This window comes from Sphingomonas sp. PP-CC-3A-396 (assembly GCF_004343105.1).
Lineage (GTDB): Bacteria > Pseudomonadota > Alphaproteobacteria > Sphingomonadales > Sphingomonadaceae > Sphingomonas.
In genome coordinates this window covers 1-115,343 of record NZ_SLYF01000009.1, presented here as the reverse complement: position 1 = coordinate 115,343, position 115,343 = coordinate 1, and the positions used below count along the sequence as shown (strand labels likewise).

General features: G+C 66.2%; 96 protein-coding genes and 2 pseudogenes (1 of these 98 running past the window's edge). 42 read left to right on the top strand and 56 right to left on the bottom strand.

Going from position 1 to position 115,343, the window contains the following annotated elements; translation table 11 throughout:
- The 13 genes from rplE to C8J40_RS17190 all read left to right on the top strand — a co-directional run.
- Positions 1-247: the 3' end of a 50S ribosomal protein L5 gene (gene rplE / locus C8J40_RS17250; RefSeq protein ID WP_082441396.1), read on the top strand. The gene continues 317 nt to the left of window position 1, outside the view; the window shows 247 of its 564 coding nt (coding positions 318-564); its start codon lies off the left edge, out of view; it ends in the stop codon at positions 245-247.
- A gap of 158 nt (positions 248-405) precedes the next feature.
- Entirely contained in the window at positions 406-711 is a 306-nt protein-coding gene (gene rpsN, locus C8J40_RS17245; RefSeq protein WP_056015537.1) for a 30S ribosomal protein S14, read from the top strand.
- 10 nt (positions 712-721) lie between these two features.
- Positions 722-1,117: a 30S ribosomal protein S8 gene (gene rpsH, locus C8J40_RS17240; protein ID WP_031393751.1), complete on the top strand. Its 396-nt coding sequence runs from the start codon at positions 722-724 to the stop codon at positions 1,115-1,117.
- Positions 1,117-1,650 (top strand): 50S ribosomal protein L6, encoded by a 534-nt coding sequence (gene rplF / locus C8J40_RS17235; protein ID WP_056047628.1) that lies wholly within the window; start codon positions 1,117-1,119, stop codon positions 1,648-1,650. The genes rpsH and rplF overlap by 1 nt, the downstream gene beginning before the upstream one ends.
- Positions 1,650-2,006 (top strand): 50S ribosomal protein L18, encoded by a 357-nt coding sequence (gene rplR, locus C8J40_RS17230; protein WP_031393749.1) that lies wholly within the window; start codon positions 1,650-1,652, stop codon positions 2,004-2,006. Before rplF ends, rplR begins: the two co-directional genes overlap by 1 nt.
- Positions 2,007-2,009: 3 nt before the next feature.
- Positions 2,010-2,801: a 30S ribosomal protein S5 gene (gene rpsE, locus C8J40_RS17225; RefSeq protein WP_132898059.1), complete on the top strand. Its 792-nt coding sequence runs from the start codon at positions 2,010-2,012 to the stop codon at positions 2,799-2,801.
- A gap of 6 nt (positions 2,802-2,807) precedes the next feature.
- Positions 2,808-2,984, top strand: coding sequence for a 50S ribosomal protein L30 (gene rpmD, locus C8J40_RS17220; RefSeq protein ID WP_055872633.1), 177 nt, complete (start codon positions 2,808-2,810; stop codon positions 2,982-2,984).
- A gap of 108 nt (positions 2,985-3,092) precedes the next feature.
- Positions 3,093-3,635, top strand: a complete 543-nt coding sequence (gene rplO, locus C8J40_RS17215; protein WP_056047631.1) for a 50S ribosomal protein L15 — start codon at positions 3,093-3,095, stop codon at positions 3,633-3,635.
- A 394-nt stretch (positions 3,636-4,029) separates the two neighbouring features.
- On the top strand, positions 4,030-5,394 hold the full coding sequence (secY, locus tag C8J40_RS17210; protein ID WP_132898058.1) for a preprotein translocase subunit SecY: 1,365 nt from the start codon (positions 4,030-4,032) through the stop codon (positions 5,392-5,394).
- A 52-nt stretch (positions 5,395-5,446) separates the two neighbouring features.
- Positions 5,447-6,097, top strand: a complete 651-nt coding sequence (locus C8J40_RS17205) for an adenylate kinase (RefSeq protein ID WP_107952628.1) — start codon at positions 5,447-5,449, stop codon at positions 6,095-6,097.
- Between the two features lie 545 nt (positions 6,098-6,642).
- On the top strand, positions 6,643-7,335 hold the full coding sequence (locus C8J40_RS17200) for a response regulator transcription factor (RefSeq protein WP_132741525.1): 693 nt from the start codon (positions 6,643-6,645) through the stop codon (positions 7,333-7,335).
- A gap of 9 nt (positions 7,336-7,344) precedes the next feature.
- Entirely contained in the window at positions 7,345-8,691 is a 1,347-nt protein-coding gene (locus tag C8J40_RS17195) for a HAMP domain-containing sensor histidine kinase (RefSeq protein ID WP_165911497.1), read from the top strand.
- Positions 8,692-8,863: 172 nt separating this feature from the next.
- A complete protein-coding gene (locus C8J40_RS17190; RefSeq protein WP_132898057.1) occupies positions 8,864-10,123 on the top strand; it encodes an MFS transporter in 1,260 nt (419 codons plus the stop codon).
- Positions 10,124-10,185: 62 nt separating this feature from the next.
- On the opposite strand, the gene rsmD is transcribed toward C8J40_RS17190, so the two are convergent.
- Both rsmD and C8J40_RS20810 read right to left on the bottom strand, forming a co-directional pair.
- On the bottom strand, positions 10,186-10,728 hold the full coding sequence (gene rsmD, locus C8J40_RS17185; protein ID WP_132898056.1) for a 16S rRNA (guanine(966)-N(2))-methyltransferase RsmD: 543 nt from the start codon (positions 10,726-10,728) through the stop codon (positions 10,186-10,188).
- Between the two features lie 806 nt (positions 10,729-11,534).
- A pseudogene (locus tag C8J40_RS20810) lies at positions 11,535-12,236 on the bottom strand (pseudouridine synthase); the annotation flags it as partial.
- Positions 12,237-12,440: 204 nt separating this feature from the next.
- Here C8J40_RS20810 and C8J40_RS17175 point away from each other — a divergent pair.
- Positions 12,441-12,872, top strand: a complete 432-nt coding sequence (locus C8J40_RS17175; RefSeq protein WP_132898190.1) for a response regulator — start codon at positions 12,441-12,443, stop codon at positions 12,870-12,872.
- An 88-nt stretch (positions 12,873-12,960) separates the two neighbouring features.
- The gene (locus tag C8J40_RS17170) at positions 12,961-14,292 is read left to right on the top strand and encodes an MFS transporter (protein ID WP_132898054.1); all 1,332 of its coding nucleotides are present in this window, start codon (positions 12,961-12,963) and stop codon (positions 14,290-14,292) included.
- A gap of 2 nt (positions 14,293-14,294) precedes the next feature.
- Here C8J40_RS17170 and C8J40_RS17165 read toward each other — a convergent pair whose 3' ends face one another.
- From C8J40_RS17165 to C8J40_RS17110, 12 genes are all read right to left on the bottom strand, one after another.
- Entirely contained in the window at positions 14,295-14,771 is a 477-nt protein-coding gene (locus tag C8J40_RS17165; protein ID WP_243693470.1) for a DUF6628 family protein, read from the bottom strand.
- A 68-nt stretch (positions 14,772-14,839) separates the two neighbouring features.
- A complete protein-coding gene (locus C8J40_RS17160) occupies positions 14,840-16,159 on the bottom strand; it encodes a folylpolyglutamate synthase/dihydrofolate synthase family protein (RefSeq protein WP_132898053.1) in 1,320 nt (439 codons plus the stop codon).
- Between the two features lie 116 nt (positions 16,160-16,275).
- Positions 16,276-17,127 (bottom strand): acetyl-CoA carboxylase, carboxyltransferase subunit beta, encoded by an 852-nt coding sequence (gene accD, locus C8J40_RS17155; protein WP_056486848.1) that lies wholly within the window; start codon positions 17,125-17,127, stop codon positions 16,276-16,278.
- Complete coding sequence (gene trpA / locus C8J40_RS17150) at positions 17,124-17,936, bottom strand: tryptophan synthase subunit alpha (RefSeq protein ID WP_132898052.1); 813 nt, start codon at positions 17,934-17,936, stop codon at positions 17,124-17,126. Before trpA ends, accD begins: the two co-directional genes overlap by 4 nt.
- A 175-nt stretch (positions 17,937-18,111) precedes the next feature.
- Positions 18,112-19,353, bottom strand: a complete 1,242-nt coding sequence (gene trpB, locus C8J40_RS17145; RefSeq protein WP_132898051.1) for a tryptophan synthase subunit beta — start codon at positions 19,351-19,353, stop codon at positions 18,112-18,114.
- Between the two features lie 112 nt (positions 19,354-19,465).
- Positions 19,466-20,098, bottom strand: coding sequence for a phosphoribosylanthranilate isomerase (locus tag C8J40_RS17140; RefSeq protein WP_132898050.1), 633 nt, complete (start codon positions 20,096-20,098; stop codon positions 19,466-19,468).
- Positions 20,099-20,135: 37 nt separating this feature from the next.
- On the bottom strand, positions 20,136-20,810 hold the full coding sequence (gene pyrF, locus C8J40_RS17135) for an orotidine-5'-phosphate decarboxylase (protein WP_132898049.1): 675 nt from the start codon (positions 20,808-20,810) through the stop codon (positions 20,136-20,138).
- Positions 20,810-21,154 (bottom strand): DUF1049 domain-containing protein, encoded by a 345-nt coding sequence (locus tag C8J40_RS17130; protein ID WP_132898048.1) that lies wholly within the window; start codon positions 21,152-21,154, stop codon positions 20,810-20,812. Before C8J40_RS17130 ends, pyrF begins: the two co-directional genes overlap by 1 nt.
- A gap of 80 nt (positions 21,155-21,234) precedes the next feature.
- Positions 21,235-23,523, bottom strand: coding sequence for a patatin-like protein (locus C8J40_RS17125; protein WP_132898047.1), 2,289 nt, complete (start codon positions 23,521-23,523; stop codon positions 21,235-21,237).
- A gap of 19 nt (positions 23,524-23,542) precedes the next feature.
- Positions 23,543-24,250 carry an endonuclease/exonuclease/phosphatase family protein gene (locus tag C8J40_RS17120; protein ID WP_132898046.1) on the bottom strand — a complete coding sequence of 236 codons (708 nt, stop codon included), beginning with the start codon at positions 24,248-24,250 and terminating at the stop codon, positions 23,543-23,545.
- A gap of 145 nt (positions 24,251-24,395) precedes the next feature.
- Positions 24,396-24,839: a hypothetical protein gene (locus C8J40_RS17115; protein WP_132741553.1), complete on the bottom strand. Its 444-nt coding sequence runs from the start codon at positions 24,837-24,839 to the stop codon at positions 24,396-24,398.
- 101 nt (positions 24,840-24,940) lie between these two features.
- Positions 24,941-25,171 carry a hypothetical protein gene (locus tag C8J40_RS17110; protein ID WP_132741555.1) on the bottom strand — a complete coding sequence of 77 codons (231 nt, stop codon included), beginning with the start codon at positions 25,169-25,171 and terminating at the stop codon, positions 24,941-24,943.
- A gap of 273 nt (positions 25,172-25,444) precedes the next feature.
- On the opposite strand from C8J40_RS17110, the gene C8J40_RS17105 reads away from it, so the two are divergent.
- Positions 25,445-26,197 carry a 2OG-Fe(II) oxygenase gene (locus C8J40_RS17105; protein WP_132898045.1) on the top strand — a complete coding sequence of 251 codons (753 nt, stop codon included), beginning with the start codon at positions 25,445-25,447 and terminating at the stop codon, positions 26,195-26,197.
- Between the two features lie 61 nt (positions 26,198-26,258).
- Here C8J40_RS17105 and C8J40_RS17100 read toward each other — a convergent pair whose 3' ends face one another.
- From C8J40_RS17100 to C8J40_RS17050, 11 genes are all read right to left on the bottom strand, one after another.
- Complete coding sequence (locus tag C8J40_RS17100; protein ID WP_207901260.1) at positions 26,259-26,849, bottom strand: L,D-transpeptidase; 591 nt, start codon at positions 26,847-26,849, stop codon at positions 26,259-26,261.
- An 85-nt stretch (positions 26,850-26,934) separates the two neighbouring features.
- Positions 26,935-29,676, bottom strand: a complete 2,742-nt coding sequence (locus C8J40_RS17095) for a filamentous hemagglutinin N-terminal domain-containing protein (protein ID WP_132898044.1) — start codon at positions 29,674-29,676, stop codon at positions 26,935-26,937.
- A gap of 55 nt (positions 29,677-29,731) precedes the next feature.
- Positions 29,732-31,414 (bottom strand): ShlB/FhaC/HecB family hemolysin secretion/activation protein, encoded by a 1,683-nt coding sequence (locus C8J40_RS17090; RefSeq protein ID WP_132898043.1) that lies wholly within the window; start codon positions 31,412-31,414, stop codon positions 29,732-29,734.
- 537 nt (positions 31,415-31,951) lie between these two features.
- Positions 31,952-32,593: a Crp/Fnr family transcriptional regulator gene (locus C8J40_RS17085; RefSeq protein WP_132898042.1), complete on the bottom strand. Its 642-nt coding sequence runs from the start codon at positions 32,591-32,593 to the stop codon at positions 31,952-31,954.
- 506 nt (positions 32,594-33,099) lie between these two features.
- Complete coding sequence (locus tag C8J40_RS17080; protein ID WP_132898041.1) at positions 33,100-35,601, bottom strand: TIM-barrel domain-containing protein; 2,502 nt, start codon at positions 35,599-35,601, stop codon at positions 33,100-33,102.
- The gene (locus tag C8J40_RS17075; RefSeq protein ID WP_243693469.1) at positions 35,598-37,130 is read right to left on the bottom strand and encodes a tryptophan halogenase family protein; all 1,533 of its coding nucleotides are present in this window, start codon (positions 37,128-37,130) and stop codon (positions 35,598-35,600) included. Before C8J40_RS17075 ends, C8J40_RS17080 begins: the two co-directional genes overlap by 4 nt.
- A complete protein-coding gene (locus C8J40_RS17070) occupies positions 37,127-38,728 on the bottom strand; it encodes an alpha-amylase family glycosyl hydrolase (RefSeq protein WP_243693468.1) in 1,602 nt (533 codons plus the stop codon). The genes C8J40_RS17075 and C8J40_RS17070 overlap by 4 nt, the downstream gene beginning before the upstream one ends.
- Positions 38,729-38,763: 35 nt before the next feature.
- Positions 38,764-40,278 (bottom strand): tryptophan halogenase family protein, encoded by a 1,515-nt coding sequence (locus C8J40_RS17065; protein ID WP_132898039.1) that lies wholly within the window; start codon positions 40,276-40,278, stop codon positions 38,764-38,766.
- Between the two features lie 144 nt (positions 40,279-40,422).
- Entirely contained in the window at positions 40,423-43,404 is a 2,982-nt protein-coding gene (locus C8J40_RS17060) for a TonB-dependent receptor (protein ID WP_243693467.1), read from the bottom strand.
- A 183-nt stretch (positions 43,405-43,587) separates the two neighbouring features.
- Positions 43,588-44,268, bottom strand: a complete 681-nt coding sequence (locus C8J40_RS17055) for a DUF6445 family protein (protein ID WP_132898038.1) — start codon at positions 44,266-44,268, stop codon at positions 43,588-43,590.
- Between the two features lie 96 nt (positions 44,269-44,364).
- Positions 44,365-45,201, bottom strand: coding sequence for a type 1 glutamine amidotransferase (locus C8J40_RS17050; protein ID WP_132898037.1), 837 nt, complete (start codon positions 45,199-45,201; stop codon positions 44,365-44,367).
- A 226-nt stretch (positions 45,202-45,427) separates the two neighbouring features.
- Between C8J40_RS17050 and C8J40_RS17045 the strand changes: the two genes are divergently transcribed.
- The 7 genes from C8J40_RS17045 (at position 45,428) to C8J40_RS17015 (ending at position 52,137) form a co-directional block, all read left to right on the top strand.
- The gene (locus C8J40_RS17045) at positions 45,428-46,582 is read left to right on the top strand and encodes a DUF2252 family protein (RefSeq protein WP_243693477.1); all 1,155 of its coding nucleotides are present in this window, start codon (positions 45,428-45,430) and stop codon (positions 46,580-46,582) included.
- A 33-nt stretch (positions 46,583-46,615) separates the two neighbouring features.
- Positions 46,616-47,200 (top strand): hypothetical protein, encoded by a 585-nt coding sequence (locus tag C8J40_RS17040; protein WP_132898036.1) that lies wholly within the window; start codon positions 46,616-46,618, stop codon positions 47,198-47,200.
- Between the two features lie 84 nt (positions 47,201-47,284).
- Positions 47,285-49,873, top strand: a complete 2,589-nt coding sequence (locus C8J40_RS17035; RefSeq protein ID WP_243693466.1) for a PAS domain-containing protein — start codon at positions 47,285-47,287, stop codon at positions 49,871-49,873.
- A gap of 251 nt (positions 49,874-50,124) precedes the next feature.
- Positions 50,125-50,490, top strand: a complete 366-nt coding sequence (locus C8J40_RS17030) for a hypothetical protein (protein WP_132898035.1) — start codon at positions 50,125-50,127, stop codon at positions 50,488-50,490.
- 159 nt (positions 50,491-50,649) lie between these two features.
- Positions 50,650-50,934: a CsbD family protein gene (locus C8J40_RS17025; RefSeq protein ID WP_132898034.1), complete on the top strand. Its 285-nt coding sequence runs from the start codon at positions 50,650-50,652 to the stop codon at positions 50,932-50,934.
- A gap of 154 nt (positions 50,935-51,088) precedes the next feature.
- Positions 51,089-51,880 carry an aquaporin Z gene (gene aqpZ / locus C8J40_RS17020; RefSeq protein WP_165886607.1) on the top strand — a complete coding sequence of 264 codons (792 nt, stop codon included), beginning with the start codon at positions 51,089-51,091 and terminating at the stop codon, positions 51,878-51,880.
- Complete coding sequence (locus tag C8J40_RS17015; RefSeq protein WP_132898033.1) at positions 51,877-52,137, top strand: hypothetical protein; 261 nt, start codon at positions 51,877-51,879, stop codon at positions 52,135-52,137. The genes aqpZ and C8J40_RS17015 overlap by 4 nt, the downstream gene beginning before the upstream one ends.
- 155 nt (positions 52,138-52,292) lie before the next feature.
- On the opposite strand, the gene C8J40_RS17010 is transcribed toward C8J40_RS17015, so the two are convergent.
- The 9 genes from C8J40_RS17010 to C8J40_RS16970 all read right to left on the bottom strand — a co-directional run bounded on the left by C8J40_RS17010 (position 52,293) and on the right by C8J40_RS16970 (position 66,260).
- On the bottom strand, positions 52,293-52,790 hold the full coding sequence (locus tag C8J40_RS17010) for an Hsp20 family protein (RefSeq protein ID WP_132898183.1): 498 nt from the start codon (positions 52,788-52,790) through the stop codon (positions 52,293-52,295).
- Positions 52,791-52,951: 161 nt separating this feature from the next.
- Complete coding sequence (gene treF / locus C8J40_RS17005) at positions 52,952-54,541, bottom strand: alpha,alpha-trehalase TreF (protein ID WP_132898032.1); 1,590 nt, start codon at positions 54,539-54,541, stop codon at positions 52,952-52,954.
- 90 nt (positions 54,542-54,631) lie between these two features.
- Positions 54,632-57,328: a TonB-dependent receptor gene (locus tag C8J40_RS17000; protein ID WP_243693465.1), complete on the bottom strand. Its 2,697-nt coding sequence runs from the start codon at positions 57,326-57,328 to the stop codon at positions 54,632-54,634.
- Positions 57,329-57,421: 93 nt separating this feature from the next.
- Positions 57,422-58,420 (bottom strand): FecR domain-containing protein, encoded by a 999-nt coding sequence (locus C8J40_RS16995; RefSeq protein WP_132898031.1) that lies wholly within the window; start codon positions 58,418-58,420, stop codon positions 57,422-57,424.
- On the bottom strand, positions 58,417-58,953 hold the full coding sequence (locus C8J40_RS16990; protein WP_132898030.1) for a sigma-70 family RNA polymerase sigma factor: 537 nt from the start codon (positions 58,951-58,953) through the stop codon (positions 58,417-58,419). The genes C8J40_RS16995 and C8J40_RS16990 overlap by 4 nt, the downstream gene beginning before the upstream one ends.
- Before the next feature lie 69 nt (positions 58,954-59,022).
- Positions 59,023-60,348, bottom strand: coding sequence for an MFS transporter (locus C8J40_RS16985; protein ID WP_165911495.1), 1,326 nt, complete (start codon positions 60,346-60,348; stop codon positions 59,023-59,025).
- Positions 60,326-62,383 (bottom strand): glycoside hydrolase domain-containing protein, encoded by a 2,058-nt coding sequence (locus tag C8J40_RS16980; RefSeq protein ID WP_243693464.1) that lies wholly within the window; start codon positions 62,381-62,383, stop codon positions 60,326-60,328. Before C8J40_RS16980 ends, C8J40_RS16985 begins: the two co-directional genes overlap by 23 nt.
- 182 nt (positions 62,384-62,565) lie before the next feature.
- Complete coding sequence (locus tag C8J40_RS16975; RefSeq protein ID WP_243693463.1) at positions 62,566-63,720, bottom strand: YdcF family protein; 1,155 nt, start codon at positions 63,718-63,720, stop codon at positions 62,566-62,568.
- Complete coding sequence (locus C8J40_RS16970) at positions 63,717-66,260, bottom strand: TonB-dependent receptor (protein WP_132898028.1); 2,544 nt, start codon at positions 66,258-66,260, stop codon at positions 63,717-63,719. Before C8J40_RS16970 ends, C8J40_RS16975 begins: the two co-directional genes overlap by 4 nt.
- A gap of 113 nt (positions 66,261-66,373) precedes the next feature.
- Here C8J40_RS16970 and C8J40_RS16965 point away from each other — a divergent pair, with 113 nt between their 5' ends.
- Entirely contained in the window at positions 66,374-67,492 is a 1,119-nt protein-coding gene (locus C8J40_RS16965) for an ROK family protein (RefSeq protein ID WP_132898027.1), read from the top strand.
- Here C8J40_RS16965 and C8J40_RS16960 read toward each other — a convergent pair.
- From C8J40_RS16960 to C8J40_RS16950, 3 genes are all read right to left on the bottom strand, one after another.
- Positions 67,467-67,754 (bottom strand): hypothetical protein, encoded by a 288-nt coding sequence (locus C8J40_RS16960; protein ID WP_132898026.1) that lies wholly within the window; start codon positions 67,752-67,754, stop codon positions 67,467-67,469. The genes C8J40_RS16965 and C8J40_RS16960 overlap by 26 nt on opposite strands.
- A 10-nt stretch (positions 67,755-67,764) precedes the next feature.
- A complete protein-coding gene (locus tag C8J40_RS16955; protein WP_132898025.1) occupies positions 67,765-68,541 on the bottom strand; it encodes an SDR family oxidoreductase in 777 nt (258 codons plus the stop codon).
- An 88-nt stretch (positions 68,542-68,629) separates the two neighbouring features.
- Positions 68,630-70,189, bottom strand: a complete 1,560-nt coding sequence (locus tag C8J40_RS16950; protein ID WP_243693462.1) for a cellulase family glycosylhydrolase — start codon at positions 70,187-70,189, stop codon at positions 68,630-68,632.
- Positions 70,190-70,260: 71 nt separating this feature from the next.
- Here C8J40_RS16950 and C8J40_RS16945 point away from each other — a divergent pair, with 71 nt between their 5' ends.
- A complete protein-coding gene (locus C8J40_RS16945) occupies positions 70,261-71,355 on the top strand; it encodes an SMP-30/gluconolactonase/LRE family protein (protein WP_243693461.1) in 1,095 nt (364 codons plus the stop codon).
- A 201-nt stretch (positions 71,356-71,556) separates the two neighbouring features.
- On the opposite strand, the gene C8J40_RS16940 is transcribed toward C8J40_RS16945, so the two are convergent.
- The 4 genes from C8J40_RS16940 to C8J40_RS16925 all read right to left on the bottom strand — a co-directional run bounded on the left by C8J40_RS16940 (position 71,557) and on the right by C8J40_RS16925 (position 79,419).
- The gene (locus C8J40_RS16940) at positions 71,557-72,030 is read right to left on the bottom strand and encodes a cupin domain-containing protein (RefSeq protein WP_132898024.1); all 474 of its coding nucleotides are present in this window, start codon (positions 72,028-72,030) and stop codon (positions 71,557-71,559) included.
- Complete coding sequence (locus C8J40_RS16935) at positions 72,027-73,133, bottom strand: Gfo/Idh/MocA family oxidoreductase (RefSeq protein ID WP_132898023.1); 1,107 nt, start codon at positions 73,131-73,133, stop codon at positions 72,027-72,029. Before C8J40_RS16935 ends, C8J40_RS16940 begins: the two co-directional genes overlap by 4 nt.
- A 45-nt stretch (positions 73,134-73,178) precedes the next feature.
- Entirely contained in the window at positions 73,179-76,208 is a 3,030-nt protein-coding gene (locus tag C8J40_RS16930; protein ID WP_132898022.1) for a TonB-dependent receptor, read from the bottom strand.
- Positions 76,209-76,374: 166 nt separating this feature from the next.
- On the bottom strand, positions 76,375-79,419 hold the full coding sequence (locus C8J40_RS16925; RefSeq protein ID WP_132898177.1) for a glycosyl hydrolase family 28-related protein: 3,045 nt from the start codon (positions 79,417-79,419) through the stop codon (positions 76,375-76,377).
- Positions 79,420-79,688: 269 nt separating this feature from the next.
- On the opposite strand from C8J40_RS16925, the gene C8J40_RS16920 reads away from it, so the two are divergent.
- A complete protein-coding gene (locus tag C8J40_RS16920; RefSeq protein WP_132898021.1) occupies positions 79,689-80,216 on the top strand; it encodes a gluconokinase in 528 nt (175 codons plus the stop codon).
- A gap of 32 nt (positions 80,217-80,248) precedes the next feature.
- Here the strand turns inward: C8J40_RS16920 and C8J40_RS16915 are convergent, their stop codons facing one another.
- Positions 80,249-80,926, bottom strand: coding sequence for an FCD domain-containing protein (locus C8J40_RS16915; RefSeq protein WP_132741607.1), 678 nt, complete (start codon positions 80,924-80,926; stop codon positions 80,249-80,251).
- Positions 80,927-80,969: 43 nt separating this feature from the next.
- A complete protein-coding gene (locus tag C8J40_RS16910; RefSeq protein ID WP_132898020.1) occupies positions 80,970-82,328 on the bottom strand; it encodes a gluconate:H+ symporter in 1,359 nt (452 codons plus the stop codon).
- A 293-nt stretch (positions 82,329-82,621) separates the two neighbouring features.
- Here C8J40_RS16910 and C8J40_RS16905 point away from each other — a divergent pair, with 293 nt between their 5' ends.
- Complete coding sequence (locus tag C8J40_RS16905) at positions 82,622-82,891, top strand: LuxR C-terminal-related transcriptional regulator (RefSeq protein ID WP_243643467.1); 270 nt, start codon at positions 82,622-82,624, stop codon at positions 82,889-82,891.
- Positions 82,892-83,040: 149 nt separating this feature from the next.
- Positions 83,041-86,049 (top strand): glycosyl hydrolase family 28-related protein, encoded by a 3,009-nt coding sequence (locus C8J40_RS16900; protein WP_207901259.1) that lies wholly within the window; start codon positions 83,041-83,043, stop codon positions 86,047-86,049.
- Here C8J40_RS16900 and C8J40_RS16895 read toward each other — a convergent pair whose 3' ends face one another.
- The 4 genes from C8J40_RS16895 to C8J40_RS16880 form a co-directional block, all read right to left on the bottom strand.
- Positions 86,050-87,300: an SGNH/GDSL hydrolase family protein gene (locus C8J40_RS16895; protein ID WP_132898019.1), complete on the bottom strand. Its 1,251-nt coding sequence runs from the start codon at positions 87,298-87,300 to the stop codon at positions 86,050-86,052.
- Positions 87,297-88,508 carry an endo-1,4-beta-xylanase gene (locus C8J40_RS16890; protein WP_243693460.1) on the bottom strand — a complete coding sequence of 404 codons (1,212 nt, stop codon included), beginning with the start codon at positions 88,506-88,508 and terminating at the stop codon, positions 87,297-87,299. The genes C8J40_RS16895 and C8J40_RS16890 overlap by 4 nt, the downstream gene beginning before the upstream one ends.
- A gap of 117 nt (positions 88,509-88,625) precedes the next feature.
- Complete coding sequence (locus C8J40_RS16885) at positions 88,626-89,663, bottom strand: sugar kinase (RefSeq protein WP_132898018.1); 1,038 nt, start codon at positions 89,661-89,663, stop codon at positions 88,626-88,628.
- A 46-nt stretch (positions 89,664-89,709) separates the two neighbouring features.
- The gene (locus C8J40_RS16880; protein ID WP_132898017.1) at positions 89,710-91,833 is read right to left on the bottom strand and encodes an alpha-glucuronidase family glycosyl hydrolase; all 2,124 of its coding nucleotides are present in this window, start codon (positions 91,831-91,833) and stop codon (positions 89,710-89,712) included.
- Between the two features lie 151 nt (positions 91,834-91,984).
- Between C8J40_RS16880 and C8J40_RS16875 the strand changes: the two genes are divergently transcribed.
- The 5 genes from C8J40_RS16875 to C8J40_RS16855 are packed head-to-tail and all read left to right on the top strand — an operon-like array spanning position 91,985 to position 99,761.
- The gene (locus C8J40_RS16875) at positions 91,985-94,357 is read left to right on the top strand and encodes a glycoside hydrolase family 3 N-terminal domain-containing protein (RefSeq protein ID WP_132898174.1); all 2,373 of its coding nucleotides are present in this window, start codon (positions 91,985-91,987) and stop codon (positions 94,355-94,357) included.
- Between the two features lie 10 nt (positions 94,358-94,367).
- On the top strand, positions 94,368-95,579 hold the full coding sequence (gene manD / locus C8J40_RS16870; RefSeq protein ID WP_132898016.1) for a D-mannonate dehydratase ManD: 1,212 nt from the start codon (positions 94,368-94,370) through the stop codon (positions 95,577-95,579).
- A complete protein-coding gene (locus tag C8J40_RS16865; RefSeq protein WP_279432602.1) occupies positions 95,573-96,862 on the top strand; it encodes an MFS transporter in 1,290 nt (429 codons plus the stop codon). Before manD ends, C8J40_RS16865 begins: the two co-directional genes overlap by 7 nt.
- Positions 96,859-98,271: a glucuronate isomerase gene (gene uxaC / locus C8J40_RS16860; RefSeq protein ID WP_132898015.1), complete on the top strand. Its 1,413-nt coding sequence runs from the start codon at positions 96,859-96,861 to the stop codon at positions 98,269-98,271. The genes C8J40_RS16865 and uxaC overlap by 4 nt, the downstream gene beginning before the upstream one ends.
- A complete protein-coding gene (locus C8J40_RS16855; RefSeq protein ID WP_132898014.1) occupies positions 98,268-99,761 on the top strand; it encodes a mannitol dehydrogenase family protein in 1,494 nt (497 codons plus the stop codon). The genes uxaC and C8J40_RS16855 overlap by 4 nt, the downstream gene beginning before the upstream one ends.
- A gap of 29 nt (positions 99,762-99,790) precedes the next feature.
- On the opposite strand, the gene C8J40_RS16850 is transcribed toward C8J40_RS16855, so the two are convergent.
- Entirely contained in the window at positions 99,791-100,156 is a 366-nt protein-coding gene (locus C8J40_RS16850) for a DUF4440 domain-containing protein (protein WP_132898013.1), read from the bottom strand.
- A 238-nt stretch (positions 100,157-100,394) separates the two neighbouring features.
- Between C8J40_RS16850 and C8J40_RS16845 the strand changes: the two genes are divergently transcribed.
- Positions 100,395-101,321 (top strand): L-lactate dehydrogenase, encoded by a 927-nt coding sequence (locus C8J40_RS16845; RefSeq protein ID WP_132898012.1) that lies wholly within the window; start codon positions 100,395-100,397, stop codon positions 101,319-101,321.
- A 65-nt stretch (positions 101,322-101,386) separates the two neighbouring features.
- Here the strand turns inward: C8J40_RS16845 and rpsU are convergent, their stop codons facing one another.
- A complete protein-coding gene (gene rpsU, locus C8J40_RS16840; RefSeq protein ID WP_031393196.1) occupies positions 101,387-101,587 on the bottom strand; it encodes a 30S ribosomal protein S21 in 201 nt (66 codons plus the stop codon).
- Between the two features lie 317 nt (positions 101,588-101,904).
- On the opposite strand from rpsU, the gene C8J40_RS16835 reads away from it, so the two are divergent.
- The 4 genes from C8J40_RS16835 (at position 101,905) to C8J40_RS16820 (ending at position 106,526) form a co-directional block, all read left to right on the top strand.
- Entirely contained in the window at positions 101,905-102,588 is a 684-nt protein-coding gene (locus C8J40_RS16835; RefSeq protein WP_243693458.1) for an NAD(P)H-dependent oxidoreductase, read from the top strand.
- Between the two features lie 258 nt (positions 102,589-102,846).
- A complete protein-coding gene (locus tag C8J40_RS16830; RefSeq protein WP_243693457.1) occupies positions 102,847-105,099 on the top strand; it encodes a phosphoketolase family protein in 2,253 nt (750 codons plus the stop codon).
- A complete protein-coding gene (locus tag C8J40_RS16825) occupies positions 105,087-106,112 on the top strand; it encodes an acetate kinase (RefSeq protein ID WP_132898011.1) in 1,026 nt (341 codons plus the stop codon). The genes C8J40_RS16830 and C8J40_RS16825 overlap by 13 nt, the downstream gene beginning before the upstream one ends.
- Positions 106,113-106,241: 129 nt before the next feature.
- Positions 106,242-106,526: a hypothetical protein gene (locus C8J40_RS16820; protein ID WP_132898010.1), complete on the top strand. Its 285-nt coding sequence runs from the start codon at positions 106,242-106,244 to the stop codon at positions 106,524-106,526.
- Positions 106,527-106,598: 72 nt separating this feature from the next.
- On the opposite strand, the gene C8J40_RS16815 is transcribed toward C8J40_RS16820, so the two are convergent.
- The 5 genes from C8J40_RS16815 to C8J40_RS16800 all read right to left on the bottom strand — a co-directional run bounded on the left by C8J40_RS16815 (position 106,599) and on the right by C8J40_RS16800 (position 110,386).
- The gene (locus C8J40_RS16815; RefSeq protein ID WP_132898009.1) at positions 106,599-107,039 is read right to left on the bottom strand and encodes a hypothetical protein; all 441 of its coding nucleotides are present in this window, start codon (positions 107,037-107,039) and stop codon (positions 106,599-106,601) included.
- Between the two features lie 69 nt (positions 107,040-107,108).
- The gene (locus C8J40_RS16810; protein WP_132898008.1) at positions 107,109-107,741 is read right to left on the bottom strand and encodes a response regulator; all 633 of its coding nucleotides are present in this window, start codon (positions 107,739-107,741) and stop codon (positions 107,109-107,111) included.
- Positions 107,734-109,305: a PAS domain S-box protein gene (locus C8J40_RS16805; RefSeq protein ID WP_165911494.1), complete on the bottom strand. Its 1,572-nt coding sequence runs from the start codon at positions 109,303-109,305 to the stop codon at positions 107,734-107,736. The genes C8J40_RS16810 and C8J40_RS16805 overlap by 8 nt, the downstream gene beginning before the upstream one ends.
- Positions 109,306-109,429: 124 nt before the next feature.
- Positions 109,430-109,564: a hypothetical protein gene (locus C8J40_RS20935; protein WP_279388908.1), complete on the bottom strand. Its 135-nt coding sequence runs from the start codon at positions 109,562-109,564 to the stop codon at positions 109,430-109,432.
- A gap of 3 nt (positions 109,565-109,567) precedes the next feature.
- A complete protein-coding gene (locus tag C8J40_RS16800; protein WP_132898007.1) occupies positions 109,568-110,386 on the bottom strand; it encodes a universal stress protein in 819 nt (272 codons plus the stop codon).
- A 173-nt stretch (positions 110,387-110,559) separates the two neighbouring features.
- Between C8J40_RS16800 and C8J40_RS16795 the strand changes: the two genes are divergently transcribed.
- A complete protein-coding gene (locus tag C8J40_RS16795; protein ID WP_132741633.1) occupies positions 110,560-111,210 on the top strand; it encodes a BON domain-containing protein in 651 nt (216 codons plus the stop codon).
- Positions 111,211-111,916, top strand: a pseudogene (locus C8J40_RS16790) (VIT family protein).
- A 30-nt stretch (positions 111,917-111,946) separates the two neighbouring features.
- On the opposite strand, the gene C8J40_RS16785 reads toward C8J40_RS16790, so the two are convergent.
- Together C8J40_RS16785 and C8J40_RS16780 are read right to left on the bottom strand one after the other, a co-directional pair.
- The gene (locus C8J40_RS16785) at positions 111,947-113,299 is read right to left on the bottom strand and encodes an amidohydrolase family protein (protein ID WP_132898006.1); all 1,353 of its coding nucleotides are present in this window, start codon (positions 113,297-113,299) and stop codon (positions 111,947-111,949) included.
- A 176-nt stretch (positions 113,300-113,475) separates the two neighbouring features.
- Entirely contained in the window at positions 113,476-114,234 is a 759-nt protein-coding gene (locus C8J40_RS16780) for a FadR/GntR family transcriptional regulator (RefSeq protein WP_132898170.1), read from the bottom strand.
- Between the two features lie 134 nt (positions 114,235-114,368).
- Between C8J40_RS16780 and C8J40_RS20430 the strand changes: the two genes are divergently transcribed.
- Positions 114,369-114,527, top strand: coding sequence for a hypothetical protein (locus C8J40_RS20430; RefSeq protein ID WP_165911493.1), 159 nt, complete (start codon positions 114,369-114,371; stop codon positions 114,525-114,527).
- Positions 114,528-114,582: 55 nt separating this feature from the next.
- The coding region (gene araD1, locus C8J40_RS16775) for an AraD1 family protein (protein ID WP_132898005.1) at positions 114,583-115,343 on the top strand (761 nt) is incomplete at its 3' end.

Here is a 115,343-nt window from a genome sequence, read left to right as displayed (position 1 = left end):
CCGCGTCCGCGATTTCCGCGGGCTCAACCCGAAGAGCTTCGATGGCCGTGGCAACTATGCCTGCGGTATCAAGGAGCAGATCGTGTTCCCAGAAATCAGCTATGACCGGGTCGACAAGGTCCGCGGCATGGATGTGATCGTGACGACGACCGCAAAGACCGACGACGAGGCTCGCGAGCTTCTCCGTCTGTTCGGTTTCCCGTTCCCGATCGAAGACGACGCTGCCGACGAGAAGAAGGCAGCTTAAGTAACTCCCTCTCCCCTCGGGGAGAGGGTTGGGGTGAGGGGGAGTGAGTCTCCCTCGCCCCGCCCGAAAACTGGAGGCGCGGTCCTGCTGGGCTGCCCCTCACCCCGACCCTCTCCCCGGAGGGGCGAGGGGGCAGAAGAAAGAAAGAACTTAAGTCGATGGCGAAACTGAGTTCAGTCAACAAGAACGAGCGCCGCAAGCGCATGGTCAAGCAGTATGCCCCGAAGTACGCGGCACTGAAGGCAATCGCAGCGGACAAGACGCTCGACGATGGTGAGCGTCTGATCGCTCGCCTCAAGATGGCGGCACTGCCGCGTAACGCGAACCCGACCCGCATCCGTAACCGGTGTGAGCTGACCGGTCGCCCGCGCGCCTATTACCGCAAGTTCCGGCTCTGCCGTATTCAGCTGCGCGATCTGGCCAACAAGGGCCTCATCCCCGGCGTCACGAAGTCGAGCTGGTAAGGACTAAATCATGGCAGTGACCGATCCCCTGGGTGATTTGCTCACCCGTATCCGTAATGGCCAGCGCGCGAAGAAGGACTCCGTCCTCACGCCGGCGTCGAAGCTGCGCGTCCGCGTGCTCGACGTTCTGCAGCGCGAAGGCTATATCCGTGGCTATAGCGAAGAGCAGATGGGCCCCGCGGCCGGCCTTCGCATCGAGCTGAAGTATTTCGAGGGCCAGCCTGCGATCAAGCATGTCGCGCGCGTCTCGAAGCCCGGCCGTCGCGTCTATTCCGGCTCGCAGGAACTCCCGCGCGTCCGTAACGGCCTCGGCATCACCATCGTCTCGACGCCCCGCGGCGTGCTTTCGGATTCCGAAGCACGCGAGCAGAACGTTGGCGGCGAAGTCCTCGCGGAGGTGTTCTGATGAGCCGCATTGGTAAGAAGCCGGTCACCGTACCGGCGGGCATCACGCCGACCATCGAGAACAAGCAGCTGACGATGAAGGGCCCCAAGGGTACCCTCAAGATGCCGCTTCGCGACGAGATCAGCTACACGATCGAAGATGGCGGCATTTCGGTGCAGCCGGCCAACGACACTAAGCGCGCTCGCGCGTTCTGGGGCATGCAGCGGACCATGGTGCAGAACCTGGTCACCGGCGTGTCGGAAGGCTTCACCAAGAAGCTGCTGATCACCGGCGTCGGCTATCGTGCCGCAGCGCAGGGTCGCAATCTCAAGCTGCAGCTCGGCTACAGCCATGACGTCAACATCGACGTGCCGGAGGGGATCGAAGTCAAGACCCCCGACAACACGACGATCGAGATCTCGGGTTCGGACAAGCAGATGGTCGGTCAGCTGGCCGCGGAAATTCGTCAGTGGCGCAAGCCCGAGCCTTACAAGGGCAAGGGTATTAAGTACGACGGCGAGTTCATCTTCCGCAAGGAAGGGAAGAAGAAGTAATGACCAAGGGACTTTCTCTTTTCGCCAAGCGGCGTCGCCGCAACCGTACCGCGCTCCGCGCACGTGCAGGCACCCGTCCGCGGTTGTCGGTGCATCGCTCGGGCAAGCACATCTATGCCCAGGTGATCGACGATGCCGCTGGCACGACGGTCGCATCGGCCTCGACGCTGGAGAAGGACGTGCGCGGCACGTCCGGCGCCAACATCGACGCGGCGACTTCGGTCGGCAAGCGCGTCGCCGAGGCTGCCAAGGCAGCGGGCGTGACCCAGGTCGTGTTCGATCGCGGCGGCTTCCTCTACCACGGTCGCGTGAAGGCTCTTGCCGATGCCGCGCGCGAAGCCGGATTGGAGTTCTAAGACATGGCTGACGAAAACAACACGCCGGCAGTAATCGCTCCCGAGACGACCGCACAGGACGTCACGGCTCAGAATGTCCCGCAGAGCACTGGCTACCAGGGCAACAACGGTGGCGGTCGCGGTCGCGGCGGTCCCGGTGGCGGCGGCGGTGGTCGTGGTGGTCCCGGCGGCAACCGCAGTGGTGGCCCAGGCGGCAACCGCGGTGGTCGCGACGGCGGTCGCGGTCGCGACAATCGTGGCGGTCGTCCCGGTGCGGACGATGGCGGCGAAGAGCTAATCGAGAAGCTGGTGCACATCAACCGCGTCTCGAAGACGGTCAAGGGCGGTAAGCGCTTCGGCTTCGCAGCGCTCGTAGTCGTCGGCGACGGCAAGGGTCGTGCAGGCTTCGGTCATGGCAAGGCACGCGAAGTGCCGGAAGCCATCTCGAAGGCGACGGCTGCTGCCAAGAAGAAGATGGTTCGCGTTCCGTTGAAGGACGGTCGCACGCTGCATCATGACGGTAACGGTCACTTCGGTGCCGGCAAGGTCACGTTGCGGTCGGCGCCTCAGGGTACGGGCATCATCGCCGGTGGCCCGATGCGCGCAGTCTTCGAATCGCTGGGCGTTGCGGACGTTGTGACCAAGTCGGTCGGCACGTCGAACCCCTACAACATGATCCGCGCCACGTTCGAGGCCCTTGGCGAGCAGACCTCGCCCAAGGCCGTCGCACAGCGTCGCGGCAAGAAGATCGCCGACCTGCTCGGCCATGGTGGTTCGAAGACCGCCGAGGCCGATGCAGCTGCGATCACGGAGTAAGCGATCATGGCAACCATCAAGATCACGCAGACCGGTTCGCCGATCCGCCGCGAGAAGGATCAGCGCGCAACGCTGATCGGTCTCGGTCTCAACAAGATGCACAAGACCCGCGAGCTGGAAGACAGCCCAGAGGTCCGCGGCATGATCCGCAAGGTGCAGCACATGGTGTCGGTCGAAGGCTGAGCCTTCACGCTACCTAGTGACAAATACCGGGAAGGGGGCTAACGGCCCCCTTTCTTATTACAGATTCTATCCAACCAGCGCGTAACAAGCGAAAGCGAGTGCATTACCATGAAGCTCAACGAACTCCGCGATAACGAAGGTGCCCGTAAGTCCAAGATGCGCGTCGGACGCGGCATCGGCTCGGGCAAGGGCAAGACCGCAGGCCGCGGTCAGAAGGGCCAGAAGAGCCGCGAGGGCGTGTCCATCGCCGGCTTCGAAGGCGGCCAGATGCCACTGCACATGCGTCTGCCTAAGCGCGGCTTCAACAACATCTTCCGCAAGGACTTCGCAGAGGTCAACCTCGGCGCGATCCAGCTCGCGGTCGACGCCGGCAAGATCGAGGCTAACGCCACGCTCGACCACGACGCGCTGAAGGCCGCTGGCCTGGCACGCGGCGGCAAGGACGGCGTCCGCCTCCTCGCCAAGGGCGAGCTGACCACGGTCCTCTCGTTCACCGTCGACGGTGCGTCGAAGGGCGCGATCGAAGCGGTCGAGAAGATCGGCGGCAAGGTCGAGGTGATTCACTTCGTCCCCGCAGCCGAGAAGGCCGCCGCCAAGAAGGGCGTGAAGTACAAGGAGCGTGCGGCGCACAAGGCGTCGTTCAAGGCCTGACCTTGATGGGGGAGGGGGTGCCGAGTGCGCCTCCTCCCTTTTCGTTTGTGGCGTCTGAGACGCTGCGCCGCGGCAACCCTCACCATCTCTCCCCATCCCGTTCGTGCCGAGTAGAGGTCGAGCGCAGTCGAGAACTCGTATCGAGGTACAAGACCCAAGAGGGCCACTCCTTCGATACGCCGTCTCGACAAGCTCGACGTCTACTCGGGACGAACGGAATGGGTAAATTGGTCCGGGTGCGACCGATGTGGGAGGGTAAATCAATGGACGGGGTGGTTCCGCCACCTATCCATATCCGCCTTAGCCATTAGACAAGCGCGCCCGTGCGCCTATATGAGCGGCGGGGGCGGTCACAACGCATCCCGCCTTCTTTGTTTCCAGGACGATCACACGCATGGCATCCGCAGCCGACCAGATGGCGCAAAGCATCAGCCTTTCGAAATTCGCGAAGGCGACCGACCTCAAGAAGCGGTTGTGGTTCACGATCGGTGCGCTGATCGTTTTCCGCCTGCTCAGCTATGTCCCGCTGCCGGGTGTCGACCCGACCGCGCTCGGCCTGCTCTCGCAGCAGACGCAGGGCGGCGTGCTCGATTTCTTCAACACCTTCTCGGGTGGCTCGCTCAGCCGTATGTCGCTGATCGCGCTCGGCGTGATGCCCTACATCACCGCCTCGATCGTGGTGCAGCTCGCGACTTCGCTGTCGCCGACGCTCGCCGCCATCAAGAAGGACGGCGAATCGGGCCGCAAGCGCCTCAACCAGTACACGCGCTACGGCACCGTCGGCCTGACCGCGGTGCAGGGCTATTTCATCGCCGTCGGCCTTGAGACGCTCGGCGCGGCACAGGGCATCCAGGCGGTCATCGAGCCCGGCATGATGTTCCGCGTCGCCGCGGTCATCTCGCTGATCGGCGGTACGATGTTCCTGATGTGGCTCGGCGAGCAGATCACCAGCCGCGGTATCGGCAACGGTGTCTCGTTGATCATCATGGCCGGCATCGTCGCGCATCTCCCCGTCACGCTCGTCAACCTGCTCGAAGGCGGCCGCTCGGGCTCGCTCGATCCGATCAAGCTGATCGGCATCGTCGTCGCGGTGGTCGTGCTGATCCTCTTCATCTGCTTCATGGAGCGCGCGCAGCGCCGCATCCTGATCCAGTATCCCAAGCGCCAGACGCAGCGCGGCATGCAGGCCGATCGCAGCCATCTGCCGCTGAAGATCAACACCGCCGGCGTCATTCCGCCGATCTTCGCGTCGTCGCTGCTGCTGATGCCGCTGACGATCTCGCAGTTCGCCGGACAGCGCGTCGCGGGTGAATCGAAGTGGGGTGACTTCATCATCACGCTCAACCAGTATCTGCAGCACGGCTCGCCCGTGTACATGCTGCTGTACGGCGCCGGCATCATCTTCTTCTCGTTCTTCTACACCGCGGTCGTCTTCAACCCCGAGGAAACCGCCGACAATCTGAAGCGCAATGGCGGGTTCATCCCCGGCATCCGTCCGGGCAAGAACACCGAGAATTACTTCGATTACGTGCTGACGCGCATCACCGTAATAGGTGCGGCGTATCTGACGATCATCTGCCTGTTGCCCGAATATCTGGTGACCGCGTTGCAGATCCCGTTCTACCTCGGTGGCACCAGCCTGCTGATCGTCGTCAACGTGACGATGGACACGGTGACGCAGATCCAGTCGCACCTGCTGGCGCACCAGTATGGCGATCTGATCAAGAAGGCGAAGCTCAAGGGCAATCGACTTCGTTAAGCCGCGGGTCTAACGCGGTAAAAATCCTGCACGAACGAGGGGAGTGCGTTTCGTGAATATCATCCTTCTTGGACCGCCCGGCGCGGGCAAGGGCACCCAAGCCGCCACGCTCGTCAACGAGCGCGGCATGGTGCAGCTTTCGACCGGGGACATGCTGCGCGCAGCGGTCGCCGCCGGAACACCGGTCGGCCTCCAGGCGAAGTCGGTCATGGAATCCGGCGGTCTCGTCTCGGACGAGATCGTGTCGGGCATCATCGGCGAGCGTCTCGACCAGCCGGACACGGCGAACGGCGTCATCTTCGATGGCTATCCGCGCACGGCCGCGCAGGCGGAAGCGCTCGACGGTTTGCTCGCCGATCGTGGACGCACGCTCGATTACGTGATCGAACTCGGCGTCGACGAAGCCGCGCTGATCGACCGGGTCGTCGGCCGCTACACCTGCGCTAAGTGCGGCACGGGGTACCACGATCGCTACAAGAAGCCTGTCGTAGCCGGCGTCTGCGACGTCTGCGGCTCGACCGAGTTCAAGCGCCGTCCTGACGACAACGCCGAGACGGTCCACAACCGCATGGCCGAATACCGCGCGAAGACTGCCCCGATCCTGCCGATCTACGACGCCAGGGGGCTGGTTCACCGGGTCGACGGAATGGCTGACATCGCGCATGTCGGCGCGGCGATCGCTGCGATCCTCGACAAGAAGTAAGCGCGAATAAGATTGTTCCCCCGCGAAGGCGGGGGCCCAGACTGGGCCCCCGCCTTCGCGGGGGAACAAGGCACCGGGAGCGGCGATCTTGCGCCTCCCGGTTTTCTCCCCCCTCCGTCATCCCGGCGAACGCCGGGACCCACGGATACGGCGGACCATGCGTTAGCGTGCAACCACCACCAATCCCGCAACCATGGGTCCCGGCGTTCGCCGGGATGACGGGGAGGGGTATGGACGCACTTTGGTTCACCTTGATGGCGCGCTCCATCATCGACAAACCCGTTCACGTTGCGTGCGCCTTTGCGTGCACCACCCACCACCCACCAACATGACGTAATTGTCACCCGTCGGTCATCGCCCTGACCCCCGCTCGATCCTAGAACCGACCCGTGGCCAGCAACGGTCGCACGCGTTTCCAGAGATCGGTGCCCGTCACTCCCGGGGGTACCGTGGGGGCCGGTGGGAAGACTTCTTTCCGCCGGCCTTTCCGTTTATGAGGGCAGGAGATAGTGACCGATTTCGGTGGCAGGGAAGGTGATAGCGCGTTGAGCCGCAAGATTTTGATCGTCGAGGACGATGCGTCGACATCCGCGTATCTTGCCAAGGGTTTAGCCGAAGCCGGGCATGCAATCGAAGCCTGTGCCGATGGCCGCGACGGCCTGTTCCTCGCCAGCGAGGGCATCTTCGACCTTATCATCGCCGACCGCATGTTGCCCGGCCTCGACGGCCTGTCGATGGTCAGCGCGATCCGTGCTGCCGGTATCGCAACGCCTGTTTTGATCCTCTCCGCACTCGCGGCAGTCGACGACCGCGTCGATGGTCTCAAGGCCGGTGCCGACGATTACCTCTGCAAGCCCTTCTCGTTCGCCGAGCTCTCCGCCCGGATCGAGGCCATGCTCCGTCGCTCCGATCGCGCCGCGACCGAGCCGCAGAAGACGAAGCTTTCCGTTGGCGACCTCGAGATCGACCTGCTCGCTCGCGCCGTGTCGCGTGCGGGTCGCTCGATCCCGCTCGGTGCGCGCGAATTCAATCTGCTCGAATTTCTCGCGCGCCACGCCGGCCAGGTCGTGACGCGGACGATGATGCTCGAGAAGATCTGGAACTACCATTTCGACCCGGGTTCGAACGTGGTCGACGTTCATATCGGTCGCCTTCGTCGCAAGCTCGAGGACGGCTTTCCGACACCGATCCTGCACACGGTGCGCGGCGCAGGCTACCGGCTCGCCGTTGAAAACTGATCCGGGGGAGTGATTCGCCTTTCGGTAACAGCCCGGATCGCGTTGCTCTCGATCGCGCTGGCGCTGGTGTCCAATCTGGCCCTCGTTGGCTTCGTCTGGAAGACCACCAGCGCCGACGCGATCGATGCGATCCGTCGCGAGACGACCGAGCAATCCGAAGCGTTGCGCGCAGTCTGGCGTAGCGGTGGGCTCCCCGCGGTCCGCCAGGCGATCGACGGTGCGGTTGTTCCCGGCGACGTTTCGCTCGTCCTAGCGGTGATCGACCCGGAGGGACGGGCGCTGGTGGGGATCGCGCCGGAACGGCTCGCGGTACCCCTTAAAACTACGCATTTCCGGATCGCGCGGCTCGGCGCCGACGAACTCTGGTCGGCGCGTGAGTCGGGCTACGCGCTTCACCCGCTGGGCGATTATTGGCTACTCACAGGGCGCAATCTCGACCTGATCGCCGCAGAGGAGCGCGCGATCGAACGCGCGCTCGCGGTTGCCGTGTTCCTTTCGCTCGCGCTCGGCGTGGTCGGTGGACTCGTTCTCACGCGCTATGTCGGCCGCCGGCTCGATGGCATCGCCAAGGCGATCGAAGCGGCGGGCGAGGGCGATCTCTCGCGTCGCGTCGACATGGTCGCCGGCGGTGGCGACGCGTTCGATCGTCTGGCCGCACGGTTGAACGTCATGCTCGGCAAGCTCGAAGGCGTGATGGCCGAACTGCGAATCGTCACCGACAGCCTCGCGCACGACCTCCGTTCGCCCTTAGCGCGCCTGCGCACCAAGACCGAGCAGGCGGTGCTGATCGCCGATCCGGATGCGCGCGAGGCGGCGCTGGGCGGGCTGCTGGTCGAGACCGATCTCGTCATGCGGATGCTGACGATGGTGATCGAGATCAGCCGCTCGGGCTCAGTCTCGCGCGATCGCTTCATCGAAGTGTCGCCCGCGAACCTGCTCGAAGAGATCGGCGAACTCTACGCGCCCGTTGCGGAGGATGCCGGCCTCGTCTTCACGATCGCAATCGACGACCGCCCGCCGCCGATGAAGCTGCACCGCGAGTTGATCAGTCAGGCGATCACCAACCTGATCGACAACGCGCTCCGCCACGGTGCCGGGGGCGGCGAGGTCACGCTGCGCATCGTCCACCGCACCGACGGCGTGGCGATCCAGGTCGAGGACCGCGGCCCCGGCATCGCCGCCGCCGACCGTGCACAGGCGCTGAAACGGTTTGGCCGTCTCGACAGCGCGCGCTCGACCCCCGGAGCAGGCCTCGGCATGGCGCTGATCGAAGCGGTAGCGCGGCTCCACGACGGCCATTTCGAACTTGCGGACAACGCCCCCGGACTGATCGCAAGGATCGTCCTGCCAGTCTGATCCTCCCCCGACAGGGGGAGGTGGCTGGCGCTAGCCAGACGGAGGGGGAGGAATGGGGAACCTACGTTCCGTGTCCTCCCCCTCCGTCGCTTCGCGCCACCTCCCCCTGGCAGGGGAGGATCGTAAGCCGCAATCGGTTGACCGGAACCGCCCCGGAGGCGATGCCGTCAGGATGACGACGCTAGCCTCCAACCGCCGCATCCTTGCCGCCAGCCTGGTCGGCACTGCGGTCGAGTTCTACGACTTCTACATCTACGCCACCGCCGCCGCGCTCGTGTTCGGCCCGCTGTTTTTCTCGGGCCAATCCGACTCCGCGCAGTTGCTACTGAGCTATGCGACGTTCGGGCTCGCCTTCGTCGCTCGCCCGGTCGGCGCGATCGTGTTCGGGCATTTCGGTGACCGTGTTGGCCGGAAATCCACGCTTGTCGCATCGCTGCTGCTGATGGGCGGATCGACCGTCGGTATCGCCTTCCTGCCGACCTACGCGCAGGTCGGCTGGATCGCACCAGCGCTGCTCTGTTTGATGCGGCTGGGGCAGGGGTTAGGCCTCGGCGGCGAATGGGGCGGGGCGGCATTGCTCGCGGTCGAGAATGCGCCGCCGCACCGCAAGAATACCTGGGGCATGTTCCCGCCGCTCGGGGCGCCTGTCGGCTTTCTCGCCGCCAATGGGCTGTTCCTCATCATCGGGCTGGTACTCGACGAGGCGCAGTTCATTGCCTGGGGCTGGCGGATCCCGTTCCTGTTGAGCGCGATCCTCGTCGGGCTCGGTCTCTGGGTGCGCCTCAAGCTGACCGAGACGCCCGCCTTCCTCGAAGCGGAGGCGACCGAGGCGTTGCCCAAGGTGCCGATCGCAACGCTGCTGACGAAGCATTTGCGCGCGACGCTGGCCGGCACGTTCGGCGTCATTGCGTGCTTCGCGCTGTTCTACCTCGCGACCGCATTCGCGCTTGGCTACGGGACCAAGACGCTCGGCTATTCTCGCGAGGCGTTTCTGGCGGTCGAACTGGTCGCGATCTGGTTCCTGGCAGGCGGCGTGATCGTGGCCAGCGTGCTGGCGGACCGGCATTCCGCGGCACGGATGCTCGCGATCGGGTTTGCCGGATGCATCGGCGTCGGCGCACTGATGGGGCCGATGCTCGGCTCGGGATCGCTGTTCACAGTGTGGCTGTGGCTGTCGGGCGCGCTGTTCGTGATGGGGTTCGCCTACGGACCGCTCGGTGGATGGCTGCCGAGCCTGTTCCCGGCGGGTGTGCGCTATACCGGGGTGTCGATGACGTTCAACTTGGGCGGCGTGCTCGGCGGTGCGCTCGCGCCGATCGTGGCGGAGGCGCTGGCACCGCGCGGGCTGTGGCTGGTTGGCGGGTATCTGATGGCGGCGGGCGTGTTGAGTTTAGGCGGGCTGCTTATCCTGGGTCGCACAACCGACCACTAACTTGTTCTCCCGCGAAAGCGGGAGCCCAGACTGGGCTCCAGCCTTCGCGGGAGAACACGCTTTTACCCTGAAACTGGCCGCAACAGGGTCAGTCGCGCCTTGCCGTGCACGCGCGTCGCATCGACCTCGAAGCCGGCCAGTTCGACGACTTCGGCCTTGGCCGTCTCGAGGCTGATCCACGTCGCCGGCCCGACCCAACCCAGCCGCGACAGCTTGTCGAGCGCGACGAGTCCGGCACCGGTATTATACGGAGGGTCCATCAGGATCACGTCGAGCGGTGCCGGCGCAGGTCCGAGCGCCATCACCGAGGTGGCGCGAACATCGCCGCGGATCTCAAGCTTGGCGAGGTTGGCCTTCAGCGCGTCGACTGCCAGCTTGTCCGATTCGACGAACATGCACGTCGCCGCCCCGCGCGACAGCGCCTCGATCCCGAGCGCGCCCGAGCCTGCGAACAGATCGGCGACCGCCAACCCCTCGAAGCTGCCAACGCGGCTGGTCAGCATCGAGAACAACGTCTCGCGCATCCGGTCTGCGGTCGGGCGGGTGGTGTCACCCTTGGGTGCGGCGATCTGGCGCCCGCGATACTGCCCTGCGATGATACGCATCAGCGTTTCCCTCCACGTGGTGCACGGGGCGGATGACCGCGCCCTCCCGACGGCCCCTTGCCGGGCGCCGTGGGGCGAGTCCCCCGCTCGGGCCGTGCCGGCGCATCGCGCACCGGCCGTGGCTCGGCACCCGGACGTCCGGAAGCACTGCGCGCGGCACGTTTGTCTAGCGAACTGCGGCCGCGCGAATCATCGGCCTGCGGACGGAAACCACGCTGCGGCTCCTGACGCTGCGGCGTATCGGCGCGACGTGGCGTCACGGTGCCCCCGGCGCCGACCCGAGACGGGGCTGCACGATCGCGCGGCGGCTTGGCAGCACGGAAATGCTTGATCTTCGGGCTGGTGCTGAGCTCCTCGCCGCGATCCGCCCGCTCCTGACGAACATAAGGCTTCGACATGTCGCCACTGGTCGGCCGGGCGTGATGCGTGCCCGTCGGCCGAGAGGCATTCCGCGTATCCGGCCGCGCCCAGGGATCGTTGACGTCCCCGCGCTGCATTGCGGCAGTTGGGCGAATCCGTTCGGGCCGTGCAGGTCGTAAGGGACGATCGGTCGGCACGGTGCCGCTGGAGAAGCCCGAACTCGCCGGCGCCGTGTAGGGGCTGCGGACCGGGGCACGTGCACCGCCGGGAGCTGGCCGCGCACCCGGTGTCGGCCTTGCACCCGTCGCAGGTCGCCCCGTCGGCGCAGGACGGGCGGCATTGCTGCCCCGCTGGCTCGAACGTGCGCCGATCCCGGCGCCCGCACCGGCACTCGCGCTGATCCCGATATTGGCGCGCGCGCCCGGACCCTCGGGCCGACCCTTCGCCAGCTCCTTCTGGAACGCGACGACGTCGTGCTGCAGCACTTCGCCGATCTGCCCCGGCGGCAGGTCGCCGAGCACAAACGGACCATAGCGCGTCCGGATCAGCCGCGAGACCTGCAACCCGAGATGCTCCAGAACGCGGCGGACTTCGCGGTTCTTGCCCTCGGTCAGGATCATCTCGATCCACACGTTCGCGCCGGTTCGACGCTCGATATTCGCGTTGATCGAGCCATAGCGCACGCCCTCGATCTCGATCCCCTCGATCAGTTCCTCGAGCTGTGGCTGCGTGATGTTGCCATACGCGCGCGCGCGATAGGCGCGCTCGACGCCGGTCGCGGGCAGTTCGAGCTGGCGTTTGAGGCCACCATCGGTGGTCATCAGCAACAGCCCCTCGGTGTTGAGATCGAGGCGACCGACCGGCACCAGCCGCGGTAGATCCTGTGGCAGGCGATCGTAGATCGTCGTGCGGCCGGCGGGATCGCGCTCGGTGACGAGCAGTCCGGTCGGCTTGTGATACAGGAACAGCCGCGCTGCGCTGGGCGCCTCGACCGGATCGCCGTCGACCGTCACGCCTGCCAAGTTGCGCAGGATCGTCGCGGGTGTGTCGAGGGTAGAGCCGTTGAGCGCGACGCGCCCCTCGGCGATCATCCGCTCGATATCGCGGCGCGAGGCGATCCCGGCGCGGGCGAGCAGCTTGGCGATGCGGTCGCCCTTGATCGGTGTGGCAGGAGTTGCAGGCGCGTCGGGCGACGGGCTGGCAGTCGGGTTATCGTCTTTTGAAGTCGTCATGGCGCGGCTGATACTATGGATCGGCCGCCAGCGCGAAAATATTTGCGACCGTTCGTGCTGCGGTGCGTTAACACCCGCAAGCGTAACGACCTTTCGCGCGCGACCGGGGGCCTTTCGGCAATGTTGTTCGGCAAGAAAAAGCGGCAGATCGTCCGGCTCCTCGTCGTCGAGGACGAACCGCTGGTAGCGTTCGACACCGAGTATTTCCTCGCCGAAGCGAAGTTCACGATCGTGGCGACGATCGACCGGGTCGCGGATGCGTTGCCGATCCTGGCTAGCGACACAGTGATCGACTTGGTGCTGGTCGACGTGAATTTGGCGGACGGTTCGGGCATCGACGTCGCGCGCGCGGCGCACGCACGCGGCGTGCCGGTGATGTTCGTTACAGGGAGTTGCCCGATCGAGGCGACGACGCTCGCCGCCGGCTGCATGGCCAAGCCCTACGCACCGCGCGACCTGATCGCTGCGATCGAGGCGATCGAGGCGACGCGCGCTGGCAGCAAGCCCAAGCGCGTTCCGTACGGCTTCACGCTGTTCGAAGCGAAAGCCTGACGTTTCCCCCGCGCTCCATCGCCTGACGGGTAGCGCGGTTGCGATTTCCCGTTAGGGTCTCCCGCAAGCGAGTGGGAGCGTAAGTGCGATGGACGGAACCGAAGGCAAAAGCTGGAGTGACGGGTTTCGACCGTATGTCGAGAAGGCCCCGCTGGCCGCGCTCGCACTCGGCATATCGTCGGGCTTCCCCTATGCGATGATCGGCGCGACGCTGACCACCCGGCTGGCAGCGAGCGGCATCGACAAGAAGACGGTGACCGCGTTCAGTCTTGCGTTTCTCGTCTATAATCTGAAATTCTTGTGGGCGTGGGTCGTTGATGGCGTCCGCCTCCCGGTGATCGGGCGGCTCGGCCAGCGTGTTTCCTGGCTGATCATCACGGCCGCGCTAGTCGTCGCGGCTGTCGTCAACCTCGCGCTGATCGACCCAGCGGCCAGCATCGCCTCCACCGCAACCGCGGCGATCCTGGTCGGCGCGGCGGGCGCGACGTTCGACGTCGTGATCGACGCGTTCCGGATCGAGACGCTCGAACCGCGCCAATTGGGCGTCGGATCGGGGATGAGCCAATATGGCTGGCGGATCGGCTCAGCAGGCTCGGGCGCGCTGGCGCTGGTGGTCGCCGAACGCGCCGGCTGGAACGCCGCCTATCTGGCATGTGTGGTGTTCGCACTACCCGCGGTGTTGGCGGGCTTGGCGCTGGGCGAGCCCGAACGCCGCCGCCCGCCGATCGAACGGCGTGGTCTAGCCGAGGGGTTTCGCGCGATCTGGGGGCCGTTCGTCCAGTTTTTCTCGCGCGAGGGGGCGTTCATCGTCCTCGCCTTCATCCTGATCTTCAAGGTCGGCGACACGCTCGCCAATTTGACGTTGCGGCTGCTGTTCGACGACCTCGGCTTCACCGGCGACGAGATCGCGTTCTACGATGTCGGGATCGGCTTCATCGCGTATCTCGTCGGCATCTTCATCGGCGGCATTCTGTACGCGCGGATGGGGATGAAGCGATCGGTGCTTTTGTCGCTCGTGCTGATGGGCGTCTCGAACCTGTCGTTCGCTGCGTTAGCGGCGGCCGGGCACTCAAACTCCGGCATGGCGGCGGCGATCGGCTTCGAGAACGCGTCGAGCGGGTTTGGCGGCGTGGTCGTGATCGCCTATTTTTCCGCGCTGTGCGATCTACGCTTCACCGCGGCACAGTTTGCGCTGATCTCGGCAGCGGCAAGCATCGTCGGACGAATCGTCACCGGCACGACCGCCGGCGCGCTGATCGAGGCGTTCGGCTATGTCGATTTCTACCTGCTGACGACGGTGCTCGCGGTACCAGGGATCGTGCTGTTCTGGTGGATGAGCCGGTCGGGGATGATCGACCGCTCGATCGGCAGCGCCGGCGTCGAGGGAGAGGGCGACGCGCGAGCTGGCGAGGCCGTTTAGCCTTACATCGTGACCGGTCGCCCCTCGTCGGCGAACGCGGCGGCGACGGCTGCGGCGCTGGCGAGGACGCCGTCGACACGGCGGACGCCGAGTAGATCGGTCGTCAGATAGCGGGCTGTCTCAGGGGCGGTCTCGACCCGCGCGAGGATCGACAGCATCGCCGACTCGGCTGGGGTCATCCGCGCGCAGCAGCATGGCGCGATCGCGATCGTTCCCGCCGACGTGCCCGCCAGGTCGGCCATCAGCGCGCGCAATAGTACCAGCGGACGACGAAAACTCTGCCCGAAAGCGGTGAACATCGTGTGCGCGGCGCGGGCGTCGGCGAGGCCATGCGCACCCATCCGCCGCAGTGCGAACAAGGCGATTCGCGCATTTTCACAAGGCGGCAGTGGATGCGGCAGCAACGCCGTCGCGTTGGCGAGCAAATTGGTCGTGGCCGGCGTCGAACTGGGCGTCGAACTGGGGCGGGTATCGGTCATTCACGCGACTCCGTGGTGGTGTCCACAAACTCGCGCGTCCGTTATTGATAGTCAATAGCAATAAGAGCTCAGTCCGGCGGCTGGTCGTTCGTCGCGAGCACTTCACCGGCGAGATAGAGAGAACCGGCGATCAGGACGAGGTTTGCCTCTTCGCTCCGCGCCGCGATCAGCTCGAGTGCAGCGGCCGGGGTGGACGACGTTTCAGCCGTTTTCCCGAAGCTTCGTGCAAGCGTTGCGAGTGTGTCGGGAGCGTGATGCGCGTGCCCCGGCACCGGGATGGCGACGACATGCCCGACAGACGGCGACAGAATGCCGATCACCGCCTCTGCATCCTTGTTGGCGAGCATCCCGAGTATCAGCGTGACCGGACGCCCCTTCGCCAGCGTTCGCAGCGCTCGCGCGACCGGTTTCGCGGCATTGGGGTTGTGCGCGCCATCGAGCCATAGTTCGTTGCCCGTCGGGAGTCGTGCGAGCAGGGGGCCATCGGACAGGCGCTGCATCCTGGCTGGCCAATGCGCCCAGTCGGCGGCGGCGCGCATCGCGGCTTCGGAAACATGCAGCGCGCCCTGATGACGGAGCATCGCGATCGCGAGCGCGAGGTTGCGGGACTGGTGCGCGCCGACGAGGCGGGGGCGGTTGGTGACGACCGAAAAGCCGGTATCCTCGTAGCGGACGGTCGAGCGTGCGGTCTCGCTCGTCCAGGCCGTGCCGCGCGCGTGGACGGGGGCACCCGCGGCGGCGGCTACCGCGGCGATCTTTGCGCGGAGGGCCTTGGGATAGTCCATCGTGACGAGCGGCACGCCGGACTTGGCGATGCCCGCTTTCTCGCCGGCGATCTCCAGCAGCGTGTCGCCGAGGAACGACTGGTGATCGATCCCGAGTGCGGCGATGCCGGTGACGACCGGGTTCGGGATGACATTGGTCGCATCGAGTCTGCCGCCGAGACCGACTTCGACGATGGTCGCTGCCGCTGGTATGCGGGCGAAGGCGAGGAAGGCGGCGGCGGTGGTGACTTCGAAGAAGCTGGCTTGCAGGTCGGCGGCTTGGTCGAGGACTTCCGATAGCAAGGCCGCGAGAAGATCGTCCTCGATCAATTTGCCCGCGAGGCGGATGCGTTCGTTGAAGCGGACGAGATGCGGCGAGGAATAGACGTGCACGCTGTGGCCGGCGACTTCGATCGCAGCGCGGAGGAAGGCGCAGGTCGAGCCTTTGCCGTTGGTGCCGGCGACGTGGAACACCGGGGGGAGCGACAGATGTGGGTCGCCTAGGCGGCTCAGGAGCGCGGTGATGCGCTCGAGGCCCAGGATATCGGCGCCCGGCGACAGCGCGGTCAGCCGGTCGAGTTGCGCTTGCACTGCGGGGCACGAGGAAACGGCGTGGTCGGGCATTCTTGGCTCCCTCTCCCCTCCGGGGAGAGGGCTGGGGTGAGGGGCAGTTCCGGGCGGCGTACTGCTTGGCTGCCCCTCACCCCGACCCTCTCCCCGGAGGGGAGAGGGAGTAGCGATTACGCTGCTTCGCGCGCGCTCAGATACCCGATGACCGTGCCGAGCTGTTCGCGCAGGTCCTTGCGGTGGACGACCATGTCGATCATCCCGTGCTCGAGATAATATTCCGATGTCTGGAAATCCTCGGGCAGCTTCTCGCGGATCGTGCTCTCGATCACGCGGCGGCCGGTGAAGGCGAGCGTCGCCTTGGGCTCGGCGATCTGCACGTCGCCGAGCATCGCATAGGCTGCCATCACGCCGCCCGAGGTCGGGTCGGTCAGCACGACGATGTACGGCAGGCCGGCATCGTGGAGCATCTGGATCGCGACGGTGCTGCGCGGCATCTGCATCAGGCTGAGGATGCCCTCCTGCATGCGCGCGCCGCCGCTCGCGGTGAAGATCACGTAGGGGACGCGGTCCTCGATCGCCGCCTCGACGCCGCGGACGAAGGCCTCGCCGACGGCCAGGCCCATCGAGCCACCCATGAAGCCGAAATCCTGCACGCCGACGACGACGCGGTGGCCGTCGATCGCACCGCGTGCGTTGATCAGCGCATCCTGCTCGCTATTGTCGGTCCGCGCCGCCTTGAGGCGATCGGTATAGCGCTTCTGGTCGCGAAACTTGAGTGGATCCTCGGGGACCTTAGGCGCCGGCAGTTCCGAACAGCTGCCCTCGTCGAACAACTGCGCAAAGCGGATCTTCGGCCCGATACGGTCGTGGTGATCGCATTTCGGGCAGACGTAGAGATTGTCCTCGAGCTCCTTGGTGAAGACCATCTGCCCGCAGCCCTTGCACTTGTGCCAGAGATTCTCGGGCGTCTCGCGCTTCGCGACGAAGGGCAGGACGTTGCGGACGCTGTTGAGCCAGCTCATGCGGGGACCTTCCGTGCGGACGCGACGGCGTCGGCGAGAGACTTGATATAGGCGCGAACCGGCTCGGCCGCAGCGGCGCCGTATTGTGCGACCAGTTCGACAATCGCCGAGCCGACGACGACGCCGTCCGCGACACGCGCGACGTTGGCGGCCTGCTCGGGGGTGCGGATGCCGAAGCCAACCGCGATCGGGATGTCGGTCTGGGCTTTGAGACGGGCGACGGCATCCTCGATCGAGGATTGCTGGGCCTGCTGGAGCCCGGTGATGCCGGCGACCGAGACGTAATAGAGGAAGCCGCTCGCGCCATCGAGAACGGTCGGCAGGCGGGCGGCGTCGGTGGTGGGGGTGGCGAGGCGGATCAGGTCGATCCCCGCGGCGCGAAGTTGTGGGCCGAGTGCGTCGTCCTCCTCGGGCGGCACGTCGACGCAGATCACGCCGTCGACGCCAGCGTTGGCGGCGGCCTGCGCGAACCAGTCCGCGCCACGCCGGAGCATCGGGTTGCCGTAGCCCATCAGCACCAGCGGCACGTCCGGATGGCGTGCGCGGAAGGCGGTGGCGGTGGCGAGGATGTCCGCGGTGCGGGTGCCTTGCGCGAGGCTGCGGATGTTCGCGGCCTGGATCGCGGGGCCGTCGGCCATCGGATCGGTGAACGGCATGCCGAGTTCGATCGCATCCGCGCCGCCGGCGACGAGCGCGTCGAGGATCGGGCCGGTGGCCTCGGTGGTGGGATCACCCGCGGTGACGAATGCGACGAGCGCGGCTCGGCCTTCCGATGCCGTTCGGGCGAAGGTGGTGGCGAGGCGGCTCACTTGCCCCCCTCCCAAGCAATAGTCGTCGCTCGACGTATATCCCGAGCCACGCCAACACCCGTCACCCCAGCGAAAACTGGGGTATTCCGGTTGACGACCACGGCACCCGCCCCATTGATACCCCAGCTTTCGCTGGGGTGACGGGTGAGGGAGGGGGACTGCCCGTCAATCGAGCTCATATCGCCACTCCGAGTGCTTCCGCGACGGTGAAGATGTCCTTGTCGCCGCGGCCGCACAGGTTGGCCAGGATGATCTGGTCCTGCCGCATCTCGCGCGCCTTCTTGGTCACGGTCGCGATCGCGTGCGATGGCTCCAGCGCGGGAATGATGCCCTCGGTGCGGCACAACAGCTGGAACGCGTCGAGCGCCTCGGTGTCGGTGGCGCTGTCATACTGAACGCGGCCGATATCGCGCAGCCAGGCATGCTCCGGCCCGATGCCGGGATAATCGAGACCCGCCGAGATCGAGTGCGCCTCGGTGATCTGGCCGTCCTCGTCCTGCAACAGATACGTCTTGTTGCCGTGGAGCACGCCGGGGAAACCGCCCGCAAGGCTCGCCGCGTGCTGCTTGTCGAGGCCATGACCCGCTGCTTCGACGCCGAGCATCTGCACATCGGCATCGTCGAGGAACGGATGGAACAGTCCGATAGCGTTCGAGCCGCCACCGATCGCCGCGACCAGCATGTCTGGCAGACGACCGACGCGCGCGAGCATCTGCGCGCGCGCCTCGGTGCCGATCACGCTCTGGAAATCGCGGACCATCTCGGGATACGGATGCGGACCGGCGGCGGTGCCGATGATGTAGAAGGTGTCGTGGACGTTCGCGACCCAGTCGCGCATGCCCTCGTTCATCGCGTCCTTCAGCGTGTGTGCGCCGCTCGTCACGGGGCGGACTTCGGCGCCGAGCAGCTTCATGCGGAATACGTTGGGCGCTTGGCGCTCGACGTCCTTGGCGCCCATGTAGATCACGCAGGGCAGGCCGAAGCGCGCGCAGACCGTGGCGGTGGCGACGCCGTGCTGGCCCGCACCGGTCTCGGCGATGATCCGCGTCTTGCCCATGCGCATGGCGAGCAGGATCTGGCCGATGCAGTTGTTGATCTTGTGCGCGCCGGTGTGATTGAGCTCGTCGCGCTTGAACCACACTTGGGCTCCCATGCCTTCCGGAGCGGACTCGCGGAGCGCCTCGGTCAGGCGCTCGGCGTAATAGAGCGGGCTTGGGCGACCGACATAATGTTCGAGCAAATCGTCGAACTGCGCCTTGAAGGCGGGGTCGGCCTTGGCGGCGCGGTACGCCTCGTCGAGTTCGAGGACGAGCGGCATCAGCGTCTCGGCGACATAGCGGCCGCCGAAATCACCGAAATGGCCGCGCTCGTCGGGCTGGGCGCGGTAGGAGTTGGGGGCGAGGGTTGGAGCGTTCATGCAGAGCGCTTTAGCACCTCGGTACGGTGCGCCAAGCCCTTCTATCCGCGAGACGTGTATCCCCGCGAGGGCGGGGATCCAGTCTGGGCACCCGCCTTCGCGGGTGAACAATTTAGGTGTGCGCAGCCGCGAGGAACGACGCGATCCTGGTTTCGTCCTTGATACCGGGCTCGCTTTCGACCCCCGACGACACGTCGACGAGTTCGGCGCCGGTGCGGCGGATTGCCTCCGCGACATTTGCCGGATCGAGTCCTCCCGATAGCGCCCAGGGCAGCGGATGTCTGAACCCGTCGAGCAGGTCCCAGTCGAACCGCAAGCCCATCCCGCCCGGCAATGCGGCCGAGTCCGGGGTCTTGGCGTCATAGAGTATCCGGTCGGCGACTCCGGTAAAGCCATGCGCCGCATCCAGATCGCCTCGCGTGCGCACCGCAACGGCGACCCACGTCTCGATTCTGAACTTCGCGCGGATCGCGGCGGCCCGCGCGGGCGTCACCTTGTGGAGTTGCAGCACGTCGAGCGCGGCCGATGCGACCGCCTGTTCGAGCATCTCGTCCTCGGGATCGACGAACACGCCGACCTTCGCGACGTGATCGGGTACGCGCGCCGCGAGTTCGGCGGCTTTCGCGAACGTCACGTGGCGTGGCGACGCGGGGAAGAACACGAACCCGACATGGCTCGCGCCGTGCTTGATCGCAGCGTCGAGCGTCGCGGGGTTGGAAAGGCCGCAGATCTTGGCGGTGGTCATGCTGGTTCCTAAAACCCTTCTCCCGATGGGAGAGGGATCAGAGCGTCGCGCCGATCGCGCGGGCGGCGGTGTCGGGGTCTTCTGCTTGCGTGATCGGACGGCCCACCACAAGGATGGAAGCCCCAGCATCAAGCGCCTGGCGCGGCGTGACGACGCGCTTCTGGTCGCCGATCTGGCCGTCGGGCAGGCGGACACCGGGGACCACGAAGAACCCCTTGGGCCAGATTGCCTTCGCCGCAGCAACCTCCGCGCCTGAGCAGACGATGCCGTCGACACCGGATTCACTCGCAAGTTCGGTCAGGCGCGTGACCTGGTCGTGCGCGCTGCCGGTAATGCCGGTGGCGGCGAGATCGGCAGCGTCGAGGCTGGTGAGCATCGTCACCGCGATCACCTTCGTGCCGATCGGCGCGGCTGCCTTGGCGTCCTCGAGCATCGCCCGGCCGCCGCTCGCATGCACCGTCAGGATCGCGGGTTCGAGCGGGCCGAGCGCCTGCACCGCCTTGGCGACGGTGTTCGGAATATCGTGCAGCTTGAGATCGAGGAAGATCGGCAGGCCGAATTCCGCCATCGCATGCACGCCGGACTGGCCGTGCGCGGAGAAGAATTCGAGCCCGAGCTTGATCCCGCCGACATGATGGCGGACGCGCGCCGCGAGTGCCTTCGCGCGCGCCAGATCGGGCGTGTCGAGCGCGACGTAGATGCGGTTGCTCATTACGCGACGCCCGGCGGGACTGCGGTCGGCGCGCCGAGCGGCGCGATCGTTACCGGCGTTTCGGCGGGCACGAACGCCACCGGCTCGGGCCGCGGCGTGCGCAGTTCGAGCAGTTCGCGCTCGCAGGTCGACAGGCGCTGACGCAGGCGCCACCGGATCGCGTGATTGTAGATCATGGTCGGCACGAACCCGATCAGGAAGGTGACGAACAGCAGCAGCGGCAGGTTCACGTCCGCGATCAGCCCGCCCCAGAGCTGAATCTGGACGGCGTTCCAGTTGCTTATGGTGAACACCGCGGCGACGAACGCCAGCAGGCACCAGAACAGGATTTTCAGGAACTGCATGCGGCCACCTCTATGTCTTCGCCCGCAGCCGAAGCGGCGAGTGGCCCAGAGCTACCGCCAGATCGCGCGTTTGGCCAGCTTTAGCCGATTTCCGTCCGCAACTGCGCGATCAGCGGCAGGATCGCGGTCAGCCGCGGTTCCTCCTCGTCGAGGATCGCAAGGAACGCCGCCCGCTTGATCGCCGCGACCCGGCCCGGCTTCATCCGCACCGTCTGCGGCAAGGTCGAGACCGTGATGTCGATCATCCGCTCCGACCCGTGCAGCCGCCCCCAGAGATAGTCGTTCTCGCGGTAGGCACGGCTGAAGAATGCACCGAACGTGCCGAACTGGATCCCCTTCAACGTCGCCTCGGCGCCGCCCGAGCGGATGGCGGTCGCATCGTCGGGCGCGATCCGGTCGACCTTGATCGGATCGAATTCGTCGAGCCCCTCGCCCTGCAACAGCGGCAGCGTCGCGGTGTCGAAATACGGAAAGCCCAGATAGGCGAGCAGCAACGTCCGCCGTGCGGGCTTGGCGAGCGCGGCGAACGCCTCCGCCAGCCGCTGGTCGGTCTCCGCATCGAGCCGCTCCAGATCGAACGTCCGCCCGAGCGTCTCCAGGACACCGGTCGCATCGCCTTTCATCGCGCGCACGGCGTCGTGCATCCCGGCATGCATCTCGCCGCGCAACCGATCGAGATACGGCGACAGCGATTCGTAGATCGCGTCGCGCATCGGCGCGAGTTCGGGCTCGTCGGCGGCGGTCTCGACCTCCGACAGGCGCCGCGCCATCAGCCGGAGCCGGCGGATACGAAAGCCGATGTCGAAGGTCCGCAGGAATGCGATCGAGGCGGGACTTGCGCCGTTCGCAAAGCCCGCGCCAAGCTGGTCCGCGCCCGTCGCCGCGACCTGCGCGACGATCGCGGCACGAATTTGCGTCAGCCGCCGCGGGCTGTGATGCCGTCCGGCCTCGTACAGCAGCCCCGCCAGCGCCTCGATCACCGCGCTGCGTTTCAGATGCCCATAGGCGACGAAGCCATAGCCCGAACTCGCCGCCGCCGCCTTCTGCGCGCGCCGCCGCCATGCGATCAGCCTCGGCGCGGTCGGTCGGTCGAGGAACAGCGTGTGGCCGAACAGCGATTCGACGTCCGCCTCGACCTCGGGCCGGATTGCGGTGACGATCCCGCGCATCCGGTCGATCCGTGCCGAGCGCTCGGCGATCGCCTCCAGATTGTCGCGGATCGGTTGCTGGCGCGGAATATCGCTGATCGCGCCGATGATCGTCTGGAAGAAGCCGGGCGTACCTTCACCGCGATTGAGCCGCAGTTTGATGCCGGGGGAGGGGTCGATATAGATAAAGCGTCGGTCGATCTGGCGCCGCGCAGGGCGTTGCTTAAGCGCATCGAGCGCCGGGCGGAACGGTGCATTGGCGAGCACCGATCCGTCGATCAGCACCGCACTCTCGGCTGCGTTGGCTGCGGTATGCCGTGGCAGCACGCGCGCGAGGAAGTTGCTGCGTTCCGGCCATGCGATCTTTCGCTGCTTCAGCACGCCGTCGAGTTCGGCGACCGTGAACGGCGGAAAAGCCCCTGGAAAGCTTGATGTCGCGCGCGCCGCAAATGCCAGTTCCGCGCGCGGCGCAAGTGTCTCGGTCGCACCGCCATGATCGGTGAAGTCGACCACCAGCCGGTGCTCGGTCTCGACCACCTCTGCGGGCGAATTGAGCTGCAACCGCTCGGGATGCCCCGAGAAATCGGTGACCGTCACGAACAGGTCGAGCGGCTGGCCGGGTGGCAACAGCCGAGGTCCGCGCTCGCTCGCGCCCATCGCGTCGAATGCATCGAGCAGCAGGTTGGTGAAGGTCTTCCCCCCGAACGGCGGTTCGAACCAGCGCGACCGGATGAAATGCGACAGCTTGGTCCGCACCTCCTCGCGGGTCGGCTCGTCGAGCGCTTCGACCTTGTCCGTGCTCCGTCCCGCCGCCATCCACGCGAGCGGCATCGCCCATGCTTTCGAGAAGCGCGACTTCGGCGCCGCCTCGGTATCGATCAGCGCCTCGACATCGGCCGACGTCATCCACAGGTCGGTCAGCGGATCGAGGCTCTGTCCGGTCGCGATCGCCTGCGCGAGGAAGATGCCGTTGATCCCGCCCGCACTCGCGCCGGCGATAATGTCGGCGAGCACGCGCACCCGGATCGATGCGTGATCCTCGATCTCCTGGAGCAGCGCGTGATACACACCCTGGCTACCACCCTTCGGCGCCTCGCCGTCATGGAATGCCCGGCTAGCGCAAACCAGACGCCAGATCTCCTTGGTGATGCCATGCATGTAGACCGCCAGGCTGATCCCGCCATAGCAGACGAGCGCCAGTCGCAGTTCCTTCTCGCGCATTCTACATCCTCGGTATCGATTATGGAGCCGTTGCCCTGGGTTCGAGCATAGCCCAGATCGGCAGGTGATCCGATGCCTTCCGCGCCGCCGGGCTGGCATGCACGCCGCATTCCACGACTTTGAGTTCGCGCGAGACCATGATCCGGTCGAGCCGCGCGATCGCGCGCCGCGAATGGAAACTCGCGCCGGTCTCGGCAAACGCATAGTCGCGCCCAAAGTCGCGCAGGCATCCGGCGCCCGCGCTCCACTCGTTGAGATCGCCCATCATCACCGTCGGATGCCGATGCGCGCAGGTATCGACATGGTTCATGATCGCCGCTGCCTGCTTGCGCCGCCAAAGCCCCGACAGATCGAGATGCATGCCGAGCACGCGGATCGTTCCGCCGGCGAGTTGCACGTCGGCCATTACCGCGCCGCGCGGCTCAAGGGCCGGCAGATGCAGCGGTTCGCTGGCAATGACGCGCGCCGATTTCCGCACAAGGATGACGTTGCCATGCCATCCCATGCTGAGCGCGCGAAGGCCAAAATCGACCGGCTTCCAGTCGCTGTGCTCCTCGAGCAGGTGATGCGGCAACACGCAGGCCTTCGCGCCGAAGCGGCGATCCGCCTCCTGCAGCGCGATCACGTCGGCGTCGATCTCGCGCAACACTTCGACCACGCGTTCGGGATTGCGCCGACGGTCGAGCCCGATGCCCTTATGGATATTGTAGCTGGCGACCTTGATCATGCGTGGGGTCTATAACGTCGCTTTGGCAATCCGGGTTGCGCAATGGCCATCGATTGGACTGCAAATCCCGTCGACCGTGCTGGACGCGGGTCGGACTCTATCGGGCCGCGCGGCGATACGCACCGGGCGCCTGATGCGGCAATCGTCAGCGAGCATAGCATTTCTGCATGCCGATCAGTCGGCCGCGACCATCCATGTGGGTCGCGTCGCCGGGAAAGTCGCGCATCGTCGCGCCCAGTTTGGCTAGTTCGTCCGGCGACAGCCAGCCCTGGATCCGGCCCTGCTGCACTGCCCAGCAATCGGCGGCGGCTTCGCCCGGACCAAAGATCTGGTGAGCACATTCGTGCGTGTACCAGAAGAGTTGCTGTGCACGCGGAAGGTTGAGAACGCGCGGATGCAGGATGATCCGTCCCTTATAGGCGGCGGCAATGTCGTCGATCGGCTGGATCATCGTGTCGACCGGGCCACAGGTGGCGCGATAGCCCGCGAGCAACAACGCACCGGGCAGGATGAGACGCTGCGCGGGGGCGGGTTGCGGGACAAGCGCCAGCAACGACGCCGCAGCGCCTGCGAGAATGTTTTTGAACATGGGTATCCTGGCCCCGCGAAGCGCGAGGACGATAAAGAGTGGTGCGCGAAGCGCGTTCGCGTTTCAGTCAGGGGAGAGCCGGATGTCGCCGGCCTGCGCGGCTACCCGAAATACAGGTAGATGATGCCGCCCCAGATCATCGCCGACGGCAATGCTGCGTAGCAAAGCCCTCTCATGACCGCGGTTTCCGGCAAGACTGTTCGCCGTCGTTTCGGGCGGACAGGCAAGACTTCTAAGGAAAACACCGGGATAGTCGGAACCTGATCGGCCAAAGCATTGCCGAGCGGAGGTTTGCGTCCGAATGGGAACAGACTTTTCGTGAACGGCTTCATGCCCTGTCTCCGCCGATGTCGGTCAAATCGCGTCATCCGTGTCGTCGCCGGCAGCGACGCATGGGATGTTCCCGAACTCTTTGGCTTGGTGCGACTTAGCGCATCCATCGTGGCGGGGTGGTAGCGATAAATCGCCGAACCGAGCCAAACCTGTGTTGGTCGTACTTGATAAACGTATGTTAGCTGCTAAAGATGCATCAATTAAAATATAAACCTAGATTAAGAATATTGATATCGGCCCAGTAAAGGGTGGATGATTAAAGCGATCGAAACATGTCTGAATTTTTAGATACTGGCGCTTGGCCAACAGATGACTCCCATAACACTTCGCTGATTTCCGCACCATTGTCAGCACTTGATCTACGCGATGGGCACATGGAAGCATTGGCCCGCTCCGATTCTGCGGCGCGTGTTCGGGAACGGATCGCGCATTATCCCGGTGCTGTCCGGATCCCGGCCAATGGCGTCGAACTCTACGTCGTCCGAAATTTCATCACGGTCGAGGAATGCCAGGCGCTGATTCGGCTCATCGATGCCGAGCGTGTACCGTCGCCCGTCGTCTCCGATGATCCGGTGCCGTCGTATCGGACCAGCGAAACCTGTTATCTTTATCCTGGACCCGATGCGGTGACGGTGGTCGAGAATAGACTCGACGATGTCACCGGGATCGAGCCAATATTTGGCGAAGCCTTACAGGGTCAGCGCTATGCGGTCGGACAAGAGTTCAAACCGCATCATGACTTCTTCGATACTGGCCAGCATTACTGGCGGAACCAGGTGCCGATCGGCGGACAGCGGACATGGTCGGCAATGACGTTTCTCAACGAGCCGGCACTGGGCGGGCGGACGAACTTTCCGACCGCTGGCGTGGTGATCGCACCGAAGGCCGGCAATCTGGTGATCTGGAACAACATGGATGCGCTGGGCAGGCCGAATCCCGGATCGCTGCATCAGGGTATGCCGGTCGAGCAGGGCGTCAAATACGTGCTGACCAAATGGTATCGCGAGCGGCCCTGGTGCCAGTAACGTAGCGACCCGCTAGCGGGATCGTCGTGATCCTCTCCGACGTGTGGAGGATCACGATGCGCTAGCCCCCCGCCGCGACCGGCACGGCGAAGACGCTGCGGAGTGGCTTGGTCTCGGGCAGGATGTAGACGATGCCGACGGTGCCGGTGAACAAGGGCTTGACCACGTCGTCGTAGAATTTGGCGGGTACGTTGACGCAGCCATACGAGATCCGGTTGTCGCTGGGTGTCGGCGATGCGAGTCGACCGGCACGGTTGTCGATCCGGCGGCCGACGATCACGCGGTGCATCGACAGCGCGGCGTCATAGTCGATCCACAGGATATCCTGCTCGAAATCGCGACCGAGCGAGGCCTTGAACCGGCCCGCAGGGGTGGTGCGTTCGGCCGGCGTGATCGTCGCGAGCTTGCGCTGGCCGATGCCGGGTACGCTCGCATCGCCGCGTGCCATGCCGAGCAAGGCCGGCGCCGTGCCGCGCAATCCACCGGCGGCGTCGAACGCGAACACGACGGCGTTCACCTTGTCGATGACGATGAACGGCAAGTTCTGGTTGTCATGCGATGCGGCAACCCAGTTCGCGGTGTCCCGCGCATCGTTCGACACCGCCTCGGTCCCGAACCGCCCGATACTTTCGGCCGATACTGGTTGCGCCACACCCTGGGATGTCGCCGCAAGCCCCATGAGTCCCGCCATAAGCGTTACGCACCAGCCGCTCTGGAGAGCATCCCGACCGATCATCTTAATGACGCGCCTGCTTGCGCGGATAGTCGGGGACGGCCGGCGTATTCGGCGGGGTCGGTTGCACGAAGGGACGACCGGGCGTCGGCTGCACGGCCTGCGGAGTCACGGGAGTCTCGACGACGGGCAGCACGGTTTGCGGCGTGCCGGGGGTCTCGACGATGACCGTTCCCGGACGGATGGGCGGCGGGAAACTCACGCCACCCTCGACGACCTCGATCGGCGGCGGCGACGGCACGCGGACCATCACGGGCGGAACGTCCAGGATCGGGCGAGTCGCGGTCGGCAGGTTTGGCACCGGTGTCGGGGTGACCACGACTGGCGGGGTTGGCGTTGGGGTTGGGGCGGGAGCCGGTGCTGGTGACGGCGCTGGAGCAGGCGCTGGAGCTGGAGCTGGCGCCGGCGCGGGTGCCGGAGCTGGAGCGGGCGCTGGTGCCGGGGCGGGCGCTGGAGCTGGAGCGGGCGCCGGCGCCGGTGCTGGAGCGGGCGCCGGTGCTGGAGCGGGCGCCGGTGCAGGAGCGGGCGCTGGTGCCGGAGCAGGCGCCGGTGCTGGAGCGGGCGCAGGTGCTGGAGCGGGCGCCGGTGCTGGAGCAGGCGCCGGTGCTGGAGCGGGCGCTGGTGCCGGAGCAGGCGCCGGTGCCGGAGCAGGCGCCGGTGCTGGAGCGGGCGCTGGTGCCGGAGCAGGCGCCGGTGCTGGAGCGGGCGCTGGTGCCGGAGCAGGCGCTGGTGCTGGAGCAGGCGCCGGTGCTGCAGCCGTAATCGTCCCGGTCGTCCGGAATCCGGCAACGCAGCACGAGCTCGCCAGCGCATACTGGTCCGCGTTCGCGCCGGTCAGTGTGTAGCCGCTAAAGCTCACCCCGATCCCGGTCCCCGCATCGGTGCTGTCGAACGTGGCGGTCGCATCGGGCCCGGCGACGAGCGATACGCCGGTCGGCGTCCCCGACGTGCCGTTGGTGTTGAACCCGCTCAGCACCGCCGCATTGGTGCCGTCGGCGACCTTCTGCGCGGTCGGGAACAACAGCATGCGCTGGGTGATCGCCGCGCCCTCGGTCAGCACGAACTCGGTCGAGAAGTCGGTCGGCGTAGTATACGAGACCGGGTTGTAGTTGATCGACACCGGCGCCGCGGTGACGGTGGTCGGCGGCGACAGCGCGGAGAACACGATCGTGCCGCCGTTGACGCCCGGCCCAGTGCCGTCCGATCCTGCGATCAGCGTGAGGCCGACTGGCAGACCGAGGCTCTGCGCGGGGATCGTCGTGCCGCGAGTCAGCGTCACCGCCGCGTCGATCATCACGTCGTGGCCGGCGCACAAGGCGATGTTGCCGTCGGTCGTGGTGATCGCGTGGAATACCTGCACGTTGCGCCCGGCGTTCAGCAGGATGCTGCCGTTGGTCGTGGTCAGGTCCGCGTTGACGTTCACGTCGCGGCCGCAGCACGCGACGATGTTGCCGTTGGTCGCGGTGATCGGCGCGTTGATGTTGACGTCGCGAAACGCGTTCATCGTCAGCGTCGTCGGCACACCCGAGGCGGTCCAGGCAACCGCATCGTTGACGAAGATGTCGCCATTGCCGGTGGTCGTGTCGCCCGCTGCGGGGATCGTGCTGATCGTGATGCTGGTCGTCACCAGCTGCGCCGACAGCGTCGCGCCCGAGATGTTGCCGCCTGCGCCGATCACGTAATCCTGCGGATCGATCAGCCATGTGCCGGTCAGGCCGCCCGGTGCGTAGGTCGAGACCTTGGCGCTGTCCGCCACGTTGACGGTCGCCGCCGACGTCTCGATGAAGCCGCCATTGCCGCCGACCGGTGCGCTCGCGTCGAGCGTGCCGGCGAGGCTGACGGTGCCGCTCTTCATGTCGCCGAGCAGGAGAATGGTGCCGCCGCGGTTCTGCAGCGTGCGTGCCTCGACGACACCGATGTTGTTGACCGCGGTGTGGAGCAGGTCGCCCGCACCCTGCGCGGTCATCACGACCTTGCCGCCGTCCGCGCGGATCAGGCCACCGTTGCGGACCATCGCGCCGACCGCACCCTTGTCGACCGCGACGTTGAGCAGCCCGTCGCCTGCGACGTCGAGCGTGATCGCCTCGCCGCCCGCGAGCACGACGGTGCCGAAGTTCGCCTTGATCGTCCCGCCGTTACCGACGTTCGCGCCGAGCAGCGCGACATAGCCGTTCTTCGCGGTGATCGTGCCGTCGTTCTGGACGCTCGCGCCGCTTGTCCCCGCGAAACTGTTCTTGCCCGCGAGGAAATCGGAGTCGGAGATGTTCAGCGTCGACGCCACCAGCCCGCCGACGTTAACATTGGCGGTCTGGCCGAACAGGATGCCATTCGCGTTGACCAGGAACACCTTCCCGTTCGCCGACAGATTGCCGAGGATCACCGAAGGATCGGTGCCGAGCACGCGGTTCAGCGCGACCGAACTGCTGGTCGGCTGGTCGAAGACGACGCTCTTGCCCTTGCCGATCGAGAAGGACTGCCAGTTGATCGCCGTCCGGTCGCTGGTCTGCGTCACGGTCACCGACTTGCTGCCGGTCGCGATGCTCGCCTGACCCGCGACGACTTCGCCCCCGGTCGGCAGCGTCTGCGCCTCGACCGGGCGCGCCGCCAGCGTGCCCGCAAGGCTGAACCCGATCAGCCAGGCGAACCGCGCGAGCCCGGTCGTGCCGAACAGGCCGCCACGTCGTGTGCGCGTGACCGATGGGGCGGGGCGGCTGGTGTTTCTGAGCGAAGAGGGAATGGGGGTCATGGGCGGTATCCTTGGTGGCGGCGGATGGCCGCAAAATTCGGGGGTGCGTGCGCGGTCAGAAGGTCTTCGAAACCTGGAACCAGGCGCGGCCCGACTTGTCGGGGGCCGACGTCGCATCCGCGTCGCCGAGTTTGCGCGCATAGGTCGCCTTGGCGGCGATACCGTACGGTCCTGCCCAGCTCAGCCCGGCGCCATAGGCGCTGCGCTTGGCGTGGTTCGATCCGGTGAAATACGGGTGCTTGACGTAATCGACCTCGCCGACGTCGACGAACCCGAACAACTGGAGCGCGCCCGGTATGACCTGCGGCAGTGCCAGCCGCGCCTCGGCTGTCGCGACATAGCCCTGGTCGCCATACGCCTCGCCCTCGGGATAGGCGCGGACGGCGTAGGCGCCGCCCAGTTCCATACGCTCGGAGATGTCGAGGTTGCTGAACGCGATCTGCCCGCGGGCGGAGGCGAACAGCGACAGCGGCCCGGCGATCGTCTGCAACCGCGCGAAGCTGAACTGCAGCTTCCCATAGCTACCGTCGGTGCGCGCGGTCAGCGCATCGACCGAGCGCTCGTACGCACCGCGAATGTCGAGATTGCCGACCGAATAGCTGAGCGAATACGCGCTCCAGCCGCCCCCGAGCAAGGTGTCGTGCTCGTCGCCGCTGAGCCCAGCGGTAATCACCTGCGCGCGGCGATAGCTGGTGGTGTCGACGATCCCGATCTTGTCCTCGAACCATTTCGCATCGCCGCCGATGGTCACGTACAGATTGTTGTCGCGCGAGCGGATCAGCGGATAGCTCGCATAGACGCTGGCCACGTCGGCGTTACCGCTGCCGTCGAGGCTGTCGAATTCCTTGCCGAGCGAATATTCGAGATGCGCGAACGCGACGCCCAGCGTGACCTGCCCGATCGGCGCCTGGTAGGACGCGCGGCCATAAGCGAGCCCGGAAAACGAGGTCAGCGCACGCAGGCTCAGCACGTCGCCGGAACCGGTCGGGTTGTTCCAGTTGACCGAACCGCCGACGCGGTAGGCGCCGGTGTAGCGGTTGCCGGCATTGTCGGCCTCGACGCTGCCGGTGATGCTTTGGCCGGGGGTGATGTCGACCAGCAGGTCCGACGTGCCGACCGCGGTGCCGGGGCTCAGCGTCGACTTCACGCGCACGCCGGGAAGGTCCGACAACATCAGCAGGCGCCGTTCGAGCGGGGCGACCGCGACCGGATCGCCGACGTCGAGCCCGGCGAGGATACCGTTCGCGACGCCATCAGAAAGCCGCGACTCGTTCTTGACGCCGACCGCGCCGAAGCGCCCTTCGATCACCGCGATCGTGACCGCGCCGCTCTGCACGTCCTGCTCGGGGAGATAGGCGTTCGCGACGAAATAGCCGCGGCTGGTGTAATAGGCGGTGATCCGCGCGGCGAGGGTCTTCAGGTCCGACAGGTCGAGCTCGCTGTTGGGGACGAACTCGGTTGCGGCGATCAGGTCGGCCTCGGGGAACAGCGTCGCACCGGTCACGCGGAGCGACCGGACGAGCGTCTTCGGGCCACCGGTTGCGGCGACCACGACGGGCGTCTTGCGCTCGAACCCGAAATCGGGCGCGGGAGTCTCGTTCAGCGGAGTCGGCGGGATCTGCTGGAGCTGTCCACCGGCGCCGACGGGAACCTGCGCCTGCGCGGATTGTGCGGAAACCAGCAAGGCAGCCGGGCTCACAGCCGCAAGCGCGGCCGCCCATAGGGTCGACTTGTACATGAACACCTCGATCGTCACCGCGGATGGAAGGCACGGATCTCCCATCCGCAGCAGCGGGAGCCGTTCGAAGGGGGTAGAGCGCCCGAAGCGAGGACGAAGCCTTAGCGGATGGCAGCGGATCGATCTGCGTCGAACCTCGCTGCCATCAAAAACCAAATGGTCAGGGCATTGTATCTTAAGCGGTCGACCGGTCGCGAGGATCGCACGGTATGATCGCTAAGTCTGCTTAACCTATGTAAGTCCGCCAAATAAAAATCAAGCTATTATCTTGAGATGTTAGTGTAAAACGTACAATTTGGGCCGCTTTAGACGGTTTGCCGATCGGTCTGGCTGCGCAAGACTGTAATTATGACCGTCTATTAAGATTTAGATAACACTATTTCGCGTCCAAGCCGCGACGTGACTCAGGATCGAACGCGGGTTTCACTGCGCCGAATCTATCGATTCGGTCAGATCACTGTAGTTCGATCGTCGAGAACGGCTGGAGCTGGAGCCTATGTTAGCGGAGCGGCGACTGCCGCGCCGACATCAGGCGGACTAGACCGTTCGGTAGCCGGGAGCGGGCACCTGTCGGCCTGGATGCAGATAATCCGACGAGAAGCAGGCGACGTCGCGCAGCCCTTCCCAGTTCGAGAACACGACGTTGCGCCAGCTGCGCTCGATCAGGCCGGCGGCGTGAAGCGTCTTCAGCATTCGGTTGACGTGAACCGCGGTCAGTCCCGTCGCCTGGCCGATCTGTTCTTGCGACATCGGCAGCTCATAGCCGGCGGCGGTATCGCTCCGCCAGGCGTCGCAACGGACCGCAAACTCGCACAGAAAATGCGCGACGCGGCGCAAACCGTCTCTGGCGCCGATGTTGACGATCCATTCGCGGGCGATCGCATGATTTATCGCGTGATGAATACCAAGCGCGTGGGCAACCGCCGGCCGGCTCGCGGAGAGTTGCTGCACCGCCGACAAAGGTATCATGGCGACGTCTACCGTCGTGAGCGCGCGCACGTTGTGATCGGTCGTCTGCAAGTATAAATGCTCGAGGCCGATAACATCATTGGGTATTGCAAGCGAAACGATCTGGCAGTTTCCCTCGCCATCGTCCTTTTGGCCGTAACAATAGCCATCCAATAGTACCGAAACGGTATCACACCGGTCACCCTGGCGTACGAGATATCCCGACGCCATGAATGTCTTTCGCGTAAATGGCAGATTTAGCACGTGATTCCGGTCGTCTTCGGCGAGCGAGACCCCGAGCGAAAGCCCGTCGAGAAACTTGGAGAGCGTCGTATCGATGTCGCGGTGTCTCTAAAAACCAGAGTATCTGTCTGACATCCGGTTCGACGGCGTCACACTTGGTATTAATGGTCTTTAGCAGATGTGTGCGAGATCAAGGCGAACAATTATCAGTATCGAAAAGATTTTTTGTAAACTTATATTTGACCGTCAGTGCCAGGAATACTTGGCTCTTCCGTAAGGGTAAATGCGTTCCGAAGGCGCTACCAAGATTTCTAGTGCCGGCAAGGGGGCTAGAGCCGCGTCGCTATGGGGGGTGGCGGTACACCGAACGCGCCGAGGCTCTGCTGCGCTTCCACGAACGGCAGCCGTGACCATCCCTCGCACGTCGGTGCGCGCGGGATGGTCGTGGGATGTCCGCTAAGCAACACTCCGCTACGCGCGGGGCGGCTCCGCGATCAGTTGGTGCGCGCTGGGCGCCCGTCGATCGCGATCGTGGTGGCACCGGATTGCGCGGGAACGGTCACGGTCGCGGTCAGCGCTTGGGTGTCACCAATCAGGTTCAGGCGTTTGCCCTTCGCCATGGCGGTGCCGCTCCCGGTCCAGTTGTGGACGGTGACGGCGATCGATGTCCACCACGGTTTGAATCCGCCTTCGGGCTTGGCGAAGTCGATCGACAGGCCGGTGGGCGTGATCGTGCAGCGCACCGTCTGGCGAAAGTAGCCGCGGCGGGTGTACGCGAGCGTGCGGCCGTCGTCCTCGTAGAGCGTCCCCATGCAATCCGCGCCGGGATAGACGTCGAGCCGGAGCGGACCGTTCGGGGTTTCGCTGGTGCTCTGGACCAGCGGCTGGCGGGGCAGGATCGTGCCGGCGCGGACGAACACGGGCAGGTGATCGAGCCGCGGCGTTTCGGTCACGCGGTCGCCGAGCGTGCGCGCGGTCGGTACCGCTTGGGTCGCCGACTGGATCGGGCCGGCGGCGGCGGGCTCGGGCGTGCCGACGCGCTGGCCGGTCCAGTAATCATACCAGCCGCCTGCGGGAAGGCAGACGTCGTAGGTCTGCGGCGACTCGGGCTTGGGCGGTGGTGCGATCAGCAGCGACTTGCCGAGCGTGAACGCCATCGACTGGTCGCACGACGCGGTCGCGGCGGCGGGGTAATCGTAGAATACCGGGCGCATGATCGGATCGCCGAACCGCGCGTTCTGGTCCGCCAGAGCGTAGAAATACGGCATCAACCGGTAGCGCTCCTCGATGAAGCGGCGGCGGATCGCGAGGTGGTCGGGGCCATCGACCCAGGGCTCGACGCGGGGGGTGCCGGTCGCCGAATGGTTGCGGAACACCGGCGTGAACGCGCCGATCTCGGTCCACCGCGTGAGCAGATCGGGGCTTGGGCCACCGGCAAATCCGCTGACGTCGGCGGCGCTGTAGCCGAAGCCCGACAGGCCGAGGTTGATGATCTGCTGCACCGACAGCTTGAGGTGATCCCAGGTCGCGCTGTTGTCGCCGGTCCAGGTGACCGCATAACGCTGACCGCCGGCATAGCTCGCGCGCGTCATCACGAACGGGCGTTCGTCGGGACGCAGCTTGAGCAGGCCATCGAACGTGGCGCGCGTATTCTGCATGCCGTAGACGTTGTGCGCCTCGCGGTGATCGGTGATCCGCGCGGCGAAATCTTCGCTGTCGATGCGGTGGCGCGTGTCGAGCGGCATCGTCTTGGTCGGCGTCTCGAAGATCGCCGGCTCGTTCATGTCGTTCCAGAACCCTGCGATCCCGGCGTCGAGGAACCCCTTGTACTGCTGTCCCCACCACGTCCGCGCCGCGGTCTTGGTGAAGTCGGGGAACACCGACGGGCCGGGCCAGACCGGCGCGACATAGGGGCTGCCGTCGGCATTCTTGATGAACGCGTCGGCCTTCATGCCGCTCTGGTACGGCGCATAGCGCTGCTCGACCGCGGCGATGTGGAGATCGGTGATCGCGACCAGCTTGATCCCGTCCGCCTTCATCTCGGTGGCGAGCTTGGGCAGGTCCGGGAAGGTCTTGACGTCGGTGGTGAAGGGGCGGTTGCGATCCTGATAGCCGATGTCGAGCCAGATCACGTCGGTCGGCACGCGGTCGCTGCGCAGGCGCGCGGCGATCTGGCGGACCTCGTCGGCGCTGCCATAGCTATAGCGCGACTGCTGGTAACCGAGCGCCCATTTCGGCGCGAGCGGAGCGTGGCCAGTCAGGTCGGCATAGCGTCGCGTGACCTCCGCCATCGATGGACCGGCGATGAAATAATAGTCGATCGGCCCGTCGGGGCCCCCGAACGAGAGCGTCTCGGCATCGCGGTGACCGAAGTCGAACCACGTGCGATACGTGTTGTCGAGCAGGATGCCGTAGCTGCCGCCCGCACCGCCGGTGCCGATGAAGAAGGGTATCGATTTGTAGATTGGATCGTCGGCGCTGCTGAACCCGAACGCGTCGGTGTTCCAGTCGACGAAGCCGTGGCCGCGCCGATCAAGGCCCTGCGTCTTGTCGCCCAAGCCGTAGAAATGCTGGGCGATCGGCAGCGTCTTCGTGATCGTGAACGCCTTGCCGTCGGTCGCGACCGGAGCGGCGTCGGCGGAGATGATCTTGCCGTCGAGCGTCTCGAAGGTGATCGCGCCGCCGGCACCGATCCGTACGCGAACGCTGGTGGTGGCGAAGCCGTCGGGGGCTGCGTTCACCTTGGCGGTCTGCTTGCGGGTCGCCGCCGTCACCGCCCAGCTCGCATCCTCCGCGAACGCGCCGTTCTTGGCGACGCGCACGCGGACGAGGCCATCGGTCATCGCGGTGATCCGCATGGTCGTCGCGCCCGCACGAACCTCGACGCCGTCATTGCGCGGGGTGAGCGTGGGGGCGGCGAGCGTGGTCGTCTGCGCCTGGACGGGCACACTGCACACGCCAGCGGTGGCGGCGAGCAGGAGGGCTAGGCGTTTCATACGGTATCCTTGTGGTCCGCCAGGTGGCGGAGGCGAGAGGCGTGCGACCCGAAATTCGATGCGCAACGGGTCAGGAAATCGTCGATCTTGGGCAGGTCGATGAGATCGATATCGGCGCCGGGCGGAATGAGCCGCGCAGCGTTGGGGAAGGTGCCGTAGCCGGCGAACAGGCAATGCCAGCTGATCGCCGAATAATAGCGGCCGAGCCCGGCGCGATCGATCGCCGCGACCATGTCGGCGCCGGTGAACCAGGTCGACATCAGCATCTTCAGGTCGTCGGACAGGGATTCGATGCCGCGCGCTTCCGCCCAATAGCCGGTCGGGTCGTCGTGGCGCTGGTTCAGCCGATAATGCGCGACGATGTAATCGCGGACGCCGTCGTAGCGCGCGGCGATCCGCGTATTGAACGCGGCCCGGACCGCGTCGGTCGCGCCATCCTGGTCGACCATGTCGAGGAACGCTTGGACGGTGGCAATGACGAGGTGCAACGCGGTCGCCTCGAGCGGTTCGAGGAAGCCTTGTGCCAGCCCGACCGCGAGCGCGTTGTGCGACCAGCTGTCGCGGACGCGGCCGACGCGCATCTCGAGGTGGCGCGCTTCGCCGGCGTCGGCGCCGATGTGTGCGCGCAGTTCGGCCTCGGCCTGTGCTTCGGTCAGGTGGCGGCTGGAGTAGACGTAGCCGTTGCCGTTTCGGCTGGTCAGCGGGATGTGCCACGTCCAGCCGGCCGACAACGCGGTCGCGCGCGTCTGGCTGGGGATCGACGCGTCGGGGGCATGCGCGGTCGGCATGACTACTGCGCGGTCGTTGAACAGTGCGTCGGCGTAGCTGACGAAGGGGATGTCCAACGCGCTGAAGATCGTGCTGCGAAACCCGCTGGCATCGACGAAGATATTGCCGGCGATGCGTTCGCCGTCGGTATCGATCAGCGCGGTGATGTCGCCGGTCGAGGCACGCTCAACGCTGGCGATACGGCGCTGGACGTGGACGACGCCCAGCGTTTCGGTCGCGTGTGCGGCGAGGAAGGCGCCGACCTTGTACGCGTCGAAGTGATAGCCGTAGCTGACCTCGAACGGGAAGTTTGCGGCGGGCTGCGGCGCGCAGTGGGCGGCGGCCAGACGGGCGGGGAGCAGGAACTGGTCGGGGTGCGCGGCGACATCGCGACCGGTCCGTCGAGCTCGCGTGTTGTAGAAGAATTGCGGCGCGGTGTGGCCGTCGAGCGCGGTGGGGAAGGGGTGGAAATACTGCTCGTACCCGGCGCGGTCGGACCAGCCCTCGAAGCCGATCCCAAGCTTGTAGGTCGCGTCACACGCCGGCATCCACTCGGCTTCGGCGATGCCGAGCGTGTCGAAGAAATGCTTTAACTGCGGCGTCGATCCTTCGCCGACGCCGACGATGCCGATCTCCGGGCTTTCGACCAAGGTCACGCGGACGCCGCGGTCGCGCCAGCGATGCGCGATCAGGCACGCGGTCATCCACCCGGCGGTGCCCCCGCCGAGGATGACGATGTGCTGGCCGCGCCCGTCGATCACCGCTGCAGGACCAGCCCGGATAGCGGCGGCAGCGTCGTCGTGTCGGCGCCATCGGTCGCGAACAGCATGGCGCCGTCGGTGGCGATGCCGGTCGGCCAGCCACGCGCTTCGTCGCCGAGATTGAATACGCAGAGCAGCGTCTCGTCGTCGGCTGTCCGCTCGAATGCGATCACCGCATCGTCGCTGTGCACGATCCGCAGGCTCCCAAGCCGCAACGCCGGATGCGCTTTCCGCGCCGCGATCAGCGACCGCGTCCAGTGCAGCAGCGACGTCGCATCCGCTTCCTGCGCATCGACCGCGATCGCGCGGTGATCCTCGCCGAACGGCAGCCACGGCTGGGTGCTGCCGAACCCGAGATCCGGCGCCGCGCCGATCCACGGCATTGGGGTGCGGGCGCCGTCGCGGGACAGCGTCAGCGGCCAATTCGCGATCGCCTCCGGGTCGAGCAGGTCGGCGAAGGCGATGTCGACCTGCGTGAGACCCAGCTCCTCGCCCTGGTACAGGAAGATGTTACCGCGCAGTGCGATGAGCAGCAGGATCTTCATCCGTGCGAACGCGTCGCGCTGGTCGGGCGTCGTCCAGCGCGAGATCGCGCGCGGTGCGTCGTGGTTTTCGAACGCCCAGCTCGGCCAGCCCAGCCCCGGCGTATCGGGCCAGTTGCCGACCGCATCGACGATCAGCTCGGGCGTCAGCCGGTCCGCGTACAGGAAGTCGAAGCCGTAGGCGCTGTTCAGCCGACCGTTGCCGCCGGTGAACAGCTTCATTTCGCGGTCGCTGTCGTCGCCGCCGACTTCGGCGACCGTGAACCCCGCGCCATATTCGTCGAGCAGCGCGCGGATCCGCTCGATGAAGCCGACGATGTCCGGATGGCTCTGATTGTGCAGCTTCATCTGGAAGTCGAACGACCGGGTGCGCGCGCGATTGGTCGCGGGCGCCGGCGGATTGTCGGTCAGCGCCGGGTCGTGCATCGCGAAGTTGATCGCATCAAGGCGGAAGCCGTCGACGCCGCGATCCAGCCAGAACCGCGCCGTCGCGATCAGCTCGTCCTGCACCGCGGGATTATGCCCGTTGAGCTGCGGCTGATCCTTCAGGAAATTGTGCATGTAATATTGGCCGCGCCTGGCGTCCCAGGTCCAGGCCGGGCCGCCGAACACCGACTGCCAGTTCGACGGCGGCGTGCCGTCGGGCTTGGCATCCGCCCAGACATACCAGTCCGCCTTGTCGCCGCTGCGCGAGGCGCGGCTCTGGCGGAACCAGTCATGCTCCTCCGAGGTGTGCGAATAGACCTGATCGATGATGATCTTGAGGCCCAGCGCATGCGCGCGCGCGATCAGTGCATCGAAATCGGCGAGCGTGCCGAAGATCGGATCGACGTCGCGGTAATCCGACACGTCATAGCCGAAGTCCGCCATCGGCGAGGTGAAGAACGGCGACAACCATACCGCGTCGACACCGAGCGCGGCGACATAGTCGAGATGCGCGGTGATGCCGGCAAGGTCGCCGATCCCGTCGCCGTTCGAGTCGGCGAAACTGCGCGGATAGATCTGGTAGATCGTGGCGCCCTTCCACCAGGGCGTCGGGGTCTCGGAAGCGGTCATCGGTCTCGATCGTAAAAGGGTGTCGGCGTCGGGGGTCATGCGGCCAGGCCCGCCGCGGCGGCGCAGTGCTGGGCGACGAACGCGGCATGATCCTGCATCTGGCCCGCCTCGCGTGCGTTCAGCTTGTCGATCGTGTCCATGAACTCGGCCAGATCGGCGGTCGATATCGCATCCGCCAGGGGATGATGGCCGTGCGGCGCGATGCCTTGCCCGGCGAGCACCTGGAGCCAACCGACTTCGGTGAACAGCTCCTCATGCTCGCGGACGATGTGCCCGCTGCCGCGCCACAATTCGATCTTCGCGGCGAGCGTGTCGGGCACCGCCATGTCGCGGCACTGGCGCCAGAACGGCGGGTCGTCGCGCGTCGTCGCCTTGTAGTGGAGGATGATGAAGTCGCGGATGCGTTCGTATTCGAAGTCGCTCTGGCGGTTGAACTCGCTGCGATCGGCGTCTGCGATGACGCGCCCCGGCAACAGCTTCAACAGCCGCGCGATCGCCGACTGGATCAGGTGGATGCTGGTCGATTCGAGCGGTTCCATGAACCCGGCAGCGAGCCCGAGCGCGACGACGTTGCGGTTCCACATCTGCTTGCGGCGACCGGTGCGGAACGTGATCGTCCGCGGATCGGCCATGGCCGGCGTGTCGAGTCCGCTAAGCAACGTCGCGGTCGCCTCGTCCTCGCTCATATGCGCGCTGGAGAAGACGACGCCGTTACCGGTGCGATGCTGCAACGGGATCCGCCACTGCCAGCCCGCCGCATGCGCGGTCGAGCGCGTGTACGGCGTGAACGCCTTGCTCCGCGCCGATGGCACCGCGATCGCGCGGTCGCATGGCAGCCAGTGCGTCCAGTCCTCATACCCCGTGCCGAGCGCCTCTTCGATCAACAGCCCGCGAAACCCGGTACAATCGATATAGAGGTCGGCGGCGACGGTCGTGCCGTTCTCCAGTACGAGGCCCGAGACATCCCCACTCTCGCCGTCGCGCGTCACGCGGACGATCTTGCCTTCGATCCGGTTGACGCCGCGCGTCTCGGAATAGCGCCGCAGATAGCGCGCGTAGAGCCCGGCATCGAAATGATAGGCGTAGGGCATCGATGGCAGGACGCGCGACGTGCGGGCAGGACCGCGCTGCATCCGCTCGGCGAGCGCGGCGTGCGTGTTGAGCGAATAGGCGCCAAGATCGCCGGCGAGTCCGAGCGACCGTGCGCGCAGCCAATATTGGTGGAACGGCAGCAGGCCGACGTCGCGCCCGACATCGCCGAACGCGTGCATGTAACGATGGCCCGGCTTGAACCAGTCGACGAACTCGATGCCGAGCTTGAACGTACCGCCGGTCGCGCGGAGGAACGCATCCTCGTCGAGCCCGAGCGCATCGTTGAACAGGTGGATCTGCGGAATCGTCGCCTCGCCGACGCCGACCGTACCGATGTCGTCGGACTCGATCAGGTCGATCTCGTAGCCCGTCTCCAGGAACCGCGCGAAGGTCGCCGCCGCCATCCAACCGGCGGTACCGCCGCCGGCAATGGCTATGCGCAAGGGTTGGTCGGCCATCGTTTGCGTCCCGTTTTCAAACCGTCATGCGCCCCGACTTCCGGAGCATCGCGGGGCGGCTTCCACCGCCCCGCGGCCCGGGTCAGAACTTGTCCGGGTCAGAACTTGTCCGGGTCAGAACTTGCCCGGTCAGAACTTGCCCGGTCAGAACTTGTAGGTGATGCCCACGTAATAATCGCGGCCATAGCGCTGGTAATCGATCACCTGGCGCGCATCGCCGTTCTGGTAGGTCACGAACGGACGGTCGGTCAGGTTCTTAGCCTGTGCCAGGATCGCGAAGTTCGCGAGCGGACCGCTCTGGAACTCATACCCGATCTGCGCATCCAGGATGCCTTCCGATCGCGCGGTGCGATAGGTCGGCGTCGACGAGATGCCCGCGACTTCGGCCAGGAAGGACGAGCGGTAGCGATAGTTCACACGCGCCTGGAAGCCGGCCTTCTCGAAATAGACCGTGCCGCTACCGGTCAGCTTCGACAGGCCGGGCAGGGTGATCGCCTCGATCGGGTTGTTCGCGTACTTGATCTCGGACTCGGTGTAGTTGGCCGACACGAACATCCCGAACCCGTCGAGCGCCGATGTCAGGGCCTTGAACGGTAGCGAGAACGTCCCCTCGACGCCCAGCACGGTACCGCGACCGGTATTGGCGGGCGCGCTGACCACCCCGGTCTGCAAGCCGTTCGCGATCACGATCGCCTGCTGCGCCGGGCTCAGCGCGCCGAGCAGCGAACTGAAATCATACGCGTAGCTGTTGTTCGGATCGACGAAGTCGGTGAGGTGCTTGAAGTAGCCCGACAACGCGACATAGCCGCCGCCCGCGAAGTATTTCTCGAACGACAGATCGATGTTGGTCGACTGATAGGGCTTCAGATTGACGTTGCCGCCGGTCGAGGTGAACACCGGGTTGAGGCCCGGGTTGGTGTTGTTCGCCTGGATGTTGGCGACGTTGATGCCGACCGCCTGCGTGACGCGCTCCTGGTCGAGGCGCGGGCGGACCATCGTCTGCGAAGCACCGACCTTGACGAAGCCCAGCGGGATCAGCTCGACCGACATCGTCGCCGATGGCAGGACGTTGGTATACGTCACCTTCTGCGAGGCGGGGGCGATCGTCACCACGCCGTCGACGACGCTGGCGATCTGGCCGTCCGAACGCTGGTCGCTATGCACGACCTGCGCGCCGATCGATCCCTTCAACGGCTTGCCGCCGAGATCGCCGTCGAGCGTGATCTTGGCATAGCCGGTGTAGATGTTCTCGGTCACCGTGTTGTCGCGGACCAGCGAGTCCGGCCGGTTGTCGTACGAACTGGTGTAGACGTTGTTGTAGAGATACAGCGGATCGAGCGCGAGCGCGGCCGGTACGCCGAGATAGTCGAGCGGCACGGTGCCGATGACTGCTTCCGCCGGTACCGCCGCCGAGGTGGGCGTGCCGCTGGTGACGGTGCAGTTGGTGCCGGCGCCCTTCGGGCACAGGAAATACGACTTGTATGCGCTGGTCTTCTCGCGGCGGCTATAGTTGCCGCCCGCTTCCCAGCTCTTGACGATGCTGTCGTCGAACTCGCCGTTCAGGCTTGCGCGGAGCGACTTCAGGTCGTCCTTGAAGTTGGGATTGCCCAGGAAGCCGGCCTGCACCACGGCCTGCGTGCCGTTATAGCCCCAGCCCTGCGGATCGGTCAGCTTGAAGATATTGGTGTCGGTGTAATCGAGCGTCGGTACGATCTTGTACGTGCCGTTCGAATTCTGCGACACCTTGACCGTGTCGTCCGGACCGGTCGCCTGATAGCCGGCGCCGGTATAGGTCTCGAGTGTGAAGTCGGTGCGTGTCGCGCGGCTCCAGCTGGCATCGACGTTGAGGTGAACCTTGTCGGTCAGCTTGAGGTCGTTGTTCCAGCCGAACGAGAAATTCTCGGCCTTGCGCTGGTTATAGTCGTTGCGCTGGATCGCGTGCACCTTGCTGAAGGTGATCTCGTCGGCGAACCCGTCCGAGACACCCGTGATATTGGTATTCGCGGTGCCGACATTGCTCGCGAGCGGGAACTCGATACCGCGCAGGCGCTGCGTTTCCTCGAAATGCGAATACAGCGCATCGAAGGTCGAGTGGAAGCTGTCGGACGGCTGCCACTCGATCGTCGCGACGCCGCCATAGCGCTTGAGTTCGTTCGACTGGACATAGGGCTTTGCGCCCTGGATGACGTACGGGTCGGTCGCGGTGCCGGTGCCGTTATAGCCCCACGCATTGTAGCGCTCGTCCTGCGACGGGGTCTGCGTCGCCGACACGCCGATCGCGATGCCGAGCGTGTCGTTGGCGAACTTGTCGACATAGGTCGCCGATGCGCGATAGCCGTAGCGCGTGCCGTCGGGATTGAGCTTGTCGATGCCGTTCATCTGCGCACGGGCGCTGACCGCGATGATGCGGTGTGCCTGGTCGAGCGGGCGCAGCATGCGCAGGTCGACCGTGCCGGCGATGCCCGCGGCGACCAGCGAGGCGTCGGCCGACTTGTAGACGTTGACGGTCTTGAAGAATTCCGACGGATATTGGTCGAACTCGACGCCGCGGTTGTCGCCGGTCGTCACCTGTTCGCGACCATTCAGCAAGGTGGTCGAGAAATCGGGGCCGAGACCGCGGATCGACAGGCGCTGGTCGCGCCCTTCGAGACGCTGCGCGGTCACGCCGGGCAGGCGCGCGAGCGAATCCGCGATCGACACGTCGGGCAGCTTGCCGACGTCTTCGGCGGAAACCGAGTCGACGATCAGGACCGACTGGCGCTTGATCTTGGCGGAGGATTCGAGGCCGGCGCGGATACCGGTGACGACGATATCGCCACCGCCCGTCGCATCGTCCTGCGGCGCTGCGCTCTGCGTCACGGCATCCTGCGACGACGGCGGGACGGCGTCTGCCGGCTGCGGCGTCGGATCGGCGGCGGTGGTGACCGCGTCGACCTGCGCGGCGGCGGTCGGGTTGGCATTTGCGGTACCGGGAGTCACGGTCGACGGGGCGGACTGTGCGAATGCGGCATGGCCCGGCAGGATCAGTGCGGCGGCGAGCGCGGTAGCGCTGACCCGCAGCGCAAGGCGCGTGTGCGCCGTCGAGCCGAACGTCGCGCGGGCGCGGTAAGATTTGAAATTGCTCATGAAATCCCCTTCGGCGAGACGGGTCCCGCGCATCCTCAACTCTGTTTGTCAGTGTCCTCGACGTCGTGCGTGCGCGTCGATTGTCCTGGGGATGCTGTATCCCCGTCGGGGGCGTATCGAAAGAAACCAGCATACGTATTCACGGCAGCCTCGGTGCCGCAGGCAGCGCAAGCGACGCCGCGATCAGTCGTCGAACAGGAACAGGTTCAGGGTCAGCCGCCCCGCCAGCGGATCCGCACTCAGTACGACCTCAGGCGGCAGATACGCGCAGTGCAGCGTGTTTCCCGCATAGACGAGCGCGCGGTTGAAGACGGCCGGCTGTACCGCAATCCGTTCGTACATCGGCGTATCGCCGGCGATATACGCCGCATCGGGCAGGCCATGCGTTCGCACGTCGGCGTCGAGCGTCGCCCGGAACCGATCGAGCCGCGTGCCGTCGACGCTTTCATACCCCGTGGCGCGCTGGCGGTAGAACGCCGTCCCGCCTTGGTCGCCGTGACCGAGGAACAGCAGCACCGCGATCCGGCGTCGTTCGACCCCATCGAAATGCGGCAGGCGCTGGATCGGCGCGAGATCGGCGGGCGCGGTGGTGACGAGCGAATAATAGGCTTCCGAAATTGCCGGCGCGGGATCGAGGCCGAAATGTTCCGCGAGCAGCGGCGCGATCCTGCGGCGCATCGTGTCCGCCAGGCGAGGCGGCACCGTGGCGCGGACGCCAGGATAATGTGGTCCGATGCTACCCATGCGCAGGCTCGCCGCATCTTCGCGCAACGCTTCCGGATCGGGCCAGAAATCGTCGATGACGATCAGCGGGTGGCGCTCGACGCCGTGGTGATGGATGGTGATCTCGGGTGTACCAGTCATCGGCCTATCCATGCCGCCGTCGCCGCTGGAGGCAAGCCCGCAAAGGTCTCGTCACGTCAGCCGGTGCGATTCCTACCGGCCCGAACCCATGCGCGCTCAGCGTTCGGCGAGATGCTCGAGGAAATTGACGAGCTCGGTGCGACGGCTCGCTTCCTCGGCGAAGGCGCGATCGATCCCCAGTGCCCACCATAGCGCGCGGCGATCGGGGTCGTCGTGGAGCGCATCGAGCAGCGCCGCCTGCCGCTCGACCTCCGCTTCGTTTTCGGCAAGGCCAAGGTCGACGATGTCCGCCGACTGCCGACGCAGCGCCACGGCGATCTCGCCCGGTGCCAGTTCGGGATGATATTGCACGCCCCAGAAGGTCCCGCCGTCATAGCGGATCTCCGCGGCCTGGACGGTCGTCACCGCGTTGCTGGCGAGCAGGATCGCATCGGCGGGAAGCGTCTCGACTTCGTCGCCATGGATCGCCGGCGCGTCCCAACTGGCGGGTCGGCCGGCGAGCAAGGGATGGTCCTGCCCGGCTGCCGTCGGCGTGATGCGGCGCGCGATCCCCGCTTCGAGCCGTTCGGGCATCTTGCGAACCTTGCCCCCGGCCGCGGCAACCGCGATCTGCAACCCGGCGCAAGATCCGAACGACGGTGTGTGCGACGCGAAAACGGTGCGCATGAACGCGATCTGGCGGCGGACTTCGGGGGTGTCGTCATAGACGTGCATCGGCGATCCGGTGACGAATACCGCGTCGAACGCGCGCAGTTCGCCCGCGTCGAAAATCCGTGCATCGTCATCGGCGGGCGCGACGATGGTAATCGCGGCACCGGGCCGGATCTGGCGCAACGTTGCGGCATAGGTCTCACCCGAGCTCTTGCCCGCATGCCGCCGACGCGCCTCGCGCTCGTCGGCAGTTTCGCTCTCGGCCACCAGAAAATTCAGCAACGACAATCCTCTATCAAGCGTCTCTGCGGTGCCGAACGCGCGGCAACGCGTTTGGATGGCGGGTGGATGGCGGGAAACGTATAAATACAGGTCAGTATCGGTGTCGGTTTTGCGCACAAGACGTTCTGTCTTCGTCGCCGCTGAAATGGATTTTACCGCAATGCCGAAGCCAATGCCCGCCGCCGCCGATCGTCGGGCCGTTCTCGAAGGAAACCGGACCCGCAAGATGGCGCGTTCGGCGCATGCCTATGTGCGCGGCAACACCGCCCAATTCTACGAATGGCTAGCCGCGTCGCCGGTCGCCCGACGCGTTCCCACCGGCCCGGCGATCTGGATCTGCGGCGATTGCCATCTCGGTAATCTGGGCCCGATCGCGTCGGCGGACGGGCAGGTCGAGGTTCAGGTCCGCGATCTGGATCAGGCGGTGATCGGCAATCCGGCCCACGACCTCATCCGGCTCGGCCTGTCGCTGGCGACGGCGGCGCGCGGCTCGGACCTGCCAGGCGTGACGACCGCTCGGATGATCGAGGCGATGGTCGAGGGCTATGCCGCCGCGATCGACGATCCGAAGACGGACGATACCGGTCCCGAACCCGACGCCGTTCGCAGCGTTCGCAAACGCGCGCTCGGACGACGTTGGCGTCACCTTGCGAAGGAACGGCTCGAAGCGATCGAGCCACAGATCCCGCTCGGTCGTAAATTCTGGGCGTTGGCGGATGACGAGCGCGCGGCGTTGACCGCGGTGTTCGACGATCCCGCCGTCGCCCGGATGATCCTGTCGCTCGATCGCAAGGATAAGGGGGCGGCGCGCGCGATCCGGCTGGTCGACGCCGCGTATTGGATGAAGGGGTGCAGTTCGCTGGGCCTGCTGCGCTTTGCCGCGATCCTCGAACTAAAGTCCGCCAAGGGTCGGTCGAGCTATGCGATCGTCGACCTGAAGGAAGCGGTCGCGCCGATCGCGCCTCGGGCGGCGCAGTCGTTGACGTCCGCCAATCCCATGCCAGCGGATAATGCGGAACGGGTCGCCGCCGCCGCCCGTGCGCTGTCACCGTATCTTGGTGCCCGAATGATCCCGGTACGGATGCTAGGCCGATCGTTCTTCATTCGCGAACTCGCGCCCCAGGACCTGAAGATCGAAGTCGATCAGTTCAGCCACGGCGAGGCGATCAAGGCTGGCCGTTATCTCGCCTTCGTGGTCGGCAAGGCCCATGCCCGGCAAATGGACGACGCGACCCGGCAGCGCTGGCTGGCGATGCTGGAGGCCGATCGGCGCGGTGCGATCGACGCCCCGACCTGGTTGTGGGACAGCGTGGTCTCGCTCGCCGGTGCGCACGAAGCGGGATATCTGGAGCATTGCCGTCGCTACGCGCTCGCAGCGTAGCGATGACGCGGTGTCGAGTGCTAACACCGCAGCATGGCCCGCGCACAAAAGCTGAAAGTCTATCGTACCGTGGCGGGGTTCCACGACGCGTATGTCGCCGCCGCCAGTCAGAAGGCGGCCCTGGCCGCATGGGGTAGCGACAAGGATCTGTTCGCGCGCGGTATCGCCGAGCAGGTCACGGATGACGCGCTGACGGCGGAACCGCTTGCGGCGCCGGGCACGGTCATCAAGCGCGCGCGGGGGACGGGCGCGGAAAATCTGGCAGTCGAGGTGGAGACACCGCAGGCACGTCGCACCGGACCGCAGGAACCGACGCCGTCGAAGTCGGGTCCGGAGCCCAAATCTTCACCCAAACCCAAGCCTTCACCCAAGCCCAAGCCACTACCCAAACCCAAACGCGATGTACTGGACGCCGCGGATGACGCGCTTGCGTCGCTCGAAACCGAGCATCGTCTGGCCATCAGGTCGATCGAACAGGAAGAGGCAGACCTTGCCCGTCGTCGTCGCGCGCTCGAGCGCATGCAGGACGCCGCGATGAAGGATGCCGTCGCCGCGCGCGATGCAGCGCGCGAACACTATGACGCCGCGCGTGCCGCCTGGCTGCGAAGCCGTACCTGACCTGTCGTATCGTCACCGTTCCGACGTTGCGGCTACCCCGGGGCTGGCCTAGATGTCAGGGACTTAGCGACAATCGAGGCGGCCTTGACCGATACGACCGACAGCGCCGTCCAGGGCGTGCCGAAAATGACTGCCGATGCCGAGCGCATCGCTGCCGAGGTGTTGGGGCAGGATGTCGGAACCGATCCGTTCGTCGCGGCGGTGCGCGCGACTCGGATGCCGATGATCATCACCAATCCGCGTCTTCCCGACAATCCCGTGGTGTTCGCCAACAACGCCTTTTGCCGGTTGAGCGGGTATACGCGCGAGGAGATTCTCGGGCGCAACTGCCGGTTCCTGCAGGGGCCGGCAACCGATCCCGCGACGGTCGCCAAAATCCGCGATGCAGTGCGGCGTGTCGAGTCGATCGAGATCGATATTCGCAATCAGCGCAAGGACGGAGAGCTTTTCTGGAACCGGCTGCTGATGGCGCCGGTCTACGACACCGAGGGCGTGCTGGCGTATTTCTTCGCCAGCCAGGTCGATGTGACGATCGAGCGCGAGAGGCTGCACGGTCTGGAAGTCAGCAACGCGTCGCTCATGGCGGAACTGACCGATCGACTGCGGCTGCAAAAGGAGCAGGAGCGCGAGCTGGCGTTCACGCTGAAGGCGGCACGGTTCGGCACCTGGACGCTCGACATCGTCAGCCGCCAGCTGATCGCGTCGGAAACCTGCAAGGAGATCTTCGGGCGTCCGGTCGATCAGCCCTTCACCTATGATGAGCGGCTACAGGCGATCCATCCCGACGATCGCGAAAAAAGCGCGGCGGAGGTTCGTCGCTGCATCGCCGAGGGCAATGATTACGACGTGATCTACCGTATCTACCGGCAGGACGGTGAGGTGCGCTGGATCGCGTCACGCGGTCAGCCCTTCTACGATGCCAAGGGCGAGGCGTTGCGGATCGCCGGGGTGTCGACCGATATCACCGAGCATAAGCGCAACGAGATCATGCGCGCCGGGCTCGTCGAACTGGGTGACGTCTTTCGCGACACCGACCAGCCTGAGGACATCGCATTCGCCGCGGCGCGGATCATCGGCAAAACGCTGGAGGCAAGTCGCGCCGGATTTGGCGAGATCGACTTGGCGGCGGAGACGGTGACGATCGTTCGTGACTGGAGTGCTCCCACGGTCGCGCCGCTGACGGGGACGTTCGCGCTACGCGCCTATGGTTCGTACATCGACGATCTGAAACGCGGCGAAGAGGTCTGCGTGGCGGACGCGCGAACCGATCCGAGGACCGGCACGACCACAACCGCGCTCGAGGCACTCGATGCTCGGGCGATCATCAACATGCCGGTCATGGAGAATGGCCGTCTCGTGGCGATGCTGTACATCGCGTCCGCCGGTGCTCGGCGCTGGCGACCGGACGAGGTTGAGTTCATTCGCGAGGTCGCCGAACGGACGCGGATCGCCACTCAGCGCCGACTCTCCGAACACGCGCTGAGCACGCTGGCCGCGTCGCTCGAACAGCAGGTCGCGGCGCGGACGAGCGAATTGCAGACCGCGGAAGACGCGTTGCGTCAGTCGCAGAAGATGGAAGCGGTCGGCCAGTTGACCGGCGGCGTTGCGCATGATTTCAACAATCTTCTCACGGTGATCCGCTCCGCCACCGATCTGTTGAAACGCCCCGATCTCAGCGCCGAGCGACGCGAGCGGTATATCGATGCGATCTCCGATACCGCGGACCGTGCGGCAAAGCTGACCGGACAGTTGCTCGCTTTCGCACGTCGGCAGGCGTTGCAGCCCGAAGTGATCGACGTCGGACAGAGTCTGCGCGTCATCTCCGACATGCTCGGCACGCTGATCGGGTCGCGGATCGTCATCGCCATCGATCTTCCCGACACGGCGTGCTTCACGAACGTCGATCCCAGCCAGCTCGATACCGCGTTGGTGAATATGGCGGTCAACGCGCGCGACGCGATGGAGGGGGCCGGGCGGATCGATATCACGGTACGATCGGCGGGGCTCATTCCGGCGGTCCGCTCGCACCCGGCGGTCGAGGGGCGTTTTATCGCCATCGCGATGGCCGACAGCGGTTCGGGAATCGAACCCGACAAGCTTGAGCGTATCTTCGAGCCGTTCTTCACGACCAAGGGGGTTGGGCAGGGGACCGGACTGGGCCTTAGCCAGGTCTTCGGATTCGCCAAGCAATCGGGTGGCGACATCACGGTCGAGAGCGAGGTCGGCCGGGGCACGGTCTTCACGCTGTATCTTCCCCAGGTCGATCAGGGCGCGCCGGCCGAGGTCGACGATGTGGGCGAGGGTCTTGCCGATGGCCATGGCACGTGTGTGCTCGTGGTCGAGGACAACAGCGAAGTCGGGACCTTCACGACGCAGTCACTCGCCGAACTCGGGTACGTGACGGTCTGGGCGGCGGACGCTCAGGAGGCGCTTGCCGAACTCGCGGTCGACGCGACACGGTTCGATATCGTCTTTTCGGACGTGGTGATGCCTGGAATGAACGGCATCGAATTGGGCAAGGTGATCCGCGACCGCTACCCGACGCTGCCAGTGGTGCTGACCTCGGGCTACAGCAACGTGCTGGCGCAGGACGGTACGCATGGGTTCGAGCTGCTGCACAAACCCTATTCGGTAGAGCAGCTATCGCGAATCCTGAGCAAGGTGGTGGGCTGACCGACTGTCGCGCACCGCTGGCAATAAGAGGATAGGCAAGGCGATTGGCGTGATCGGCATCCCGCGGACCCATGCCGACGACGCGGCCGCTTGAGCGTTTGGATGGGGCGCCGATAGTATAAACGTCACAAGCGCATAGTGCATGGTTACCTGGGATACATCCGGCCGCACGCTGGTTATGCGTCTGGGAAATATGGGTTTTGCGTCCGGTCGGAGCAAAGCCGCATGGTGCCCGAAGACAGGGGCTTATCATGGTTCAGCATCGTAGTTTCATCCGCGTCGCAGGCGTTCTCACCGTTGGCATCGGCGCGCTATCGTTGGCGGCGTGCGTCAATCCGTCGGCCAAGATCGCGACCTCGCTGGAGGGCTATGGTTTCCAGCCGGCTCAGTCGCAGTGCGTCGGTGACCGGCTCGAGGCGAACCTGTCGCTTGGCCAGCTCCAGCAACTCGGTCGCGCCGCCAAGGCATCGCGCGAAGGCGACACAACACCGGGCCGCCTGACCGCGAGCGATTTCATCCGCGTGTCCAGCGAGGTCAAGGACCCCAAGGTGCCGCTGGAAGTCGGCAAGGCTGCCGCGGCCTGCGGCATTCTGAGCGACCCGGCATCGCCGCTCTGATGCGATGATCGGATGCGATGAATCGTTCGGTATCCGGATCGTTCGCGGATCGTAACGACGCCACCGACGTTACCGACACGCCTCGTCCCCGATCGAAGCCTCTCTGATCGAAGTTTTCAAACCCTTCATCAACCCCATCATCAACCAAGGAGAATTCATATGAACACCGACACCCTCGCAGGCGCAGCAGCCGATTTCGGCGGCAAGGCCAAGGAAGCGCTCGGCACCGCGACCGGCGACACGTCGCTGAAGAGCGAAGGCGTTGCGGATCAGCTCGGCGGCACGGTCCAGAAGACCGTCGGCCAGGCCAAGGACGTCGTCGAAGAGAACATCCGTCCGCTGGTCGACTATGTCCGCCAGTTCTCGAAGGAGCGTCCGTTCACCGCAGCAGCGGTTGCCGGCGTCCTCGGCATCGCGCTGATCAACACGCTCCGCGGCAAGTAACCGCGTAGCCGGTGGGCGTGCCTGGCACGCCCACCGGTATTTTCGACCATCAGAGATGCGCAATAACGCGTCCTGTACGAGGTGTCAGGGGATGACCGAAGCCATCTATCGTCCGACCGTCGGCAAGACCGACGGTCCGCCTAGGCCACGCCCGATCGCCACCGCGCGCCGACTTGCCGCGGAAGCCATCGGCACGTTCTGGCTGGTACTGGGCGGATGCGGGGCTGCTGTCCTCGCCGCAGGTAGCGGCGTTCCCGGCACGATCGGGATGGCCGGTGTCGCTCTTGCCTTCGGTCTTACCGTCTTCACCATGGCATTTGCCGTCGGTTTCATTTCCGGCGGACATTTCAACCCAGCGGTCAGCGTGGGGCTGACCGTTGCCGGCCGCTTTCCAGCGCGCGACCTTCCCGGTTATATCGCAGCGCAGGTCATCGGCGGCATCCTCGGCAGCGCCGCGCTCGCTGCGCTGGCCTCCGGCACCGGCGGGTTCGATCTCGTCGCGAGCGGGTTCGCCGCCAACGGCTATGGCGCCCATTCGCCAGGCGGCTACAGCGCCGCGACCGCGTTCCTCAGTGAAGCGATCCTCACGGCCGGCTTCCTGACCGTCATCCTCGGCGCTACCGACGAGCGCTCGCCGGCGGCCTTCGCGCCGCTGTCGATCGGCCTCGCGCTGACGCTTATCCACCTGATTTCGATCCCGATCGACAACACGTCGGTCAATCCCGCGCGCAGCACCGGCCCCGCTCTGTTCGTTGGCGGCTGGGCGCTGTCGCAGCTCTGGCTGTTCTGGCTCGCACCGCTGACCGGCGCCGCGGTCGCTGGACTGCTTGGCCGCTGGCTGTTCGCGCATACCGACGAGGATCAGTCGCCCGGCCCGATCGGCGATACCCCGGTCGAAATGTTGGTCGGCGACGATCGCACCCCCGCGGAGGGAGGCCGCGTATGATGGATCACAGCGATTACGACACGGCGTTCGACGAAGCTCATTACGAGCCACGGTCCGAGGAGGAATGGGAAGGCTTGTGGAACACCGACGACCGCAACCGCGACACGCTCCGCAAGATCGAACTGGGGTTAGCCGTGGTTGCCGCGGCGGTGGCGCTGGTCGTGATGCGCGGTGGCTGGCTACGGATGTCGTCGCGGGCTCGCCATGTCGTGCCATCCGCAGCCGATATCCACGTCAGGCTCCCACCGCCACGCTGATGCCCGTGCTTGGGGGGCGCGTACCAAAGGACGTGACGGGTCGTAGGCAGTTGAGAGGCCCGCCTGCACCGACGTAGACCTGGCAAGCCGTATCGCAGGCAATAGAACGCGGTTGCCGGCATCATTGCCGGCAACCGCGTTGAAGGTCGTGAAACTCAGGCGGCGCTGCGTTCCGCCTGGTGCTCTTCGATGCGTACCGCGGTGTCGCCGGCGTTGCGATCGTTGGCCGCAGCGCCGGCAATCTCGATCCGCCGTGGCTTCATGGCCTCCGGAACCTCACGCTTAAGCGCAATACGCAACAACCCATTGTCAAAGCTCGCGCCCTGTACCTGGACGAAATCGGCCAGTTGAAAGCGTCGCTCGAACGCGCGCGTGGCGATGCCGCGATGGACGAAGCAGCCCTCGTCGCGGTCATCGGGCTTGCGTCCGCTGACGGTCAGCTGGTTGTTCTGCGCGACGATCTCGATGTCGTCGGGGCTGAACCCAGCCACGGCGAGCGTGATCCGATAGCTGTCCTCGCTCTCACGTTCGATGTCGAAAGGCGGATAGCCGTCGACCGTTTCGGTGCGCGCAGTCGCCTCCAGCAGGTCGAACAGCCGGTCAAAACCGACAGTGGACCGGCGATAGGGCGTGAAATCGAAGTTCGTCCTCATATCCAAATCCTCCACATGAGCAATCTGAGCATAAGGAGCACCGGGAGAGCCGGTGCCCTCAGTCACCGGACCGATCGCGTCCGGCGATGGCGAAGATAATTCACCCGATCGCCGCATCAAGACTGCGCTGCGATTTTTTTGGAGCCGAATTTCGGACGTAGTTATCCCGCTGGGCGCGCGAGATCGGGATAGCGATCGAGGATCGCGCTGGCGACGCCGTTGGTCCAGCCGAAACCGTCCTGCACCGGATACTCGCCGCCGCCGCCGGGGGTGCGCTGCTCGATATTGTACTTTTCGAGCATCTTGCCGGTTTCAGCATAGGCTGCGCCGACCGTGCCGATCCAGCGCCGCGCGATGTCCTTGGCGATGGCCGGTTCGCCATTCGCATCGAGCCCGGCGATCGCGACCCATTGCAGCGGCGCCCAGCCATTGGGTTCGTCCCATTGCTGGCCGGTCTTCAGGGTCGTGGTGCGCAGTCCGCCCTCGGCGACCAGCGACCGGCGCACGGTCGCCGCGACCGCCTTCGCCTGTGCGGGCGACGCCAAGCCGACGAACAGCGGCTCGAGCATCGCGGCATTGATGCTGGCGGTGGGCTTGCGGGTCGACAGGTCCCAGTCGGCATAGCGCGCGGTCGTCGCTTGCCAGAGATAGCGGTCGATTGCCGTCTTGCGCTTGGTCGCCATCGTCGTGAACGCGGTGGCGCACGGCGTGTCGCCCGCGGTTTGGCAGCGTGCGGCGATCCGACGCTCCATCACCCATAAAAGACTGTTGAGATCGACGGGTACGATGTCGGTGGTGTGGATCGTCGTCAGCGATTGCGGGTCGCGCAACCAGCGCGAGCTGAAATCCCATCCGCTTTCCGCACCGGCACGAAGATTGCGCTGGGTGTCGGCGGCAGGGCGGGGTGCAGCCTTCGCCGCGGTCGCGACGTCCTCGGCATAGGATTCGTCGCGCGGCGTATCGCGGTCGTCGTAATAGCGGTTGAGCACGCTGCCGTCGGGCATCCGCACCACGCGCAGGCAGGCAGGTTTACCGGCGACACAGGTCTCGCCCTTCATCCAGAACGCGTGTTCCGCGCGCAGGGCCGCCAGCCGACGCTTCGCCACCGCCGGGTCGGTGTTGGTCGAGAGATCGAGCATCATCGCGTAATAGGGCGGCTGCGAGCGGCTGAGGTAATAGGTGCGCGTGCCGTTCGGGATATGGCCGTATCGCTCGATCAGGCTGGTGAAATCGTCGAGCATCGTCTCGACGAGTGGCTGCTGGCCATCGACCTTCAGCCCGAGCATCGTGAAATAGCTGTCCCAGTAATAGATTTCGCGGAAGCGCCCGCCGGGCACGACATAGGGCGCAGGGAGCGGCAGCGCGGAACTGCCAGCGACCGGTGCAACGGGCTGGCGCACGAGTTGCGGCCACAGCGTGCGGACATGCGACCGAAGACCGCCGGAACCGCGATCATTCTCGCCGGGGACGATGAAATTGGCGAGGATGAAGGCTTTTAGCGCGGGGCCCTCGGGCTTGGCCCGTGCATAGTCCGCCATGATCGCATCAGCAGCGCGCTTGGGTATCGCATCGACGAAGGTCTTGCCGTCCGCGAACACATGGCCTTGCTGTACGGCTTGGAACAGCGGCCCGTACAGGTCCGCCGGCGATCGGATCGCGGTGGAGGGAAGGCGCGCGGGGGCCGGACCAGACTGGGCGGGCGCCACCGCGGCGACCGAGGCGAACACGGCAAAACGGCTGATAGTCTTCATCACGTGCGATCATCCCGGTAGAGCGATCGATCCCGCCGACATGGCGGGATCGATCGCTGAAGCGCTTATCAGAATTTGCCGTAGTGCCGATCAGAACTTGAACGCGGCGCCAAACCGGATCGACCGACCGACGATCGGCCGGGCGAGGATCGTGCCGCTGCCCTGCGATCCGAGCGTCCGCGGATTGCCCTCGGTCAGCCCGATCTCGTCGGTCAAATTGTCGCCGATCACCTGGAACTGGATCTGCGGGGTCAGATCGAGCGTGGCGCCTGCATCGAGCTTGTAATAGCTCGGCAGGACCTGCGCGTTCTGAACGTCGGAGAACCGGTCGCCGACATAGCCGATCGTCGCATACACGCCGGCCTTTGCGTCGCCTCCGAGCTCCAGATCATAGGCAGGGGTGACGCGCCACTGCCATTTCGGCTGCCGCTGGACTCGGTTGCCGGTCAGGTCGGTCAGGCCGCCATCGGTGAAGAAATCACGGTATTTCGCATCGAGATAGGTGGCCGAGCCGCTGAGCGTGAAGCCGCCGAACGGCCGCAACTGCCCCTCGAACTCGACGCCGGTCGCCTTGGCACCGCCAACCGACGCGATCGGTGCGCCGCTGGTGATGACCGTCGTCGCGAGCCCGTCGAAAGTGTTGTGGAACACCGTCGCATACAGGTTGGCGATCCCGGTCGAGACCTTCACGCCGCCTTCATAGCTGTCGACCTGCGGTGCGACGTCGATCCCGTCGCGCAGATTGTCGAAGAACGGGAAGCTATTGCCGCGGCTGTAGCGGACGAACGCGCCGATCTCGCGCGTCAGATCGTAATTGACGCCGCCGGTCCACGACCAGGCATCGCCGCGGTAGCGGATCGTGCGGAAGGTGCCGTTCAACTGCGCATCGCCATTGTCGTACAGCGTCAGCGGATTGCCGTCAGCGCCCGCCGCCGGGACGGTGCCGGCGAGGTTCTCAAGCGTGCCGTCGACCGAGTGGTGCTGATAGCGGACACCGCCATCGACGCGCAGTTTCTCGGTGATCTGCAACTCGTCGACCGCATAGCCGGCGACGTCCTCACCGGTGTAGCGCGCGTTGACCTTGAACGTCGAACCGCCCGAGAAGCCGTCGCGCGTGACGATCCGGCCGTCCGCCAGCGTCAGGTTGAGCCGGCGCGCATTGGGTTCGGCGGTGAGCAGCATGCTGTTGCCGAGATTCCACCGGTCGCGCGACTTGTAGCGTGTGTAATAGATGCCGCCGGTCAGCGTGTTGCCGCCCGACTTCCACGCCAGCGCGAAATCGTTGACGAACGCCTGGATATGCTTCTCGACGCTCCACAGCCCGGCCTCGACGACTGCGGTGTTGGGCGATGCCGCGGCACCGCCGGTGACGTAGGTGAGCGATCCGATCGTGCCGCCCTTGCCGGCAGCATAGGCGGCGGCGGTGATCGGCGGGGTGCCGCCGGGGACCAGCCCGATCGTGTTGGCATCGCCCTCCATCCAGCTACCGCGATCGCGGATGGTGATGCCGCTGCCGAGGTCGTAGTCGAAATTGCCGCCGAGATTATAGGTCTTCGCGCTGCGGCCGTCCGCCAGATCGACGCGGCTGCCGTCGTTGCGCACGCCGATCCGCGTGTCACGTCCGACCAGCGTGCCGGTGCCGGCATCGAAGCCGGGATATTCGCGGATCTTGTTGCCGTCCTGGACGACCGGGATCGGCAGCAGCCACTGTCCACGATCGTCGAGATAGCGGCCGAACAGCAGGATCGAGCCCTTGTCGAAATCATGGCGGATATTGCCGGTGATCTGACCGCCGCGCTCCGCCTCGAACTGCGCATCGCGGATGCCGCGCGAAGTCGAGTAATAGCCACCGACCATGTAGGTCGTGCTGTCGTCGATCGGGCCCGAGACATAGCTGTCGACGCGGAACTCGCCGAAATCGGTGCCGCTGAGCTTGAGCAATCCGGCCGGCGTCTGCTTGCCCTCGCGCTGGACGAGGTTGACCGTGAGCCCGGGCTGGCCGTTCGAGAACAGTGCGCCGGTGCCGCCGCGGACCGCCTCGACGCGCTGGATCGTCTCGTCGATCCGGATCAGCTGCGTGTTCTCGAGAAACGACAGCGTCGGCGGCGGGAAGAAGGGCACGCCCTGCGTCTGGAAGGTGACGTATTCCGCATCGCCGCCCGACGGATAGCCGCGGACGAAGATGTTCGCGCCGGTCTTGCCGCCCGAGCTTTCGGTGCTGACACCCGGTACTGCGCGCAGCACCTCTGCGGTGCTGGCGGTGCCGAGACGCTGTGCCATCGTGCTGTCGATCGTGGTGACCGCGAACGCCGCGCTTTGCCGCCGCGTGCCACCGCCCGCGGTGCCGATCACGACGATATCCGCGGCGGGTTCCTCGGGCGCGGCCTGTACGGGCGATGGGTCGGGGGCGGGCTGGGTAGGCTCGGTCTGCGCCGCTGTGGGGATCGCGCCCGCCTGCTCCTGCGCGGCAACGATCAGGTACGCGCCGCTCGGCGTCAGGCGGTGGTCGAGGCCGGAGCCCTTCAGGATCGTCGTCAGCGCATCACCGACCGCCATCCGGCCGTTCACCGCGCGCGCGGTCTTGCCGCGAACGAGGGTGGGCGCGAACAGGATCTGCTTGCCGCTCTGGCGTGAAAAAGCGAGCAGCGCGGTGCTCATGTCCTGCCGGGCGATGCGAACGCCGACCGCGGCCTGCGCGGTCGCGCCGATCGGGATGCCGCCTGCGCCGAACACCAATGCGGTCATCATCATGCCGCGCATCAGCACGGTCCTGCCTGTGGATGTCATGCAATCCTCCCTGTACGTGCGATCCCTCTGCCGGGGTCGATCTGAAGGTAAAGACGCAACGCTCCGAAAATACCGAACCTGTTCGATCCGTTTTCAGCGGTATTTTTTCGTCGCGATCGTGATGCGGCCATCGGCGCGGCGATCGACCGTCACCGGAAAGCCCAATTCCAGCGCATCGAGGAACGGCTGGACGTCGCCGGTCCGGAACGATCCGCTGATCCGGACCGCACCGGCGCCGGCGTCGGCGATCGCGATCTGCGGCGTGCCATAGCGATTCATCTCGGCGACCGCGTGGCGCAGGCTCGTATCCTCGAACACGAGCCGCCCCTCGCTCCAGCTCGACAGCGCCAGCGCCATGCCGGGCACATGGCGCACCGATATGCCGGTGGCGGAGGCGGTCAGAACGTCGTCGGGTACCATCTTGACCGGCCTGGCCTGGCCTTGGCTGGTCGCGACGCTCACCAATCCCTCGACCAGCGCGACCTGTACGGTGCCTGGATCGAGCCTCACGTCGAACGCGGTGCCATGCGCGGTGACCGCGTGCGATCCCGCGACAACGACGAACGGTCGGGGCTGGTGCTTGGCCACCTCGAACAGCGCCTGGCCGCGTTCGAGCACGAGCCGCCGTTCGGAATCGCTATACGCGACGCGGACCCGGCTGTCGGTGTCGAGCGTCAGCCGCGATCCGTCGGTCAGCGTCACCATCAGGCGCTGGCCCGTTGCGGTGCGATAGATCGGGGCACTTGCGATCCGGCTCGCCGGCGCACCATCGTCGGCCAGCCGCAGCCACGCCAGCGGCGCGACCACCGCGGCACAGGCCGCCGCCGCCAGCAACCAGGGCGCGGTCCGGCGCGGGGCCCTGGGTGCACGGGCCAGCGCGACACGCGCCACCGTGGCATGGCGCAGCGCGAGCATGTCGGGATGATCCGCCAGCGCCGTGCTCGCCTCGCGCGCGTCGACGACCGTCTCGTATGCGACCTTGTGACCCGGCTGCGCGTGCCAATGGTCGAACTGCGCGCGCGTCGAATCATCCGATGCCGCATCCAGACGCTCGACCCACTCGGCAGCCTCGATCATCACGCGACCGTTCACGCGCGCCAGTCCTTCAAACGGTCCGCGACCTGCGCGAGCGCGCGCGCCTGATGCTTTTCCGCGGCGCGAGTCGAGATGGCCATGGCATGCGCGACATCGGCCATCTTCAATCCCTCCAGCATCCGCAGCACGAACACGTCGCGCGTGCGCTCGGGCAATTCGGCCAGCGCGCGGCGCAGCGCATCGGCGACCTGCCTGCTTTCCAAGACGCGGTCGGGGGAAAAATCCGAACCTTCGAGTGAAAAATCGTCGATCGGATCCGACAGTCCCGCGCCGCGCACCTGATCGCGTCGCGCCTGATCCTTAAGGACGTTGGCCGCCGTCACGAAGATGAAGCTGTCGCGCTGGCGGATGTCGTTGGGGTCGGTCAACCGGCTGAGGCGGAGGAACACCTCTTGCACGAGGTCGGGAACGTCGTGCGGAGCCGACACGCGTCGATTGAAGTAGCGGCTGAGCGGACGGCTATATTTCTCCACTAATGCCCGCAGGATCGTCGTCCTGTCGCCCGGTTCGGACGATCGTTCCCTCTCCATCCCCATGTCATCGGTCTAAAGGGTCCGTATCGGCCGTCAACATCGACCGAAGGGACGTCTTGCCTGTGCCTATCGATCCGACGCCCGGCTCCAGCGACTCAGACCCAGGACCAATGCAAAGCACAGCCCTGTGCCCGACAGCGGCACCGACCACGCCATCGTCATCAGCCGCGCGCCCTGCGCTTCAGTGAGCGGCGTGGCAATGGTCCAGCCAATCCGCGACAGGCCATGTCCGAGTAGCGCACCGCTGAGCCCACCGCCCGATTTCAGCGTGAGCAACAGCAACGCGACGGGAAGCCCTTCGAAGCGCATGCCGGTCTGGCGGTCCCCGTGATCGATCGCATCGGCGAGCGACGCCCAGATCATCATCTGCAACCCCGCATTGCCGACGCCGAACAGCGCGACACCGGCGATCGTCGATGCCGACCCTGTCGCGAACAGCGCCAAGCCGGCGGCGGTCGTGGCCAGCGCGATAGCAAGCACGTGGCGTTGCCCGATGCGCCGGGCGATGCTCATCCAGCCGGGCAGCGCGACGAGTTGCGAGAGCGCGAGGGTTGTCAGCGCCGTGCCGGTCCAGCTCGCATCATGGACTATGCCTTTGCCGATATAGGCGAAGGATTGGGCGAAAAAGGGCAGCGTCAGCGCCTGCGCGAAGCCAAGCGCGAGCAACAGCAGCAACGGCCGGTTGCCGAGAACCCAGGCGAGCGGGGCACGGGGGGCGGATATGTCCGGCACGACCGGCGATCGCGGTGCGGCAGCGGCCGAAACCCACAAGGTCGCGACATAGGTCAGCGCCGCACACCCGGTGACGACAAGGAGGGCATGGCCACCACCGGCGCGCGCCGGGTCGACGAATGTCCGCGCAAAATGCGCGACCGTGAGCGCCCCGAGGCAACTGAACATGTAGCGCAGTCCCGACACCGTGGTCGCCGCACTTGGCGATCGCGCCATCCGCATCATCAGCGCGTTGTGCGCAACGTCGCAGACCGAATAGGCGGTGCGGAACAGCAGCACGATCGCGAGCGCCCAGACGAAGATTGCCCTCCCGCGCCAGCCCGGATCGACGAAGAACACCGCGAAAAATACGCCTACGACGGGCGCGCCGACGAACAGCAGCCGGCGATACAGGCCGAGCCGGTCTGCGGAACGATCGACCAGCCGACCAAGCAGCGGATCGCACAGGCCGTCCCAAACCAGGCCGACCATCACCACCAGGCCGGCAGCGGCGGGCGATACGCCCCAGCGTTCGGTCAGAACGAACAGCAGGAAGAAGTCCATCGTCGAGGCGAGGACGTTCTTGCCGAAGTTTCCGCTCGCATAGCCGGCCAGCCGTGCCCGGTGGACCGGGCGATCGACGACGTCCGTGGCAACTCTAGCGGCGGCGGCTTGCTCCATCGTTCGGGGTCTTAGCGCCGGTGTCTTGCAGTTGCGGGACATTTCGGACGGTCGTGATGACCAGCGTGCCGCCGCGGAGCAGGTCCGCGTGCCGGACGCGAAAGTTCGGGAGGGTTCGTCCGTTCAGGTTGGCCTTCGCGATCCGGCCATCCACCGGGCCGGCGCGCTGGATCGTCAGCGTGCGGCCGTTGCCGAGATCGATCGCGCTTCGCGCGAACGCCGGAGTCGTCACGACGTACCACGGCTCGCCCGGCACCAGCGGATACAGGCCGAGCGTCGCGAACACGTACCACGCGGTCATCCCGCCGGCATCGTCGTCCATCCCGTCGGCAAAGCCCTGCGGCGACAGCGCGAAGCTGGGGCCGACGAACGGGACCGGCAGCTTGCCGCTGTTGGTATAGGGGTGCGCGATCGGCTTGGTCAGGATCGTCTGGACGAGGTCGGCGGTCGCCTGCGGCTGGCCCAGCGCGGCGAACATCCATGGCACCTGAATGTCGGGCTCGTTGGTCATGTTGAACAGGCCCGCATCGAAGAAGTGATGCAGTTCGCCGAGCAGGCGATCGCAACCGACCGTCGCGGTCATCCACGGCAGGTCGAAGATCGGCGCCCAGCGATATTGCCACAAGGTGCCCTGATACAGCCCGCGCGCTTTGACCACGTCACCATCCGCGCCCGGCGTCTGGAACACCGATCGCCACATCGGGCGGTAGCTTTGCGCCTTGGCGGTGAAGGTCCGTTCGAGGTCTGTGCGACCGAGATCGCGCGCGAGTTCGGCGGTTGCCCAATCGTCATACGCGGCTTCGATCTGTTCGTCCGGCGTGCCGCGCTTGAGCGTGTTGCTGTCCGCCGCCATTCCCGCCAGCGCGGCGGCTGCGTCGAACGCGATGCCTTTGCGATGCATGTCGAGCAGCGCGATCCCGGCATGTTCGGTGCGGACCGTCAGGAAGGGTTCGTGGGGGGTGGACCATTGCGCTTTACCATTCGCATAGAGCGCGACCAGCGACTGCGCGATATCGGCGCTGCGCTCGGGCTGGAGCAATGCGAGCAATGGCATCTGGGTACGGTAATTGTCCCATAGCGACCAGTTGGCGTAGCGCGTCCGGCCCTTTGGCGAGGTCTGCACAGTGCCGCTATTGTCGCGGTGGCGGCCGTCGGGATCGTCGATCGCGACCGGGGTTTCCATGACCCGGTAGAGCGAGGTGTAGAACAGCGCGCGCTGGTCTCTAGAGCCGCTGAGCACGACACGGCCGAGGATGCGGTTCCAGTCGGCGCGCGTTTCGCCTGCGACGGCGGCGAGGGATTTGTTGCCGACTTCCGCGTCGCGAACCGATGCCGCGCCGCGTCCGTCGACAGTGGATAGCCCGGTACGGATCTCGATCGCGTCGCCCGCTTTGCCGGCGATGTGGAGCGTCGCCAGATCTTTCGCGCCGGCGGTCAGCGTCTGGTGGATCGACCGTCCGTTAACGAGAATCCGGCTGGCGGTGTGGAGATGATAGGCGCCCTGGTCGCAGACCGTGCCTGCGACGAGGTCGGCGCGGAGGTCGTCGCTGGCGAGGCTGCCCCAGCTAGCGGACAGGCGTTTCGAATAGCTGTGGCGCGGGTCGATCCGCAGGTCGACCGCGCCGGCGCGAGGTAAGGTGAAGCGCAACACGCCCGCACCCCGCGTCGCCACCATCTCGGCGAGGATCCCGCCATCGTAGCGGACACGGTAGATGCCGGGCCAAGCTGTTTCGCTGCGCTTGTCGATCAGTGCCGGGCCGGTCTGGCCAGCATAGCGCAGCGAGATCATCAGGTCGCCGCCTGCGCCGCCGCAGCCGACTCCGACGCCGCGGGTGTGCGAGAAGCCGAGCAATGTGGTCGCGGCATGGTCGTAGCCGGCGTGGTTGGCGGGGCTTGTGTCGGGGCCGAGCTGCATTATGCCGAACGGGGCGACGGCGGCGGGGGAGAGTTGGCCGAAGTCGGCGAGCGTGCCGACGAAGGGGTCGACTAGGTCTGCGGGGGTTTCTTGTGCGGTCAGGGCGGCGGGGGTCGCCAAGATGGCTGCGAACAGAAAACCAGCCTTACAGCGGCGCCTCCCCGGCGAAGGCCGGGGCCCAGGAGGAAAGGTCGATGTAACCGAGCGCGGCCCTCCGTTGGCGACGTTTCCCAACTGGGCCCCGGCCTTCGCCGGGGGGGCGGCAGGGGTACTTACAGGGATCGGGCGTCTGAAATATTCGCTCATGGATCGAGAGGATCGCGCGGATCTTGGCGTAGGGATAGCCGTGACGGCTGAAATTCCAGGTCGTACGCTGACAGTCGCCGCCCGACCGCACCCGGTAGATAGCCCAGTTCCGTGCGGTTGCGGTCGGTGAAGGTCTGGCTTTCGATGTATTTGCTCTGCTCGGCGTCGGTCACGATCAGCGTCGGCCGATCGAGCGGAATGCCGAGCGCCACCATCCGCCGCGTCGCGTTGCGCAGGTTGGTGGTCGTGTGCCGCGCGTACGGCTCGAGGATGACGCGGTCGGCGGGGATACCATAGCGCTCGATCAGTGCGCGGCGGATCTCGACGGCTTCGACGAACCGCGTGCCGCGCGGATGCACCGCGCTGCCCGAGACGAGGATGAACGGTGCGAGACCCTGGCGATAGCGTTGCGCGGCGAGCAGCGCGTGGAGCTTGCTGCGCGGGCTGAGTTTAGTGCTCGTATCTTCAGGACCGACGCCGGGGACGATCAGCAGCGAGTAGCGGAACGCCTTCCAATCGGTCCGCGCGGCAAGTGTGCGTGCGCCTGCATTCTCGCGCTGGTCGAGCGGTTCGAACCGCGTCGCCGCCGTCGCATCGTTGGCATCGAGCAACGCCACAGCCAACCGCACGCTGGCCACGATGGTCGCGGGCGGCGCATCGGACGCGGCGCGCGCGGTATCGATCGCGACCTTCACGCTGTCGGCGAAGAACGGCGTGTCGGTGGCGAAGATCGGGCCGTCGATCTTGGGATAGCGGCCCTGCAAGCCGAGGCCGTAGACCCGCAGCACCACGTTCAGCGCTTCGAGCTCCTGGTCGAGACCGACTGCAACTGGCAGATCCGCATTCGTCTTGATCGACCGCAGAGCGCCGGTCTTGGCCACCCTTTCCGCCATCATCGCCCGGTCCTGATCGGTCCAGATCGTCGCCTCGATCACGCACGCGGGTACGTCACCGCAGGCAGCAATCCGTCGCGCCCGCGTATCGAGCGTCGCTGTCGGCAACCGCCCCAGCGCGCCGAGCATCGGGAAGAGTCGCTCCGACAACGTGTCGACCACCGTGTCGCTGACCGCCACCGGTGCGGACGTTTCCGCCCACACCGGAGCCGCCGCCGTCATCGCCAGCGCCGCTATCACCATGCGCAAGCCCGTCACCAGGACTTGCTGACCACGAGGCGGACGTTTCGACCGAAGATCGGGCGGCCGTAGATCGCATCCGCGGTACCTTGGCCGCTCAACTGATCGGTGCGCGTGTTGCCCTCGGTCAGGCCCTTCGCGTTGAACAGATTGTCGCCGACGACCTGCATCTGCCACGTGTCGTGCGTCAGCGTGAGCCCAGCGCCGACCGTCTGATACGAGGGCAGGGCGGTGTTGTTGAAGAAGTCGACATAGCGTTTGCCGGTATATTCGTAGCGGCCGTACAGCTGTACCGAATTGCCCGCGACGTCGAAGTCGACCGAGGGGCGGATGTTGCCGTAGATTTTCGGCTCGCGGACGATCTGGTTGCCCTCGACGTCGCCCGCGCTCGCGCCGTTGGCGTTGACGAGGCTCTTATACTGCGGGTCGCTGATCGTCAGCGCGCCGGTGACCGCGAAACCGTGCGGCAGCGCGAGGTTGCCGTCGATCTCGATGCCCTTGATCTCCGCCTTGCCGACGAACGGCACCGACTGGTCGTTGCGGCCGGTGACCGGGTCGAGCGCGACGAACGACGCGTTGAGCGGATTGTAGCGCGTGTAGAAGCCGATCAGGTACAGATACGACCGGCCGAATGCGGCCTTCAGCCCGACCTCATACTGGTTCGCCTTCGAGGTGATGATCGTCGGGTTGATCTGATACGTCACCTGCGTCGACGGCGGCGTTTCGAGATGCGACGCGCGGGCGTACGCGCCGAGATGCTGCGTGACGTCGTAGTTGATCCCGCCGGTCCAGTTGGTGATGCTCGGGCTCAGCTTCGAATTGATGATCTGCCCGGTGAACGCGCGGACCGCATTGTCGGCGAGCGTGGTCGGGTCGCCAAGGTTTGCGGAGGTCGTCGCGAAGGCATAGCCGTTGAAGCTGTAGCGTTCGTGACGGACGCCGCCGTCCAGGGTCAGGCCCTTGGTCAGTTCCCAGGTGTCGTTGGCGTAGAGCGCGTACATCTTCGCGTCGGTGTTGCCGCGGTTGAGCGTGGTCGTATAGCGCAGCACGCCGTTGTCGGTGATCGAACCGACCGCCTGGCCCGCGGCGTTGTACGCGATCAGATCGAGCGTCCGCGGCTTGCCCTTCACCTCGAGCAGATAGTCCTGATACGCGACCTCGTTGGTCTCGCCGTACAGGCTGCCATACACGCCGACGCGGAGATCATGCGTGCCGAACCCGGTCGCGATCGAGCGTGTGACGCTTAGGTCCCCTTGCGTCGAATAATATTTCGAGACGACGTCGCGGAACTGCGCGGGGACGACGAGGCCCGAGGCAGTGCTCGGGTCGTAGACTTCGGCGCCATTGGTGCCGGCGATCGCATAGCCGAGCCGGGTGACGCCCGCGCCGAACGCGGTACGTGCCGCGGTCAGGTTGCTCGCGGCATAGGCGTTGGCGTCCGAGGGGTTGCTGGTCGAATACAGCGCGTTGAAATGGAGCTTGCCGACGCTGACGCCGCCCTTCGCAGCGACCTTCCAGCCGTCGTAATCCGCGTCGTACTGGACGCCGACGTTGCCGAACTGCGTGTGGCGCCCATTGCCGAGATCGGCGTCGACGTTGCGCGTCGTGCCGTCGGCCTCGCGGAAGCGGATGTTGGCGTTGCGCAGCGCAGGCGAATTCATCGTGCCGCTGAAGAAGTCGATATACTGGTTGAGCGACTTGCTCGGATCGCGCGGGTCGGCGGTCGGGATCGGCAAATAGAACACGTTGTGGTCGTTCAGGTAATTCCCCGACACCCGCAGCGAGCCGTTGCTGAAGTCGTGCTTGATGTTGGCGCGGACCTGGCCACCGCGATCGTTGGGGAAGCCGTTGTCGCGGTAGCCGTCGTGGCGGCGCAGGAACCCGCCGATCGCGTAATAGGTCGAGTCGTCGATCGGGCCGGCTTGATAGCCGTCGAGCCGGTAGAGGCCGGTGTCGCCGAGCGTGACCTGCGCCTTGCCGCGCGTCGTATCGGTGCCCGACACGGTGATGTTGTTGACGATCGCCGCGGCATAGCTCGCATAGACCGGGGCAGGGCCACCGCGCACGACCTCGACACGCTGCGTCATCAGGTCGAAGCGGTTGATGCTGTCGCCGCGGAAGAAATTGCCGTCATTCTCGTGGAACAGCGGCAGGCCGTCCTGCTGAAAGGTGACCAGGCCGCCGTCGCTCGGCAGGCCGCGCAGGCGGATGATGTTCTGGACCTCGCCGCCGGTGTTCTCGACTGCGAAGCCGGGGAGCTTACCGAGCAGGTCGGCGAAGTTGATCGGCGCGAGCTTCTGGATGTCGGCGTTGCTCAGCGAGTTGACCGCGTAGGAGACGTCGAAGCGGCGCTGCTGGCGAGCCGAGCCAGTAACGATGATGTCGCCGCCGCCGGCGTCAGGCGCCGCGGCGTCGGGTGCGGATGCTTCCGGGACCGCTTCGGCCGGGGGCGTGGCGGCAGGCGGCGTGGTGGGGGCGGTCTGGGCCCAGGCCGGCGACTGCGCGGCGATGCTCAACGCGAGAATGGCGCAACCCGTGCGCAAGCCAAATTTGGTCATCTGTTCGTCCCCAACCCTGTTCGTTGCCACGCCGCTGGACGTGGAATATGACGATTTTAATTAATTTCACGAAATAAACTAATCGACTATCGGGATCAGCGAGGGAGCAGGCAATGGCCTATGCCAAGCTGAGACTGGACGATGACGAGCGGCGGATCATGCAGGTCCTGCGCTCGGTCGGTGCACGATCGCGCAAGCAGCTCGCCGGCGATCTCGCGATGAGCGCGTCGAAGCTGACGCGGCTGTCGAGCAACCTCCTCGCACACGGACTGATCGAGGAATGTCCGAGTTCGGAGCCGGTGACGCCCGGTCGGCCCGCCGTGCCGCTGCGGATATCGCCCGACGCCGGCTACGCGGTCGGTGCGATGCTCCACCGCGGGCTGATGGAGGTGGCGCTCGTCGACTATGCGGGCGGGGTGATCGCACACAGCTCGCAACCGTTCGACGATCCCGATCCTTGCGTGTTCGCCGCACGCGTCACGGCTTCGATGCACGCCATGGCGATCGAGAACCGGCTGCTCGGGCGGCGACTGCTGGGCGTCGGGATCGGCGTTCCGGGCTCGTCGCTCTCGCCCGAGGGGAATCGGCGCTGGACCGTCGACAGCCTCGGGGCATGGCGTGGAATCGATCTGAAGACGCTGTTCGAGGAGCATATCGGTCACCGGATCTGGATCGAGAACGATGCCAATACCGCGGCGCTGGCGGAATATTATGTCGGCGGACTGATGCGGCGCTGCTCGACTGCGGTGGTGATCCTGCTCGGCCATGGGATCGGCGCGGGGATCATCGTCGAGGGGCGGATCCTGCGCGGCGCGATGGCGAGCGCGGGGGAGATCGGCTGTCTCTATCCCAACGACCGGCCACGCCCCTCGACGCTCGACCTGTTGATCACGTTGCGTGAAGCCGGTTGCGAGATCCATTCGCTGGTCGATTTCGAGGCGGTGGTCGCTGGGTATGAAGACGTCGTCGACGCCTGGGTCCGGCGCGCCGCCAGCCAGATCGCACCGATCATAAACTGGGGGCTTGCGTGGATCGATCCGGGCGAGTTCGTGATCTCAAGCCCGCTGCCGAACCGCATCCTGCGTGCGCTCGTCGAGCATATCGACTTCGGCGCGATGCACATCGGCGATCATGTCAGCGGCGTGCCGATCATCTCGGTGTCCACGCTGGAGGGTGCCGCCGCGACGATCGGTGCGGCACTCCTGCCTATCCACGCGACGGCGGTGGCGTGAGCCGCACCGGATCGGGCGTGTAGCCGAGTATGAAGGCGATCACGGTTTCGGCGGGCATCTCGCAGGGGCGTAGCACGGGCCGGTCCGCCAACCTGTAAAGGTTGAAACTGATCCGTGCGTTGCCGCCCAGGTCTTCGCCCCAGACCCAGCACCGCCGACGATCCGCCGAAAGATCGAGCGTGACGCCCCAGCGACGGCCAGCGAACAGACCCTCGCTATAGCCGTTCGGCAGCCGGTCGAGCGCAGCGAGAAACGGATCCATCGGTGCCGTATCAGAGCGTGTCGATCACGCCGCCATCGACGCGCATCGCCGCTCCCGTAGTGGCGGAGGCAAGCGGCGAGGCTAGATAGACGACCATGTTCGCGACCTCCTCGACCGTGGCGGCACGGCGGATGATCGAGCTTGGTCGATGCGTCTGCACGAACGTCGCGGCGACCTCGTCGATCGGCTTGCCGGTCTTGGCGCGCTCGTCCTCGAGCATCGCCTCGACGCCTTCGGACAAGGTCGGACCGGGCAGCACCGAATTCACCGTCACGCCGGTGCCCGCCATCCGCTTGGCGAGGCCGCGTGCGAGCGCGACGTCGGCGGTCTTGCTGACGCCGTAGTGGATCATCTCGACGGGAATGTTGAAGGCGGATTCGGACGACAGCAACACGAGGCGTCCCCAGCCGTTCGCCGCCATGCCCGGCAGGTATGTACGGGCCAATCGAACGCCGGCCATCACGTTGACCTGCCAGTGCCGGTCCCAGGTCGCGTCGTCGACGTCGAAAAAGTCGGCGGGTTGGAAGATACCGAGGTTGCTGACAACGATATCGGCGTGCGGCACCGCGGCGACGAGCACGTCATGACCGTCGGCGTTGCCGAGGTCTGCGGCCACCCCGCGCGCATTGCCGCCGATCTTCTCGACCGCCATGTCGACCTTCGCCTGCGTACGGCCATTGACGATGACGGTCGCGCCCGCCCGTGCGAGCCCTTGCGCGATGCCGAAGCCGATGCCTTCGGTAGAGCCGGTGACGAGCGCGGTCTTGCCGATAAGATCGATGCGCATGACGGTGTCCTGTGGTCTGTGCGGGGTGGTGCTCCAATCCTCGAACGCGACGAAAGTGTCCGACTGCTCCGGCTGGGCCGTACTCGGTTCAGGCCGGTGTCAGCTCGATCATCACGACATCGTGATCGCGCATCGGCAGGTTGATCGTCGCCTTGCCATCGGCGCGGACCCGAAGCGTGCTGGTGGTCGGCAAGTCCCGCGTCGCTGCCTGCAACTGTGCAAGCTGTGCCCCGGTCAGCACCGCCGGCCTGCCCATTTCGAGATACGCGGTATAGGCGTCGTTCTGGCGAAAGCCGGTGCGGCGTACCGTGACGCGGTACGATCCCGGCTTCAGGTTGCCGAGCGTGATATCGAGCGGCGCCGCGGCGGCGGGAACGCGGATTTTGGTGAAGAACGGGCGATTGCTCACGGGCTGGTCGGGCAGGACGTCGCGCCATGCGAGCAGCTGGATCGTCCGGCCCTTGATCGCGGCGATGCTCTGGGCGTCGCCGGTCGGCACTTCACGGTCGCCCAGCTCGGCGAGGTATTTATAGGCGAACCACGTCGCTTTGCGCACACCCTGCGGCGTCATCAGCCCGAAGCCGCCCTCGAACGGCTTGGCCTGCGGCCCGGGTTCCTCGAACAGGTCGCTGAACGTCCAGTAGCTCATGCCCTGCGCCAGCCCCTCGGTGCGCCGCAGCTTCGACAGCACATAGGCCGCGCCGAGATAATCGTCGTGGATCGGATCGCGCGGATTGTAGCTGGTGCTCCATTCGGTGAAGAACAGCGGCAGTCCGGGGCGGCCGGCGGCGTCGATCTGCGCGCGCACCGCGCGAACGTCCTTCACGACGGCATCGGGATCGCGCGACAGCTTGTTGTCGCCTTCGCCCTTCTCGTCGAGAAAGCCGCCCTCGACGCCGTAGGTATGCGTGCTGACGAAATCGACCGGGACCGCATTGGCTTTCGCATAAGCGAGAAATTCGGGCACCCAGCCAGCGCCTGCGGTTGCCGGTCCACCGACGCGCAACGCCGGGTCGATCGCCTTGATCGCGCGCACGGTGCGTTTGTAATAGTCGAAATACGCGGTTTGATCGGCGCCTTCCCAGAAGCCCGCGAGATTGGGTTCGTTCCAGAATTCGAAATACCAGCTGCGGACTTCCTTGGCACCGTAGCGGTCGATCATGTGGCGCGTGAACGCATCGACCAGCGCGGTCCATTTCTCGGGCTGCGGATGCGAGGTGTTGCCCTTCCAGTAGAAGATCGTCTGGTCGGACGTCTTCATCGCATCGGGGGTAAAGCCGAGTTCGACGAACGGCTTGAGCCCCATGCCGAGCAACCGGTCGTAGAGCCGATCAAGCTTGCGCCAATCATAGACCGGCTTGCCGTTCGCCTCGCGGTACACGCCCAGCTGGTCCGCGAAGACATTGTGGAAGCGGATATAGCGGAAGCGCAGGTCCTTCTGGACGAGCCCGAGCTGCGCCAGACTGTCCTCGCGTTGCAGCGTGCCGGGAAAATCGGCGCCGATGGAAAGCTCGGCCATGCGGTCGCGGGGCGTCGTCGGTGCCTGTACGTCGACCGCGATCGTACGCGCGGTGGCCGCGAAGACCGGGCTGGCGAGAATGACGCTGACTCCGAACGCCGTGGCGTATCCCCATTTCGGTATCGACACAGTGATCCTCTCGCTTTTATCGTCGCATCTTGGGCGATAGCGCTACCAAGTGCAACGCGGAGGATGACGGCATGACGTGGGAACCAACCGGACAGAGTCGTTCGTCGTCCGAAGTGCGTAACGGCCTCGCGCTGGATCGACGCAGCGTCATGATCGGTGGACTGGCGCTGCTCGGCTCCGCGCGCGCCGCGACGGCTGGCGCTGCGGAGGCGCGTGCCGTCGTCCCGCGGATCGTCCGTCTGTCGCCGGTACTCGACCGCATGATCGCGCCGAACGCGGTCATCGAGACGATCGCCACCGGGATTCGTTGGGCAGAGGGGCCGTTGTGGGTCGAAGCCGGCCAAGACTCGGGATCGTATCTGTTGTTCTCCGACCCCGCGGCCAATATCGTCCGGCGCTGGCGCAAGGGTGGCCGTGCGATGCCGTTCCTCGATCCGTCCGGCGCCGGTGGAACCGATCCCAAACGCGTCCGAGAGCCGGGCGCCAATGGTCTTGCGCTCGATCGTGCGGGCAAGCTTCTGATCGCGAACAGCGGCGGCCGCTCGATCGACCGCGTCGATCTGGTCACGCGCCGTCGCGAGGTGCTGATCGACCGGTATCGCGGCAAGCGCTTCAACAGCCCGAACGACCTGCACGTCGCGCGCGACGGTGCGATCTACTTCACCGATCCGCCTTATGGACTGGTCGACGGCGACGCCTCGCCGGACAAGGAGATGACGGTCAACGGCGTCTATCGCTGGACGCGGGACGGCGGTGTCGAGCTGCTCGACGGCGGACTGACGCGCCCCAACGGCATCGCGCTGTCACCCGACGAGCGGCGGCTCTACGTATCGGTATCGGACGAAACCGCGCCCCGGATCATGGTCTATGATCTGGATTCCGCGGGGCGGCCCGGTAACGCGCGGGTCTGGCTTGATGCGAAACCGATGCAGGCGCGCGGTGGCGCGGGTCTGCCTGATGGCATGAAGGTAGCGCGCGATGGCACGCTGGTGTGCTCGGTGCCGGGCGGGATGATGATCCTGACGCCCGAGGCCGAACCATTGGGGCTGATCTCGACCGGGGCGCCGATCGCGAACTGCGCGTTCGGCGAGCGGGGGAGGGCGCTGTACCTGACTGCGAACGACCGCGTCCTGCGCGTGCCGCTGCGCCGCGGTTGGTGGGGGTGAGTCAGACCCTCCGAATCCCCCCCGGGCGGGGGACGATCGGTCGGCGGCAGCGTGTATTTCATAGCAACCTGACATTCCGCCGACCGTCATCCTGACGAACGTCAGGACCCAGGGTTACGGAGGCCAGCGCTCATGGCTCTGGGTCCTGACGTTCGTCAGGATGACGGGCCTTCGGCTCCGGCAATCATTTCCGACCTGCGCCTACCGCCGCACGGGGAGCTTCGTGCCGAGCAGTACGAGGCGGCCGCCGGTGATGCCGAACCAGTGCGGTACGCCCGCCGGGATCAGCATGACGTCGCCCGGCTTCAACGTGCGCGTGGTGCCGCCGACGATGCGGTCGCCTTCGGTGAGGTCGGGCTTGACGGATTTTGCTGCCTCTAGCGTGCCACCCGATATCAGCGTCCCGGCACCGGCGATGACGATCGCGTATTCGGCCTGGTCCGGATGCACTGCCGGGCGTCCCGGGGTCTTCCAATATTCGAGCGCGGCCACCGTTTCGCCGTCGCGCACCAAGGGCTGCCACGCAAAGCCCTGTCCGGGTTTCATGGCTTTCGCCATCGCTGCGACCTGCGAGGTCACTTCGGCACCCGATGCGAAGGCAGTGGGATCCGTGGTCTGCGCCGTTGCAGCAACCGACACGAGGGCGAGGGCAACGGCCACCAGACGCGCGATCATGCGCGACCGTCCAGGCGGATGGTCCGCCCTTCGCGCGCGGAACGGTAGATCGCCTCGACGATGCGCATGTCGCGCAGGCCCTCTTCGCCCGACACGATCGGTTCGCGCCCGGTGCGGACGCAATCGACGAGGTGATCGAGTTGCCCCGCGAACTGCGTCTTGCCGGGGCCAGGCGGCGGCGTGACCGCGCGCTCGCGGCCGTCCTTGCCGACCCACATCTGGTTGCCGTCATAGCGCGTTGCCGGCTCGAGCTCGATCCGGCCGGCGTCGCCCATCAACAGGATGTGGTTCTGGTTGGCGCTGTACATCGACTGGCATCCGGCGATCGCGCCCGAGGGGAATTCCAACGTCCAGTCGATCATGTCCTCGACCTCGGTAAAGCGGGGATCGCGGCGGTCGGTGGATTCGCGGGCGGTCACCGCGACCGGTTCCTCGCCGGTCATGTAGCGTGCCGCCTGGAGGCTGTAGATGCCCATGTCCATCAGCGACCCGCCGCCCGACAACGCGCGCTTCAGCCGCCATTTCGACGGATCGCGCTGGACGAAGCCGTGCTCGGACCGGACATAACGGATTTTCCCCGCCGCACCGGTATGCGCCAAGCGCATCGCCTCGAGGTTATAGGCCTCGAAATGGCAGCGATAGCCGATCATCAGCTTGCGGTTCGCGGTCTTGCACGCGGCGATCATCGCCTCGCATTCCGCGACCGAGACCGCCATCGGCTTTTCGCACATCACGTGCTTGCCCGCCTTCGCCGCGCGGATCGTGTACTCGGCGTGCAGCGCATTGGGCAGGCAGACATAGACGATGTCGACATCCGGATTGTTTCGGATCGAGTCGAAATTGGCGTAGGAATAGACCGCGCTGGCGGGCAGGCCGTGCTCGGCGGCGACCCGCTTCGCCTTGACGGGATCGCCGCTGACCACGGCGGCCAGCCGGCTGTGCGTGCAATTGGCGAACTGGGGTATGATGACGTCGAGCCCGTACGAGCCGAGCCCGACGATCGCATAGCCGAGCTTGCGGTCGGGCCGCCCTGCGCCGCACGCCGCCGAACTCAGCGCAAGTGCGGCGGCGGACAGGATGATATCGCGTCGTGCAAAATCCATGAATAGAGCGTCCCGGCGTTTGGAAGGATAGGCGATCCGGACCCGTCAGAACCGCGCGCGCACGCCGATCCGGTAGAACCGGCCCAATGTGTCGTACAATGCCGGGTTCACGTCGAGCCCCGTATTGGTCTGTGGCGACGGTTCGGGATCGTGATCGAACAGATTGTCGACCTTGAAGAACATGCTGACCTGCTTGGTGACGTTCAGCGCGCCGCCGACGTCGAAGTAGAACGCGCCCTTCATCTTATTATAGTCGATCGTCGGGTTGTTCGCGGTCGATACCGGGCAGTTGCCGGGCTGGCAGACGACATATTGATGGCCGATCACGCCATCGCTGAACCAGCGCTGCTGCAGCGTGAGACTGAACTGATCATTGTCGTAGCTTTCGGTCGCGAGCCACTTCCAGTCGGGGGTCGCACCCGAATTGGCACCCGCCGTATCCACGGGAATGGTACCGGGCAGGCCGGGATCGGTCACGTACTTCATGACGTGGGTGGCAAGCGCCCGGACCGTGAAATTGCCGTCGATCCCGAGTGGTTTGCGCCACTGATAGCTGCCCTCGATATCAAAGCCGTTGGTCTTGATCGACGCCAGGTTGAAGGACTGCACGTTGACGAAGTTCGGCCCGGCGGTGTTCTGAAGATTGAACGCGCTGCAGGTGTCCGTGTTGCCCTGGAAGCAAAGATTGACGATCTGCGCCGCGGTCAGGCTGGAGACGACGTCCTTCAGCTTGATCGTGTAATAGTCGAACGACAGGCTGAGCCCCGGCAACCATGTCGGCCGCGACAGGACGATGCCCGCCTCGGTGCTGCGCGCGATCTCGGGGCGGAGCGCCGAATTGCCGATCGTGTTCTGGATGATCAGCACCTGCGTGTTGCGGAACGGATCGGTGAAGTTGGGGACGGTCGTGGTGGTCGGCGCGGCGAACAGCTCCGACAGGTTCGGTGCGCGGACGTCGCGCGACGTCACCGCGCGCAGGCGGAAGCCGTCGAGCGGCGTCTCCCACGTGCCGCCTACCTTCCAGGCATAGACCACGCCCGAGGTCGAATAGCGCGTCGCGCGGCCGGCGGCGTTGACGTTCGCGCGGCCGAGCGTCTTCGAGTCGAGGATCGGCAGGTTCATCTCGAGGAAGCTTTCGAGGACGGTGTATTTGCCCGTGCCGTTTTTGTAGTTGCCCGCGTACCAGTTGCTGCCAATCGTCGAATTGAGGTTCGGATCGCTGGGGTACAGCGTCGAATTCGGGCTGATCGCGGACACGCCTGCGCCGTAAGGGTCGGCGTTGACGCGGTAGAATTCGCGGCGCCATTCGATACCCGCGGCCAGCGCCAACGGGCCTGCCCACAAGGTGATCGGCTCGCCCGAGATGCTGCCGGCGGCGGCATCCTGCGTCTGCTTGGTATGCTGGAACGGCCCCGCTGCGGGGGTGATATAGGCGAGCGCACCCGCCGACGGCGTGGTGCCGCCGAAGATGTTGATCGGCTGGCACCCGGCGGCGCGCGCGGCCGCATCGGCGCAGACGATCTGGCCGTTGATCCGCGTCGCGTTGATCGCCTGGTTGTAGCGTCCGGTCAGGCTGACATTGTCGACGTTGATGTCGGTGATGTTGATGCCGTGCTCGTACGATGCGTCATAGGTCCAGCTGGTACCCAGCAGATCGGACTTGCCTTTCAGGCCCCCGACGAAGCGATATTGCCGGCGATCGGTGTTGACCTGGATGTTCGGCAGTATCGCGTTGCTGAGGCCGTATTGGAAATTGGTGATGCCGTTCGCCGCACAGGCTGCCGAGATCGACGCGGGCAGATACGGGTTGGCGCACTGGATGGTCAGCCCGGTCTTGGATGCGCCAGGATTGGGCTGGTTGTGCGTCTTCACCTGCGCGACGTTGGCGGTCATGTAGACCTCCATGTCGGGCGCGACGTCGTAGCTGATGCGGGTGTAGCCGTTGAGGCGCTGGATCGCGGATTGCAGCGACGTGCCCGATCCGACATGCCCCGACTGATCGCCGCCGACGCAGAAGCCGACATAACAGCCGGTGACATTGCCCGCCGCATTCTTCGACGGCACGCCGTTCGAGCCGTACTGGAACTGGAACGGCTGGCCGTTGGCATCGAACGCGGTGCCTTGCAGCGGCCCCGCGCTGATCAGGCCGTATTTGGTGTATTGATAGGCCTGGCCGTGGTCGCGGTAGAGAAGCTGCGGCGAGCCGTTGTTGCGGATGCCGGTGTCGACCAAGGTCGTCGCGCGGTACCAGTCGCGGCTGCCGGCGAGGTCCTCGCCGAAATTGCCGGGGCCGACGCCCTGCTCCTTCGAATATTCCCCGCTCAGGATGACGTGGAGCTTGTCGTTGGCGAAGCTCTTGCCGACCGCGGCCTGGAACAGCACCTGGCCGTCATCGCCGTATGTGGTCACGCCGGTCTGGACGTTGGCCTTGAACCCGGTGAACTTGGTGTCGGTGATGAAGTTGATCACGCCGCCGACCGCGTCCGAACCATAGGATGCCGAGGCGCCGCCGGTGACGATGTCGACGCGCTTGATCAGCAACTGCGGGAACTGGCTGATATCCGGCACGCCGGTGACGTTGGCGCCGACGACGCGCTGGCCGTCGAGCAAGGTCAGCGTGCGGATCGTGCCGAGGCCGCGCAACGAGAACGAGCTCAACCCCTGCGATCCGCTCGACGTGCTGAAGGTGCCCGTGGTGGCACCGGTCGAGCCCTGCAGCGAGGGCAATTGCGCCACCGTCGTGAAGATGTTGGGTTGCGCGTTCTTGAGGATCTGCTCCTCGCCGATCACCGTCGTCGGAGTCGGCGCGTTGAAGCCGCTCGACGTGATGCGCGTGCCGGTGACGACGATGTCGCTAACCGAGGCGGGAGCCTGCGCGTCACCGGCAAGGCTGGCGGCGGAGGCTTGCGGCGCAACCGGATCGGGTGTCGGCTCGGCCTGATCGCTGAGCGGGGCAGGCGGCGGTGCGACGGTCTGGGCCGATACAGGCGTACAGGCCAGCACGGTCGCCAGCGCGACCAGGCTGGTAGCGATACCATCAAATCGTCCAAACGACAGTCGGTCGCGCGTCGCCATTGTCATCGATCCATCCCCTGTGCCCACGGTACGTGCCGGTGATCCGGCTTGTCAGTCCATCGTGTCTACCGGGGTCTACCGCATCGCGACCGGCGCGGCATCTACGACCAAGGTCGCAATCCGCGCCCTATCGACGGAGCACAGGGTCGCGAGGGAAGGGCGGGGCTCAGGGGCGGGCGGTATAGAGCGCGTGATGCGTCAGGATGAACAGCGTGCGGCTGTCCTCGCCGCCGAACAGCAATTGCAGCGGGCGGTCGGGCACGTCGATCCGTCCCTGCTCGCGGCCGTCCGCCGCGTAGACGAAGACCTGACCATTGGCGACGTAGACGCGACCGTCCGGCCCTGCCACGACGCTTTCGCCGCCACGCGAGGCGAACGGTTTCAGGTCGGTGATCGCGCCACCGCTCCCAAGCAGCCCGCTATAGGTTCGATCCTCCGATCCGTTGACCAGGTACAGACGGTCGCCGACGCGTCCGGTGACGAGCCCGTAGGTGTCGAGCGTATCGGAAAAGCGCCAGCCAAGATGATCGGCCGGCCCCTGTTGCCAGACCCGGTAGGCGGGCAGGGCGAGGCTGCCGTCGGCCGATACGTATTCGAGCGGTTTGGCGACCCCGACATCGCGTGCAAACATATCCGCCAGGGTCGTGAAGTGATCGCGCGTCGCGTCATATTGATCGCGGAACTCGCCATTGTTCCATACGCTCCCGGGCAGCACGACCCGCGCGTTGGCGTGGGTCCCGACCGGCGTCGGCGTGATGACCTTGATCGCCTGCGGAGCCTCGGGTCGTAGGCCGTATACCGTCGCGGCCGGTCCCGCCGACGACAGCACCAGCAAGCCCCCTGATCGGTCCACCGCGAGATTGACGGGATCTAGCGGCGCATCCGCGACGATCGACAGACCCTCCGTCTCGGACCAGCCATGGATCCGGTGGAACTGGCGATCGACGAAGTACAGCTTGCCCTTCGCGTCGACCGCGCCGCCGCCCAGCGAGTAGAAGCCGTCCGCAACCTTGCGGACGTCTGCCAAGGGCGGCGCGGCGGCGGGGATTGGTGCGGTCGTGACGTCGAGCACGGCAAACTCGCGTTCGCGCATCACGCGACCCTTTGTGATGTCGACGATCGCATTCTCGTACGGATATTTGCTCGCACGCAGATAGGTCCCGCAGCCGTTCGCGTCGCACGTCGAGAAGCCGCTTTCGGCGTTCACATGGACATTGCGGAAACGAATGTCGGTCGATCCGTACAGGGTCACCGCCGCGGGTGCCGGTTCGAGCGACCGCGTCACGCGGTAGGCATGGAGGTTGGCAAACAGGATGTCGCGCGAATTGCGCACCTCCAGCGCGACCGCGGCGCGGCTTTCGCCGGCTTCCTCCTCGGTTTGCGGGGCGAGGAACTGCCAGTTGCGGACGCCGTCGAGGACGATCTCCGCCCGCCGGTGATGCTCGGCCGACATCTGGTATACATAGCCCGGCGTGCTCGTGTTCGAGACGTGGAGCCCGGCCTGCGCGTAGGTGTTCGGCGTCCACACGCCATTGAACGTGCCGCCGCCGCCATCCGTCACCCACAGGCTCGCATATTGCCCGTCCCAGCGCTTGGCCGGATCGAGGTCGGCGGTATGCGTCGCGTTGTAGGGATCGAAGCGAGTGCCGTCGGCGCGAAAGCTGCCATGCCCGCCGCCGAACTTGACGTCGTCGACCAGCGACTGTTCGCCGGCGCGCCATAGCAAGGCGGTCGCGCGCGGATTGCGTCCACCGGTCGACAGCCCGAGCCCGGAAACGATCGCCGCGCCGCCTTTCGCGCTTTCGATCAAGGCACGGGCGCTACCGACGCCGCGATAGGCGGGGCTGTCCTCCGCGAGCACGATCTGCGTCAGGCTGGGGTGAAGGCCGATCAGGACAGTGTCGGCGCGTAGCTTCAACGTATCGGTGACGCGGTAGAAGCCGGCGGGGAAATACAGCACGCGGTGCGTATCGATCGCGCGCTGGAGCGCCGCGGTATCGTCGCTGGCATCGTCACCGCGGGCACCGAGATCCTTGACGCTCGTCCAGGCCGAGACCGGCGGCAATGCACGGATCGCCGGTTTGCGCGACGGCGCAGACGAGGACAGAGGCTTCGGATCGAACCGTGTCGCAAAACTCCCCGTGCTACCCAGTGCGGGCAGGGTCAGTCCGGCGGTAAATTCGCCGACTCGGTATCGTGCCGGCGGACCTGCCAACGTCCGACCGCTGTCGCGAAACTGTGCGAACACCGGTGTCGCGTTGGCCACGGCGTTGTCGAAACCGATCTGCGTATAAGCGCTGCCTTCGTTGCTGATGATGATACCGGCCTTGGTCACGCCATCGAACCGGACGTCCTTGCCCCACAGCCAGTCGCCATAGCCGCGGTCGATGTCGATCCCGACGGGCGTGTTGCGGAACACCGTGTTGACCAGAGTGAGCCCCGCTTCGTGTTCGCGGATACCGGCGTCGCGCTGGCCATCGAAGACCGAGTCGAGCAGCGTGTACTGCCAGGCGGGGGAGGTCTTTTCGGTCAGGATCCCGTACCGCCCGCCATAAAAACGCAGGTCCTGGCCGAGATTGCCGACCTGGTAGATCCCCGCGAGCGCCGAGCCGAGGTGGAAATCGATATGGCTTAGAAACGCATGCTGTGCCGCATGCGCGCGGACTGCGGTGGCAGCGGGATTGCCGTCGCCGATCACGAAGTCGATATTGGACAGCGCCGAATAGAAGGTGCCCGAATTCGCATCGGCGATATCGGGCGCGAACGGAACGCTGGTCGGTGGCGGGACCGCCACGGGTGGCGCAGCGCGCGCGCCCGGCGGTGGCGGCAAGTTGCCGGTGAACATGACCATGCTGCCAACGCCACGCTGGAAACCGGGCGTTGCGCTGGCCAGCACGAGCACCGGACGCGTCTTGCCGACCCCGAACAGGCGCACGCCGGGACGCAGGTACAGGGTACGGGTGATCCGGTAACGCCCGGCGGGAAGGAACACGAGGCCGCCGGCACCGCTGCCTTTGGTCGCCGCCGCGGCGGCATCGATCGCGCGCTGGATCGCCGGGCCGTCATCGGTGACTCCGTCGCCGCGGGCGACGACGGTGATCGCGCGCGGATCGCTGGGGGCGGTCGCGTAGATCGATCGCGACGGCACGGCGAGGGCGCTTGTGGAAACGCTCGCGAGCAGCAGCGCCGCTGCCACGCGCGGCAGGGCCATGAGCCCCGGAAAGGGCATGATCGCAGGTCTGGCCGTCATCATCGGTCCCTTTCGGCGTGCGCGTGAAGTTTCGGCACATCATGCCCGATAGGCGGTCGCGTCGGCTAGGACGACTGCGACAAAGGTCGTAATGGCCAAGCCCGTTGCGCCGTCCGATAGCGTCGTAGCGGGACAGTCGACGAGGGCGCGTGGTGCAAGCAGAGCGAGATACTTCCGGAAATCCGCATGACGGCCTTGGCAGGGGCATTCTTGGCAGGGGCATTGTCGTCATGGGCGTCAGCGGCAGCGGTAAATCGACGCTGGCGGCGTATTTGGCGGAAAGGCTTCATTGCCCGCTGCTCGAAGGCGATATGTTCCACACGCCGGCAAGCATCGCCAAGATGCAGTCGGGTCATCCGCTCGACGATGCCGACCGCTGGCCGTGGCTCGACCGCCTCGGGGCTGCACTCGGCGACGCTGCGCTGGGGGCTCGGACCGAGCAAGGTGGCCTCGCGGTGGCCGCTTGTTCCGCCCTGAAACGCAGTTACCGCGAGCGTCTGTCAGCGACCTCTGCCGTGCCGCTGTCGTTCGTGCTGCTCGATACGATGCCCGCGGAGATCGCGCGTCGGCTTGCCGCGCGGTCCGGGCATTATATGCCGGCAAGCCTGCTCGACAGCCAACTCGCTACGCTCGAGCGGCCGGCAGCTGATGAAAACGCGCTGATCCTCGATGCGGGCCGGACGCCGGATGCGCTGGCGACAGAGGTGCTGGCCTGGCTTGGGATCGCGGCGCCCCTGCAGGAACAGCGGCGCGGCTGACCTGCGCACCGAACGAACCAACGGGCACCGCATCACGGCATCAGGCGCTTGCGCCCCTGTGACAAATGCCAGCGCATCGCGAGCGCGGCGCCGTCCGCATCTTCCGCACGGATCGCCTCGACGATCGCGTCATGCTCGTCCATCATCGCTCCGATGACCTCGGGCGGGCGCGAGCGGGAGATATCGACGCCGGCACGCAGGATCCGCATCACCTCCTCATGGAGATGGTCGAACACCAGCAGGAACGCGGCGTTGGCGGTCGCCTCGACGATCGCGCGGTGGAGAACCCAGTCCTCGTCATGCGCGGGCGCGTTCGACAGCAACGCGCTGCGCAACGCCTCCAGGGCGCGCTCGATCGCCTCGAGCTGATGATGCGATCGGCGCGATGCCGCGAGCCGCGCGGCCTCCGCTTCCAGCACGAACCGCACTTCATAGGTGCCGAGCGTCGTCGCCAGCGCATCCATCGGCATGTGCGTGCCGAGCCGTTCTGATGGGCGGCGCTTGACGTACGACCCCGCACCGCGCCGCGCCTGGGTGATCCCGTCCGACGCTAGCCGGGCCAGCGCCTCGCGGACGATCGTCCGTGACATCCCGAAGGTCGCCGCAAGCTGTGCTTCGGAGGGCAGCCGATCGCCGACCGCAAGCTTGTCGTCGGTGATGATCCGGACGATCGCCGTATAGGCGCGATCCGCGAGCCGTAATTCGGTCACGACCGCATTTCCTGCAGTGGCATATACCCTGATCCCGGCATCGTCAGACGACATAGCTCAGCGCCATCACCAGCGCGAGGCCGACCACCGAGATCGCGGTCTCGAGCAGCGACCAGGTGCGGAACGTGTCCGCGGTACTGGTCCCGACATAGCTTTTGACCAGCCAGAAGCCCGGATCGTTGACGTGGCTGAAGAATACCGACCCTGCGCCGATCGCCAGCACGACCAGCTCGGGCGACACCCCCGAACTGGCGACGACGCCGGGCATGATGCCGACCGCGGTGATCGTCGCCACCGTCGCCGAGCCCGCGGCGAGCCGGATCGCGACCGCCACCAGCCAGCCGAGCAGCAACGGCGAGATCGCGTACATCATCACCGTCCGCGCGAGCAGATCGGACAGGCCGGCGGTCACCAGCACCTGTTTCAGCGCACCGCCGGCACCGATCGCGAGCAGGATCGCGCCGGCCGCGCCCATCGTCTCGTGCCACACCGCATCCTGGATCGCCGCCTCGCGCAGCCGCCTCCCGAACAGCAGCGGCAGCGCAAGCAGGTTCGTCAACAGCAGCGCGACGACCGGATTGCTCGCCGCGACCAGGCCGGGCGCGCCCTTCAGCGTCGGGATCATCTGGCCCAGTTCGCCGGTTGCGATCAGCACGACCGGCAACAGCACGATCACCAGCGACAGCAGCCGCGAGGGCGTGGCGATCGCCAGTCCGGTATCGCGCAGCACCGGCGATGCCAGCCGCACGCCGCGGGTGGTGAATTTCGCCAGCAACGGCCCGGCGACGATCGCCGTCGGGATCGCGATGAGGATTCCGTAGAGCATCGTCAGCCCGAGGTTCGCGCCGAGCGCCTCGACCGCAAGCAGCGGGCCCGGATGCGGTGGCACCAGCGCATGCACCACGCCGAGACCCGCCAGCGCGGGCATGATCAGCCGCAGCTTGGCCTGATCGCGCGCGGCATCGCTGGTTCCCGCGGTCATCGCGGACATTTCCTCCGCAGCCGCAACGACGATCGGCAGTAGCAGGACCAGCCCGGTCTCGAAGAACAGCGGCAGTCCGATGACGATCGCGATGCCGAGCGTCGCCCATGGCGCCGCGCGGGTGCCGGTCAGGTTCAGCGCGCCCTTGGCAAGCGACGCGGCGGCGCCCGACAGATGCAGCATCGCGCCCAACGACAGCCCCAGCGCGACGACCAGACCGGTGCCGCCGATGATGTCGCCAACGCCCTTCTGGACCGCCTTGGCGACGTCCGGCAGCGGCAGTCCCGCCAGCAAACCGACCGTGAAGGCGCCGCACAACAGGCCGATAAAGGGATGCAGTCGTCCGCGGACGATCATCACCACGGCAAGCAGGATTCCCGATAGCGCGGCAATGATCAGCCTGAGGTCGCCGCCGATCATCGGCGAAGATCCTCGGGTCGTACGAGACGCGTGCATGGTGGCGACATCGGCATCCTTCCCTGCGATCCGACGGCGTGTTCACCTGTCGAGTAGACCCGATCTGTAGGACAGGTATTTGCGATCTGCCAACAGAAAAGGCTTGATACGGCGATGAACAGCGGAGCATAGTATAAACCTGTCCAACCGAATCTGTATAAAGCGGAGCGGCGGATCGAAAACTACGAGCTTGTTACCGCGGCTTCAGACTGCGGGAGAAGACGGCGGCGTCACAGCCGAAACAGTGGAGGATGATCATGGAAGCGACTGTTCGGGACGATTACCGATCCCTGCGCGGCAATGCCGCTCCAGCACTGGCGACGCGCCCCCCGCAACTCACCCCGACCCAGATCAAGGTCCTGCGCGGCGTCCATTCGGGACTGCTCAACAAGCAGATCGCCTATGATCTCGGGATCGCCGAGGCGACCGTGAAGGCACACATGACCGCGCTGATGCGCAAGCTGAACGTGCGCAATCGCACGCAGGTGGCGATCGTCGCGCAGACCCTGGTGCTGCACCCCGCCTGATCGACCTGCGCCACAAGTCGAGCGCGCGCGTGCGCGTGCGCGCATCCGGCGACCGGGTTCGACTTGTGAGCGGACAATCCCGCTCCCGGGCCGGCGACCGCAAAATCGTTATCCGCAACTACGGCCCGTCATCGGGGAATAGGATCGACATGACCATGAAATGGCTGCTGAGTGGTGCGGTATTGCTGCCCGTGCTGTCCCCCGTCGCGGCATTCGCGAAGACGAATTCGGTCTATCTCACCCGTCCCGACGATCCGCGCGCGATAACCGTCAAGGGCGTTGGCGACGGGCGCGCCGATGACAGCGTCGCGCTGCAACAGGCGATCGATGCGGCGGCAGCCGGCGGCCAAGGTGGCGTCGTGTTCGTGCCGTCGGGGCGGTACCGGATCAGTCGGACGATCTTCGTCCGCTCGGCGGTCCGGCTCTTCGGCATCGGACCGACGCGTCCCGAGATCGTCCTCGCCGACAATAGTGCAGGCTATGCATCGGGCGTTGCGGCGATGCTGAGTTTCACCGGCGAAGATCAATACCGGGTCGGCAAGGCGCCGGTGCCGCCGCCCACCAGCGTGCCGTTCGACCCGGCGATCTTCGATGCGACCTCGAGTACCTTCTATTCGGCGCTGTCGAATATCGATTTCTGGATCGGCGATGGCAATGCGGGCGCGGTCGCGGTGCGCTTCCGGGTCGCACAGCATGGCTATCTGCGCCACGTCGATTTCCACATCGGTTCGGGGCTTGCCGGGGTCTATCAGGCCGGCAACGAATTCGAGGATCTGCGGTTCTTCGGCGGTCGCTACGGGATCATCTCAGAGAAGACGTCGCCCGCGTGGCAGTTCACGCTGATCGACTCCGAGTTCCGGGGCCAGCGCGACGCCGCGATCCGCGAGCACGAGGTCGACCTGACGCTCGTCAACGTCGCGATCCGCGATACGCCGGTCGGCATCGAGATCGATCGCGGCCATTCCGACTCGCTATGGGGCAAGGACGTCCGGTTCGAGAACGTCACGCGCGCCGGAGTCGTCGTTTCGGCCGAGAACAGCGTCTTCACGCAGATCGGTTTCGACAATGCCGTCGGGGTCAATACGCCGACCTTCGTCCGTTTCCGCGACAGCGGCAAGACGGTCGCGGGAGCCGGGCCGCGCTACCGCGTCGCCGATTTCTCCTATGGGCTAAAACTGCCCGCGCTTGGCACGATCGGCGCATATGCGACCGACGTCACGATGGCGCCGTTGGCCCGCGTTCCGGTCCGCGCGACACCGGCGATCCGTGCGCTACCGCCGGTCGGAGACTGGGCGAACGTCCGCGATCTGGGCGTAAAGGGCGACGACACCACCGACGACACGGCGGCACTCCAACGCGCGATCGACACACACCGTGTGCTGTATTTCCCGACCGGCCGCTACCGCGTGTCCGACACGGTGAAGTTGCGCGCCGATACCGTCTTGATCGCGCTACACCCAGGCCTCACTCACCTCTACCTCGTCGATCAGACGGCGGGCTATGCCGGGGTTGGCCCGCCCAAGGCACTGGTCGAGAGCGCCCGGGGCGGCAATGCGATCGTCTCCGGACTTGGCCTGTGGACCGGCGGCGTCAATCCGCGCGCGACCGCATTGCTGTGGCGCGCCGGCGCGGCCTCGATGGTCAACGACGTGAAGATCCAGGGCGGCGGCGGTACCGCGCTGACCAAGGGAAGCCCGATCGGCTTTGGCGATCCTCGCGCGCGGTTCGACGGACAGTCGCCGAGCATCTGGGTGACCGATGGCGGCGGCGGGACGTTCGCGGCGATCTGGTCGCCCAACACGCTGGCGTCCTCGGGCTTCCACGTGTCGAACACCAAGACGCCGGGACATGTGTACCAGCTGTCGGCCGAGCATCATTACCGCGCGGAAATCGTCCTCGACCATGTCGAGAATTGGGAGTTCCTCGCGCCGCAGACCGAGCAGGAGGTGCGCGACGGGGTCGATGCGATCTCGACCGAGATCCGACATTCGCGCAACATCCTGTTCGCCAATTACCATGCCTACCGCGTCACCCGCTCGATCAAGCCGATGGATGCCGCGGTAAAGTTGTATGATTCGGGCGATATCCGGTTTCGCAACGTCCACGTGAACGCCGAAAGCGGGTTTGCGAGCTGCGATGCGAAGGGCTGCGGCACGTATCTCCGCGCCAGCAAATACCCGTTCGAGACCGCGATCAAGGACATCACGCGGCGCCAGGAGGTGCGCGAACGTGAGTTTGCGCGCCTGGACGTGCCGCCTGCAGTCACAAGCGCCGCGCTTGCCTCCGCCATCCCGGTGTCGACCGACGTCAGGAAGCTTGCGGACGGCTTTTATTCGATCGCCGGTGGCGCCGTCGATGCGCACGGCAAACTCTATTTCATCGACCGGCATTTCCAGCGGATCCATGGCTGGACCAAGGCCGAAGGGCTCTCGATCGTCGCCGACGCGCCGCTCGATCCGGTCAATCTCGCGGTCGATCGGTCGGGGCATCTGCTCGTGCTTTCCTCGGCAGGGCGCGACGCTACCGTGTACAGCCTCGATCCCGCCAAGCCCGCAGCTGTTCAGGTGATCGCACCTACGCCTGCTGCCGGGGGAAAAGGGGCAGCGACTTTGCTCCCGGTCAATGTCTGGGCGAACGGCGAATTCGCCGACCGTATCGATCCCACGACCTATCAGTTCCCGACCATGGCTGACATGTTCGCGACCAAGATGGCAGAGCCCAAACCGGAGGAATATCGCTCACCCGATGGATCGCTGTCGCTGCCTGCGTTCCGGGTCTGGAACCAGGGACCCGACGACCACCAGGGCTGGCGCTGGTCCGACACGCTCGATGCCTATGGTCTGGTGTCCGCCGCTCCCGGCGCGCGCGTCGTCCTGACCAACGCGTCGGAAAATCGGACCTATGACGGTCTGGTCGGCGATCAGGGGCGTGTCACTGACCTCAAGATCGTCGCCGACCGGGGTGGCGAAAGCGCGGTCCGCGATGCCGCGGGGCAACTCTACGTCGCGAACGGCCAGGTGTTCGTCTACGCCGCCGACGGCACGCTGCGACGGCGCATCGACACGCCGGAACGCCCCTTGCAGCTCGTCATCGGTGGCGATGACAATCATACGCTCTTCATCCTGACGCATCACGCCTTGTACGCGGTTGCGATCTGATCAGCGCCGCCCGCTACCGAACAAGGCCAGCGGCACCGCCTCGCCCATCCGGCGATAGCCGGCTTCGGATGGGTGAAGGTGGTCGCCTGAATCGACGGCGGGATCCAGCCTGGCCGGTTGCGCCGGGTCGCGCATGACGCGATCGAAATCGATTACCGCATCGAACAGGCCGGATGTGCGGATGAACGTGTTGATGGCCTGACGATCCGCTTCCGAGGCGGGACCCGGGTGGTAATAGTCGTTCCCGCCGAACGGCGTGATCGTCGCCCCAATCACCTTGATGTCGTGCGCATGCGCGCGCGTCACGAGTTCGGTGTAGGCGGTGATGATCTGCGTCACGAGCGCGGTGTGCTGGGCGGGTGTCGCTGGTGCCTCCCGCGTGAGTACGCCCAGATCATTGACGCCTTCGAGCAGGATCGCCCAGCGCACGCCGCTACGCGCGACGACGTCGCGGTCGAACCGCGCCATGAGATTGGGGCCTAGCCCGTCGAGTAGGATGCGGTTGCCGCCGATCCCGGCATTGAGGACCCCGGTGCCGCGTGTCGCGGGCGTGTGCCGCAACCGCTCGGCGAGAATGTCGGTCCACCGCGTGTTGCGGTTTGGCTTGACGCCGTAGCCGTCGGTGATCGAGTCCCCGATCGCAACGATCGTCCCTGCATTGGCCGGGCCCGATACTTCGAGGTCGGCGAGTGCGTACCAATGCGGGGTTTGCGTAGCGCCTGCCAGGCTTGCATCGGCGACATGATTGCCCGCGAGCGCGAAGCTGATCGCGCGCGCGCCGGGATGGCCGGTCTGTGGAACCGCGGCTTCGGGCAGATACAGGCTGACGGCGAGATCGGCGCCGGCCGCGACCGGCATCGCGACGGGATCCGAATAGAGTTCGGCACCGGCGGGGATGACGGCATCGGCATGGCCGGCAAAGGTCAGTCGCACCCCGCCGACGATCTCGCCAGTCTGAGGCGCCGAACTGCGCGCGACGTGCCCCGCAGCGATGGTGAGCGGCCGCGTTCCGAACGCGTTAGACAGGCGGACACGGAGGTGATCGCCCCCTGCCGACAGCCGGATCACCTGACGCAGCGTGACCGCGCGTGCGCGATCCGCGGGCAACGCATTGTCGCCGTCCGCGATCATCTGCGACGAGCCCCAACTCGCGATCCAATGACGCGTAGACGCAGTGTGGTCCGTATCCCGCGCGCCCGCACTGGCCGCGAGCAGGACGGCTGGCAGAAGCGCTATCGCCCAGCGACTCATCGGCGCGACCCTTCGCGGGCAACAGTCTTCGACGTCGCTCGCAGCGGGGCGGCGGCAATCGCGCCCGCGATCGCCGCACGCATCGGCTTGGCGACGAACCTGTCGTCATAGGGGCAGGGGCGGCGGCGAGCCTTGTCGGGGCGAGGCTCGAAACCTTCGATCCAGCTGTAGCGATCGGACATGCCCCATAGCAGCACGTCGCGGACCGACGGGTATGACAGCATGAGATCGAGATACCCGCGTGTGAAATCCGCCACCGCGCGATCGCGCACGGCGATGTCGCCCGGCAGCTTGTTGTCGCGAACGTCGAGTTCGGTGATCACGAGGCCATACCCCATCGCGGTCACCGCATCGAGGAAGCGACGCCACTCGCCCTCAAGCGCGGTGATCGCCGCGCGCGTGTCGGCGCCCTGCGTCACGAGGTGAGACTGTACCCCGAGCGCATCGACGGGCACGCCGCGTCGCTTGAATCCCTCGAGCAAATTCAGCACGCCGGCCCGGTGTTTGGCGTTGTCGGGTTCCCAGCTCATATAGTCGTTATAGACAAGTTGCGCATGTGGCGCGGCGGCGCGTGCGGTGTGGAAAGCGAGATCGATCGTCGCCTCGGGACCGCCCAGCGCGCGCGACAGGGCCGTCTGGTACAGCGTCGAATCCGCCGGATTCACCGCTTCGTTGACGACGTCGTAACTGCCGATCTGCGTGCCGTAGCGGCGGCACACGGTGGTGATATGCTCTACCAACAAACGCTCCGCCGCCTGTGCCGGGTTCGCGCCGAAATCATGGCTCTCTTCCCAGCGCGGCATCCATTTCGGCTGATGCCACAGCAGATTATGACCGCGCACCGGCAGCCGGTTAGCCTTCGCCCAGGCCATCATCGCATCCATATGGGCGAAGTCGAAGCGGGTCGCGCTTGGCCGGATCGCCTGCCACTTCATCTCGTTCTCCGGCACCAGCAGCCCGCAATCGCGCGTCAGCAGCGCGGCGTAAGCGGGGTTGGCGAACGATCCGCGATCCGCGCCGGGGCGTCCCCACGCAAAGCACGACCCAAGTCGCATCCCCTTGGCCGCAGCGATCGACTGCAAGCTGGCGACACCGCCGTCCAGCGGCGGGATGGGGGCCCCAGTTTGCGCCAAAGCTCCCCCCGCAGTGCCCGCAGCGACGGCGAGACCGCCCAACATCGCCAGCCCGTCGCGTCGCGTGATATCCACCGAACTCTCCTATTTTATCATTATGATAGCGATATCATTTGCGCGCTTGGAGATGCTGTCAACGGGGGCATCGCGAATTTTCGACCCTGGGCTCTGGTGACGTGCTGCTCGCGTCGATCAACGCCGGACGTCGAACCCGCCCTCGCGGAACGTCGCCAAGTCGCGCGGGGTGGTTTCGCTCTGGTCGCCCGGGGTAGCATGTTTCAAGACCGCCAGCGCCAGCCCGGTTTGCGCCGCGCGGGCTGCCTCCTCGGCCGCCCCTTCGCCCCCCCCAACGCCAAGCTCGGAGAGAACACCGGCGGCGAAGGCGTCCCCGGTGCCGATCCGGTCGACGATGCCCGAAACTTCGATCGCGTCGGTCTCGATGATATCGGTCGGCGTGTCGATCCGGGCGCGCAGGACGTTGCATCCGGCGTCGCGGACCTCGCGGGACATGGACGCGATGTGGCGCAGGTTCGGGAACCGGTCGAACGCCGCCAACGCCGCCTCGCGTCGGCCCTGCGGCGTGCTGCCATCCAGCGGACGCCGCAGCAGCAACGCGATGTCGCGGTGATTGCCGAACAACAGATCGGCACGGTCGACGAGCGGAAGAAGGATCGCGGCGGGGTCCGCACACCATTTCGCCCACATGCTCGCGCGGTAATTGCCGTCGAACGACACCGGTACGCCGATCGCGCGTGCGGCGGTCATCGCTGCCAGACAGATATCCGCCATCGCTGAATCGATCGCCGGATTGATCCCCGACAGATGCAGCCGCGCCGCGCCGGCCAGCAGCGTCGGCCAGTCATAGGCGGTCGCTGCCCTGGTCGCGAACACGCTGTTCTGACGGTCGTAGACGATCGCCGACGCGCGCAGCCCTGCACCGGGTGCGAGGTAATAGAGGCCGAGTCGTCCGTCGCTGCGCGCGATCCGCGACACATCGACACCGCACCGGCGGAGCGCATCGATCGCCGCATCGCCGACGACATCGTCAGGCACCGCGGAAATGACGCCGCTGCTCCTGCCGAGGCGGGCGAGCGCGACGGCGACATTGGCCTCCGCGCCGCCGAAATTCGCGTCCAACCGAGACTCCCTGAACAAGGGGCCGTGCCCCGGCGGGGAGAGCCTGAGCAGCAGTTCACCGAAACACAGTATCGGCCCGTCGGTGCGCGTCATCGATCAGCCTCTTGCTTGGCCGCTGCGTGGACAGACGGCCGGGGAATCATTGGGGGTTGCCGGGGGCATAGGGAAAGCGTTGCGCTTTGTACCATGCCAGATCGTGCGCAGGCGCCGTGGCACCCGCCGGCAGCGGCAGGCCGTTGACCGACATCCAATAGGCGAGGCTCGCGTCGCGCCACCATCTGGCCTCACGCTGCTGGAGCGCGAGGTAGGTCGCAGTCTTCGCCCAGCGCTCGGCGTCGATCGATGGTTTCAAGGCATCCCATTGCCGTTGCATGTCGCCGACATAGCCGACGCCGGAATCATAATCATGGACCATCTCCGCCCATAAAGTCCGGCCTGACGCCATCCGCCGATCCCACGCGACGTGGTGGAACCACAGCAGCTCGCGCTCCGGCGTGGTCGCCGGGTCGGCGAGCGTGCGGGCGAGGGCAGGGGCGTATTGCGCCACCGCGTTGCTGCCCGTCCTGGTCCGGTCGAAGCCGATCCCGGCCTTGTCGGCGCGGTGGTAATAGACCGGGTTCCATTCGGGGCGCTTCAGGTCCGAGACCCAGGGGGCGGGACCATAATGATGCCCCGTCGCCATGACGTGCGCGAGCCCCAGGGGCGTCATGTAGTCGACCACCGCCTCACGCGATCCCATCATCATCGCCACGACCGGATCGACGGTCCCGGGGGAGGGGGCAAAGGTCATCGCCGCCCATTCGCGCGCGACGGGGGCTGCGCCGAGCGTCGGATCCCACGCCATCCGCCCGAACGCGTACCAGTTCGCCTGGTTGAACGTCGAGCCCGCCCAGTCGCGGTCGCGCCCGATATTGGCGACCCCCGCCATGCCGGTAAGACTATGGCCCTCAACCGACCCATCGACGACGTCCGCGACGGTCTCGCCAGGTGTCCGCATCGTCTCGCTCGCCAAGGTCTCGGCGAACAGCGGCCCGAGATAGGCGAGGTGCGTCGCGAAACCGAGATACTCCTTGGTGATCTGGAACTCGATCATCAGCGGGGTCTTGGGCATCGCCCCGAACAGCGGGTGGAACGGTTCGCGCGGCTGGAAATCGATCGCGCCGTTCTTGACCTGGACGATGACGTTCTTGGCGAACTTGCCGTCGAGCGGCTTGAACTCGGTATAGGCCTGTTTCGCGCGGTCGTCCGGGTCGGTCTCGGCATAAACGAACGCACGCCACATCACGATCCCGCCATGCGGCGCCACCGCGGCGGCGAGCATGTTGGCGCCGTCCGCGTGGCTGCGGTGATAATCGCGCGGGCCGGGCTGGCCCTCGCTGTTCGCCTTGACCAGGAAGCCGCCGAAATCGGGAATGCTGCGATAGATCTCGTCGGTCTTCGCCTTCCACCACGCCGCGACCTGCGGGTCGAGCGGATCGGCGGTCTTCAGGCCACCGATCTCGATCGGAGCCGAGAATCGCGCCGACAGATACACCTTGATCCCGTACGGCCGGAACACATCGGCCAACGCCGCGGCCTTCGCGATATACGGCGCGGTCAGGCTGTCGGCCTTCGCGTTGACGTTGTTGAGGACGGTGCCGTTGATCCCGATCGATGCGTTGGCGCGCGCGTAATCGGTGTAGCGCGGATCGCGGAAGTCGGGGAGCGTCCACCAGTCCCACAGCGACACGCCGGCATAGCCGCGCTCGACCACGCCATCGAGATTGTCCCAATGGTTGAGCACGCGCAATTTTACGCGGGGGCTCGAGGTCAGGGCGATGCGGTCGAGGCTGCCACCGGTCTGGAGGTGCCGCAGTAGCGCGAAGCTGCCGTAGAGCACGCCGCGATCGGTGTTGGCGGTGACGAGGAGTGTGCGGCGGCCGCCGATCGTGACCTGTCCGACGCGGTATCCTTCGTCGCCGAGCGCGGCCAGGGGCAAGCCGAGCGCCGCGACGTCGCGATCGTTGGCGGTGGCCAACAGGATCGGTGACGTGCTCGTCCCGAACAAACCCGCGCCGCGCCGCAATTCCTCCGCCGCCACCCGGAGCGTCGGCGTGTCGCCGTGCGCTTCGATCGTCGGGATACTGCGCGTGGGCGCTGTCGCAGGGACGTGATAGCGAAGCCAGAGGTCATAGCCGTCTTCGGCCTGCGCCGGTCCGGTCAAACCAATTACCGCGCCGAACAGCAGCGCGAACTTACCGATCCATCGGCCGAATTGCGTCATAATCCTCTCCCGCCGTTCCGCGCTACATTGACAGGATCGCGGATGATCAGCCATGTTATCGCTATCACGACGACGGCTTCGACAGCAATGCCGCGTTTCATATTAGGAGATAATCGTGGCTGATACGGAGACAGCAGGGATCGTACCGCCCATGACGCCGACACGGCGCGACCTTTTCGGGTTGCTCGGCTCCGTCTCAATCGTGGGGCTCGTTCCCGGTGTCGCGCAGGCCGCGACGGCGGCCCCGATCTACCGTGATGCGCGCGCGCCGGTCGACCTTCGGGTCCGTGATCTGATGGCGCGGATGACGCTCGAGGAGAAAGTTGGCCAGACCATTTCGCTGTGGGCGACCAAGGCGGACGTGATGACGGCCGGCGGTCTGACGTTCGATCCCGCGCGGGCGACCGCGGCGTATCCGGCTGGGTTCGGGCAGGTGACGCGGCCTTCGGATTTGCGCGGCGGGCCATCGGTGGCGGCGGTGGCAGGCGGCACCGGTGCACGGTTCCGCGGCTCGGCTTCGACGATCGCGTTCGTCAACGCGGTCCAGCGCTGGGCGCGCGGCACGCGGCTCGGCATTCCGGTGATCTTCCACGAGGAATCGCTACACGGCTATATGGCGCCCGACGCGACGATGTTCCCGCAGGCGATCGGCATGGCCGGCAGCTTCGATCGCGACCTCATGCGACGCGCGCAGGCGATCATCGGTCGCGAGGTGCGCGCGCATGGCAGCCACCTCTCGCTGTCGCCGGTCGTCGACATCGCCCGCGATCCGCGCTGGGGCCGGATCGAGGAGACGTTCGGCGAGGATCCCTATCTATGCGGCGAGATGGGGGTGGCCGCGGTCGAGGGGCTGCAGGGCGACAGCACGACCCTCGCCCCCGGCAAGGTCTTCGCCACGCTGAAGCACATGACCGGCCACGGCCAGCCCCAGGCGGGCAATAATATCGGCCCGGCACCGATCGGCGAGCGAGAACTGCGCGAGAGCTTCTTCCCGCCGTTCCGCGCGGTCGTGACGCGCACCGGGATCGGCGCGGTGATGCCGTCCTATAACGAGATCGACGGCGTGCCGAGCCATGCGAACCACTGGCTGCTCGGCGACGTGCTGCGCGGCGAATGGGGATTTTCGGGGGCGATCGTCAGCGATTACGGCGCGATCGAGGAACTTGATACGATCCACCACGTCGCGCGCGACCTGAACGGTGCGGCGCGGCTGGCGTTGGCGGCGGGCGTCGACAGCGCGTTGCCGGACGGGATCGCGTTCCGGACATTGCCCGCGCAGGTGCGTGCGGGGACGGTGCCGATCGCGCAGGTCGACGCGGCGTGCGCGCGGATGCTGGCGCTGAAGTTTCGCGCCGGGCTGTTCGAGGAGTCAGCGGTCGATCCACGCGCCGCCGCTCGCCTGACCGGCAATGCCGAAGCGCGGGGCGTTGCGCTCGAGGCCGCGCGGCAATCGATGTGCCTGCTCACCAACGACGGCACGCTGCCGCTTGCGCCGAAGGGCAAGATTGCGGTGATCGGGCCCAATGCAGCGATCGCACGGCTCGGCGGCTATTCCGCGCCGCCACGCCAGACGGTGTCGCTGCTCGACGGCGTGCGCGCGCTGGTCGGCGGCGCGGCGACGATCGTCCATGCGCAGGGCGTGTTCATCACGCAGAGCGAGGATCGGTCGCAGGACGAGGTGCTGCTCGCCGATCCTGAAAAGAACCGCGCGCTGATCGCCGAGGCGGTCGAGGTCGCGCGCGGCGCCGATACGATCATCCTCGCGATCGGCGATACCGAGCAGACCAGTCGCGAGGGGTTCTCAGCGAACCACCTCGGCGATCGCACCACGCTGGACCTGCTCGGCGAGCAGAACGCGCTGTTCGACGCGCTGCATGCCCTGGGCAAGCCGATCGTGATCGCCGCGATCAACGGTCGTCCGCCGAGCTGGCCGACCGTGATCGCGAAGGCGAACGCGGTGCTCGAATGCTGGTATCCGGGGCAGGAGGGCGGCACCGCGATGGCCGAAGCGCTGTTCGGGCGGATCAATCCGGGCGCCAAGCTGCCCGTCACCGTGGTCCGCGAAGTCGGGCAGGTGCCGTTCTATTACAACCGCAAGCCGTCGACGCAGCGCGGCTATCTGTTCGCGGAGACGGCGCCGCTGTTCCCGTTCGGCCATGGCCTCAGCTACACGCGCTTCGAGGTCAGCGCACCGCGGCTGTCGGCGGCGAAGATCGGCATCGCCGGCAGCGTCGGGGTCGAGGTCGACGTCGCCAATATCGGGCAACGTGCTGGCGACGAGGTCGTGCAGGTCTATGTCCGCGACCAGGTGTCGTCGGTCGCCCGGCCGGTGATGGAGCTGAAGGGGTTCGAGCGCGTGACGCTGGCGCCCGGCGAGCGAAAGACGCTGCGCTTCACGCTCGGCCCCGACGCGTTCGCTTTGTGGGACGTCGACATGCGCGAGGTCGTCGAGCCGGGGCTGTTCACGATCATGGCCGGCCCGAGTTCGGCACAGCTCAAATCCGCCATCCTCGAAATCGCCTGAAGGACCCGCGATGCCCAAGATCGTTTCCGCCCGCGTCATCGTCACTTGTCCGGGGCGCAATTTCGTCACGCTGAAGATCGAGTGCGACGACGGCACCTACGGGCTCGGTGATGCGACGCTCAACGGCCGCGAACTGAGCGTCGCAAGCTACCTGACCGACCACGTCGTGCCGTGCCTGATCGGCCGCGATGCGCACCGGATCGAGGACGTCTGGCAGTATCTCTACAAGGGCGCGTATTGGCGGCGCGGCCCGGTGACGATGGCGGCGATCGCTGCGGTCGACACCGCGCTGTGGGACATCAAGGGCAAGCTCGCGGGCATGCCGGTATACCAGTTGCTCGGCGGTGCGGCGCGCGATGCGTGCATGGTCTACGCGCACGCCAACGGCACGACGATCGAGGACACGATCGCGGTTGCCAAAGCCGAGCAGGCGAAGGGCTACAAGGCGATCCGGCTGCAATGCGGCGTACCGGGGCTCGCCTCGACCTACGGCGTCGCCAAGCACGGCGCGCGCTACGAACCCGCGGATGCCGACCTGCCGAGTGAGAGCGTGTGGTCGACCGAGAAATATCTCCGCGTCGTCCCCGAACTGTTCAAGGCCGCGCGCGAGGCGATGGGCTGGGACGTGCACCTGCTCCACGATATTCACCACCGCCTGACGCCGATCGAGGCGGGCCGGCTGGGCAAGGCGCTCGAGCCTTACAACCTTTTCTGGATCGAGGACCCGACGCCGGCCGAGAACCAGGAGGCGTTCAAGCTTATCCGCCACCACACGACGACACCGATCGCGGTGGGCGAGGTGTTCAATTCGATCTGGGACGCCAAGGACCTGATCCAGAACCAGCTGATCGATTATATCCGCGCGACCGTCGTCCATGCGGGCGGCCTCACGCACCTGCGCCGGATCGCCTCGTTTGCCGACCTGTATCAGATCCGTACCGGGTGCCACGGTGCGACCGATCTGTCGCCGGTAGCGATGGCGGCGGCGCTGCATTTCGGGCTGTCGGTGCCTAATTTCGGCGTGCAGGAGCATATGCCGCACACCGATGAGACCGATGCGGTCTTCCCGCATGCGTACAGCTTCGACGACGGCATGATGCATCCGGGCGAGGCGCCGGGGCTGGGCGTCGACATCGACGAGGATCTTGCCGCGACCTACGACTATAAGCGCGCCTATCTTCCGGTCGCGCGTCTCGAGGATGGCACGCTGTGCAACTGGTGAACGCTATCGCCACCCCGGCAGCCGAGAAACCGCGCGGGAAAGTGCGGTGGATCGTCTGCGCGCTTTTGTTCGCCGCGGTCGCGCTCAGCTATATCGACCGGCTCGTGTTGCCGATGCTCAAACCCGAACTTCAGGCGCGCTACAACTGGAGCGAACAGGGCTATGCCGATCTCGCGATCGCGTTCCAGGCGGCGTACGGCATTGCCTATGTCCTGTTCGGGCGGTTCGTCGACCGGGTCGGCGCCAAGATCGGCTATGCGGTCGCGGTGACGCTGTGGACGATCGGTCATGTCGCGCATGCGCTGTTCACTAGCGCCGGCATGATGATCTTCGCGCGTATCCCCCTCGCGATCGGCGAGGCTGGGGCGTTCCCGGCCGCACTCGCCGCGGCCAACGAATGGTTCCCGCAACGCGAGCGTGCGCTGGCGATCGGCATCTTCAACGCGGGCTCGAACGTCGGGGCGATCCTCACGCCGTTGATCGTGCCGGTGATCGCGGTGACGTTTGGCTGGCGGATGGCGTTTATCGCGACCGGCGCGCTAACAGTGATCTGGCTGGTCGCCTGGCTCGCCTTCTACCGTTCGCCGCGCAAGCACCCGCGCGTCACGCCTGAGGAACTGGCGTGGATCGAGGCCGATCCCGTCCCCGCGGCCAAGCCGGTCCGCTGGCGCACGCTGCTGCGGTTGCGGCAGACCTGGGCGTATATGCTCGGCCGGTTCCTGATCGATCCGGTGTGGTGGACTTTCCTGTTCTGGCTGCCCGATTTCTTCAACCGGCAATACGGCGTGAAGATGCTCGATTTCGGGCCGCCGCTGGTGGCGGTGTATGTGCTCGCCGATGTCGGATCGGTCGCGGGCGGCTGGTTCTCGTCGCGGCTGTTGGCGAAGGGGGCGACCCCTAACCGCGCGCGGAAAACGGCGTTGTTCGCGTGCGCGCTGTTCGCATTGCCGATCATTTTTGCCGCGCAGGCACCGGGACTCTGGTGGGCGGTCGCGGCGATCGGCTTGGCCTGCGCATGCCACCAGGGCTTTTCCGCCAACGTGTACGCGATCCCCGGCGACCTGTTCCCACGCGGCATGGGCGGATCGGTGATCGGTCTCGGCGGGCTGGCGGGCGCATGCGGCGGCATGCTGATGGCCAAGTTCGCGGGCACGATCCTGGCGGGCGTCGGCAGCTATGGGCCGATCTTCGCGGTCGCCGGCTGCGCCTATCTCGTCGCGTTGCTGGTTATCCACCTGCTCGTACCGCACTATACTCCCGTCGATCCGGAACGCCTCGCATGACCCATCCGCTACGCCTCCACCCCGACCGCCTGTTCCCCAGCGACGGCCGCACTCGCGACATCGCCCGCGCGCTGCATGCGGGCGTGAAGGACCTGCCGATCGTCAGCCCGCACGGCCATACCGATCCGGCATGGTTCGCGCGGAACGAGGCGTTCAGCGACCCCGCCTCGCTGCTGATCGTCCCCGATCACTATGTGTTTCGCATGCTCTACAGCCAGGGCGTGCCGCTCGACGCGCTCGGCGTGCCGACCGTGGATGGCAGTACGACCGAGACCGACCCGCGCAAGATTTGGCGCATCTTCGCGGAGAACTATCATCTGTTCCGCGGCACGCCGTCGCGGATGTGGCTCGACTGGGTGTTCGCCGAGGCATTCGGGATCGACGTCCGCCTCGAACCCGCGACCGCCGACCTGTATTACGACACGATCGACGCCGCGCTGAAGACGCCAGCCTTCCGCCCGCGCGCGCTGTTCGACCGGTTTGGTATCGAGCTGATCGCGACGACCGAAAGCCCGCTCGACCCGCTCGAACACCATGCCGCAATCCGCGCGAGCGACTGGAACGGCCGCGTCGTCACCGCCTATCGCCCCGATCCCGTCGTCGATCCCGACACGCCGGGCTTCGCCGCCAACGTCCGCCGCTTCGGCGAGACCGCTAACGAAGATGTCGGCAGCTATGCGGGCTATCTCGCCGCGCACCGTTTCCACCGCGCGCGCTTTCGCGATGCCGGGGCCACCTCGACCGATCACGGCCACCCGTCGGCGGCGACCGCGGATCTGACACCCGCCGAAGCCGAGGCGCTCTACGCCCGCGTCATGGCGCAGCCGACCGCCGCGGAGTCCGAACTCTTCCGCGCACAGATGCTGACCGAGATGGCGGCGATGTCGGTCGAGGACGGCATGGTGATGCAGTTGCACCCTGCCGTATCGCGTAGCCACAACGCCTCGGTGCTCGCGCGTTTCGGTCGCGACAAGGGTGGCGACATCCCGCTGCCCGGCGAGTTCGTCCGCGCGCTGAAACCACTGCTCGACCGGTTCGGCAACGACCCGGCACTGACGCTGATCCTGTTTACGCTCGACGAGGATACCTACTCCCGCGAACTCGCCCCGCTCGCCGGCCACTACCCGTCGTTGCGGCTCGGCCCGCCCTGGTGGTTCCACGATAGCCCGGAGGGCATGCGCCGCTTCCGCGAGCGTGCGACCGAGACCGCCGGCTTCTACAACACGGTCGGCTTCAACGACGACACGCGCGCCTTCCTCTCGATCCCCGCGCGGCACGACGTTGCGCGCAGGATGGACTGCGCGTTCCTTGCCAAACTGGTCGCCGAACACCGGCTCGAAGAGGACGAAGCGCATGAGGTCGCCCGCGCGCTCGCCTATGATCTCGTCAAACAGGCGTACCGGCTGTGAGGTTGTCGACCGCCACGCTCGACCGATTGCCCGCCGCCGTAGCGCGGCCAAGCTACGACCGCTCGCGCGTGACGCGTGGCGTGGTGCATCTCGGCATCGGCGCATTCCACCGCGCACATCAGGCGGCAGTGTTCGAACAAGCGCTGGCGGCGGGCGATTTGCGCTGGGGCATCACCGGCGTATCGCTGCGATCCGCGGGCGTCCGCGACCAGCTCGCGCCACAGGACGGTCTCTACACGCTCGTCGTCCGTGACGGCGAGGGGGAGCGCTTGCAGGTCATCGGCGCGGTCATGGATGTGCTGGTCGCGCCCGAGGATCCGGCGGCTGTCGTCGCGGCGCTGGCGTCGGCCGAGACGCACATAGTCACGCTGACAATCACCGAAAAAGGCTACAAGCTCGACCGTGCGACGGGCAAATTGCAGGCAGGCGATGCCGATGTCGCGCACGATCTGGCCTCGCTCGACGCGCCGCGGACCGCACCCGGGTTCCTCGTCGCCGGACTTGCGGCGCGCCATGCGGCGGGCACCGGTCCGCTGACGATCCTCTCGTGCGACAACCTGCCGCACAACGGCACGCTGTTGCGCGACGCGGTGCTGGCGATGGCGGCGGCGCACGATGCGGACCTGCGTGACTGGATCGCTGCCACCGTGACGTTCCCGCAGACGATGGTCGACCGGATCGTGCCCGCCACCACGCCCGCCGATATTGCCGCGCTAGCGGGTAGGCTGGGGGGCGAGGACCACGCGATGGTGAAGGCGGAGCCGTTCACCCAGTGGGTGATCGAGGATCGCTTCGCCGGCGAACGGCCCGATCTGGCGGCGTTCGGCGTGCAGCTGACCGATGCGGTGGCGCCGTGGGAGGACGCGAAGCTGCGGCTGCTCAACGGCGCGCACTCGGCGATCGCCTATCTCGGCGGGCTCGCCGGTTTCGACTTCGTCCATGAGGTCGTCGCGCAGCCCGCGGCGCGCGCTTTCGTCGAAGCGCTGTGGGACGAGAGCGCGACGACGCTCGATCCCCCCGCCGCGCTCGATGTCGTGCAATACCGGGCGGCGTTGATGGCGCGCTTCGCCAACCCTGCGCTCCAGCATCGCACCCGCCAGATCGCGATGGATGGCTCGCAGAAGCTGCCGCAACGGCTGCTCGCGCCAATCGCGGACCGTCGTGCAGCCGGGTTATCGGTCGACGCCCTGGCGCTGGCCGTCGCGGCCTGGATGCGGTGGCAGTCGGGCGTTACGGATACGGGGGAGGGCTTCACGATCGACGATCCGATCAGCGACCGTCTCGGAAAAGCGGTTCGCGACGCGACGACTACCCAGGAGCGGGTCGATGCGCTGCTGGCTTTGATGTCGTTCAGGCCCGACCGGGATTTACGGAACGCGATCGTGGCAAACCTGGCAAACCTCGAAAACTCGGGGGCAATATCGGCGATCGACGTCGTTCTTGGCAGCCTCGCCCAGCGCGGAAAGGGCGAGGAAATCACCTCGCCCTGACTTAGACCGTCCGGATCCTGACGCGGCTGTCAGGCGACGGATGCCTTGAGTGCGGGCGTCTGCTGATGCTGCACCACGCGCCATTCCTCATGCTCAAGCCGGCGCATCGTCGTGGTGCAATAGGCGGTATAGCCGTCGGCGCCCTCACGGCGGGCTTCGGCCTTGTAGGCGATCGCGATCAGGCCCTCCTGCGGGCGCATGATCTGTTGCTCGCTGAACGTCACGCTCGACCACCGCGGTGTATCGGCGACGGCTTCGATCGCCTGAGCGCCGGTGAGGACGAACGGCTGTTCCGGCAAGACCATGACGCATTCGTCGTCGATCAGCGCGCGATAATGGGCTGCGTCGCCGGTCCACAGACTTTCCTCGAATTCCCAAATCCTGGTGTCGTCCATCGTTGCGTCTCCTTCGCTGATAGGGGAGCGTCAGGGACTCCAAAACGTTCCGCGAAGCTGATGATAACATGACGTCTTTTTCGAAAGCAGCGCTGCGGATCGGCGATATTCGCCCGATCGAGAACGCGCCTATGCGTCCATGTCATTCGATCGATGGTTGGCGCAGGCAAGACCAGCGTGTCGCCATTGATAGTTTGCGCCGAGAGTCTGGGCGGCGCCCCGAATGTGGAGTTCTCCAATGCCTGTTTCATCCCGTATCGCTATCGTCGGTGCCGGTAACGTCGGCGCTACGACCGCCTATGCGCTGATGCTCCGCGGGCTGTTCGCCGAGATCGTGCTGATCGATACCGATAGCGATCGCGCCACCGCCGAAGCGACCGACATTGCCGACGCCAACGCGATCGCGCGGCCAGCGCGGATCTGGGCGGGCGACTATGCCGATGCCAGGGACGCAAGCATCCTCGTGATCACCGCCGGAGCCGCAACTGCCGATGGAGAGGCCCGGACGTCGGTTGCCGGCAAAAGCGCCGTGATTGTGCGCACGTGTGTCGACGCGGCGATGGCGGCGGGGTTCGACGGCATTCTGGTCGTCGCATCCAATCCCGCCGACGCCATGGCGCAGGTGGCGCAGGCGACCTCCGGATTGCCGGCGGCGCGGGTAATCGGCACTGGCACGCTGCTCGACAGCAATCGCTTCAGGAAGCGCGTGGCGGACCAACTCGCGATTGCTCCCGGCGCGGTCGAAGGCCTGGTTCTGGGCGAACATGGCGACAGCGAAGTCATGGCCTATTCCAGCGTGCGAATCGGCGGCCTGGATCTCGACGCTTATCTAGATGGGGCGGCGTTCGACCGGGCGTCGGTCGCGCACGAGGTGGTACGCGCCGGCTACACCATCAGTCACGGCAAGGGGCATACGTCGTTCGGCGTCGCGACCGCGATCGTCCGGATCTGCGAGGCGATCCAGCGTGACGAACACATCGTACTGCCGGTATCGGCCAAGCTCGATGGTCAGTTCGGGATTTCAAACCTGTATCTGAGCTTGCCATGCCTCGTCGGCGCGGCCGGGATCATGCGTATCCTGACGCCCGACTTGACGACCGAGGAGACGGCCGCGCTGCATGCTTCGGCCGACGCGCTGCGCCGCACGCTAGTCGAATGCAAATAGGGCCGCGTCGATCGACGCGACCCTGCCGGCGCTATCTCAAATAGACGTCGCGCCGTCGGCGTGACTTAGTTGTCGCGCTCGGCGCGCTTGCGGTCTGCCTTGCGTGCGCGGCTGACGGCGGCAGCGTGTTCACGCGCACGTTTCTCAGACGGCTTTTCGTAATGCCGGCGCAACTTCATTTCACGATAGACGCCCTCGCGCTGCAACTTCTTCTTCAAAGCGCGGAGGGCCTGGTCGACGTTGTTGTCGCGAACGATGATCTGCATGGTAGAAAGGCTTTCGGCGCGCAGTGGCGCAATGGTGAGTCGCCGCCGCTTTATGGCGCCGACGAGTATAAGCCAAGCCCGGAAATGCATAGTCCTGCGCTGATCGCTACAATGCGGCACGATCCGGCTCGAGCCGATGCCCGATGCTGGCCGCGTTTCAGGGCGTGATGCGGGGGACAATCACCGCGCCCTGCGTAGTTCCCGAGGGTCACCGGGCTGGCGGTGAATCGATAGGCCATGCGGGACCCCCGACGTCGAAGCCATCCGCTGCTGCGGGGCGGACGGCGCGCGGAAAGCCTTTCTGCAAGGACGTTGCGATGATCGTCGACGAACGAATGCCAACCGACCGCAAGCACGCGGTGATCGTGTGCCATCCCGATCCGTCGAGTTTCAATCATGCGATCGCGCATACCTACCGCGACGCGGTCCGCGCGACGGGGCAGGGCGTCGTGCTCCGCGACCTGTATGCGATGGGCTTCGATCCGGTGCTGACGGCGGCAGAGCGACCGACGGATCGTATCGCGACATACCGCCAGGACGTGCTCGACGAGATCGCGGTTATCGACGGCTGCGACGTATTCGTGCTGATCTACCCGATCTGGTTCGGCACGCCGCCGGCGATGCTCAAGGGGTATGTCGAACGGGTGTTCGGCGCGGGCGTGCACCCCGACGCGCTGCAGGGCCGGGCGCGGACCAGCTTGCTGGGCGGCAGGCGCATGCTGAGCTTTTCGACATCGGCGGCCAGCAAGATCTGGCTCGACGAACAGGGCCAGGGGCAAGGGCTGAACAGCGTTTTCGACCAGTATATCGTCCATGCCTTCGGAATGCGGTCGCAGGAGCATCGGCGGTTCGCGCATATCGTGCCGGGTCTGAGCCCGCACCTTGCCCGCGGGTATCTCGAAGAGGTTTCGGCACAGGCGCGTCGCACCTGTGCGCAAGTCGCGTTCGGCGACGAGGCTTTGCTGTCCGACCCCGGTCTCGTCGCGCAGATGGCGCGCTGACCATGGCGTATTTCGAAGGAAACCGCATGACCCGCATGATGCACGCCGGCGTCATATCCACGCCGATCGCGATCGGTGGCTCGACGTGTCCGATACCGAAAAAGGAGCGTCGAGCATGACCGTCTTAGCGATGCCATCGTCCGTTGCAGCGCCGACCAAGACACATCCGCTCTCCTCCGACATGCTGCGCCGATGGACGCGTATTGGCGGGCGGCGAACTATCTGTCGGTCGGGCAGATCTAACTGCGCGACAATGCGTTGCTCGATCGGCCGCTGACGATCGCCGACGTCAAGCCGCGGCTGCTCGGGCATTGGGGGACGACGCCGGGGCTGAACTTCCTGTACGTCCATCTCAACCGGCTGATCGTCGAGCATGACCTCGACATGATCAACATCATCGGGCCGGGGCATGGCGGACCGGGACTGGTCGCGAACACCTATCTGGAGGGCTCGTATACCGAGCGCTATCCAGCGATCGAGCGGAGCCGTAGCGGCATGCACCGGCTGTTCCGGCAATTCTCGTGGCCGGGCGGTATCCCAAGCCATGTCGCGCCCGAAACGCCGGGGTCTATCCACGAAGGCGGCGAGCTGGGGTATTCGCTGGCGCATGCTTACGGCGCGGCGTTCGACAATCCGGACCTGATCGTCGCGTGCGTGGTCGGCGACGGCGAGGCGGAGACGGGGGCACTGGCGGCGAGCTGGCATTCGAACAAGTTCCTCAACCCGGCGCGCGACGGTGCGGTGCTGCCGATCCTGCATCTCAACGGCTTCAAGATCGCCAACCCGACGATCCTCGCACGGATCGACGGGCATGAACTCGACGCGTTGCTGCGCGGCTATGGGCATGAACCCTATTATGTCGGCGGCAGCGATCCGGCGGCGGTCCACCAGCAACTGGCCGCCGCGCTCGACAAGGCGTTGGCGAAGATCCAGGCGATCCAGGCGGCGGCGCGGATCGAGGGCGTGATCCCTGAGCGGCCGCGCTGGCCGATGATCGTGTTCCGCACGCCGAAGGGCTGGACCGGGCCGAAGTTCGTCGACGGCAAGCCGGTCGAGGGGACATGGCGCGCGCATCAGGTGCCGATCGCGGACTTCAAGGATCCCGAGCATCTACGCCAGCTCGAAGCGTGGATGCGGAGTTACCGACCCGAGGAGCTGTTCGATGCGAACGGCAAGTTCCTGGAGGAGTATGCGTCGCTCGCGCCGACCGGGCATCGGCGGATGGGATCGAACCCGCATGCCAATGGCGGCGAGTTGATGGTGCCGCTGTCGCTGCCCGATTTCCGCAGCTTTGCGGTGCCGGTGGAGACGCCGGGCAGGGTGAAGGCGGAGGCGACGCGGGTGCTTGGGCGGTATCTGCGCGATGTGATGAAGCTCAATCTGGCGACGGTGAACTTTCGGCTGTTCGGCCCCGACGAGACCGCGTCGAACCGGCTCGCCGACGTGTACGACGTGTCGGGGAAGGTCTGGATGGCGGAGGTCGAGGCGGTCGACGAGCATCTCGGCCCCGACGGCCGGGTGATGGAGGTGTTGAGCGAGCATCTGTGTCAAGGCTGGCTCGAGGGGTATCTGCTGACCGGGCGGCATGGGCTATTCTCGTGCTACGAAGCGTTCGTCCACATCGTCGATTCGATGGTCAACCAGCATGCCAAGTGGCTGAAGACGACCAGGACGATTCCGTGGCGGCGGCCGATCGCGTCGCTCAATTACTTGCTGACCTCGCATGTCTGGCGGCAGGATCACAACGGGCTGTCGCATCAGGATCCGGGGTTCATCGATCACGTCGCGAACAAGACTGCGGACGTCGCGCGGATCTATCTGCCGCCCGACGCGAACTGCCTGTTGTCGGTGGGCGATCACTGCCTGCGCAGCCGCGGCTATGTGAACGTGATCGTCGCCGGGAAGCAGCCGGAGTGGCAATGGCTGGGGATCGACGCGGCGGTGCGGCATTGTACCGCGGGCGCTGGGATCTGGGATTGGGCGGGCGATGATGCGGACCCCGACGTGGTGATGGCGTGCGCGGGCGACGTGCCGACGCTGGAGACTCTCGCGGCGGTGACGTTGTTGCGCGAATACGTGCCCGATATCCGGATACGAGTGGTGAACGTCGTCGACCTGATGAGTTTGCAGCCGCGGTCGGAACATCTCCACGGGCTCGACGAGCGCGAGTTCGATGCGCTGTTCACGAAGGACGCGCCGGTGATCTTCGCGTTCCACGGCTATCCGGCGATGATCCACAAGCTGACGTACCGGCGCGCCAATCACGCGAATATCCACGTCCGCGGGTATAAGGAAATGGGGACGACGACGACCCCGTTCGACATGGTCGTGCTGAACGATCTCGACCGGTACCGGCTGGCCCTCGACGCGATCGAGCGGATTCCGCGCTTCCGTACCCATGTGCCGCGCGAGACGGCGCGCTATTGGACGACGATGGAGCGGCACAAGTTGTACATCGCCGAGCAGGGCGACGATCTGCCGGAGGTGCGTGACTGGCAATGGTCGCGGTAGTTCTTGCGCTCAATAGCGGATCGTCGTCGCTGAAATACGGGCTGTACGCGGTGGAATCCGAGCCGGTCCTGCTGGTCGGCGGGACGATCGAGACGGCCGAGCATCATGGCGACGATCACGCGCGGTTCTTCGACACGATCGAGACGGCGTTGCATGCAGGGCCGACGCCGACTGTGATCGGCCACCGGATCGTCCATGGCGGCCCGCACCGCGACGCGCATTGCCGTATTGACGCTTCGGTGATGGCGGATCTGGAGGCGGCGTGCGCGTTCGCGCCTTTGCATGGGCCGGCGTCGCTGGCGCTGATCCGGGCCGCGGGTGCGCGCTATCCGGGCGTGCCGCAAGTCGCGTGCTTCGACACGGCGTTCCATGCGGGGATGCCGGACGTTGCGAAGACATTGCCGATCGCCAAGGAATACCTCGCCGGCGGCGTCCGGCGTTACGGCTTCCACGGGCTGTCCTGCGAGTCGATCGTCTATCAGCTCGGTGACAAAATCCCCGCACGGCTGGTGATCGCGCATCTCGGCAATGGCGCGAGCGTGACCGCAGTGCGCGATGGCCGATCGATCGACACCAGCATGGGGCTGACCCCGTCTGGCGGCGTGATGATGGCGACGCGGACGGGGGATCTCGATCCGGGCGTCCTCTTGTATCTGCTGCGCGAGGCGGGGCTCGATCAGGACTCGCTGGCAACGCTGGTCGACCACCGATCGGGGATGGCTGGCGTATCGGGACTGTCGGGTGACATGCGGGTCCTGCGCGCTGCCGCAACGGGTGACGCCGACCTCGCGATCCGGATGTTCGAGAGGTCGGTGTGCAAGCAGATCGCCGCAATGATCGTCTCGCTCGGCGGTGTGGACACGCTCGTGCTCACCGGCGGCATCGGCGAGAACGACGCGGCGACCGGTCAGGCGATCCGTGCGGGTCAGGCCTGGGTGGCGGGGCTGGATATCCGCATCATGCCGTCGCAGGAGGATGCGCAGATCGCGTCCCACGCCGCCGCGCTTGGCTGATGAATATCGCGAAGTACGTGCTTTCCGAGTCCCGACGCCTTCGCTTGCCCGCGCTACTGTCTTGATACGGATCAGCCCTTCGACACCCGCATCGTGCGGCAGCGAGGACGAGCCGGCGGGGACTTCGCCATGAACGCTATCCATACCGAGATGCTCTATTTCCAGCGCCGCCTCAACGCCACGCGAGCGATGGCCGATGCCGCCGCGGGGCCGTGCGCGCGGGTCGCGCATGAGACGCTTGCCCGTCTGTATGGCGAGACGCTGGTGGCACTCGCTGCCACGCTCCCGTGTTTGATGGCCGAACCGGTGGCTGCGATCCCGCGGCGTGCGTTGCGTGTCGAGCGCGGGGTGACGCCACCGACGCTGCGCCAGATGCCGGCCCGGTCTCGCCTGACGCTGAAGCTTGCCTGCTAGTGCGGTGAGCGACGTGCGTCTTGACGTTAAGCAGGGAAAGGTCGGCGGGCATCCCACCGCCTTTCCGTCGTCTTACCCCTCGGCATTCCAGCCGGACCAGCCGCGGTCGATCGAGGCGGCGATCGCGGTGAGGAGGGGGGCGTCGCCGGTGGTGCGGTCGAGGATGCGGTCGCCGTGGCGTTCGGCGGCGTGGATCAGCGCGGGCGGCGGGACGGTACCATCGAGCAGGATCGCCTTCCCCCGCCAGCCCGATGCGCGCATGGCGTGGAGCGTTTCCATGCCGCTGCCCCCATCACCATCGACCCCGCCTGCGACATCGACGACGATGCAGGGGACGTCGCGCGACCGGGGATCGGCGAGCAGCGCCGCGCCGGTCGCGTAGGAGCGGACGTCGTAGCGTTCGGATAGCAGCATGATCTGCCGCGCGCGGCGTATCACCGGGTCGCCGTCGACCAGCGAAACGCCAATTCCGAAATGGGGTGGGGCAGGGGATTGAATCGGGTGGTCGGTCATCGAATGTCCTTGTCCTGACCTTCGATGACACCCCTCCGTCGCCGTGTCTGTACGTAGAAGACGAGGGCGTCAGGCGGGTTCGGCGGTCTCGCCAAGGCCCGCCGAAAACGCGATGCGGAGGACGTCCGACAGGCTGCGCGCGGCGAGTTTCTCCATCAGGTTTGCGCGGTGGACTTCGACGGTGCGCGTGGCGATGGCGAGGTCGTAGGCGATCAGCTTGTTGGGGCGGCCGAGCACCATGCCGTCGAGCACGTCGCGTTCGCGCGGGGTGAGCGCGGCGAGCCGGACGAGCGCGTCGGCGGCGGCGAGGTGTTCGCGGTCGGACCGGGCGGCGTGCGCCAGCGCGGTTTCGATCGCTGCTAGCAAGGCACTGCGCTCGAACGGCTTTTCGAGGAATTCGATCGCGCCCGCCTTGATCGCGCGGACGGCTAGCGTCACGTCGCCGTGGCCGGTCAGCATGATCACGGGCAGCGTAATGCCGGTCTGCGCCATCCGCGCCTGCACCGCGAACCCGTCGAGATCGGGCATGCGGACGTCGAGCAGCACGCATCCGCGTGTCTCGCGCGTGACGGCTTTCAGGAACTGCGTGCCTGCGGGATAGGTTTCGACGGCATAGCCTGCCTTGCGCAACAGGAAGCCGACCGATTGGCGGATCGCGTCGTCGTCGTCGACGATGTGGACGATGCGGAGTGGATCAGACATCGGTGTCTTCCTGAAGCGTGGCGAGCGGCACGGTGAAGTGGAACGCGGTGCCGCCGCTCGGCACGCCGTCTGCCCAGATACGCCCGCCATGCGCCTCGACGATCGTCCGGCAGATCGACAGGCCGAGCCCCATGCCGTCCTCCTTAGTGGTCGCGAACGCCTCGAACAGGCGCGCGCGGACGTCGGTGTCGATGCCCGTGCCGGTGTCGGCGACAGTGATCTGCATCCACCCCTCGCGCTCGGGCGCGGTGGCGATCGATAGCGTCCGGATCGGCGAGGCTGCCATCGACTGGATCGCGTTGCGGATGAGGTTGACCAGCACCTGCTGGATCTGGATGCGGTCGACACGGACCAGGGCAGGGCTTGGCGATGGCCTGTTGACGACGGTGATACCTGCCTCGTGCGCGCCGAGCAGGCCGAGGCTGGTTGCTTCCTCGACGAGCAGGTCGAGCGCTTCGTCGCGGAACCCGGTGTCGCCGCCATCGACGAACGCGCGCAGCCGACGGACGATCGTGCCGGCCCTGAGCGACTGCGCCGCCGCCAGCTCCAGCGCTTCCGCAACGTCGGCCAACAGCGGGGTCAGCACCGGATCGTCGCCGTCCGCGATCATCGCGCGCGTCGCTTCGAGATAGTTGGCGATCGCGGTCAGCGGCTGGTTGATCTCGTGCGCAAGCGTCGACGCCATCGTCCCCATCGCGCTGACGCGGGAGACGTGGATGAGTTCGGACTGGAGTTCCTGCAACCGGCGTTCGGTCGCGTGGCGGTTGGTGAGATCGCGGATGAAGCCGGTGAAGATCCGTTCGCCGCCGATCGACGCCTCGCCCACGGCCAGTTCGATCGGGAACGTCTCGCCGCCTTTTCGCATCGCGCGTTCGAGGCGGACATTGCCGATCACGTGGCGCTCCCCGGTATGGCGGTACTTCCGGAGGTGCGCGTCGTGGTCGCGCGCCTCGGTCTGCGGCATCAGCATCGCGACGTTCTGGCCGATCACTTCGCTCGCCGCATAGCCGAAGACGAGTTCGGCGGCCGCGCTGAACGAGGCGACGATGCCGTTCTCGTTCATCACGATCATCGCGTCGGGAACGGTGTTGAGGATCGAGCGGAGGTGATGTTCGCGGCGGACGATCGCGGCCTCGGCGGCCTTTTCATGCGTGATGTCGCGGATCACCTTGCCGAACCCGCGCAGCGCGCCGGCGTCGTCGTGGAGCGCGGTGATCGTGACGTGCGCGAGGAATTCGGAGCCGTCCTTGCGGACCCGCCAGCTTTCTTCCTCGACCCGGCCATCGCAGTGCGCGCGGGCGAGGTCGGCGGCGGGTTTGCCTGCGGCGATATCGTCGGCGGGGTAGAAGATCGCGAAATCGCGGCCGATGATCTCCGCCTCCGCCCAGCCCTTGATCCGCTCTGCACCACGATTCCAGATCGTCACCCGGCCGCGGCGGTCGAGCATGTAGATCGCATAGGTGGTCGCGCCGTCGATCAGCAGCCCGAGTTCCTCCGCCAGCATCGCATCGCCGCGCGCCACCGCCTGGGGGTCGGTATCGTGCGGCGACTGCGACGCGATCATGCGGGCGGTGCGGTGGCTCGGGGGGCGCAGAGGCAAATCATCGAGATGCGGGCCTTGTTCGACACACTGATCCGATCCGTCGGGGGGCAAGTCTTCGATACCCTCCTTCGAAACATGACGCATGTTAAGCCAAGGATCCGCTATATGCTAATAGTCCTTCGATGATCGCGACGATCGACAGGATCGTGCCGCCGACGACTATCCTTCGGTTCGCGGTTACGACCGGGCCGAAATACTTGCGGATCGCGTGGCCCGTCATGGCTCAGTGCGACAGCAACGTGCAGCGTCGGTCGCGCAGCAGCAGGTCGCGGGTGACACCGCCGAACGCCCATTCGCGGATCCGGCTGTGCCCATAGGCACCCGCGACGACGAGGTCGGCTTCGATCTCGTCGGCGATTGCGGCGAGCGTGTCGATGCTGGTGCCTTTCATCCGCGCGACGATCTTATCCGCGTCGATGCCGTGGCGCGCGAGCCAGGCAGCGACATCGTCGATCGGCTTCCGCGCTTCGATCGCGTCGATCGCGACTTCGACGATCACGACGCGGTCGGCGGCCTTGAGCATCGGCAGCGCATCGGCAATCGCGCGGCGGCATTCGCGCGTGTCGGTCCACGCGACCAGGATGGTCGAGAAGCGCGCGGTGGCGGCGCCATCGGGAACGACCAGTATCGGGCGGCCCGCGCGCAGGATCAGGTCGCCGGTATCGGCATGCGTCGCGAGATCGGCAAAGCCCGGGCCGGCGCTGGTGATGACGAGATCGGCGGACCGCGCATGCTCGGCGACGACATGCGCGACGTTGACGAGCGTCGGGATCGAGCGCCAGTCGAGCACATGCCGCGCGAGCCGTTCGTGCGCGTGAAACTCGGTCTTCGTGCGGGCGAGTTCGCCGGCGACGATATCGCGCTCGATCACCGCATATTCGCCGCCGAGATAGCCGTCGCACGTGCCGATCTGGACCGGCTGGCAGGCGGCGATGCCGATCACCGCAGCATCATATTGGTCGGCGAGCGTAGCTGCGACGTCGAGCAGGGCGACGTTGGGACGGCCGCCATCGAGATGCACCATCAGGGTCGAATAGGTCATGCGCGGTCTCCCTCTTTCGCCGAGCTTTCGGCGTTTGGGAGGATGCGGGAAAGGATCGGGAAGTACGCAGTCGGGCGGCATGCGTAGTTCCCGACGCTGTCGGTGATCGGCCATATCGATAGGCTCGCGATCATCGGCTCGGGCCTTTTCCGCGCTGTTCTCAGGAGCCTGTCATGTCCCACGACGCAAGATTGCAGAAAGCCGTGCTCGCCGAACTCAACTGGGATCCGAGCGTACCCGCCGGGCATATCGGCGTCACCGCGAACAATGGCGTCGTCACGCTCAGCGGCCACGCCGGCAGCTATGCGGCGAAATATGCCGCCGAACGCGCCGCTGCGCGCGTCGACGGCGTCAAGGCGGTCGCCGAGGAGATCGAGGTGCAGCTGGAGGACCGCTTCAAGCGCGGCGACGAGGCGATCGCCAGCGCGATCGTCGAGCGGCTCTCCTGGGATACGACCGTGCCGCACGACAGCGTCAAGGCGCAGGTCGAGGACGGCTGGGTGAGCCTGCGCGGCGAGGTGCGCTGGCATTTCCAGAAGGATGCGGCCGAGGCGGCGGTGCGGACGCTTGCGGGCGTGGTCGGCGTGATCAACCACATCGTGCTGAAATCGCGAGTCGACGTCACCGACGTCAGTAACGACATCCGCACCGCGCTGCACCGGTCATGGTTCTTCGACGGCGACACGATCAAGGTGTCGGTCGATGGCGGCACGGTGCGGCTCACCGGATCGGTCGACTCCCCGCACGATCGGATAGTCGCCGAGCGCACCGCCTGGGCGGCGCCGGGCGCGGTGAAGGTCGAGAACATGCTCGAGATCGCCTGAGTGCGCGCGCTGTCGTCGCACCGCGAACGCCACGTCACCGATCGGATCGGCTGGCTGCGCGCAGCGGTGCTCGGCGCCAATGACGGGATCGTCTCGACCGCGAGCCTGATCATTGGCGTCGCGGCGGCCGGTGGTCAGGTTGCCGCCATCGTCATCGCGGGAACGGCCGGTCTGGTCGCGGGTGCGATGTCGATGGCGGCGGGCGAATATGTCTCAGTCAGTGCGCAGGCCGATACCGAGACCGCCGAACTCGCGCGCGAACGGCGCGAACTGACGGATGACCCGCGCGGCGAATTGGCCGAACTCGCCGCGCTCTACGCCGCCCGCGGGGTGGATGCCGCCACCGCGGAAACGGTGGCGGCACAGTTGATGGCGAAGGATGCGCTCGGCGCGCACGCCCGCGACGAGCTGGACATCACGCCGGGTGCGCGGGCGCGTCCGGTCCAGGCGGCGTTCGCGTCGGCGGCGAGCTAGCTTCACGGTCGGTGCGGCGCTGCCGTTGCTGACCGTGTTCGTGGTTCCGTCCACCTCGCTTGTCAGGGCGGTTGCAGCGGGATCCTTGCTGTTTCTTGCCGTGCTCGGCGCTGTCGGCGCGAAGACCGGTGCGGCGGTCGTCTGGCGCGGGTTGGTACGCGTCACGTTCTGGGGTGCGTTCGCGATGGCGGTGACCGCGCTGATCGGTCGGCTGATCGGTGGCGCGGTGTAACCCGCGCCGGGGTGCAGCGTGGCCTACACGCTAGCGGAGGCCCCCGATCGTCGATTTTGCGACGACGCCGCGGTGCATGACGAACGTCACGTGTTCGAGCTGCGCGACGTCGTTCAGCGGCGAAGTCGCCACGGCGATGATATCCGCCGTCTTGCCGGGCGTCAGCGTGCCGATATCGTCGCGGCCGAGCAGGTCGGCGGCGCCGACGGTGGCTGCCGCGATCGCCTGTGTCGGGGTGAGGCCGTTCTTTACCATCAGCGTGAACTCGGTCGCGTTGTCGCCATGCTTGGAGACACCGGTATCGGTCCCGAACGCGACCTTGACCCCGGCCGCATAGGCGCGGCGGTGGCTCGCGGCCATGGCGGCGGCGGCGGCCTCGGCCTTGACGATCGTGGCAGGCGGCAATGCGCCGCCGCGCGCCTGTGCGAGCGCGGCGACCGGCGCGATCTCGGTCGGCACCAGATACGCACCCTTCGTCTTGAACAGCCGGATCGTCTCGTCGTCGAGGAACGTGCCGTGCTCGATCGAATCGACGCCGGCTTCCAGCGCCGACCGGGTCCCCTCGGCAGCATGACTATGCGCGGCGACCTTGCGGCCGAGCGCATGCGCGGTCTCGATAATCGCGCGCATTTCCTCCGGTGTCATCGCCCGGCCCAGTCCGCCGCTGACGTTGGACAAGACACCCCCGGTCGCGGCGAATTTGATCACGCGCGCGCCCAGCGCAACCTGTGCCCGCACGGCGCGGCGACAATCGTCGGGACCATCGCACAGGTTCACCTCCCTGGCATGGACCATGTCGGCGAACTCCTCGGCGAGCCCGTTGCCGCCATCGCCGTGCCCACCGGTCACCGAGATCATCTCGCCGGCGTTGGTGATGCTCGGCCCCTCGACCGTGCCGGCATCGATCGCATCACGCAGCGCGCGGATGCCGCGCGGGTCGCCGCCGAGATCGCGGACCGACGTGAAGCCTGCGGCCAATGTCGTCCGGGCGTTGGCGACCGCGGTCATCTCGTCGTCGAACCGATCGCGGTTGAGCGCCTCGAGCCGCGCACGCATCGGATCGCCGCCGATACCCCAGAGATGAACGTGCATGTCGACCAGTCCCGGGAGCACGAACGCCGTCCGCAGATCGACCAGCGTTGCGCCCGGTTCGGGCGTGACAAAGCCATCGCGCACATCGACGACCTTGCCGTCGCGAACGATGATCGTGCTGTTGCCCCGCGGCGCCTGGCCTGGTCGATCGAGCAGCGTTCCCGCCTGGATATAGGTTGTCGGCGATGGCTTGGCCTGACCCCATGCGGGTATCGCGATAGCCATCGATGCGGCCAGTGCGCTAGCCACCAATACTGTCGTTGGCAGATCGATCAGACGTATTTTTTTCATTGTCATCTCCCCCGTTGTGCCATGCTTGCCGAAGCGCGGCACGGCGGCAAGGGGGCATCGCGCCGATATCGGGCTGCCGGTGACGTCTAGTCCGACAAGTTCCTATCATACGGTCTGCGGGTGACCGGCAGCGTAGCGGGGATGCACGGGTAAGAGACCCCGAGCGACGGCGCGTGTCAGCGCGCCATCGCCAGCTTCGTATCCTCCAGTGCCAGATCGACCAGCGTCCGCATCGCCGCGCTGGCGCCGGCAGCATCGCCGGCAGCGATCGCATCATAGACCAGCATGTGATCGGGGATCGGATTGCGGGGCAGGGCGCGCGCGCGCATCTTGAACTGGGTAGTCCAGTTGACCGCGGCGCCGATGCTTGCACTCAACACGATCAACGCATCGTTGCGCGTCGCGGTCAGTATGGCATGGTGGAACTCGCGATCGGCGGCGCGACCGGCTTCGGTCGCCAGCGTCAGCCGCCGCATTGCCGCCAACGCATCCTTCATGACCTTGAGGTCGGTTCGGTCACGGCGCTCGGCTGCGAGCGCGGCGGCCGCCGGCTCGACGATCGCGCGCAATTCGAACAGCCCACGGACGAACGCGATGTCGGGTTCGCCGGCAAACGCCCAGGCGAGCACGTCGGGATCGAGCAGGTTCCACCGGCTGCGCGGCAGGACGCGGGTGCCGATCTTCGGACGGCTTTCGACCAGTCCTTTGGCGGTCAGGACCTGCACCGCTTCGCGGTAGGCGCTGCGCGAGACGTCGAGCGTCTTCGAGAACTCGACCTCGCCTGACAAGGTATCGCCGGGCGCATACTCGCCCGACAAGATCGCGGTGCCCAGCTTGTGCGCGACCGCCCCGTGCAACCGGCGTCCCGTCCCTCGCCCGACGCGCGGCGTGATGACGTCGTCGGTCCCAGAGCTGATCCCAGCGCCATCTTCCATACCGTCTACACCGTCAGTTGTCGTCATCGTGCCCGCTCCAAGCGCCAGACGTAACAGCCCGGCCTCGATCAAGGAACGACAAAGATTGCAAAAGCCAAACGGGGCCAATATGTCCGAGTATAGGGGAGGGCGCTATGTCCGAGAGCAACGAGAATGCGCGCGTCCACGCGGCGACCGCCGGGCGGATCTTCGCGAACGGCTGGCCGACCGGTGGCGAAGTCGCGCTTGCGATGCTCCATGACGGTGACGGCACCACCGCACCGCGGCTGATCGATGGCGCTCCCGCCAACTGAACCGAAATATCGGGGACGAACCGTCGTAACGGCGTCCCGCTTAGGAGAGAGAGTGATGACTTTGCGCCTGTTGCAGCATGTTGGCGTCGACGGCACGCGATCGGTGATCGCTGCCACCAACGAGGGGGCGGCGTTCGTCACCGGGGTCGACAGCGTCCGCGCGCTGGCCGAGCGTGCGATCGCTGCTGGCACCGATCTCGCCGGCGCAGTCGCCGCCTGCGGGACTGGCGACAGCGTCGACATCGCCGCCGAACTCGCCGCCGGTCGCCTGACCTCGCCGATCGATCATGTCGATTCCGCACACCTGATCATGACCGGCACCGGCCTGACGCATCTCGGCTCGGCGGAGGGCCGCGACAAGATGCACCGCGCCGCCGCGGATGCCGAGAAGCAGACCGATTCGATGCGGATGTTCCTCGAAGGCGTCGAGGGCGGCAAGCCGGCTGCCGGCGAGCGCGGGCAACAGCCTGAATGGTTCTACAAGGGCGATGGCTCGGGGCTGGTTGCGCCGGGTGCGGCGTTCGCGATGCCCGACTTCGCCGAGGATGGCGGCGAGGAGCCCGAGCTTGCCGGGATTTACCTGATCGGTCCTGACGGCACGCCGTTCCGCCTCGGCCTGTGCCTTGCCAACGAGTTCAGCGATCACGTCACCGAGCGTCACAACTACCTGTGGCTCGCGCATTCGAAGCTGCGCCAGGCGTCGCTCGGGCCCGAACTGCTGGTCGGCACGCCGCCTCAGCATATCGAGGGTGCGAGCCGCATCCACCGCGACGGCGCGCTGCTGTGGGAAAAGCCGTTCCTCTCTGGCGAGGCGAA

Bases quoted from the DNA above. Each gene is read 5' to 3' on its own strand.
- rpsN (WP_056015537.1), top strand. From the start codon at position 406: ATGGCGAAACTGAGTTCAGTCAACAAGAACGAGCGCCGCAAGCGCATG.
- rpsH (WP_031393751.1), top strand. From the start codon at position 722: ATGGCAGTGACCGATCCCCTGGGTGATTTGCTCACCCGTATCCGTAAT.
- rplF (WP_056047628.1), top strand. From the start codon at position 1,117: ATGAGCCGCATTGGTAAGAAGCCGGTCACCGTACCGGCGGGCATCACG.
- rplR (WP_031393749.1), top strand. From the start codon at position 1,650: ATGACCAAGGGACTTTCTCTTTTCGCCAAGCGGCGTCGCCGCAACCGT.
- rpsE (WP_132898059.1), top strand. From the start codon at position 2,010: ATGGCTGACGAAAACAACACGCCGGCAGTAATCGCTCCCGAGACGACC.
- rpmD (WP_055872633.1), top strand. From the start codon at position 2,808: ATGGCAACCATCAAGATCACGCAGACCGGTTCGCCGATCCGCCGCGAG.
- rplO (WP_056047631.1), top strand. From the start codon at position 3,093: ATGAAGCTCAACGAACTCCGCGATAACGAAGGTGCCCGTAAGTCCAAG.
- secY (WP_132898058.1), top strand. From the start codon at position 4,030: ATGGCATCCGCAGCCGACCAGATGGCGCAAAGCATCAGCCTTTCGAAA.
- C8J40_RS17190 (WP_132898057.1), top strand. From the start codon at position 8,864: ATGACGACGCTAGCCTCCAACCGCCGCATCCTTGCCGCCAGCCTGGTC.
- rsmD (WP_132898056.1), bottom strand. From the start codon at position 10,728: ATGCGTATCATCGCAGGGCAGTATCGCGGGCGCCAGATCGCCGCACCC.
- C8J40_RS17175 (WP_132898190.1), top strand. From the start codon at position 12,441: ATGTTGTTCGGCAAGAAAAAGCGGCAGATCGTCCGGCTCCTCGTCGTC.
- C8J40_RS17170 (WP_132898054.1), top strand. From the start codon at position 12,961: ATGGACGGAACCGAAGGCAAAAGCTGGAGTGACGGGTTTCGACCGTAT.
- C8J40_RS17165 (WP_243693470.1), bottom strand. From the start codon at position 14,771: ATGACCGATACCCGCCCCAGTTCGACGCCCAGTTCGACGCCGGCCACG.
- C8J40_RS17160 (WP_132898053.1), bottom strand. From the start codon at position 16,159: ATGCCCGACCACGCCGTTTCCTCGTGCCCCGCAGTGCAAGCGCAACTC.
- accD (WP_056486848.1), bottom strand. From the start codon at position 17,127: ATGAGCTGGCTCAACAGCGTCCGCAACGTCCTGCCCTTCGTCGCGAAG.
- trpB (WP_132898051.1), bottom strand. From the start codon at position 19,353: ATGAACGCTCCAACCCTCGCCCCCAACTCCTACCGCGCCCAGCCCGAC.
- C8J40_RS17140 (WP_132898050.1), bottom strand. From the start codon at position 20,098: ATGACCACCGCCAAGATCTGCGGCCTTTCCAACCCCGCGACGCTCGAC.
- pyrF (WP_132898049.1), bottom strand. From the start codon at position 20,810: ATGAGCAACCGCATCTACGTCGCGCTCGACACGCCCGATCTGGCGCGC.
- C8J40_RS17130 (WP_132898048.1), bottom strand. From the start codon at position 21,154: ATGCAGTTCCTGAAAATCCTGTTCTGGTGCCTGCTGGCGTTCGTCGCC.
- C8J40_RS17125 (WP_132898047.1), bottom strand. From the start codon at position 23,523: ATGCGCGAGAAGGAACTGCGACTGGCGCTCGTCTGCTATGGCGGGATC.
- C8J40_RS17120 (WP_132898046.1), bottom strand. From the start codon at position 24,250: ATGATCAAGGTCGCCAGCTACAATATCCATAAGGGCATCGGGCTCGAC.
- C8J40_RS17115 (WP_132741553.1), bottom strand. From the start codon at position 24,839: ATGTTCAAAAACATTCTCGCAGGCGCTGCGGCGTCGTTGCTGGCGCTT.
- C8J40_RS17110 (WP_132741555.1), bottom strand. From the start codon at position 25,171: ATGAAGCCGTTCACGAAAAGTCTGTTCCCATTCGGACGCAAACCTCCG.
- C8J40_RS17105 (WP_132898045.1), top strand. From the start codon at position 25,445: ATGTCTGAATTTTTAGATACTGGCGCTTGGCCAACAGATGACTCCCAT.
- C8J40_RS17095 (WP_132898044.1), bottom strand. From the start codon at position 29,676: ATGACCCCCATTCCCTCTTCGCTCAGAAACACCAGCCGCCCCGCCCCA.
- C8J40_RS17090 (WP_132898043.1), bottom strand. From the start codon at position 31,414: ATGTACAAGTCGACCCTATGGGCGGCCGCGCTTGCGGCTGTGAGCCCG.
- C8J40_RS17085 (WP_132898042.1), bottom strand. From the start codon at position 32,593: ATGGCGTCGGGATATCTCGTACGCCAGGGTGACCGGTGTGATACCGTT.
- C8J40_RS17080 (WP_132898041.1), bottom strand. From the start codon at position 35,601: ATGAAACGCCTAGCCCTCCTGCTCGCCGCCACCGCTGGCGTGTGCAGT.
- C8J40_RS17070 (WP_243693468.1), bottom strand. From the start codon at position 38,728: ATGACCGCTTCCGAGACCCCGACGCCCTGGTGGAAGGGCGCCACGATC.
- C8J40_RS17065 (WP_132898039.1), bottom strand. From the start codon at position 40,278: ATGGCCGACCAACCCTTGCGCATAGCCATTGCCGGCGGCGGTACCGCC.
- C8J40_RS17060 (WP_243693467.1), bottom strand. From the start codon at position 43,404: ATGAGCAATTTCAAATCTTACCGCGCCCGCGCGACGTTCGGCTCGACG.
- C8J40_RS17055 (WP_132898038.1), bottom strand. From the start codon at position 44,268: ATGACTGGTACACCCGAGATCACCATCCATCACCACGGCGTCGAGCGC.
- C8J40_RS17045 (WP_243693477.1), top strand. From the start codon at position 45,428: ATGGCGCGTTCGGCGCATGCCTATGTGCGCGGCAACACCGCCCAATTC.
- C8J40_RS17040 (WP_132898036.1), top strand. From the start codon at position 46,616: ATGGCCCGCGCACAAAAGCTGAAAGTCTATCGTACCGTGGCGGGGTTC.
- C8J40_RS17030 (WP_132898035.1), top strand. From the start codon at position 50,125: ATGGTTCAGCATCGTAGTTTCATCCGCGTCGCAGGCGTTCTCACCGTT.
- C8J40_RS17025 (WP_132898034.1), top strand. From the start codon at position 50,650: ATGAACACCGACACCCTCGCAGGCGCAGCAGCCGATTTCGGCGGCAAG.
- C8J40_RS17015 (WP_132898033.1), top strand. From the start codon at position 51,877: ATGATGGATCACAGCGATTACGACACGGCGTTCGACGAAGCTCATTAC.
- C8J40_RS17010 (WP_132898183.1), bottom strand. From the start codon at position 52,790: ATGAGGACGAACTTCGATTTCACGCCCTATCGCCGGTCCACTGTCGGT.
- treF (WP_132898032.1), bottom strand. From the start codon at position 54,541: ATGAAGACTATCAGCCGTTTTGCCGTGTTCGCCTCGGTCGCCGCGGTG.
- C8J40_RS17000 (WP_243693465.1), bottom strand. From the start codon at position 57,328: ATGACATCCACAGGCAGGACCGTGCTGATGCGCGGCATGATGATGACC.
- C8J40_RS16990 (WP_132898030.1), bottom strand. From the start codon at position 58,953: ATGGAGAGGGAACGATCGTCCGAACCGGGCGACAGGACGACGATCCTG.
- C8J40_RS16985 (WP_165911495.1), bottom strand. From the start codon at position 60,348: ATGGAGCAAGCCGCCGCCGCTAGAGTTGCCACGGACGTCGTCGATCGC.
- C8J40_RS16970 (WP_132898028.1), bottom strand. From the start codon at position 66,260: ATGACCAAATTTGGCTTGCGCACGGGTTGCGCCATTCTCGCGTTGAGC.
- C8J40_RS16965 (WP_132898027.1), top strand. From the start codon at position 66,374: ATGGCCTATGCCAAGCTGAGACTGGACGATGACGAGCGGCGGATCATG.
- C8J40_RS16960 (WP_132898026.1), bottom strand. From the start codon at position 67,754: ATGGATCCGTTTCTCGCTGCGCTCGACCGGCTGCCGAACGGCTATAGC.
- C8J40_RS16955 (WP_132898025.1), bottom strand. From the start codon at position 68,541: ATGCGCATCGATCTTATCGGCAAGACCGCGCTCGTCACCGGCTCTACC.
- C8J40_RS16945 (WP_243693461.1), top strand. From the start codon at position 70,261: ATGACGTGGGAACCAACCGGACAGAGTCGTTCGTCGTCCGAAGTGCGT.
- C8J40_RS16940 (WP_132898024.1), bottom strand. From the start codon at position 72,030: ATGATCGCGCGTCTGGTGGCCGTTGCCCTCGCCCTCGTGTCGGTTGCT.
- C8J40_RS16935 (WP_132898023.1), bottom strand. From the start codon at position 73,133: ATGGATTTTGCACGACGCGATATCATCCTGTCCGCCGCCGCACTTGCG.
- C8J40_RS16930 (WP_132898022.1), bottom strand. From the start codon at position 76,208: ATGGCGACGCGCGACCGACTGTCGTTTGGACGATTTGATGGTATCGCT.
- C8J40_RS16925 (WP_132898177.1), bottom strand. From the start codon at position 79,419: ATGGCCCTGCCGCGCGTGGCAGCGGCGCTGCTGCTCGCGAGCGTTTCC.
- C8J40_RS16920 (WP_132898021.1), top strand. From the start codon at position 79,689: ATGGGCGTCAGCGGCAGCGGTAAATCGACGCTGGCGGCGTATTTGGCG.
- C8J40_RS16910 (WP_132898020.1), bottom strand. From the start codon at position 82,328: ATGATCGGCGGCGACCTCAGGCTGATCATTGCCGCGCTATCGGGAATC.
- C8J40_RS16905 (WP_243643467.1), top strand. From the start codon at position 82,622: ATGGAAGCGACTGTTCGGGACGATTACCGATCCCTGCGCGGCAATGCC.
- C8J40_RS16900 (WP_207901259.1), top strand. From the start codon at position 83,041: ATGACCATGAAATGGCTGCTGAGTGGTGCGGTATTGCTGCCCGTGCTG.
- C8J40_RS16895 (WP_132898019.1), bottom strand. From the start codon at position 87,300: ATGAGTCGCTGGGCGATAGCGCTTCTGCCAGCCGTCCTGCTCGCGGCC.
- C8J40_RS16885 (WP_132898018.1), bottom strand. From the start codon at position 89,663: ATGACGCGCACCGACGGGCCGATACTGTGTTTCGGTGAACTGCTGCTC.
- C8J40_RS16880 (WP_132898017.1), bottom strand. From the start codon at position 91,833: ATGACGCAATTCGGCCGATGGATCGGTAAGTTCGCGCTGCTGTTCGGC.
- C8J40_RS16875 (WP_132898174.1), top strand. From the start codon at position 91,985: ATGACGCCGACACGGCGCGACCTTTTCGGGTTGCTCGGCTCCGTCTCA.
- manD (WP_132898016.1), top strand. From the start codon at position 94,368: ATGCCCAAGATCGTTTCCGCCCGCGTCATCGTCACTTGTCCGGGGCGC.
- uxaC (WP_132898015.1), top strand. From the start codon at position 96,859: ATGACCCATCCGCTACGCCTCCACCCCGACCGCCTGTTCCCCAGCGAC.
- C8J40_RS16850 (WP_132898013.1), bottom strand. From the start codon at position 100,156: ATGGACGACACCAGGATTTGGGAATTCGAGGAAAGTCTGTGGACCGGC.
- C8J40_RS16845 (WP_132898012.1), top strand. From the start codon at position 100,395: ATGCCTGTTTCATCCCGTATCGCTATCGTCGGTGCCGGTAACGTCGGC.
- rpsU (WP_031393196.1), bottom strand. From the start codon at position 101,587: ATGCAGATCATCGTTCGCGACAACAACGTCGACCAGGCCCTCCGCGCT.
- C8J40_RS16835 (WP_243693458.1), top strand. From the start codon at position 101,905: ATGATCGTCGACGAACGAATGCCAACCGACCGCAAGCACGCGGTGATC.
- C8J40_RS16825 (WP_132898011.1), top strand. From the start codon at position 105,087: ATGGTCGCGGTAGTTCTTGCGCTCAATAGCGGATCGTCGTCGCTGAAA.
- C8J40_RS16820 (WP_132898010.1), top strand. From the start codon at position 106,242: ATGAACGCTATCCATACCGAGATGCTCTATTTCCAGCGCCGCCTCAAC.
- C8J40_RS16815 (WP_132898009.1), bottom strand. From the start codon at position 107,039: ATGACCGACCACCCGATTCAATCCCCTGCCCCACCCCATTTCGGAATT.
- C8J40_RS16810 (WP_132898008.1), bottom strand. From the start codon at position 107,741: ATGTCTGATCCACTCCGCATCGTCCACATCGTCGACGACGACGACGCG.
- C8J40_RS16805 (WP_165911494.1), bottom strand. From the start codon at position 109,305: ATGATCGCGTCGCAGTCGCCGCACGATACCGACCCCCAGGCGGTGGCG.
- C8J40_RS20935 (WP_279388908.1), bottom strand. From the start codon at position 109,564: ATGACGGGCCACGCGATCCGCAAGTATTTCGGCCCGGTCGTAACCGCG.
- C8J40_RS16800 (WP_132898007.1), bottom strand. From the start codon at position 110,386: ATGACCTATTCGACCCTGATGGTGCATCTCGATGGCGGCCGTCCCAAC.
- C8J40_RS16795 (WP_132741633.1), top strand. From the start codon at position 110,560: ATGTCCCACGACGCAAGATTGCAGAAAGCCGTGCTCGCCGAACTCAAC.
- C8J40_RS16785 (WP_132898006.1), bottom strand. From the start codon at position 113,299: ATGAAAAAAATACGTCTGATCGATCTGCCAACGACAGTATTGGTGGCT.
- C8J40_RS16780 (WP_132898170.1), bottom strand. From the start codon at position 114,234: ATGGAAGATGGCGCTGGGATCAGCTCTGGGACCGACGACGTCATCACG.
- C8J40_RS20430 (WP_165911493.1), top strand. From the start codon at position 114,369: ATGTCCGAGAGCAACGAGAATGCGCGCGTCCACGCGGCGACCGCCGGG.